Raw genomic sequence first — 92,970 nt, 5'->3', positions numbered from 1 at the left:
GGGGGGGCGGGGAGGGGTGCGGCGGGCGCCAGAGCGACGTCGGTCACGAGTTCTGCTCCCAGTAGTCGACCTGGCCGGTCCTCATCGTCTCGACGAACGTCTTCGCGTCGGTCTTGCCGAGCACGAGATCGCTCAGCGCCGGCCACAGCAGCTTCTCGGTGTAGCCGGGGAAGCTGATGCCGTCGTTCTGCATGTAGTAAGAGTCGGCCTCGTCGAGCGCCTCCTTGACCGTCGACATCTCCTCGCTGACGGCGGCATCGGCACGGATCGGGATGATCTTCGCCTCACTGCCCAGAGCGTCCTGGTACTTCTTGTTCAGGAAGAAGGCGGCGAACTTCTCGGCGTTCTCGGCGTTCTTCGCACGGGCCGGCACGGCGAATCCGACGAAGTCGGCACGCGCGGTGTCACCCAGCGTGGGGAACGGGAACGACGAGTACTCGAAGCCGTCGGCGGCGTACGGGCCGGTCTCGGTGGGGATCCACGTGCCGTTGAAGAGCATGACCGCCTTGTCGTCGGCCCAGACCTGCTGCTGCGCCGGCCACTTGCTGGCGTTGTAGCCGTCGATGAAGTAGTCGCCCTTGACGAGCTCCTCGATCATCTGCGCGGCTTCGAGCGCCTCGGGGTCGTCCCATGCCTTGCCGGTCTTGTCGGCGGCCATCTCGCGCAGCGAGCCGGGGCCGGCGAGGCCGACCATGGCGGACGTGTACCAGTAGGCGTTGTATCCGGCGACGTCGCCGTCGATGGCGATCGGGGTCTCGCCGGCCGCCTTCATCTCGTCCATCGTGGCGAGGAAGTCGTCCCAGCTCTGCGGCGGGTTCTCGGCGAGTTCCGGGTGCGCGACCTTGTTGAACCAGATCGCGTCGCTGCTGAGCGAGTACGGCAGCATCCACGGTGCGTCCTCGCCCTCGACGGTGAGCACGTCGTCTTCGAGGTACGCCTCGGGGATCAGCTCCCCCGCCTTCTCGCCGTCGACGTCAGCGGCGTACGCCTCGGTGAGGGGCTTCGCCTGCCCGGTCTCGGCGAGCACGGGTGCGGTCTTCGCGAACGAGCCGTCGACGAGGTCGGGCACCTTGTTCGTGTTGAGCGTGGGCACGGTCTTCTTGAGGTTGTCGCGCCCCTGCCACTGGACGTTCACCTCGATGCCGGTCTCCTTCTCGAAGTCGGCGATGGCCTGGGCGACGACCTTCTGCTGCGCCTCGCCCTCCTTCCACATCGACCAGTAGGTGAACTCTCCGGAGTCGCTGGACCCGCCGCCTGAGGCGGACGAGCATCCGGCGGCGGTCAGCGCGACCGCGCCGATGAGGGCAAGTGCTGAGACCTTACGGATCTTCGCCATCGGATTTCCTTTCGTCTGTGCACGGCATCGTCGCCTGCGGGGTCGACTTTCGCCCGTGCATACAAGAGCATTCAAGGAGTATTCCGATATCCGTGATCGATCTGTTGCCGGGGATCCGCATCCTCGACCCCGGAATGCCGGAGATCGGACGCAAGGAATCGTCGAATACGTCTTTATTCCTCACTTCATTGACCGAAGAATCAAAGGAAGAACGACGGAGGGGGATCGGCATGGCCGGAAAGCGCGCAACGGTGCGCGACGCAGAATCGCGGGGGCTGAAGTTCGAGCTCCTCGCCGATCAGCTGCGTCGAGGCATCCTCGCCGGCACCTGGACCGCGGGCCAGAAGCTGCCCACCGAGCAGGAGCTCTCCAAGGAGACGGGCCTGTCGCTGACCACCGTGCGCAGGGCGTTCGACGAGCTCGTGGCCGAGCGGATCGTCGTCCGTCGCCAGGGCGCCGGCAGCTTCGTCGCGCACACCCGCCCACGCGAGGAGCGCACGCGTCGGCGCATCGGCGTGCTGCTGCCCGACACCCAGCTCTACTACCCCAGAGTTCTGCAGGGCATCGACGAATCCCTGCAGGCGGCGGGCGCCTCGCTGCAGCTGGCGACCTACCGCTACCAGCCCGAGCGCGAGGACGACGCGATCGCGTCGCTGCTGGATGCCGGTGTCGACGGACTCATCCTCGCGCCCACGCTCACGGGGCTCGACGCCCCGCTCGCCCGCGCTCAGCAGCTCATGGCGCTGCCTGTCCCGGTCGTGCTGGTCGAGCGCAGCCTGGCCGATGTCGGCCCCGCCGACACCACCGAGCACGTCTGCTCCGACCATGCCGGCGGGGCGTACGACGCGATCGTCCACCTGGCACGCCTCGGCCACTCGCGCATCGCCCTTCTCACGCGCTCGGCCACCGTCACCGAGTTCGGCATCGTGCGCGGCTACCGCCGGGCCATCGCCGGCCTCGAGCTGCCCACCGGGCTCGAGTTCGCGCAGACCAAGCAGGAGTGGGAAGCCGATTCCGGGTCGTCCGCGTTCACTGCGCTGCGCGAGTTCGACGCCACCGCCGCCCTCGTGTTCGGCGACCGGGAGGCGGCGCTGCTGCAGGGTGCCGCGCGCCGAGCCGGGGTGAGCATCCCCGACGACGTCGCCCTCGTCTCGTACGACGACGAGGTGGCCGACCTCGCCGAGGTGCCGCTGACCGCGGTGGCCCCGCCCAAGTACCGCATCGGTCGCATGGCCGCTGACGTCATGCTGCGCCGGCTGGTGGAGGGCGACGAATGCCCGCTGCACCAGATCCGGCTGCGGCCGCGCATCGTGATCCGTCGCTCGTGCGGCGCGAGCGCACTTCACCAGGACTGATCGAGGGAGACACACGTGCGGATCGGATTGATCGGAGCCGGGGCCGTCGCCCCGTACCACTGCGCCGCAGCGGCGGCGTTGGACGGCGTGCAGCTCGTCGCCGTCTGCGACATCGACGAGGCCGCCGCTCGAAGGGCAGCCGCCGGATGCCCGGATGCCGCCGTCTTCACCGATCATCGGGCGATGCTGGCGGCGGGGGTGGTGGATGCCGTTATCGTGAACACGCCGCACGCGACGCACCTGCCGATCGGCGTGGATGCCGCCGCCGCCGGTGCGCACGTGCTGGTGGAGAAGCCGATGGCCACCACCCTGGAGGACTGCGACCGGCTGGTCGCCGCGTGCGAGAGCGCTGGCGTCGCGCTGACCGTGGGACACATCCAGCACTACCTGCCCGAGAAGGTCGCCGCCCAGAGGGTGCTGGCGTCTGGCGAGCTGGGGACGGTGCGGATGGTGCGCGACAACCGCAGCACCGACTACCGTCCGGGCACCCGCTCGCCGTGGTTCTTCTCTCCCGAGATCGCCGGCGGCGGGGCGCTGATGAATATCGGCGGTCACTGCATCGACCGGGCGCTGTGGCTGGGCGCCGGGCGGGCGGTCGAGATGCTCGCCACCACGGTCAACCGCTTCGGCTCGGCGGTCGAGACCGACGGTGCGATGATGCTGCGCCTCGACAACGGGGTCGCGGTGAGCATCGTCGTGGTGAGCGATCCGGCGACCCGGGGCGACCTCGTGACCATCGTGTGCGACGGCGGCGTCATCGAGATCAATCCACGCCACGGCACCACCGTGCACATCGACGGCCGCTCGCGGCTGGTGCACCGCAGCCATCCCGACGACATCCAGAGCGCCTTCACCGCGCAGCTGGAGGACTTCCAGCGTGTGGTGCAGGGCGGCACTCCCACCGTGCCGATCGCGCACGCCCGACACGTGGTCGAGCTGATCCTCGCGGCGTACCGCTCCGCGGAAGAGGGGTCGGCACTGCTGTTCGCCGAGGCGGATGCGCTGAGATGACCCACCCCAACCTCGTCCTGATCGTCAGCGACGACCAGGGCCCGTGGGCGCTGGGCGCGGCGGGGAACCACGAGATCCGCACGCCGGTCCTCGATGAGCTGGCCGAGCGCGGCATCCGTCTCGACCGCTTCTTCTGCGCCTCGCCCGTGTGCTCACCGGCCCGGGCCAGCCTGCTCACCGGACGGATCCCGTCGGCACACGGCGTGCACGACTACCTCGACGGCGCGCACGCCGGCGCGGCCAGTCGTGACTACCTGGCGGGGATGCCGACCCTCACCGATGCGCTCGCCGACGCAGGCTACCGCCTCGGCCTGTCGGGCAAGTGGCATCTGGGCGCCAGCGATGTTCCGCGGCGCGGCTTCGTGCACTGGTTCGCCCTCGACGGCGGCGGCAGCGCGTACCACGATGCGGTGATGCACACCGGAGACGGCCGGACCGAGCATGTCACCGAGTACCTCACCGATGCGATCGCCGACGATGCGATCGCGTTCCTCGACGCCGAGCAGCAGCACGACGCACCGTTCTTCCTCGCCCTGAACTTCACCGCGCCGCACAAACCGTTCGCCGGTCAGCATCCCGCGGAATTCACCGACCTCTATCGCGACTGCGCGTTCGAGACGTGCCCGCAGGAGCAGCCCCACCCGTGGCTGCAGACCCTCGACGGCGCGCCGATCGGCGGCGAGGCCGATACCCGAGAGGCCCTGATCGGCTATTTCGCCGCAGTGACGGCGATGGATGCCGCGATCGGGCGTGTTCTCGATCGGCTGCGCGCGCACGACATCCTCGACGACACCATGGTGGTGTTCCTCAGCGACAACGGGTTCAGCTGCGGCCAGCACGGCTTCTGGGGCAAGGGCAACGGCACCTTCCCGATGAACATGTACGACGAGTCCGTGATGGTGCCGTTCATCGTCGCGCAGCCCGGAGCGCTGCCCGAGGGCGACGTGCACGACGATCTGCGCAGCGCCTACGACCTGCCCGCGACGCTCCTCGAGCTGCTCGGACTCGACCCGGCGCCGTTCGAGCAGGGCCCGGGGCGCAGCTTCGCCGCCGCGCTGCGCGGCGAGCGCGCGGAGCGTGAGCCGCGACCCGTGGTCGTGCACAGCGAATACGGCCCCGTCCGCATGATCCGCACGACAGACCGCAAGTACGTGCACCGGCATCCGTACGGCCCTCACGAGCTGTACGACCTCGAGGCCGATCCGCGCGAGCGGGTGAATCTCGCCGACGACCCTGCGCACGCCGCAGATCTCGCGCGGATGCGCGGGATGCTGGACGCCTGGTTCACTGAGCATGCCGACGCGCAGGCGGACGGCCGCGGTCTGCCCGTCGTCGGCGCCGGACAGACGCGCTCCCTCGACGACGACCCGCTCGGCGCCTTCGCACCGCCTGGATGGGATGGAGCCCCATGAACCGCCCGAACATCCTCCTGATCGTCTCCGACGACCACGGTCACGCCGACCGCTCCGCCATGGGCACGCCCGGGGTGCGCACTCCGGTGCTCGACCGCCTGGCGGCCGAGGGCGCGACGTGCACCGACGCCTACGTGACCGCGCCGATCTGCTCGCCGTCGCGCGCCGGGCTCATCACCGGGCAGTACCAGCAGCGCTGGGGCGGACTGTGGTTCGACTCGGCGCACATCGGCGACGCCCCGACCATCGCCGAGCGTCTTCGCGACGCCGGCTACGCGACCGGGTACTTCGGCAAGGTGCACTACGGACACGAGACCGCCGCCGACCGCGGCGCGCCGCCGCACCACGGTTTCGACGAGTCCTTCTACGGCCTGGCCGGTCAGTCGATGGGGCGCCTGCACTACCTGCACCACAGCGACGACGCGGTCGCCGAGTACGGCGAGGCCGCGGAGGCGATGGGGGTGCAGCCGTTCTGGTCGGGCGAGGAGCCCGTCGAGTTCGACGGCTTCACGACCGACGAGATCGCCGACCGCGCGGGCGCGTTCATCGAGAGCCGCGCCGGCGAGCAGCCGTTCTTCGCCATGGTCGCCTTCAACGCCGTGCACAACTTCTGCTGGCAGCTGCCCGACGACGAGCTGGCCGCACGCGGCCTCGAGAAGCCAGACGACTGGCATCCGGGAGCCGCGGAGTACCTCGACTGGTACGACGGGGCGATCAGCCCGAATCTGCCGGACGGGCGCGCGTTCTACCTCGCGCAGCTCGAGCTGATGGATCGCGCGATCGGCCGCCTGCTCGACACCCTCGACGCCGGCGGCGTCGCCGGGGACACCATCGTCGTCTACCTCACCGACAACGGCGGGTCGCAGTGCAACTACGGTGACAACGGTGCGCTGCGCGGCACCAAGTACACGCTGTGGGAGGGCGGCATCCGGGTGCCGTTCCTCGTGCGCTGGCCCGGCGTCGCCGCGGCGAGCACGGTGGTGAGCGAGCCGGTGAGCGCGCTGGATCTCGCCGCCACGTTCGCGGCCGCCGCGGGGCTCGAAGCCGACCCGGACGGTGACGGGCGCGATCTGCGCCAGGTGCTCGCCGAGACGACCGACGCGGAGACGCCCGACGCGGAGATGTCCGATGCCGAGACGCTCGCGGACGAGCGGCACGGCGACCGCGAGCTGCACTGGGACTGCGGCTGGCAGTGGGCGGTGCGTCGCGGCGACTGGAAGCTGCTCTGGGTGGACGGCGACAGCCCGACCGCCGAGTACGTGCGCGCGGTCGAGCACACGAGCACCGGCGAGGGCCTCATCCTCACGGACCTGGCCGGCGACCCCGGCGAGCGCGACAATCTCGCATCCCGTCGTCCGCGGCTGGTCGCCCAGCTCACCCGCGCGCACGAGCGCTGGCGGCAACGGGTCGGGCTGCCGCCCGCGCCTACGTCAGGGGACTGAGCATTCCGGCGAGCGCGGCGGCGCCCTCCCACTCATCCCCGGCGCGCTCCAGCTCGTCGCGCAGGCGGCCGATCAGGCCGGCCGCGCGCGGATGCTGCGGGCTGTCGTCCATCTCGTAGGGATCGGCGGCGAGGTCGAAGAACTGCACTCTCAGACCCGACGCCGGATGCCAGGTCGCGACGACCTTCGCGGTGCGTGTGCGCAGCCCGCGCACGCTGCCGGGGTCGGAGCGCGACGCGTACCGCGTGTAGACGGTGGCGTCGTCATCGTCGGTGGCGGGGACCTCGGCGGCGCCGCGCAGCACGCCGGAGCGGTCGCGTCCCACCATCCGCTCATCGCGCGCGTCGACGCCGGCCAGGCCGAGGATGGTCGGTGCGAAGTCGAGGGAGTCCAGCACGGTGTGGCACTCCCCTGCCGGGACGAGGTCGGGCGCATGCACGATGAGCGGCAGGCGCATCGACTCCTCGAAGGGGACGTTCTTGTACATCAGGCCGTGGCTGCCGAGCTGCATCCCGTGGTCCGAGGTGAACAGGATCACCGTGGGTCGCGTCGTGTTCTGCTCGGCGACGGCCGATGCCAGACGGCCGACCTGCTCGTCGACACCGGTGATCGCGGCGAAGTAGTCGCGGGCGATCACCGCCGCCTCGTCGGCGATGGGGGTGCGGTGCGGCACGTTGGGCCGGTTCAGCAGCGCACGCGGGTCGAGGTCGGCGTAGTGCGCGCGATAGCGGTCGGGGACCTGGTCGAACGGCTGGTGGGGCGGGTTGAGCGAGACCATCAGCGCGTAGGGCTCGTCGCCGGCATCCCGCACGAAGTCGATCGCGACGTCGATCTCGTGCTCGGCCGACCACTGGTCCACGTCCACCCGGTCCTCCCGGCCGGCGTCGGTCGTCCAGTAGTGGGGCGCGAGGTGCCGGTCGGCCGCACCGTACGAGTACCAGTAGTCGAAGCCGAAGCGTCGATGCGGCGGCGACCAGGCATCCCACACCTTGCCGTCGTCGCGGCGCCCCTCGCCGAACCGCTCGTCGTCGTCGACCGGCGCCTCGAGATGCCACTTGCCGATGTAGCCGGTCCGCCATCCGCTCTGCCGCAGCGCACTCGCCCACGTCGGCAGATCGTCGCGCAGACCGACCCCATCCTGCGCGCTCTCGGAATTCACGTTCAGGGTCACGCCGTTCACATACGGACGCATCCCGGTGAGGAACATCGCCCGGTGCGGGCTGCACACCGGGTACCCGCTCACCGCCTGGCGCATGACCCGCCCGCTCTCGGCCAGCGCGTCGAGATGCGGGGTGTGCACCGGGTCCTCCCCGACGACGCCGAGCGATGCGGCGCGGAACTGATCGGCCATCACGACGAGGATGTTCGGGCGGTGCGGCACGGCGGTCTCCTGGCTCGGGGTCACGTCAGTCAACGCGATCGGGAGGAGAGGATTCAACACGTTCTCGTCTTGAATCCTCCTGTTCGCCACGGCGACGATCGGGGCATGCCGACGATCGCCCCCGCGTGGATGCCTCCCGACGACCCGCTCTCCGCCCCGTACACCGGGTACACCCGCGCGCACTGGGTGGCCGCGGCCGACCGGATCCTCGACGCGGCACGACAGCGGTCGACGAACGGCGGGGCGCTGGTCGACTTCTCAGCCGCCCCGGGCACGGCGGATGCCGGAGCGGGGCCGCCGATGGACCGGCTCGAGGGGTTCGCGCGCACTTTTCTGCTTGCGGCTCTGCGCATCTCCGGTGATCCGGCCGGCACCGAGGGCACGGCGCCGCTGATCGCGCATTACGCCGAGGCCGTGCAGCACGCGATCGCGCAGCGGATATGGCCGGCGCTCACCGATCACAGCCAGGCCACCGTCGAGGCGGCATCCATCGCGATCGCCCTGCACCTGACGCGCGACACGGTGTGGGCGGCACTGGACGACGCGACACGTGACGGCGTGCACGCCTGGTTCGCGCAGGCCAGGGGCACCTGGTGCGCCGACAACAACCACGTGCTGCTGGGTGCCACCCTGGCGGCGTTCAACCATGCCGGCGGCTTCGCCGACGGACGGGACACGGTCGAGAACGCGCTCGACCGGATGGACGACTGGCACCGGGCCGACGGCTGGTACACCGACGGCGACGGGAGACGCTTCGATCACTACAACGCCTTCGCATTCCACTGGTATCCGTTCTTCATCGACGAGCTGATGGGCGCCGGCTTCGACGACCGGCGCGCCCTGCACCGCGAGCGTCTCGCAGCGTTCGTCGACGGCTATCAGCTCCTGTTCGACGCCCGCTGCGCGCCGGTCTTCCAGGGTCGCTCGCTGATCTACCGGTGGGCGACGGCGGCGCCGTTCTGGATGGCGCGCCGGGAGGGCCTGGACGTGCTCGGCCCCGGGATGACACGGCGGCTGACCAGCGGCATCCTGAGGCACTTCGTCGACAGCGGCAGCCTCGACACCGGGGTGCTCTCGCTGGGCTGGCAGCGAGGTCCGATCCCGAGCATGGTGCAGTCGTACAGCGGGCCGGGATCGCCGTACTGGGCCGCGAAGGGCTTCCTGGGCCTGGCGCTGCCCGCTGACGATCCGGTGTGGAGCGCGGCGGAGGCCCCGCTGCAGATCGAGCGGACGGACGTGCGCCGTGTGCTCGACGGGCCGCGCTGGCTGATCGAAGGTCGCGCGGACGACGGCATCGTGCGACTGCACAACTTCGGCAGCGACGGGCACCCGACCCGCGATGACCCGCTGTATCGCCGTCTGCAGTTCTCCTCCGTCACCCGGCCCGTCCCCGGCGGCACCGTGCGCGACAGCGACCTCACCATCGACGGGGCCGTGCACCGCCCGGCGACCCGCGCCACGGTCGGGGCGCGCGGCGGTGCGGTGACCCGCGCCCTCGACGCCGGCGGGCGGCACGTGGTCTCCCGCGTGGCGACCAAAATCGTCGGCGCCGGCGTCGTGCACGTGGCGCGCCTGACCGGCTGCGTCGGACTCCCGGGTCGGGTGAGCGGTGCCGCCCTCGTCGCCGACGACGACAGGCCGGTCGGGATCGCCCCGCAGGGTCAGGGCGAGGTGGTGGACCGAGGCGAGGTGCGGGATCAGGGCGAGGCGGTGGCGCGAAGCGCGGCGCGGGATCAGGGCGAGGCGGTGGCGCAGAGCGCGGGCCTCGTCAGCGCCGTCCGCTTCCTCGGTGCATGGGCGGCATCCCCGTCTGCGGAGCCGGCGGCCCTCCCGCTGGCGCCCGTCGGCGTGGTCGAGCGGATCGCCGACGGCGCCGACGTCCTGCTCTGCCCGACCGTGCGCCTCGGCCCCCTGCCCGCCGAGGTGGTCATCGTCTGGCAGACCGCCCTGTCACGGGCATCGATCGCCGCGCTCGCGATCAGCGACGTGGTCGTGCACGACGATCACGTCGCCCTGACCGTCGACGGCGAGCGGTGCGTGTTCCGCTGGTCGCTGGCCGAGTTCCTCCCCGCCGACGTCGAGGCGCAGCTCATCCGCCGACCGTAAGCACGGGCCGGCGACCACTTCTCGCTCCGGTATGAGTTCGCGTCGCCTGAACGGCGCCGATGCGGCACATACTCATACCGGAGCGAGAGGCGGTGGGGCCGCGTCAGGGGCGCGGGTAGCCGGTGTGATCGGGGTTGGCCGTCAGCGTCCAACCGTCACCGTCGGCCACGACGAGGTTCTGCATGCCGCCGGCATCCGAGATCACGGCGTAGTCCTGCCCCGCGTCGGCGGCGTAGCAGAACAGCGTGACGAACGGCTCGTCGCCGACGTTCACGCTGCGGTGGATCCAGTGCCCGGGCACGTTGACGGCCTTGCCCGGGGTGAGCTCGATGGCCGCCGACTGTCCGTCGAGGGTCTCCAGGAGCATGACGCCTCGGCCGCTCAGGCAGTGGTACAGCTCGGCGCGGTCGGCGACGGCGTGCAGATGCCCGCGGGTCACCGCGAACTCGTCGCCGATGCGCCCGGGCAGCAGGGTGCTGGTGCCCACGATGAGCGCCCCCGGCCCCTCCTGGTAGCGGTGGTCGTCGACCCAGTAGACCAGTTCGTCGGCGCCGCGCTCCGCGACAGCGGCACGCCATGCCGCGTCGTCGCGGTAGACGCCGGACATCTCGCCCAGGGTCTTCTCGTATCGGCGGGAGCGGCCTTCGATGCCGCCCAGCGGCGAGATGGTCAGCGGCACGGGGGTGTCGACCGTGTCGGCGGCGGTGGTGGCGGTGCTCAAGTTCGTCCTCCTGACAGCTTGTAATTACAGGTATACTCCGAAACGTCCCGAAACCCCAACAGGAGCAGGCACCGACTGTGATCATCGCCCACGACCTCGGCACCACCGGCGACAAGGCCTCGCTGCACCACGACGACGGCCGTCCGGTGGCATCCGTCACCGTGCCCTATCCCGCGCGGTTCGCGGCGGGCGGGGTGGCCGAACAGGATCCGCACGACTGGTGGGGTGCGGTCGTCTCGGCGACGCGCGATCTGCTGGAGCGCACCGGAACCGCGCCCTCCGCGGTCACCGGCCTGGTGGTGAGCGGGCAGATGATGGGCGCCGTGCTGCTGGACGCCGACGGTGCACCCGCCCGCCCCGCCATCATCTGGGCCGACACGCGCGCCGGTGCGCAGCAGCGCCGACTCGAGAGCGCGCTCGGCGCCGAGCACGCGTATCGCGTGCTCGGGCACCGACTCAACCCCACCTACTCGATCGAGAAGATCATGTGGGTGCGCGACAACGAGCCGAACATCTGGGAGCGGGTGCGCCGGGTCTGCGTCGCGAAGGACTACATCGTCCTGCGTCTCACCGGCCGCCTGGCCACCGACCGCTCCGACGCGTCGGGCACGAACGCCTACGACCAGCAGGCCGGCGACTGGTCGGACGAGGTGCTCGCCGCGGCGGGACTCGACCGCGCACTGTTCCCCGAGATCCTCGACTCCACCGCGATCGCCGGGGCGCTCACCGCCTCGGCCGCCGACGCGCTGGGACTGCACACCGGCGTGCAGGTCGTGATGGGCGGCGGCGACGGCCCGATGGCCGCCGTCGGCTCGGGAGTGGTCGCCCCCGAGGACGGCGCCTACGTCTGCCTCGGCACCAGCTCGTGGATCTCGTTCGCCGCCGAACGGCCGCTGCTCGACCCGCAGATGCGCACCTTCACCTTCGACAACGTCGTGCCCGGCGGCTTCGTGCCCACCGCCACCATGCAGGCCGGCGGCGCCTCGGTGCAGTGGATCGCCGAGGCGCTCTCCCCCGACCCGTCGCGCCCCGAGACGGGTCGGCTCACGGCCGAGGCCGCCGCCGACGTCGACACCGAAGACCTCTACTTCCTGCCCTACCTGCTCGGCGAGCGCGCCCCGATCTGGGACCCCGACGCGCGAGGCGCCTTCATCGGACTCGGCCGGCATCACACCCGCGCGCACCTGATGCGCGCCGTGCTCGAGGGCACCGCGTTCAACCTGCTCACGTGCATCCACGCGTTCCGCGAGTCCGGCGCGAGGATCGACCGCATCGACGCCGTCGGCGGCGGGGCGCAGAGCGATGCCTACCTGGCGGTGCTCGCTGACGTCTGGGGCGTGCCGGTGCGCCGCCGCAGCATCGTGGAGGAGGCGAACAGCCTCGGCGCTGCGGTGACCGGCGCCGTCGGACTCGGTCTCGCCGACTTCTCGGCCGCGCGGGCGCTCAGCGAGGTGACCGCGGAGTTCACCCCGGATGCCGCGCGCCACGCGGTCTACGCCGAGCGGCACGCTCGCTTCACCGACGCCTACACGGCCCTCGCGCCGTGGTTCGCAGGAAGGCCGCGCTGATGGGCGTCATCCTCGTCACGAGCCGCTCGTTCTCGGACGGCGATCTCGATCTGGTCGCCCGTGCCGATGAGGCCGGGCACAGCATCCTGCGCGGACCGGCGCATCACGACCTCGCTGAGCTGCGCCCCCTGCTCCTCGACGCGGATGCCTGGATCGCAGGCACCGGCCCGGTGACCGACGAGCACCTGGCTGCCGCGCCGCGGCTGCGCGTGGTGGCCCGGTACGGCGTGGGCACCGAGGCGGTCGACGTCGCAGCGGCCGTGCGGCGCGGCGTCGTCGTGACCAACACCCCGGGCGCCAACGCCGACGCCGTCGCCGACCACGCGGTCGGTCTGATGCTCGCCGCCCTGCGCACCATTCCCGACGGCGACCGTCGCGTGCGCGCCGGCGACTGGTCGGTGCGCCGCGGACGCGAGCTGGGAGCCGCGACCGTCGGCATCGTCGGCTTCGGCCGCATCGGCCAGGGGGTGGCCGCCCGCCTGAGCGGCTTCGGTCCGCGCGTCGTGGCATCCGATCCGTTCCTGCCCGAGGAGCTCGTGCACGCGGCGGGGGCGGAGCCCCTCGCGCTCGACGACCTGTTCGGCACCGCCGACGTGATCACCCTGCACGCCCCCGGCGGGCAGCGTCTGGTCGACGCCGAGCGCCTCGCCGGGATGCGGCCGGGGACCGTCCTGGTGAACACCGCCCGCCCTGATCTCGTCGACGAGCAGGCTGTCGCGCAGGCGCTCGCCGACGGCATCCTCGCCGCGTACGCCGCCGACACGCTCGACGGCGACACGGCCGCGAGCGCGAGTCCGCTGCTGGCCACCGAGCTCGCCGCGCGCGTGATCGTGACCCCGCACCTCGGTGCACAGACCACCCAGGCCGTCGACAACATGGGCCGCATGTCGCTCGACGACGCGATCGCCGTGCTGCGCGGCGACGCCCCGGCCCACCCCGTCACCCGCTAGGAGACCCCATGACCGAGACCGCCCCCGCCGACTGCATGGGATTCGTCGGCGTCACCACCGGATCGTCATCGATCATGAAGGTGTTCCCGCTGTGGGCCGACATCCTCGGTCTGCCCACGCGCACCCTGGTCGGCCACGACCTGCCGATGGACGCCGAGCCTGCGGCGTATCGGGCGATGGTCGAGCAGATCCGCGACGATCCGCACCACCGCGGCGCCCTGGTGACGACGCACAAGATGAACCTCTACGCCGCGGCATCCGACCTGTTCGACGAACTCGACCCGTTCGCGGTGTCGTGCTCGGAGATCTCGAGCATCTCCAAGCGCGGCGACCGGCTGATCGGACGGGCGAAGGACCCGGTGACCGTCGATCTGGCGCTGAACGACTTCCTGCCGGCCGATCATTTCGCCCGCACCGGTGCTGAGGTGATCATCCTCGGCGCCGGAGGCTCGGGCACCGCGCTGAGCTGGGCGCTCGCCGAGCGAGCCGACGCGCCCGCGCGGATCACCGTGACCGCGCGCTCGCAGGACAAGCTCGACCATCTGCGTGAGGTGCACCGTCAGCACGGCACCGACGAGGGTCTGATCCGCTACGTCCTCACCGAGACGGCAGAGCAGGCCGACGCCCTCGTCGCGGCCGCGCCCGCCGGCTCAGTCATCGCCAATGCCACCGGACTCGGCAAGGACCGCCCCGGCTCACCGCTGACCGATGCGGTGGTGTACCCCGAGGGCGCCTGGGCGTGGGAGTTCAACTACCGCGGCTCGCTGGAGTTCCTGCACCAGGCGCGCGCGCAGCAGGACTCCCGCGGACTGCACGTCGTCGACGGCTGGCGCTACTTCATCCACGGCTGGTCGCAGGTGGTCGCCGACGTCTTCGAGCTGACCCTCACCCCTGACGTCGTCGAGCAGCTCGCGCAGGCCGCGGAGTCGGTGCGCTGATGCCGGGGCCGGGCGGCACGGTCGGTGCGGGCAGTGCGGTTCCTGCGGGCGGTGCTGTCGGTGCGGTTTCTGCGGGCGGTGCGGTCGGTGCGGTTTCTGCGGGCGGTGCTGTCGGTGCGGTTTCTGCGGGCGGTCCGGTTCGCACCGTTCTCGGCGACATCCCGTCGGAGGCGCTCGGCCGGGTGAACTACCACGAGCACCTGTTCCAGGTCAGCCCGCTTCTTCCCGGTGACGAGCTCGACGACGAGAGCGCCTCCCGCGCCGAGGCGACGCTGCTGCAGCGCAGCGGCTTCGCCGCGATGGTCGACGCGACGCCGTTCGGCCTGGGGCGCGACCCCGAGGCGGTGGCGCGCATCAGTGGCGCGACCGGCCTCGCCGTCGTCGCGACCACCGGCCTGCACCGAGAGGCGCACTACGGCGACGACCACCCGCTGCAGGTGTGGGATGTCGAGCGCCGGGCGGCGCTGTTCACCGCCGAGGTGCAGACGGGTATGGCGGCCGACGACGCGCAGACCTTCGAACGCCCCGACGTCGCTCTCGCCCGCACCGCCGAGGGCGCCCCCGTGCACGCCGGGATGCTGAAAGGCGGCATCGGCTACTGGTCGATCAGTGCGTTCGAGCGTGCGACGCTCGATGCCATCGCGATCGCGCATCGTGCCACCGGCGCCCCGGTGATGGTGCACCTGGAGTTCTGCACGGCAGCGCACGAGGTGCTCGATCTGCTCGCCGCTGCCGGCGTCGCCGAGCACCGCGTCGTGCTCGCGCACGCTGACCGCGACCCGGATGCCGGGCTGCATGCCTCACTGTCGGAGCGCGGCGCCTACCTGGGCTACGACGGCTTCGCCCGCCCCCGCACGCGCTCGGATGCCGAGCTGCTGGCTCTCACGGCATCCGTGGTCGAGGCGGGCGGTGGCGAGCGGATCGTGCTCGGCGGCGACGTCGCGCGCCGCACCCGGTACATCTCCTACGGCGGGATGCCGGGCCTGGGATACCTCGGCGACCGCTACCTGCCGCGACTCACCGCCCTCATCGGCGAGGCGGCAGTCGAGCGGATGCTGATCGACAACCCCGCCCGACTCCTCTCCCTCTCCCACTGACTCCCCTCCCCTCCCCGGAACCGCTTCTCGCTCCGGTATCAGTTTGTGCCGCCTGTTGCGCGCGGCAGCGGCACGAACTGATACCGGAGCGAGGGGCGGTTCTTTGCAGACGGGGGCGGTGCACACGGGGGCGGATGCAGACGGGGGCGGATGCAGGAAGAGGAGCATGCAGGAAGGGCCCCTCACCGTCAGTGAGGGGCCCTTCCCGATCAGAGCGTCAGCGGATCACTCGTAGAGAACCGCGGCGATCTTCGGGTCGTCGATGTTCTCGGCGTCGTACCAGTACGAACCGGTGTCGTAGAAGTCATCGAGCTTCTCGCCCTTGGCGGCGGCGACAGCCGACTCCACGGTGCGGGCGCCGATGCCGATCGGGTCCTGCGTGATCGCGCCGGCCATGATGCCGTCCTTGATCGCGTTGACCTGTGCCGCACCCGAGTCGAAGCCGATGATGGTCAGCTTGCCCTTCTCGATGCCGAGCTCGTTGACCGCGTTGACCACACCGATCGCCGAACCCTCGTTGGTGCCGTAGATGCCCTTGAGGTCGGGGTGAGCGGCGATCATGCTCTTGGCGATGTCGGCCGACTTCAGGTGGTCGCCGTCGCCGTACTGGATGTCGACGATCTTGATGTCGGGGAAGTCCGCCTCGATCTTCTCGACGAAGCCGTCGCGACGCTCGACACCGGTCGAGTTGATCTGCGAGTGGCCGACGATCGCGACCTCGCCCTTGCCGCCGATGAGCTTCGCCATGTGTTCGGCTGCCAGCGCGCCGGCGGCCTTGCTGTCGGTCGCGGCCAGGCTGAGTCCGACGTCGCCGTTGCACGGCGCGTCGAAGTACACGACCGGGATGTCCTTGGACTTGGCCTGCTCGAGCGGGGCGACACAGGCCTCGGGGTCGAGGGCGGCGTAGCCGATCGCATCCGGGTTGGCGTTGATCGCCGTGGTGAGCATGTCGAGCTGCTGGGCGATCTCGGTCTCGGCAGCGGGGCCCTCGAACGTGACGCGCACGCCGAGCTCCTTCGCCTTCTCCTCGGCGCCCGTCTTCACGGCCTGCCAGAACTGGTGCTGGAAGCCCTTCGACACGAGCGCGACATACATCTCGCCGTCCGAGGATCCTGCGTCGCCGCCGGGGTTCTCGCTGACGACGTCGCCGCCGCCGCAGCCGGCGAGGGCGATCGCGGATGCCGCCAGGAGAGCTGCGAAGGCAGTCTTCTTCTTGCTGAATCGCATGGAAACTCCATTGTTCTCTGTGTGTGGGCTGATCGGGTGATCAGCCGCGGGTGATGGTGCGGGAAGAGACGTTCAGTTGCGCTGGCGGTTGCGCAGCGAGTCGAAGAACACGGCGAGCAGCACGACGACACCGACGACGATGTTGCGCCACTCGGTCTGGATCGACAAGATGCTGAGGCCGTTGACGAGCACGCTCATGATGAGCGCGCCGATCACGGTGCCGATGATCGAGCCGCGACCACCGAGCAGCGAAGTGCCGCCGATGATGACCGCGGCGATCGCCTGCAGCTCGTAGCCCATGCCGATCTGCGGCTGCGCCGAGTCGAGGCGGGCCGCGATGACGACGCCGGCCACGCCGACGAACGCGCCGGCGAACATGTAGACGAAGATCGTCCAGCGGCGGGTGTTGACGCCCGAGAGGCGGGTGGCCTCCTCGTTCGAGCCGATCGCGAAGGTGTAGCGACCGAGCAGGGTCTTCGACAGCACGAGGGCGGCGACGATCGCGAGCACGATCGTGATGAGCACCGCGTTCGGGATGCCGGGGATCAGCACACCGAGCGCGATGCGCTTGAAGTCGGGCGCCGAGGTCGAGAAGTAGATCGGGCGCACGTTCGAGATGACCAGTGCGAGACCGCCCGCGATCATCATCATCGCGAGGGTGGCGATGAACGGCGGCAGACGCAGGACGGTGATGTTCACGCCGTTGACCAGGCCCATCAGCACGCCCGTCGCGATGCCGCCGAGCACGCCCACCCAGATGGGCAGGCCCCAGTTCGTGATGAACACACCGGTCATCACCGCGCACAACGCCATGCCGGTGCCCAGCGACAGGTCGATGCCGCCGGTGATGATCACGAACGTGGTGCCGAGCGCGAGGATCGCGATCACCGCGGTCGACAGGAGCACGGTGGTGAGGTTGCTCACCGTGAAGAACGCGGGGCTGGCGATCGCGAAGAAGATGACCAGCACGACGAGCGTGCCGAAGGCCAGCGACTGCTGCAGCTGGCGCTTCAGCATCCCGCTGATGTCGCGCTTGTCGGTGTTCTCGGCGACGGCCTGCTGGACGACGGTGGTCGTCGATCCGGACTGCTGCGGCGTGCTCATTCTTCTTCCTCCCCATGGGCGGCGAGCTGCATGATCTTCTCCTGGCTGGCTTCCTCGTTGCGGAGGGTGCCGGTGATCCGGCCGTTCGCGAACACGGCGATGCGGTTCGCGACGCGGAGGATCTCCGGCAGCTCCGATGAGATGACGATGATGGACTTGCCGGATGCCGCGAGCTGCTGCATCAGGCGGTAGATCTCCTCTTTGGCTCCGACGTCGATGCCGCGGGTGGGCTCGTCGAAGATGAGGATGTCGCAGTCGCGCATCAGCCACCGGGCGATGACGACCTTCTGCTGGTTTCCTCCCGACAGCAGCTTCACGATCTGGTTGACCGACGGGGTCTTCACCCGCAGCTGCTGCACGTAGTCCTTGGTCTGGTTCTTCGCCTTGCGGTCGCCCATCCAGCCGATCGCGTTGGCGTAGGAGTCCAGCGAGGCCAGCACGGTGTTGAACGTCACATCCTGCTCGAGCATGAGACCGAGCAGCTTGCGGTCCTCGGAGAGGTAGCCGATGCCCCGCTTGACGGCGTCCTCGGGCTGGCGGATGCGCGCCGGCTTGCCGCCGACGTTGATCGTGCCGGCGTCCTTGCGGTCGGCGCCGATGATGGCGCGGGCGGTCTCGGTGCGACCGGCCCCCATCAGCCCGGCGAAACCGAGGATCTCGCCCTTGTGCAGCTGGAACGAGACATCCTTCAGCAGCGTCTTCGTCGACAGGCCCTGCACGTCGAGCACCACGGGATCGCCGGCGTGCTCGCGTGCCTCGGGGCGGGTGCCCTCGTCGATCGCGCGGCCCACCATCATCTCGATGATCCTCGGGATGCTGATCTCGGACTTCTCCAGTGATCCGATGTAGGCGCCGTCGCGCAGCACACTCACCCGGTCTGCCAGCCGACGAAGCTCGTCCATGCGATGCGAGATGTAGACGATGCCGGTGCCGCGCTGCTTGAGCTGCTCGATGAGCACGAAGAGGGTCTCCACCTCCGCGTCGGTGAGCGCGGATGTGGGCTCATCCATGATGAGCACCTTGGCGTTGAACGAGAGGGCCTTGGCGATCTCGACCATCTGCTGCTCGGCCACCGTGAGATCGCCGACCTTCCTGCGCGGGTCGAGCTTGATGTCCAGGCGCTGCAGCAGCTCCTCGGTGCGGCGGTTCAGCGCGCGCTCCGACAGGAAGGGGCCGGTCTTCGGCTCGCGGCCGATGTAGATGTTCTGCGCGACCGTGAGGTCGGGCATCATGTTCAGCTCCTGGTGGATGATCGTGATGCCCAGCTGCTGCGCCTGCAGCGGACCGGTGAGCTCGACCTGCTCGCCCTCGAAGGTGATCGTGCCCGCGTCGCGGGTGTAGATACCCGAGAGGATCTTCATGAGGGTGGACTTGCCGGCACCGTTCTCGCCGACCAGCACGAGCACCTCACCGGGGTGCACCTCGAGGTGCACGTCCTGGAGCGCCTGCACGCCGGGGAATCCCTTGCTGATTCCCTCCATCCGGAGGATGGGATCACTCATGGGCACCTGCTCCCTTGAAGGTCTTGCGGATCCCGCGGTTGTGGAATCCATTTCAAACATCGGATCAATTGTGCGTCGGTCTCACCGCTCGCGCAAGTGCATCTGACAGTACGTGACCAGATCGTCGTGCGGAAGACCTGTAATGACATCTTGCCAGACATGTAATAACATCTTGGTCACGACGGCGTGCGAGGTGCGTGCGCCCGGAAGGAGAGTCATGCTCATCGGCGCGCACGCCCTGGTCTTCACCGGCACCTTCGACGAGCAGGGGCTGCGTCGGGCGATCGAGGGGGCCAAACGGGCCGGCTTCGACCTCGTCGAGATCCCGCTGATGGACGTCGCGGGGTTCGACGCCGACCTGGCCGGACGCCTGCTGCGTGACAACGAGCTGGCGGTCACGGCATCCCTCGGGCTGACCGCCGACACCGACCTGACCAGCGAGGATCAGGCCGTCGTCGCCGCCGGCGAGCGGATGCTGGAGCGCTGCCTCGATCACGTCGCCGCCATGGGCGGCGACGTGCTGTGCGGCGTGATCTACTCCGCCATGCAGAAGTACGGCGCTCCGACCACCGAGCGCGGGGTGGCGAACAGCCGCGCCGCGATCGCGCGCCTCGCCGAGAAGGCCGCGCAGCGCGGCATCCGCCTCTCGCTCGAGGTCGTGAACCGCTACGAGTCCAATGTCTTCAACACCGGACGGGGAGCGCTCGCCTACCTCGACAGCGCCGGGCTCGACGGGGTGTCGGTGCACCTCGACACGTACCACATGAACATCGAGGAGTCCGATCTCTTCCAGCCCGTGCACGACGTCGCCGCCGCCGGTCGGCTCGGATACGTGCACATCGGCGAGAGCCACCGCGGGTACCTCGGCACCGGCTCGGTCGACTTCGGCGCGTTCTTCCGCGCCCTGCACGACGTGCGCTACGACGGCCCGGTGGTGTTCGAATCGTTCTCGTCGGCAGTGGTCAGCGCCGAGCTGAGCAACACGCTCGGCATCTGGCGCAACCTCTGGCAGGACTCCGATGACCTTGCCGCGCACGCGAACCGCTTCATCCGCGACGGCCTGCACGCCGTGCGCACGATCGACCTCCACTGACCGGCCACCGCTTCTCGCTCCGGTATGAGTTCGTGCCGCCTGAACGGCGCCGACGCGGCACGAACTCATACCGGAGCGAGGGGCGGGTTCGGTGTCGGCGGCGGCGTGAGCGGCGGCGGCCGCCAGGCGGGCAACGGCGGCGGCCGCCAGGCGGGCAACGGCGGCGGGGGCCGGGTCAGGCGGACGGATGGCCGACCACGCCCTTGCGCAGCAGGGCATTGCCGTACTTGCGGGTCTCGCCGGTGCGCACCATCAGATACGCGCCCTTCGCGACGTCGTAGTACGCGAAGCGCTCGACGAAACCCGTCGTCTGCAGCGTCGTGCCGGCCGCAGTCATCAGCTCGCGCTGCACGTCGAGCACCTCCCCGTCCGCCGACTCCATGAGGTCCATACCGGGGGCGTCGTCCAGCGGCAGCACCGAACGGATCGCCGCGACCACCTCGGGGGTCGTCGTGCCCGGCAGGTCCACCACCCGCTCCCCCAGCGCCCAGGCCGGGAAGTGCGCGTCGGCGACGACCACCGCGTCGGAGTGGCCCATCCGGTCGAGGTGCAGCAGCAGCTCGCCGGTGAGCAGAGGGTTGATTCCTTCGAGCATCCGGATCTCCTTCGACGATTCAGGCGGGGATGAGTCCTTCGGCGGCGAGCTCGGCCCACAGCTCGTCGGGGATGTCGAGCGCGGCGTACTCGGCGTTCTGGCGCAGCTGCGCGGGGCGGCTGCCGCCGACGACGACCGAGCGCACCTCGGGCGCCCGCAGCGGAAACTGGATCGCCGCGGCAGGCAGCGGCACGTCGTGCGCCGCGCAGACGGCGGCGATCCGCACGAGGCGCTGCCAGAGCTCCTCCGGCAGCTGACCGTACTCGTACCGGCCGTCGCGCCGCGGCTCGCTCTGCGCGAGCAGCCCGGAGTTGAAGACGGATGCCGCGACGACCCCGGTCCCGCGCGCCGCGCACGCGGGCAGCACCTCGGCCGCCGCGGGCTGCTCGAGCAGCGTGTACCGGCCCGCGACCATGATCAGGTCGAGATCGACCTCGAGCACCGACCGCGCGAGGGCCTCCGAGACCATCGATCCGACGCCGATCGCGCGCACGATCCCGTCGGCGCGCACCGCCTCCAGGGCGGGGAAGGCCTCGGCGAGCGCCAGATCGAGGTCGTTGCGCTCGGGGTCGTGCAGATACAGCAGATCGATGCGGTCGAGACCGAGACGCTCCTGGGACTCGGCGATGCTGGCCCGGATGCCCGCCTCGGTGAAGTCCCACACCCGCTGCAGATCGTCGGGCACGTGGAAGTCGTTGGCCGTGTCGAGGCCGCCGGGAGCGTGGGCGGGGTTCGGGCGCAGCAGCCGCCCCACCTTGGTCGAGAGCACGAATTCGTCGCGCGGCTTGGTCTGCAGGAAGGCGCCGAGACGGCGCTCGCTGAGCCCCAGCCCGTAGTGCGGTGCGGTGTCGAAGTAGCGGATGCCGGCATCCCAGGCCGCCTCGAGCACCGCCCACGCCTCATCGTCGTTGAGCTCGCGGAACAGATTGCCCACGTTCGCCGCCCCGTAGCCCAGAGCGGGCAGGGCGAGGTCAGTCGATGACATGCTGGCCCGTCCAGGTGTACTTGGCGATGCTGGCGGCGTGCATCTCCATGCTCGTGCCCGGCGCCGTGGGGGCCATGTACGACCCGCCCTGGATGTCGGTGGGCACCACGAAGTGCTCGTGCAGGTGGTCGACGAATTCGATCAGACGACCTTCACGGCTGCCGCTGACGGCGACGAAGTCGAACATCGACAGGTGCTGCACGGCTTCGCACAGTCCCACGCCGCCGGCGTGCGGGCACACCGGCACGCCGAACTTGGCGGCCAGCAGCAGGTTGGCGATGTTCTCGTTCACGCCCCCGACCCGCACCGCGTCGATCTGCATGACCTTGATGGCGTCGGCCTGCAGCAGCTGCTTGAAGATCATCCGGTTCTGGGCGTGCTCGCCGGTGGCGACCCGGATGGGGGCGACGCCGCGGGCGATCTCGGCGTGGCCGAGGATGTCGTCCGGGCTGGTGGGCTCCTCGATCCAGGCGGGGTTGAACTCGGCGAGCGCGTTCACCCATTCGATCGCCTCGGACACCTCCCAGCGCTGGTTGGCGTCGATCGCGATCGGGAAGTCGGGACCGACGACCTCGCGGGCCTTGCGGAAGCGGCGGATGTCGTCGTCGAGGTCGGCGCCGACCTTGAGCTTGATCTGGGTGAAGCCGTCGGCCATCGCCTCGCGTGCGAGGCGCTCGAGCTTCTCGTCGGAGTAGCCGAGCCATCCCGGGCTGGTGGTGTATCCGGGATAGCCGGTCGCGAGCAGCTCGGCTTCGCGCTCGGCGCGTCCGGGCACGGCGGCGCGGAGGATCTCGAGCGCCTCGTCGCGGGTGAGCGCGTTGGTGAGATAGCGGAAGTCGACGAGATCGACGATCTGCTCGGGCGTCATGCGCGCCAGCAGCTGCCAGAGCGGCAGCCCGGCGCGCTTGGCCTTGATGTCCCACAGGGCGTTGATGACGGCGCCGATGGCCATGTGCATCACGCCCTTCTCGGGCCCGAGCCAGCGAAGCTGCGAGTCGCCGATGATGTCGCGGAAGGTGCCGCCCATGTCGTCGAGCAGCGGCTCGATCTCGCGGCCCACGAGGTGGCCGGCGAGCGCGTCGATCGCGGCGACCTGCACATCGTTGCCGCGGCCGATCGTGAACACGAAGGAGTGCCCGTCGATGTCGTCGCCGGCGTCGGTGCGGATGATCACGTAGGCCGCGGAGTAGTCGGGGTCGGGATTCATCGCATCCGAGCCGTCCAGGCTCAGCGACGTGGGAAAGCGGATGTCGCTGGTGTCCAGCGCGACGATACGGCTCACAGTGCTCCTTCGGGTGCGTGGGAAAGTCCGACGCAGACCCTTGGAGTGTAAACATCGGATGTCTATACTGTCAACGTGCGGGTGCCGTCTCAGCATCCGCCCGTCTGAGACGAAGGAGAATCATGAAGTTCGCACGACTCGGCGAGTCCGGAAGAGAGATCCCGGTCGTCATCGACGGTGACCGCACCTACGATCTGCGCCCCGTGACATCCGATGTGAACGGCGACTTCCTCGCCGACGACCCGGTCGGCCGCACCCGCGCAGCCCTGGACGGGGCCTCGCTGCCCGAGGTGACCGACGCCGCGGCCCTGCGCATCGGCGCGCCGATCGCCCGCCCCAGCGCGGTCATCTGCATCGGGCAGAACTACGCCGCCCACGCCCGGGAGTCGGGCTCCGAGCCGCCCACGGTGCCGATCATCTTCCTGAAGACGCCGAACACCGTCGTCGGCCCCAACGACACCGTGACCATCCCCCGCGGCAGCGAGAAGACCGACTGGGAGGTCGAGCTCGGCATCGTGATCGGCACGCGAGCGGCCTACCTCGATTCGGTCGACGAGGCCGCGGCCCACATCGCGGGCTACGTCGTCGCGAACGACGTCTCCGAGCGCGCGTTCCAGATGGAGGTGTCGGGCGGGCAGTGGTCGAAGGGCAAGATCGCCTTCGGCTTCAACCCCACCGGCCCGTGGCTGGTCACCCCCGACGAGGTGGATGTCGACAACCTGAACCTGAAGAGCTTCGTGAACGGCGAGGCACGACAGGACTCGAACACGAACGACATGATCTTCGACGTGCGCACCATCGTGCACCACCTCTCGCAGTACGTGACCCTCGAGCCCGGTGACCTCATCCTCACCGGAACCCCGCAGGGTGTCGCGTTCGGCGGCAAATTCCCCTACCTGCGTGCGGGCGACGTGGTCGAGATCGAGATCGAGGGCCTGGGCCGTCAGCGTCAGGAATTCGTGGCGTGGGAGGCGCAGCGATGAGCGGGCAGGTGGAGGGTCTCGTCGCGATCGTGACCGGCGGAGCATCCGGCATCGGCGCGGCGATCGCGCGCCGGCTGCACGAAGAAGGGGCGCAGGTGGCGGTGCTCGACCGCGACCCGTCGGGCGCCGACGAGCGCTTCGCCGCGTTCACCGCGGATGTCTCGGATCGTGCATCGGTGGATGCCGCCGTCGCCGGCGTCGCCGAGCGGTTCGGGCGCATCGACATCGTGATCAACAACGCCGGCATCGGCGCCCAGGGCGACGTCGCCGCGAACGACGACGACGAGTGGGCTCGCGTGCTCTCGATCAACGTCACCGGCATCGCCCGGGTGACCTCGGCGGCCCTGCCGTGGCTGCGCCGGTCACCGGCTGCGGCGGTGTGCAACACGGCATCCATCGCCTCGACGACCGGGCTGCCGCAGCGCGCGCTGTACTCGGCGTCGAAGGGCGCGGTCTCGGCCCTGACGCGCGCGATGGCCGCCGACCATCTGCGCGAGGGCATCCGGGTGAACGCCGTCAATCCGGGCACCGCCGACACCCCGTGGGTGGGGCGCCTGCTCGACTCGGCTGCGGACCCGGCGGCCGAGCGCGCGGCGCTCAACGCCCGCCAGCCGCACGGCCGCCTGGTCTCGGCGGACGAGGTCGCCGGCGCGGTGCTGTACCTGGTCAGTCCCGCTTCCGGTTCGACCACCGGCACGTTCATCGAGGTCGACGGCGGCATGGCCGCCCTGCGCCTGCGCCCCGAATAACCCACCCGCTTCTCGCTCCGGTATGAGTTCGTGCCGCCTGGATCGCATTCAGGCGGCACGAACTCATACCGGAGCGCGGTGGTTGCGGGCGGCTCCGGGGCGCTGTGGATAGCTCGCGCGCGCCGGCCGCGGATCTGCGAAGGTCGGCGGATGCCGAAACCTCGACCTCTCCCCGCCCAGCTGGGTGCGATCTTCAGCGTGCGGGAAGCTGCGCAGGCGGGGGTCGCTCGCTCGCGCCTTCGCCGCGGGGATCTCGAGCGCCCGTTCCGCGGCATCCGTGCCGTGCCGGCTCTCCTGGCCGCGGCCGACGCCGAGATTGAGGACGAGTCCGACGCAGAGGACCCGCCCCGAGCCGCCGAACCGGATCCGTTCACGCTCCAGGCCGAGGCGCGACGTGACCTGGTGCGCCGCTATGCGCCCCGCCTCGAGGGATCGCAGTTCATCAGTCACGAGTCAGCGGCCGCGATGTGGCACGCCCCGCTCCCGCTGACGTGGACGGATGCCGGTGCGCCGGCGTCGTCATCCGACCTGACGGTGCACGTGAGCACCTTCGGACGCGGCCACCTGATCCGCGCGGAGGGTGTCAGTGCCCACCGCGCGCGGCATCGCACCTCGCGCTACACGCACGTCGAGCGCATCCCGGTCGCCGATCCCGCGACGACGTGGGCCAGCCTCGGGCATCTTCCGCTGGTCGATCTGGTCGCCCTGGGCGACTACTTCTGCAGGGTCTGGCGTGCCGGGTACGGTCGGCCGCGCGCGGGCACGCCCCCGTTGTCGACCGTCGCACGCCTGCAGGCGGCGATCGATGCCGGCCGCAGGACGGGCATCCGTCGGCTTCGGGAGGCGGTCGAACTCATCCGTGAGGATTCGTGGTCTCCTCGGGAGTCGGCTGTGCGCTGCCATCTCGTGTTCGCCGGCCTGCCCGAGCCGGTGCTGAATCAGGATGTCTACGACGAGCACGGCCGGTTCGTCGCCTGCGCCGATCTGGCATACCCCGAGCGGAAGGTAGCGATCGAGTACCAGGGCGTGCTGCACGCGAACAGCTACGCCGCCGATGTCGAGCGCCTCGCCCGCCTGCGGGCGGCGGGGTGGGTGGTGATCGAGGTCACGGCGACGCTGCTCGCCGACCCTCGGATGCTCGTCGAACGCGTCAGCGCGGCGCTGCGCGCCCGCCCCTGACGCCGCTCGTCGGCGACCCCGCGACCCGCTTCTCGCTCCGGTATGAGTTTGTGCCGCCTGAACGGCGCCGACGCGGCACGAACTCATACCGGAGCGAAGAGCGGGTCAGTGGATGCGGTAAAACGCGAGCGCGTTCGACCAGAAGACCCGGTCGGTGTCGAGGCCGCGCGCAGCAGCCCAGTCGCGCGCGGTGCGGAACCACGCGTCGCGTCCGCCGGAGACGTAGCGGTCTCCGGCGGCATCGCCGGTATCCACCGAGGACACCGGCCAGTCGCTGCCCCACATCAGTCGATCCTCGCCGAACACCTCAGCGGCCGCATCGAGGAACGGCACCATCCGGGCCGCGTCGATCACACCGTCGGCCTCGGCCGGCAGCCCCGACAGCTTGACGTGCACGTTCGGGTGCTCCGCCAGAAGGCGCAGGTCGCGCGCCCAGTCCGCAGCCGGGCGAAGCGACTCCGCCGCTGTGCCGAGCGCCGGCTTGCCGAGGTGATCGAGCACGATGGGCAGACCCGGAACCGCATCGGCCAACGCAATGACGTCGGGGATCTGGTGGGCGCGCACGCAGGCGTCGAAGGTGAGCCCCCGGTCGGCCAGTTCACGGGCACCCGCGATGAAGACATCCGTGCGGGCGAATCCGTCGGGCTCGCCCTGCAGCAGGTGCCGCACCCCGACGACGCGGTCGAACTCCGCCAGCGCATCGAGGTGGTCGCCGAGCCCCTGCGGCCGGTGCAGACGGGCGTCGGCGACGATGCCGAACACCCCTGTCGCGGGCGCGATCGAGTCCACCCAGCGCACCTCGTCCAGCGCCTGCTCTTCCACGGCGGCGGCTTGGACGAACACGGCGATCTGCTCTGCGGCATCCGCGATGGGCGCGGCGAGCAGCTCCGCCGTGGCATAGCGCGCATCGAGGGCGCCGGCGAGCCAGGGATAGTGGAGAACAGTCGGATCCCAGAGATGCAGATGGCTGTCGACGACGCGCATGCTCCCATCCTCACACGCCCGCTTCAGACATCCGATCAATGATTAGGATGAGCGCATGGCAGTCACCGATGAGGCGATCCAGAAGATCAAGGCGATGATCGTCTCGGGCGAGCTCGCCCCCGGCGACCGGCTCCCGCCCGAGAAGGAGCTCTCCGAGCGTCTGGGCCTCTCGCGCAATTCGATGCGCGAGGCGGTGAAGGCCCTCGAGGTGATCCGTGTTCTCGACGTGCGCCGCGGAGACGGCACCTACGTCACCAGCCTCGAACCGCACCTGCTGCTCGAAGCGATCAGCTTCGTCGTCGACATGCACGACGACGACTCGCTGCTGGAGCTGTTCGCCGTGCGCCGGATGCTGGAATCGCAGGCCACCGGTCTCGCCGCCGGCAACGCCACCGCCGAGGAAGCGCAGGGACTGATCGACGAGATCTCTTCGATCGATCCGGGCACCGTGTCGATCGATGACCTGGTCGCGCATGACATCCGCTTCCACCGCGAGATCGTCAGGCTCACCCGCAACGGCTATCTCGCGAGCCTGATCGACAGCCTCAGCAGCCAGACGATCCGCGCCCGGGTGTGGCGCGGGGTCACCGAGCAGGGCGCGGTCGATCGCACGCTCTCAGAGCACCGCGCGATCGCCGAGGCCATCGCCGCGCACGACTCGGCCTTGGCCACGTCTCTGGCGACGGCGCACGTCGCCGGCGTCGAGCGCTGGCTGCGCCAGGCGGCCAACGCCTGACCCGGCGGCCCGTCCCCTCCGGCGAACACCCCCGCCACTCGCTCCGGTATGAGTTGGTGCCGCCCGATTCCGCTTTAGGCGACCGAAACTCATACCGGAGCGAGAAGCGGGTCGGCAGTCGAGAAGCGGGTCGGCAGTCGAGAAGCGGGTCGACGGAGCGAGAAGCGGGCCGGCGGTCGAGGGGGGCGGGGTCAGGCGCCGAGGCGCACCATCGCGGCGTCGAACTCGGCCGCCGAGGATTCGCTGACCTCGTGGAACAGCAGTTCGTCGAGCACGTCGGGCGCGGCGGTGAAATACGGCACGCCCAGCTCGCGCAGTCCGACGATGTCATCGGCGCTGCGCAGGCTCGCGGCCAGCACATCCGTGCCGCTGCCCTCGCACACCGCCTGCATCCGCCGGATCAGATCCGCGCCGTCCAGGCCGGCATCGCGCATCCGTCCGAGGTAAGGCGCGATGTAGCGCACGCCGATGCTCGCGCACGCGAGTGCCTGCGCGACCGAATACACCGCCGTGACGAGCACCGAAGCACCGTCGCGTACCAGGGCGGATGCTGCGGCGAAGCCCTCGGCGGTCGCCGGCACCTTCACAGCGACGCGGTCTCCCAGCGCGCGGATGCCGTCGGCGTTGCGCAGGAAGGATGCCGCGTCGCCGCCCCAGGTCTGGAAGAACACCTCGTCGGCGCCCTCGTCGACCCAGCGTCGGTAGAGCTCGGGGATGGCAGCGGCATCCCGCCCGCCACGCTCGAGGATCGTGGGATTCGTGGTGACGCCGTGCACCACTCCGGCGGCGAGCAGCCTGCCGACGCGATCGACATCGGCACTGTCCACGTACAGCCGCGGAGCTGTCATCGGTTCTCCTCCCGTCAACCTGTCGTTACAGGTTTGCACTCGGCTAATGTTATGACAGCATCCGTCGGCGTCCAAAGACAGCCGGACGCCGAGACGACGACGATCGGACCACCATGACCCCCGCCCCGACCTCCCGCACCGGCGTCGTGATCGTCGGCAGCGTCACCGCTGACGTGACCACCTTCTCGCAGCGCCTCCCCGCGCGCGGAGAGACCATCCTCGGCGATCAGTTCACTCTGCTGCTGGGTGGCAAGGGCGCGAACCAGGCGGTCGCCGCGGGTCTCGCGGGAGCCCGCACGAGCTTCGTCGGATGCGTGGGCGACGATCTCTTCCACGACCTCGTCGTCGACGGACTCAGCAGCGCCGGCGTCGACCTCACGCACCTGCGCACCGTGCCGGGGCCGACCGGCATCGCCCACATCCGCGTCGACGCGTCGGCGCAGAACGACATCGTGATGGTGCCGCTCGCCAACGCGCAGCTGTCGGAGGAGCAGATCGACGCCGCCCTCGCCGCGCTCGCCCCCACGACGTCGGTGCTGCTCACCCAGCTCGAGACTCCGGCCTCGCTGACTCTGCACATCACCTCCCGCGCGCGCGAGCACGGCATGACCGTCGTGCTCGACCCGGCGCCGGCGGCCCCGCTGGATGCCGCGGTGTGGCGCAACATCGACATCGTCACTCCGAACGAGACCGAGGCGACGCTGCTCAGCGGCATCGAGGTCACCGACGCGGCATCGGCCGAGCGGGCCGGACGCTGGTTCCTCGAGCAGGGTGTCGGCGCCGCGGTGATCACCATGGCCGAGAAGGGGTCGTGCGTCGTGACCGTCGAGGGCGTCGCATTCATCGCGCCGATCCCCGTCTCGCCGGTCGACACCACGGCTGCGGGCGACGCCTACGCCGGCTACCTGGGCGCAGCACTCGCCGAGGGCTGGAGCCTGACCGAGGCCACCCGCCTGGCCAGTGCCGCCGGGGCGATCACCGTGACCCGGCAGGGAGCATCGCCGAGCCTGCCGCACCGCGGCGAGGTCGACGCGCTGCTCGCCGCACACCCCGAGGCAGCGCCGGCGCCCGTCCCGGCGTCGAACTGACCGCACCCGACGCCGGAGGAAAGACGATGCGCAAGACGAACACCACCATCAACCCCGCCCTGTCCCGGGTGATCAGCGAGACCGGGCACACCGACCTCATCGTCGTCACCGACGCGGGCCTGCCCATCCCTCCGGACGCCGAGCGCATCGATCTGGCCTACCGCCCCGGCGCTCCCGCCTTCCTCGACGTGCTCGACACGGTGCTGGCGGAGCTGGTCGTCGAGGGCGCGACGGTCTCGGCCGAGGTCGCCGAGATCAGCCCGCACGTGCTCGAGGCGCTGCGAGAGCGTCTTCCCGGCATCGAGATCGAGCTCGTGCCGCATGTCGAGTTCAAGACCCGCACCCGCGCCGCCCGCGCCTTCGTGCGCTCGGGCGAGTTCACCCCGTACGCCAACGTGATCCTGCACGCCGGTGTCGCGTACTGAGCCGCGCATGAGCACCGTCCCTTCCTCCGCCACGCCCGGCGTCGTCGTCGACGGCATCGATCGCGACGCGACCGCCCCGATGTACGACCAGCTGCGCCAGCTGATCCTCGACGGCATCACCCGCGACGGCCTGCAGCCGGGCGACCCCCTGCCCGGAGAGCACCGCCTGTGCGAGCAGTACGGCATCTCGCGCACGGTGGTGCGTCAGGCGCTGGCGCAGCTCGAACACGAGGGTGTGGTCGAGCGCATCAAGGGCAAGGGCACCTTCGTCGCCCGCCCGCGCACGAGCGAGTCGCTCGTGCACACGCTGGTCGGGCTGTTCGACGAGGTGCAGCGCCGCGGGGGCCACGTGCGCAGCGAGGTGCTGCGGCACGAGGTGATCGACGCGGATGCCGAGGTCGCGGCCGCCCTGGAGCTGGAGCCGGGCGAGCCCGTGGTCATACTCACCCGACTGCGCCATGTCGACGGCCAGGCGTGGTCGCTGTCGACGACGTGGATGCCCCTCGCCGTCGGCGAGCCGACGCTCGGAGTGGACCTGCAAGATTCCTCGCTGTACGCCCTGCTGGCCGCGAACGGCGTGGTGGCGACGCACGGCGTCCGCTCCGCCGAGGCCACGGTGGCCACGCATGAGCAGGCGACGCAGCTGGGCGTGAGCGCCGGCTCGGCGCTGCTGCGTCTGCGCAGCGTCAGCCGCGACGCGTCGGGCCGGCCGATCGAGTTCTTCATCGCCTACCACCGCGGCGATCGCTCGCGCTTCGAGTTCCGCCTCGGCACCGACAGCTCGCAGGGCGCGCTGGTACACGTGCCCTGACGGCATCCGGTTCCTCCGGCTTCGCCCGCGCGCACCGCTACCCTCGGATCATGAGCGATTGGGTCAGTTCCGCCATCCAGGTGCTCGAGGCGGACGCCAACCGCTCGGCCGACACGCACCTGCATCTGTTCCCCCTTCCGGCCGACTGGGGCATCGACCTGTACCTGAAGGACGAGTCCGTGCATCCGACCGGCTCACTCAAGCACCGTCTCGCCCGCTCGCTGATCCTCTACGGGCTGGTCAATGGCCTGATCGATGAGGACACGACGCTCGTCGAGTCCTCGAGCGGGTCGACGGCGGTCTCCGAGGCCTATTTCGCCCGGATGCTCGGACTGAACTTCATCACCGTCGTTCCGCGGTCGACCAGCCAGGAGAAGATCGACCTCATCGAGTTCTACGGGGGAGGGTGCCACTTCGTCGAGCATGCCGAGCAGATCTCACCTGAGGCGCGGCGCCTCGCGGCCGGATGCCACGGCCACTACCTCGACCAGTTCACCTTCGCCGAGCGCGCGACCGACTGGCGCGGCAACAACAACATCGCCGAGAGCGTCTTCAGCCAGCTGTCGCAGGAGCGGCATCCCATCCCCCGCTGGATCGTCGTCGGCGCCGGCACCGGCGGCACGAGCGCCACCTTCGGCCGCTACGTGCGATACCGCCGTCACGCGACCGAGGTCGCCGTGGTCGACCCCGAGGGCTCGGCGTTCTACGCCGCCTGGCGCGGCGACCGGGATGCCGTCGGCACGCCCTCGATGATCGAGGGCATCGGCCGCCCCCGCATGGAGCCGTCGTTCGTGCCGAGCGTCATCGACGAGATGATCGTCGTCCCCGACGCGGCATCCGTTGCCGCGATCCGCCTGCTGCGCGAGCGCACGCTGCACCTGACCGGCGGATCCACCGGCACCAACCTGTACGGCGCCTTCGAGCTGATCAGCCGGATGCGCGATGCCGGCGAGACCGGCAGCGTCGTCACGCTCATCTGCGACAGCGGCATCCGCTACACCCAGACCTACTACGACGACGATTGGGTCGCCGCGCAGGGCTGGGATCTGACGCCGCATCTCGAGAGGATGCAGCGCTTCCTCGATGGCGGCGCCTGGTGAGAGCGCTACGCTGAGCGCATGACCACGCTCATCCTCACGGTCGCGGGAGCGGATCGGCCCGGGCTCGTCTCGACGGTCGCCGACGTCGTCGCCGCGCACGGCGGAAACTGGGAGAACAGCCAGCTCGCAGAGCTCGCCGGCACCTTCGCGGGGGTGATCGAGATCTCGGTCGCCGACGATCGCGTCGCTGCCCTGCGAAGCGATCTCGACGCGCTCGAGGGGATGCTCGCGGTCACCGTCCACGCGGGCGCCGACGCCCCGGCATCCGGCCCCGCGCAGCGCATCTCGATCAGCGTGCTCGGCAACGACCGCGCAGGCATCGTGCGGGAGATCTCCGGTGTGCTGAGCGCTCACGCACTGAGCATCGAGAGCATGACCACGCAGACCCGGGACGCCGCGATGGCCGGGGGCCGGCTGTTCGAGTCATCCGTCACCGCCACACTGCCGGTATCCGCCGATCTCGAGGCGCTGCGCGCCGACATCGAGCGGCTCACGCACGACCTGCAGGTCGACATCACCGTGCTCTGACCCGATCCGAGCCGCATGCCCGCCGCGCAACCGCGCCAAGGACCCGCAGATCGACGGATGCTCGCGCCTCGGTGCGCTGTTCCGCGTGCTCGTGCCCGCGATGACCCCGGGGCCCTTTCGTGAGAGCGTGCGGGTCAGACCAGGCGGGTCTTCGGCGACACGTCGTAGGTGTCCAGCGGGTCGGTGTTCGCGACGTCGCCCAGGGCCTCGTCGATCGCCGACATCACGTCGGCGCCGAGGCGCACACCGGAGGCCTTGACGGTCTCGGCCAGCTGCTCGGGGCGCGACGCGCCCACCAGGGCGGCGGCGACGTTCGGGTTCTGCAGCACCCACGCGATCGCGAGCTGCGGCATCGACAGACCCGCATCCGCCGCGATCGGCTTGAGCTTCTGCACGGCCTCGAGGATGTCGTCCTGCAGCAGGCGCTTGATGAAGTCGGCGCCGGAGTGCGGGTCGGTCGCGCGCGAGCCGTCGGGCACGGGCTGGCCGGGCAGGTACTTGCCGCTGAGCACACCCTGCGCCATCGGCGACCACACGATCTGCGAGATGCCGAGGCTCTCGGATGTGGGCACCACCTTGCCCTCGATCACGCGGTGCAGCATCGAGTACTGCGGCTGGTTCGAGATCAGCTGGAAGCCGAGCTGACGCGACAGCGCGTGACCCTCGCGCAGCTGCTCCGCGGTCCACTCCGAGACGCCGATGTAGAGCGCCTTGCCCTGGCGGACGACGTCGGCGAACGCCTGCATCGTCTCCTCGAGTGGGGTCTCGTAGTCGAAGCGGTGCGCCTGGTAGAGGTCGACGTAGTCGGTGCCGAGCCGCTGCAGGGAGCCGTCGATCGACTCGAAGATGTGCTTGCGGCTCAGCCCGGTGTCGTTGGGCCCCATCGGGCCGGTCGGGAAGTACACCTTGGTGAAGATCTCGAGACCGGCGCGACGCTGACCTGCGAGCGCCTTACCGAGCACGACCTCTGCTGCCGTGTTCGCATAGGTGTCGGCGGTGTCGAAGGTGGTGATCCCGGCATCCAGCGCGGCATGGACGGTGGCGACGGCGGCGTCGTCATCGACCTGCGACGCGTGCGTCACCCAGTTGCCGTAGGTGATCTCAGATACCTTGAGACCACTGTTTCCGAGATAGCGATAGTTGACCATGAGTACAACGCTATCCGTGATCGGGCGCGCTGCAGATCCAAGCGTCAAACCTTGACAGCAGCCGGGTCAGGCCCCGTCATCCTCAGCGAGAGCACCACCGTCGCGGCGGCCGCACCGAGGGTCGCCCTGGTGCCCGCCATGGCGCCATCATGTCAGACGGAGGCGGTCTCGCGGATGTCGGCGCGGGTGATCGGCGCGGTGGGCGCCGGATCCGCAGACGGGACTCCGGATGCCGGGGATCGGCCCGCAGTGGCATCCGCTGCGGTCACGATCGCCGCCCTGTCTCGGAACCCCTCTGCGGTCACGCGATCGAGCTCGACCTGCCTGCGGATCGAGCGGGCCTTCTCGTACAGCGAGGGGTCGCCCCAGCTGGTGAGCACCTTCACGAGCACGGGCAGCAGTTCGATCATGAAGAACAGCGCCGCGATGAGCCAATGTGCCCAGAAGATGGTGGGCTCCTTCTCGCCGAGGCGGTTGAGCCCGGTGATCTGGCTGAGCAGGCCGACGGCACCGGCGTTGCCCTGCGCGATCGCGTCGGCCCGGGTGTTGTATGCATCGAGCGCCTGCTCATAGGTCTTCTTCGCAGCGGGCAGCTGATCCTTCGCCTGCTCGCGGTTGGTGGCCTCGGAGGCCGCGGTGTTCGCCTGCGCTCCCGTCTCGGCTGCCGAGAGGTCGTCGTTGGCCGAACGAAGCTGGGCGGCGAGCGCGTCGTAGGTCTGCTGGGCCTGAGCGAGCTGCGCCTTCGCGGCGTCGGAGCTCGAGCCCTGACCGTTCACCCCGGTGCAGCCAGGCACGGTGCCCGCGCCCTCTCCGGTCAGCTCGCACTGGTACAGCGCACGGGCGGAGTCGATGACCTTCTGCTGCTCGGCGATCTTGGCGGTGAGCTCATCGACCGTCGCCTGCGCCGCTGCGGTGGTGGCCGAGCCGGAGTCGGTGCCGGCGACGACACCGGTCGCAGCCTGGTTCTCGAGAGCGGCGACGCGCTCGGTCGCCGCGTCCAGGGCCTTCTTCTCGGGCCCCTTCTCGAGGGCGTCCTGATCGGACTGCGACTGGGTGATGTTGGTGGATGCCACCTCGCGAGCGATGTCGTTGTGGAACACCTGCAGCACGAGCGGCTCGGCGACGAGGAACCCGATCAGCGCCGCCATCGCCACACGCGGCAGGGCCAGAGCGAGCATCTTGCCCACGTTGCGGGTCGAGGACATCGTCGACGTGAGGAAGCGGTCGAGGTTGAAGATGATGGCCGCCCACACGATCGCGAGCGGCACGGCCGCCCAGATCGCGACCTGCACTCCGGTGGTCAGCGCGAACATCATCGAGATGGCCGAGACCAGCGCGGTGCCCACCAGCACGAAGAACATCTGCACGAAACGGGGCGTCTCGCCGGGCACGCGATCGAGGATCTCACCCTCGGCACCGCCGAGGATGGCCATCGTGCGCAGGCGCGATCCGGGGGTTCGCGGGCGACGCTCGCGGGTCGGGCGCGGTGCGCGCGTCGGCTGACGCGGCCGGCGCGGCTCGATCGGGCGGTCGTCGGATGCCGCGGGCGCGGCGTCGTCGATCACCGCGGTCGGGTGCGTCTCGGGCCCGTCGTCGTGCGCGCGCTCCGGCTCTGCGCCGGTCGGCTCGTACTGACGCAGGAAATCGAGGTCTTCGTCGGTGACCGCGCCTTGGGGAGCGTCGGACTCGAACGAGATCCGCCCCTGGGAATCCATCCGGCCAGGGCGATGTGCGGAATAGGACATCCCTCCAGACTAGGAAATCGTGGCTGTGCGACCGCCGGATGCTCCCTGCGAGCCGCTCCCAGAATGGGGTGCGGCGAGCGATCGCGGATGCCAGGCTGGACGCCATGAAGACCCTCCTGCTCGCCCGGCACGCCAAGTCCGACTGGGGCGATCCGTCGGTGCGCGACCACGACCGTCCCCTCAACGCGCGGGGCACGCGCGACGCGCCGGCCATGGCACGGCGACTTCTCGCGGAGGGCGTGCGAGTGCAGCACATCGTCGCGAGCACGGCGCTGCGCGCGCGCGCGACGGCCGACGAGTACGCCGCCGTGTTCCGCATGGAGGTGGCCGACGAGCCCGCGCTCTACGCCGCGTCGGCGCGCACCATCCTGTCGGTCGCCGCTGCGCTGCCCGACGATGTCGACGTCGCGATGCTCGTCGGACACAACCCCGGAATGGCGGATGCCGTGGCCGACCTCACCGGCGAGTTCGTGGACCTCCCGACCTGCGCCGTCGTGGAATGCGCGGTCGACGTCGACGCGTGGGCGGAGCTGATCGAGGGATCCGGTCGGCTGCTCCGTCGGCGCACACCGCGGTAGCCGGGATCAGACCAGCGCGACGGGGATCAGACCAGCGCTGCGGCCTCGGCCTCGTCTTCGCTGGTCGCGACCAGCTGGCCGCAGGCCCCGTCGATCTCCTTGCCACGGGTGTCGCGCAGGGTGGTCGGGATGCCGGCGTCGTTGAGTCGGCGCACGAACTCGTTCTGCACGTGCACCTCCGACGCGGTCCAGATCGACCCGGGCGTCGGATTCAGCGGAATCGGGTTCACGTGCACCCAGCCCCGCCCGCGGGAGTTCAGCTTCGAGGCGAGCAGATCCGCGCGCCACGGGTGATCGTTCATGTCCTTGATCAGGGCGTACTCGATCGACACGCGCCTGCCGGTCTTGTCGAAGTACTCGCGAGCGGCATCCAGCGCCTCCCCCACCTTCCAGCGGGAATTGACCGGGATCAGCTCGTCGCGCAGCTCGTCGTCCGGCGCGTGCAGCGACAGCGCGAAGGTGACGGGGATGTCCTCGTCGGCGAGCTTCCTGATCGCCGGGACGAGGCCGACGGTCGAGACGGTGATGCCGCGGGCGCTCATGCCGAGTCCGTCCGGCTGCGGGGCGACCATGATGCGCACGGCGTCCATCACGCGCTTGTAGTTGGCGAGCGGCTCGCCCATGCCCATGAAGACGATGTTCGACACCCGCTCCATCGAATGGTCGTTCGCCTTCTTGCCGCCGAGCTCCCCGTCGGCGATGGCCCGGTTGGCACGCACGATCTGCTCGATGATCTCTGCCGTCGACATGTTGCGCGTGAGTCCCGCCTGCCCGGTGGCGCAGAACGGGCAGTTCATGCCGCAGCCGGCCTGAGACGACACGCACAGGGTGATCCGGCCCGGGTAGCGCATGAGCACCGACTCGACGAGCGCACCGTCGTGCAGCCGCCAGAGGAACTTGATCGTGTCGCCCTTGTCGGTCTCGAGGCGCTTCACCTCGGTCATCAGCGGCGGCATCATGCCCGCGACCAGCTCGTCGCGCTGCGCGGCCGGGAGGTCGGTCATGTGCGCCGGGTCGGACGTGTAGTGGGTGAAGTAGTGGGTCGACAGCTGCTTGGCGCGGAAGCCCGGCAGCCCCAGCTCCTTCACCTTCTCGACGCGCTCGGCGGGGGTGAGGTCGGCCAGGTGCACCGGCGGCTTGCCCCGCTTGGGGCTCGCGAACTGCAGGAGCGGGCGACCCTCGGCATCCTTCTGCTGCGTCCAGCCCTCCGTCGCCGGGCGCACCTGAGGGCCGCGAGCGGACCCCGTCTTGCGCACGGGGGTGCTGCGGGCGGGCGGCGTCTTGTCGGATGCGGGCATATCATCCAGGGTACGGGCTGCCGGCTCGGATATCACCGAGCGTCAACTTGTCATTACAGGTGCTACCAGCGCAGAATAAGGAACGGCCGTCAGCACGACGCCCGACAGACCGAGCGCAGGAGACGCCATGAACCGAGCACCGCTGAGCGACCGCCTGACCCGCACCCGCGAGGCCGGCGTGCTCGCCGTTCTGCGCGCACCGTCCCCCGAATCCGCGCTGGAGGCCGCCGAGGCGATCATCCGCGGGGGGATCACCGGCATCGAGGTGACCTACTCCACACCCGATGCGGCAGCCGTCATCCGCGAGCTGATCCGTCGGCACGGCGAGCGCGCGCATGTCGGCGCAGGCACTGTGACCACCCTCGACCAGGCGGCTGAGGCCGCGGATGCCGGCGCCGAGTTCCTCGTCAGCCCCGGCACCGTCCCCGAGCTCACCCGCGCCATGTGCGAGACCGGTCGAGTGGTGATGACCGGGGCACTCACGCCGACCGAGGTCATGACCGCCCTCGACCTGGGCGTCGACGTCGTCAAGATCTTCCCCGCCTCGCTCGGCGGTCCGGGCTACCTGGGCGCCCTGCGCGGCCCGTTCCCCGACGCTCCCCTGATGCCGACCGGCGGCGTGACCCCGCAGAACCTCGCCGCCTGGTTCGCCGCGGGCGCCGTCGCCGTCGGGGCGGGCGGCGATCTGGCCAACGCCGCCGCGATCGCGGCATCCGACTGGGCCGACCTCGAGGCCAGGGCCACCGGCTTCGCCGCCGCTCTCGCCACCGCGCGCTGAGCACGCCGTGCCCGGCGTCACGACATGATCGCTCTGGAGCCCGGCGCGTGGGCGCTGCTCGGCCTGGCGGCGCTCATCGCCGGCCTCGGCAAGACCGCGCTGCCGGGCAGCTCGACCATCGCGGTGGTGATCCTGGCATCCGTGCTGCCCGCCCGCACCTCGACTGCGGCGATGCTGCTGCTGTTCATCGTCGGCGACGTCTTCGCGCTCATCGCCTACCGGCGGCACGCCGACTGGCGAACCCTGCTGAGGCTCGCGCCGGCGGTCGTGGCCGGGCTGCTCGTGGGCGCGGTCTTCCTGGCGCTCAGCACCGACGGCATCGTGCGTCGCACGATCGGCGTGATCCTGCTCGCGATGATCGCGCTCACGCTGTGGCGGCGACGGCACGCCGCCGGGTCGGCGGTCGACGCGGATGCTCTCGGCACCCGGGCATCCGCCCGCATCGCCGCAGCCGGGTACGGGACGCTGGCCGGGTTCACGACCATGGTCGCCAACTCGGGCGGACCGGTCATGTCGATGTACTTCCTCGCGACCCGCGCCCCGGTGAAGGTGTTCCTGGGCACCTCGGCGTGGTTCTTCGCGATCGTCAACCTCACGAAGGTGCCGTTCCTCGCCGGCATCGGGCTGCTCACTCCCGAGGTGCTGCTGCTCGACCTCGCGCTCGCGCCGATGGTCGTGATCGGCGCGCTGATCGGCATCCGCATCGCCCGACGGATCCCCCAGCGGCTGTTCGACCGGCTCGTGATCGGGCTCACGATCGCCGGATCGGTCTACCTGCTGCTCTGAGGCGCGGCCGGTCAGCCGGTCAATCGCGCGGCCGGTCAGTCGGCCGGCCGGCCGGTCAGTCGAGGAAGATGTCCGGGAACAGGCGGTCGTCCGGCGTGCCCGGCACCGCGGCGTACGACGAGAAGTCGGTGACCCCGTCGGCCTCGAGCACGTCCTCGACGATCAGGGTCTGACCGGTGTACGACGAGGCGTGCTTGGTGATCACCGAATACGCGGCGTCGGCGTAGATGTCGGCGGTGCGGCTGGCCGCCATCACCCGGTCGCCGCCCAGCAGGTTCTGCACGGCCGCGGTGGCGATCGTGGTGCGCGGCCACAGCGTGTTCGCTGCGATGCCGGCATCCGCGAACTCGGCAGCCAGACCCAGCGTCGCCATCGTCATGCCGTACTTCGCCAGCGTGTACCCGGTGTGCGCGCCCAGCCACTTGGGCGAGAGGTTCAGCGGGGGCGACAGCGACAGGATGTGCGGGTTCGCCGAGTCGCGCAGCACGGGCACGGCCGCGCGGGAGAGCATGAAGGTGCCGCGCACGTTCACGTCCTGCATGAGGTCGTACTTCTTGGCGGACAGGTCGAGCGAGCGCGACAGGTCGATGACGCTGGCGTTGTTGATGACGACGTCGATGCCGCCGAACTCGCCCTGCGTCTTCAGGACGGCCTCGGTGACCTGGGCATCGTCGCGCACATCGCCCACGATCGGCAGAGCCTGCCCGCCGGCCGCGCGGATCGCGTCGGCCGCGGAATGCACCGTGCCCTCGAGCTTCGGATGCGGGGTGTCGGTCTTGGCGAGCATCGCGATGTTGGCGCCGTCGGCCGCAGCGCGCAGCGCGATGGCGAGGCCGATGCCGCGGCTGCCGCCCGACATCAGAATGGTCTTGCCTGCAAGGGACATGGTTTCTCTCCTGGAGGTCTCTGGCTTCGAATCGCTCATATTGCTCGAACCCGGAGGGTTTCGAGGCAATATGAGCGATTCGACGGGCCGGCGGGGGGTTACTTCGGGGCCATGCGGATGGCGCCGTCGAGACGGATGGTCTCGCCGTTGAGGTAGCCGTTGGTGACGATGTGCTCGACGAGGGCCGCATACTCGTCGGGCCTGCCGAGGCGCGACGGATACGGCACCTGCTGACCGAGGGAGTCCTGGGCGGCCTGCGGGAGGCCGGCGAGCATCGGGGTCTCCATGATGCCGGGAGCGATCGTGCAGACCCGGATGCCGTGACGCGCGAGCTCTCGTGCGATCGGCAGCGTCATGGCGTGCACTCCGCCCTTCGATGCCGAGTAGGCGGGCTGTCCGATCTGTCCGTCGAACGCGGCGACACTGGCGGTGTTCACGATGACGCCTCGATCGCCGCCGTCGGTCGGCTCGGTCTGGGCGATGACGGCCGCGGCCTGCGAGATGACATTGAAGGTGCCCACGAGGTTGATGCGCACGATGCGCTCGAACGCGTCGAGGTCGGCGGGGTTGCCGTCCCGGTCGAGAACCTTCGCCGGCGGGGCGATGCCCGCGCAGTTGACGACGATGCGCAGCGGTGCGACGGTGTGCGCGGATGCCACGGCGGCGGCGATCTGCTCGGAACTCGTCACGTCGGCAGGCAGGAACAGCCCGCCGAGCTCGGCGGCGATCTCCTCACCCGCGGAGGACGGCAGGTCGATGATCGCGACCCGCGCTCCGGCGGCCGAGAGCCTGCGCGCCGTGGCGAGCCCGAGTCCGCTGGCGCCGCCCGTGATGAGCGCGCCCTGTCCCGTGATCTGCATCGTGTTCTCCTTCGAACGGCTCGGCCTCGGTCGGACGCCGAATGCGACTGAGTCTCAGCATACGTGGCCCCGAGTGTCCCGACGGATGAGTGCCCCGGCGGATGCGGGCGGATGGATGCTGAGACCATGGACCCTCGTCGCGAACGAGCCTACGACAGCGCCTCGCCCGACGACGGGTACCGAGTCAGCTCCACACGAACCGGAAGACCCCTGTCACGACCGCCGCGGCGATGGCGAGTGCCATGATCGCGATGCCGCCGAGCAGCGCCGCACCATCGCGCGCGTGCAGGCGCGAGGGACGCGACCACGTGCGCTCGATTCCCGAGCCGAACCCCCGCGCCTCCATCGCCATCGCCAGCTTGGTGCCGCGGCGCACCGCGAAGACGAGCAGGACGAAGGCCATCGAGAAGAAGCGACGCAGCGCGCCGTGATCACCCACACCCCGCGCACGTCGGGCCAGCGACATGGTGCGCCAGTCGTCGATGAAGAGCCCCAGCATCCTCGCTCCGGCCAGCGCCCCGAGCACGAACCGGCTCGGCAGGTGCGCGACCTGCGCGAGGGCATCGCCGAGCTCGGTCGGATCCGTGCGTCCGAACAGCAGGATGGTCGGCAGACCGAGGGCGATCACGCGCAGCGTCACCGCCACGGCGAGCGCGATCGACCCCTCGCTGATGGCGGCGAAGCCGAAGCGGAAGAACACCTCCCCCTCCGGCTCGGCGTAGAGCAGCATGCTGAGTCCGGCGATCGGCGAGAACAGGGCGATGGGCAGCAGCCGCAGCAGCACGGTGCGCACGGGCAGGCCGGTCAACGGCAGGCAGAGCAGCTGCAGGGCGATGGCCACCAGGGCGCTCACCGGGTCGATCGACGCGAACAGCGGCACCGACAGCAGCAGCGCGAGCACGATCTTCGTGACGGGATTCACCCCGTCGAGCCATACCGGGCGATCGGCTGCGCCGGGAGGAGTGGACCGCGTCGACGTCGAACGGGTCGTCGTGGTCGTCATCGCCGCCCCCTTCGGACGTCAGCCGGCGATGGCCGATGGTCGTCTCCCGGCGCCGGATCGAGCTGGATGCGATGCCCGCCGAGGTGGCGCACCACCGCGTCATCGTGACTGACGGCGATCACCGTGCGACCCGCGCGGACCTCGGCCTGCAGCAGCTCCACGAGCCCGATCCATCCGCGTCGATCCTGACCGAAGGTGGGCTCATCGAGCACGAGCACCTGCGGAGCGGCCGCCAGCACGGTCGCCACCGACAGCCGCCGCTTCTGTCCGCCGCTGAGCGTGAACGGATTCGCGAGCGCGAGCGGAGCGAGGTGCAGGCGCTCGAGAAGGTCGTCGACGACCGCATCGACCTGCGTGTCAGACAGCCGGAGCGCCCGGGGACCGACGGCCAGCTCGTCGCGCAGAGTCCGGGCGAGGAACTGGTGCTCCGGCTCCTGGAAGACGGTTCCGATCCGGGTCAGCAGCTCACGCGACCTCCAGCGCGAGGGCCGGCGGCCGGATCGGCCGGCCAGGTCGGGTGCGGCGAGCACCGTTCCCTGCAGTTCCGGCAGCAGACCCGCGAGGGTGAGCGCGAGCGTGGACTTGCCGGCACCGTTGGGTCCGGTGACGACCGTCGCCGCCGCGCACGGTATCCGCAGCTCGAGTCTGCTCTGCACGGCGGTGCGACCGTCACGCGACACGGCGAGATCGGCCGTCTCGAGCACCGCGCCCGTCACGGGATCGGCGGACGGGAGCACCGGCACATCGATGTCGTGGTGGGGCACCCACACTCCGGCATCGGCGAGCGCATCGCCGTGCTGCGCGAACACGACCGCGGGCGGACCGTCTGCGAGCAGGCCGCCGTCGGCGGCGAGCACGATGACGCGGGTCAGCAGGTCGAGCCAGACCTCGGTGCGGTGCTCGACGACGACGAACGTGGCGCCGGTGGCATCCAGCGCCCTGCCGACGCTGTCGCGCACCTCCCGCACCCCGGTCGGGTCGAGGTTCGCGGTCGGCTCGTCGAGCAGCAGCAGGCCGGGCTGCATCGCGAGGGCGCCGGCCAGCGCGAGGCGCTGCTTCTGGCCACCCGAGAGGGCCTTCGTGGGACGATCCAGCGGCACATCGAGACCGACGGACTCGAGCGCCGATGCGACGCGGCCGGGGATCTCGTCTGCCGGCACGCCGAGGTTCTCGCAGCCGAAGGCCACGTCATCGCCGACCTTCGACAGCACGACCCCGGCATCCGGGTCCTGCAGCACCAGGCCGATCCGCCCTCGCTGCGACTCGGGCGCGGCCCCGTCGACGAGCAGCGCACCGGTGCGCTCGCCCTCATCAGCGTCGCCGAGCACGCCGGCGAGGCCGGCGAGCAGCGTCGACTTGCCCGCACCCGAGGCACCCAGCAGCAGCACCCGCTCGCCGGGCTCGATGGTGAACGAGACGTCGCTGACCGCGGGCAGCCGTCGGCCGGCGTAGCGCCAGCCCCACCCGTTCGCGGTGACGCGAGCCGGAGACGACACGCTCAGACCTCCTGGCGCACTTCCCGGCCGGCCGCGAACCGGCTCAGCGCCCCCGTCGAGGCGAGCGCGCGCACGAGCAGCCAGCCGACCACGCCGGCCAGCAGCGCACCCGAGATGACGAGCGCACCGAGGTAGATCGCGTTGAACTCGATGCTCTTGAGGAAGTTCGGCGACGAGCCGTAGAACATCTCGAAGACCCACGCGGCCACCGCCGCACCCACGCCCGAGAGGGCGGCGACGACGATGCCGAACCGGCGGTAGAGGAACAGCGCGAAGATCAGTTCGGCGCCGAGACCCTGCACGAGCCCGGAGAGCACGGTCGAGACGCCCCACACGTTGCCGATGAGCATGGAGATGATCGCGGCGATCAGCTCGACGACGAGAGCGGCGCCGGGCTTGCGGATCACGAGTCCGCCGATGACGCCGCCGATCAGCCAGATGCCGACGGCGATGCCGCCGAATCCGGGGGTCAGGGCGTCGGCGGCCCCGAACCAGGCGCCGCCGATGATGTTCCAGCCCCAGAACAGCAGGCCGATCGCGACGCCGAGCACGGCGGCGACGACGATGTCGACGACGCGCCAGCGCAGGTTGCGAGCGGCGGGTGCGGGGGTGGTCTGCGCGGTGGACGCGGACATGGACGTGCTCATCTGAACTCCTCCCTGCGCCGGCATGATCCGGATCAGGTTCGACGGTCGAAGCGCGGATCGCTTCCTCTCAGCCCGGCTGTCCGGACTCCCGTGGTGATGGCACGATCATAGCCCCGGTCGCCACCATCCGGGGCGGGCGTTTCGTTCCGTGAAACACCGGGCTGTAGCGTGGTCGCGTGACACCTCCCCCCAAGTCGACGACGCCGGCGACGCGCCGTGCCGTGCGCGAGCGCACTCGCGCACGCGCCGAGCATCCCTCCGCCGGTGCGGCGGCGCTTCCCGCGTTCGGCGAGAGCCTCGGACCGGAGCGGTTCGCCGTCGAGGATGCTGCGGCTGGGGATGCCCCCGACGCGGCGCTGCCGACCGCGGAGCCCGCGGGAACCCGCTCCCGCGCAGCCGAGGAGCCCCGCGCAGCCGAGGAGTCGCACACGGGCGGTGAGTCTCAGACGGAGTGGGCGGACGCCGCCCGCCCTCCCACCGCGCTGACCTGGTTGGAGCCGTCCGACCTGCTCGACGAGCACGTGCGGGGGGCGCAGCCGCGCGACCTCTTCGCCGGTGCCCGGCTCACCCCGGAGTGGCGTCGTCCTCGCGTGCTCCTGCCGCTCGGCTTCGTCCTCGCGCTGTGCGGCGCGTACGTCTCGACCATGCTGCTGTGGCCGCTGGACGAGGTGGCGCCGGTGGTCGAGGCATCCACCATCGAGATCGCTCCCGCTCCGGCCGCGACCATGACGTGGCCCACCACGGGCAGTGCGGCCGTGGGCATCCAGGGCATGACACCGGTCGCGTCCACCGCGTCGGCCGGCGAGATCGCGAGCATCTCGAAGGTGGTCAGCGTGATGATGGTGCTCGACGAGCTGCCGCTGAAGGTCGGCGAGCAGGGCCCGAGCTTCGCCTTCACCCTCGCGGACGCCCGCGAGTTCTGGCGCTACCGCAGCATGGACCAGTCGTCGCTCGATGTGCCGGTCGGCGGCAGCCTGACCGAGTATCAGATGCTGCAGGGCGTCATGCTGGGCTCGGCGAACAACTACATCGACCGCCTCGCGAAGGAGATCTGGGGCTCGCAGCGCGGGTTCGCCGAGGCGTCGGCGAAGTGGCTCAGCGACCGCGGCATCGAGGGCGTCACCCTCGCCTCCCCCTCGGGTTTCAGCGAAGCGAATGTGGCGCCGCCCGCAGCGCTGATCCAGATCGCCGAGCTCGCGATGGCGAATCCCGTCTTCGCCGAGATCGTCGCCACCCGCTCGGCCGACATCCCCGGTGCGGGAGTGGTCACCAACACCAACCAGATGCTCGACGACCCGGGTGTGGTCGGGGTGAAGACGGGGACGCTGACGCGCTGGCACCTGCTCACCGCGAAGGACGTCGCGTTCGGCGACACCACCGTGCGCCTGTACACCTCGGTGCTCGGGCAGGTCGGGAACACTGAGCGGTTGGATGCGACCCGTCAGCTTCTGTCCGAGATGGAGACGACGCTCGCCGAGCAGCCGCCGTCCGTTCCCTCGCGAACCGTGGTCGGCCGAGTCAGCACCGAGTGGGGCGATCGCGTCGACGTGGTGACGGATGCCGACGCGCGCGTGCTGCTCTGGAACGGCTCCGACGCGTCGGCCACGACCTCGTTCTCGCTCGGCGACAAGAGGTCAGCGGGCGCTGAGGTCGGCACCCTCACCGTCGAGGGCCCCATCGGCACCGCGACCGCCTCGGTCTCGCTCGCCGACGACATCACCCAGCCGAGTGCCTGGTGGCGACTGACCCACCCGCTCGCGCTCCTCGGCCTCGACAACGACTGACCGCCCCTCCGACGGGGCGCCGACGGACAGCCGAGCACCCCGCGGGATCAGCCGCGTTCAGGGTCGGATGCCGTCGACTCGGCCTCCTTCACCGCTTCGCCGAGCTGGCGGGTGTCAGGGGCGGCGATGACCTTCTGCTCGACGATCGCCTCGCGCTCATCGTGCGCGTCTTCGGCGACGATCACGGGCACAGAGCCTGTGATCGCCTCCTCGGCGTCGATGTCGGTCGCCGCCTGCTCGAACTGCGACTGGTACAGCCGCCAGTACGCGCCGCGGCGGGCGATCAGCTCGTCGTGGTCGCCCTGCTCGACGATGTCACCGTGCTCCATCACCAGGATGAGGTCGGCGTCGCGGATGGTCGACAGGCGATGGGCGATCACGAACGACGTGCGCCCCTCGCGAAGCGCCGCCATCGCCTGCTGCAGCAGCAGCTCGGTGCGGGTGTCGACCGCGCTCGTCGCCTCGTCGAGGATGAGGATCGACGGCTGCGACACGAAGGCGCGGGCGATGGTGATCAGCTGACGCTCACCCGCCGAGACGTTCGAGGCGTCTTCGTCGAGCACGGTCTCGTAGCCCTCGGGCAGCGAGTGCACGAACCGGTCGACGTAGGTCGCCTCGGCCGCGGCGACGATCTGCTCGTCGGTGGCCGCGTCGTTGCCGTAGCGGATGTTCTCGCGGATGCTGCCGGCGAACAGCCACGGATCCTGCAGGACCATGCCCGTGCGCGCACGGAGGTCGTCGCGGCGCAGCTCGGAGATGTCCTGACCGTCGAGCAGGATACGGCCCGAGTCGAGCTCGTAGAACCGCATGATGAGGTTCACGAGCGTCGTCTTGCCCGCGCCGGTCGGTCCCACGATCGCGACGGTCTGCCCCGGCTCCACCCGGAACGACAGGTCGGTGATCAGCGGACGATCGGAGGTGTACGAGAACGCGACGTGCTCGAACTCGATGACGCCCTTGCCCTCCGGCGCGGAGGGTGCGTCTTCGGCATCCGGATCCTGCTCCTCGGCGTCGAGCAGGTCGAACACCCGCTCGGCCGAGGCGGTGCCCGACTGCACGACGGCGGCCATGCCGCCCAGCTCGCTGAGCGGCTGGCTGAACTGCTGCGAGTACTGGATGAACGCCTGCACGTCACCGAGGCGCAGGTTGCCGCCCGCGACGAGCAGTCCACCGAGCACCGCGATGCCGACGTACTGCAGGTTTCCGACGAACATCATCGCGGGCATGATGATGCCCGAGAGGAACTGCGCCTTGAACGCCGCCTGGAACAGCTCCTCGTTCTCGACCTGGAAGCTCTCGAGGGCGTCCTTCTCACGGCCGAACACCTTCACCAGTGCGTGACCGGAGAACGCCTCCTCCACCCGCGCGTTCAGACGACCGACCTTGCGCCACTGCGTGCCGAAGGCCTTCTGCGAGCGCGGACCGATGATGCCGAAGATGACGCCCATGAGCGGCAGCGAGACGAGGGCGACCAGCGCCAGCTGCCACGAGATCGAGAACATCATGACCAGCACGCCGACCACCGTGAGCACGCTGGTGAGCGCGCCCGAGAGCGACTGCTGCATGGTCTGGGTGATGTTGTCGATGTCGTTGGTGACGCGTGAGATCAGCTCACCGCGCTGCACCTTGTCGAAGTACGACAGCGGCAGCCGGTTGATCTTCGCCTCGACGTCCTCACGCAGACGCCACATGGTGCGCACCATGATGACGTTGATCACGTACCCCTGCAGCCAGCTGAGGATCGAGGAGACGACGTAGATGGCCAGCACGGCGATGATGATCCAGCGCAGGCGCTCGAAGTCGACTCCGTCGCCGACCGCGAAGTCGTCCATCGCCGAGATCATGTTGGCGAACTCGTCCTGTCCGGTGCCGCGCAGCGCCTCGACGACCTGATCGCGGCTGGTGCCCTGCGGGAAACCGGGCGCACCGCCGAAGCCCCGGCCGAGCACGCTCGAGATGAATCCCTCGTATACGACGTTGGTCGCCTCGCCGAGCACCTTCGGCGCGGCGACGGCGAGCACGACGCCGATGGCGCCGAAGAACGACACCAGCGCGAACCACCAGGCGGAGGGCTTGAGCAGCCCGATCATGCGCCTGAAGCTGGGCCCGAAATTGTCGGCCTTGCCCGGTGCCGGGCCGTCCCACATGCTGCCGCCCTCGAGGCGCGCCTTCTCGGCGAGCTCGGCTTCTTCCTTCTCGGCGGCGGTCATCTCGACCTGCGCCGTGCTCTGCCCGCTCACGCGTCCACCCCCAGCTGCGATTCGACGATCTCCCGGTACGTGGGGCTGGCGACGAGCAGCTCGTCGTGCCTGCCCACGCCGACCACGGCACCGTCGTCGAGGACGACGATGCGGTCGGCATCCGTGATGGTCGAGACGCGCTGCGCGACGACGATCTTGGTGACGTCGGGAAGCTCTCGCCACAGCGCCTGGCGCAGCCGGGCATCCGTCGTCAGGTCGAGAGCCGAGAACGAGTCGTCGAACACGAGGATGCGCGGCCGGTGCACGATCGCCCTGGCGATCGCCAGACGCTGCCGCTGGCCGCCCGAGACGTTCGTGCCGCCCTGGGCGATGCGCGACGCGAGCCCGTCGGGCATCGCCTCGACGAAGTCCCGCCCCTGGGCGATCTCGAGCGCCGCCCACAGCTCGTCGTCGGTGGCGTCCGCCCGCCCGTAGCGCAGGTTGGATGCCACGGTGCCGGAGAACAGGAAGGGTCGCTGCGGCACGAGTCCGATGCCCTGCCACAGCGCGTCGAGGTCGGCCTCGCGCACGTCGACCCCGCCGACCTGCACGACACCGCCGGTCGCGTCGAAGAGTCGCGGGATCAGCGAGACGAGCGTGGTCTTTCCCGAGCCGGTCGATCCGATGATCGCCACCGTCTCACCAGGCCGGGCCTCGAAGGTGATGTCGTTCAGCACCGGGACCTCGGCACCGGGGTAGGTGAACTCGACGTTGCGGAAGGCGACCACCCCCGGCTCGGGGAACTCGGTGACGCCGTTCTCGGGACGGGTCATCGACGACTCCGCGTCGAGCACCTCGGTGACGCGCTCGGCCGAGACCGCGGCGCGCGGAATCATCATCGCCATGAAGCTCGACATGATGACGCCCATCATGATCTGGCCGATGTACTGCATGAACGCGAAGATCGTGCCGATCTCTGCGTTACCCGCGTTGATCTCCACGCCGCCGAACCACACCACCGCGACGATCGTGACGTTGAGCACGAGCATGAACAGCGGGAACATCAGCACGAACAGCGAGCCGATGTTGCGGCCCAGCACCATGAGGTCGGTGTTGACCTCGCGGAACCGGCGCTCTTCGATGCGCTCACGCACGAAGGCGCGCACCACGCGCACGCCGGTCAGCTGCTCGCGCATGATGCGGTTGACGTCGTCGAGCTTGGCCTGGTTGCGACGGAACAGCGGCACCATGCGCCCGATGATCACGACCGCGATGATCAGCAGCAGGGGCACCGACACGGCGATCAGCCAGCTGAGGCCGACGTCGGTCTGGATGGCCTTGATGATGCCGCCGATCGCCAGCAGCGGTGCGGTGACGAACATCGTCGCGCCCATCATCGCCAGCATCTGCACCTGCTGCACGTCGTTCGTGTTGCGGGTGATCAGCGAGCCCGCGCCGAACTGAGACACCTCACGCTCGGAGAATCCACTCACCCGGGCGAAGACGTCGGCGCGGATGTCACGCCCGGCGCTCATCGCCATGCGCGCGGCGAAGAAGGTGGCGAGGATCGAGGCGAGGATCTGCCCGAGCGACACGAGCAGCATGAAGCCGCCGCGGTTCCAGATGTAGCCGATGTCGGCCTTGGCGACACCGTTGTTGATGATGTCGGCGTTGATCTCGGGCAGGTTGAGGGATGCCATCACGCTGGCGAACTGCAGCACGATGATCGTGACCAGCAGCGGCCAGTAGCGCTTCAGATAGCGGGTGAGGAGTTTTCCGAGCACAGGCGGACTTCCTTGTGAGGATTCGGAGGGCCGAGACGCGGCCATCACACATCGTGCCACTAACCGCCGACATCCGTATCCCCCGCAGGGCTGACCTTCGCTGTCAGCGGAACAGGATCAGCCGGCGGCCCGATCGCGCTTCAGGAGAAGCTCATCCCGAACATCGTGGATGACGCGACGAACAGCAGCACTCCTCCGGTGGCGAACACGGCCTTGCGCTCGCTCGTTGCCGAATTCACAGCCGCAGTGACGGCGCCGATGACGCCGACCATACCGACGAATGCGAACCCGCGTGCCGCATCCGCATCATCGACGGCGAACATCAACACAGCGGCGATGGCCGCACTGACGACGCCCGCGCCCGCGAGCAATGCCCCGGCCACGGCCATGCGCCCATCTCGACGCTCGATCGACGTGCTCATGAGACCTCCTCGTCACAGCTCACGGTAGCGCACAGCGTCGGGCCGCACGACCCTGAATAGACTCGCTGTCATGCCCTCTGAGAACGCCGCCCGCCCTGCCGTGCTGATGGTGTGCGACTACTCGCTGAAGTACCTCGGCGGTGCGCAGACGGCTTTCATCCGTCAGGCGCAGGCTCTCGCCGGCGAAGGTGTGAGGGTTGTCGTCCTGGCACCGGATGCGGACGCTCTGACGTCAGACGGCATCACCACGGTCTCCCCGCCGAGGCGCGGCACGATCCCGGTGCTCGACCTGCCGCTGCTCGGACGGGCCCGCGATCTCGAGCCGCTGGTCGCCGCGACGATCCGTCGGCACGGTGTCGGTGCGGTCGTCCTGCACTCCGAGTTCGCAGTCGCGGCGGCCGCGATCGACGTGGCGCGCCAGCTGGGGATCCCCTCGCTGCACACCGTGCACACCTTCTTCTGGCGCGCTCCGGCAGCGCTGGCCCCATTCGCGCCGGTGGTCTCGCGCGTGCACCGCTCGCTCACCGGCATCCGGAATGGCGGCCGTTTCACTGGCAGCCATCCGCTGAACAATTCTCTGCGGACCATGACGCTGCGCGTCGCGGAGCGCGCCGACATCGTTCTCTCGCCCTCGAAGCACCAAGCTGTGGCGCTGCGCGATGCGGGCGCAGGGCGGGTCGAGGCGTTCTCGAACGTCGCCCAGCCGCTTCGGGTGGCCCCCGCGCCGGAGGACGAACCGCTGCGCCTGCTGTGGGTGGCGCGCTTCGCGCCCGAGAAGCGCGTCGACGTCGCACTCGACGCGATGCGCCTCGTTGTCGAGCGTCTCGGTGAGGGCCGGGTGCACCTCGACGTCGCCGGCGGCACGCACCGACCCGTGCCGGGCGTGACCTTCCACGGATCGGTTCCGGGTGAACGAGTCGGCGAGCTGATGGATGCCGCGGATGCCGCCCTCATCACCTCGCTCGGCTTCGACAACCAGCCGATGGTCGCGCTCGAGGCGTTCGCGCACGGACGCCCGGTGATCGTCAGCGACCCCGTGCTCGCGACGGAGTTCGGCGACGCCGCGCTCGGCACCCCCAGTCCGGATGCTGAGGGCCTGGCCGACCTGATCATCCGGCTCGCGGCCGACCGCGCGCTGCTCGCGGCTCCGCGCGAGGCCGCGGTCGCGTATGCGAGCGAGCGGGTGGCCGCCGCCCACGTCGCGCGACTGCTGGAGCTCGTCGCCTCGGTCTGACCGCTCATCGCCTCAGTCTGACCACTCATCGGAGGTAGGCGAACCCGCGAACACAGGCGAATACCGCGCAGAATCACCTACGTCGGGCTGTTGACCTACCTCGAGCGGGCGCGCTCAACGACAGCGCCGCCCCAGCGAGCGCCGCCCCAGCGGGCGAAGCACCTGCAAAGGCCCGGCTCAGAACAGCGCCGGCTCGGGCACGTAGGCGCGCGCCGGCGCACCGGCATCCGGCGGCAGGTCGGCGACGGTCGCGGGCTGCCACTTCGGATTGCGGTCCTTATCGACCAGCTGAGCACGGATGCCCTCGACCAGGTCGGGATGACTGTGTCCGAACCACATGACCCGGCGGTACTCGCCCTCGAGCGCCTCCCGCACGCCGCTCATCGTCCGCGCCTCGCGCACCGCATCGAGCGTGACGGCGAGGGCGGTGGGCGAGAGCTCCTCCAGCGTCGCCAGCGCAGTCGCGGCATCCTGAGCATCCGATTCGCGCAGCCGCTGCATGATCTCCCCCACCGTGTCGGCCGAGAACGCCTCGTCGATCCACACCCGCGCGGCGGGCAGCTGCGACGGCTCCGGCGTCTCGTCGAACAGCAGGGTCAGCTCGTTCGGGGTGCCCGGGTCGGCGCGGGTGGCGAGCGCGTCGCGCAGGCCGTCGAGGTTCTCGGACGGCACGTGATGATCGGCGAAGCCCAGATACAGGGCATCCGCCGCGCTCATGCTCTGACCCGTGAGGCCGAAGTACTCGCCCAGCCGACCCGGCGCCCGGCCGAGCAGCCAGGTGCCGCCGACGTCGGGAGTGAAGCCGATGCGCGTCTCGGGCATCGCCAGACGCGAGCGCTCTGTCACGATGCGCACGGCGGCGTGGCCGGCGAGGCCGATGCCACCGCCCATCGTGATGCCGTCTGCGAAGACGACAATGGGCTTGGGGTACTCGGCGATCAACGCGTTCATCGCGTACTCGGCGCGGAAGAACTCCGCGATGTGATCGGGATGGCCCGCGGTGATCGAGTCGTACAGGGCACGCACGTCGCCGCCCGCGCAGAGGCCTCGATCGCCGGCACCGTCGATCAGGACGGTCTGCACGTCGGTGTCGTCGACCCATGCGGTGAGCGCTGCGGTGATCTGCTCGATCATCCCGAGATCCAGTGCGTTGATCGCGCGGGGACGATTGAGCGTGATGCGTCCGAGCGAGCTGTCGGTGCGAACGAGGACGGTGGCGGCTTCGGTGTCGGTCACGCCTGTCAGGCTACTCCGCTTCCCGATCTGCTCCGATCTGCTCCTATCTGCCCCGATCTGCGCACGAGGATGCCCGTTTCCGGCAGGTGAAGCGCGGATTCTCCCAGGTTTCCGCGAAGATGGAAGAGATTGTCCCGAACAGGAGAGGTCGCCATGCCCGAAGGACAGGTGCTCGAGTTCACCCAGGTCACAAAGCGCTTCGGCGCGGTGACCGCCGTTTCCGACCTCTCCGTCCGCGTCGAGCCGGGCGCTGTCACCGGATTCCTCGGGCCGAACGGCGCAGGGAAGACCACGTCGCTGCGCATCCTGCTCGGCCAGATCCGTCCGACCTCGGGCACCGCGACCATCGGCGGTGCAAGCTACTCCGACCTGCGGCACCCGCTGCGCACCATCGGCGCCGTCCTCGAGGAGTCGGCGTACCGCCCTCGCCGCACCGCGAGTCGCCAGCTGATGCTCGCCGCCAAGGCGAACGGCATCCCGTCCGCTCGGGTCGCCGAGGTGCTGCACCTGGTCGGCCTGCAGGACGACGGCGACACCCGCCTCGGCAGCTATTCACTGGGTATGCGGCAGCGTCTCGCCGTCGCGTCGGCGCTGCTCGGCGACCCGGGCGTGCTCGTGCTCGATGAGCCGGCCAACGGACTCGACCCCGAGGGCATCCGATGGATGCGTCTGCTGATGCGCCGCCTGGCGGATGAGGGTCGCACCGTGCTTGTCTCGTCTCACGTGCTGAGTGAGATCGAGCAGGTCGCCGACGACGTCGTCGTGCTCTCGAAGGGCCGTGCGGTGCACGCCGGTCCGATCTCGGAGCTCGCGGATGCCTCGGGCGGCGCGGTCGTGGTGGATGCCGAGAACCGCGCACCCCTGATCACCGCGCTGTCGGCTGCGAAGCTCGACTTCGACGTGCTGCGCTCGGGCGTCACCGTGCGCGATTCTGACTCGGCCGCCGTCGGCGCCGTCGCCGCCGAAGCCGGTGTCGCGCTGACCATGCTGCAGCAGCGCGGCCCCAGCCTCGAGGAGGTCTTCCTCGACCTCGTCTACGGCCGCCGCGCCGACAGCCCGCGCCTCGACACCTCCGCGAACCGGGTGGCGCACGCGTCGGATCCGGTGAATGCGACCGCCGCTGCCGACGCTGCGCCGGGCACCGCTCCCGACGCCCCGGCCGCCCCGGCCGCCCCGGCCGAGACGGATGCCGCGGATGCCGACGCTGCTGCGGAGCACGCCGACACCGGGGACGCCGGCGCTGCCGACGCGGCCCTCGTCGCGGGCGGCATGCCGTTCTCGGGCGCGGCCGCTCTCGTCGCCGATGGCGGCGCCGTCGCAGCAGCCGGTGCCGGATACGGGGCGGCCCCAGCCGACACGGATGACGCGGATGACGCGGATGAGGCCGTGTCGGAGGACTCCGGCACCGATCCCGACTCGGGCGCGGATGCCGACACGGACGCGGATTCCGGCCCGGAGGCCGACGCCGCGGCCGACGCCGACGCCGAGGCCGAGGCCGCTGACTCGGACGCGGATGCCGACGCGGACACCCAGGCCGACGCGGGCGCGGACGCCGACTCGGGCGCGGTGGACGACGCCGACATGGGCTCGGATGCCGATACGGACTCGGACACGGACACGGACGCGGACGCCGATGCCGCGCAGACGACCGACCTGGACGCCGCGACGGCGACCGACCTGGACGCCGCGACGGCGACCGATGTCGAGGCAGACGCCTCGTCGGCGGCGGACGAGGATGCCACCCGCGACCACGTCGACGAGTCCGCTTCAGGCGCTGGCACCGGCGCGGAAGACGCCACAGACGCAGGTGCCGCCACCAGCACCGAGACCGACGGCGCCGACGCAGACACGGATTCAGACGCAGCCGCAGCCGACGACGCCGACATCGACGCCGGCACTGACGGCACCGACGCGGACGACACTGTCGCCGACGACGAGACCACTCACTCGGACGAGACGCGGCCGCTCATCCTGCCGCTCGCGACCGAGGCGGTGACGCTGCCGTCAGCATCCGTCGAGCCGACCTTCACCGAGCTGATCACGGGCCTGCCCGCGTCGGTCACCACCGAAGGGTCCGAGAACGCGGCTCCCGCGACCGAGGCCATCTCGATCGTGACACCCTCGCTCTCGGGCGACGATGACGATGACACGGTCGACGACGGCGACGACGACCCGCGGCTCGCCGCCATGCGCACTTCGCTGTCGGCCGCGGCCAGCCGCTTCTTCGACGGCCCGGCTCCCGACTACCCGTACAGCTCGCGTGCCCAGCGCCGCGAGGAGTCTGCTGAGGCGGATGCCGATGCCGCGACAGAGGGCTCTGACGTAGACCCGAGCACCGACCCCGCTTCCAACGACGGCGACCAGGGCCACCAGGAGCGCTGACGACTCGCTGCGTCGCCCCGCACGGTCGGAGATCTCACGGTCGGCGGGCGCGGCACACGCCGCTTCGGTCAGACGGTGCGCGGTCGCGGACGGATGACCGGACGCGGGCGCTGCTTCTGCACCGGCACCGAGCCGGTCGCGATGTCGACGACATCCTCGGGCTGGTCGCTGACCTCGAGCCGGAGAGCCTGGGTCAGCGCGAGCCCGTGCCGGGTGGTGAGGATGAGCCTCTGGAACTGCGCGTCGCCTTCGAGGTCGATCACGACGCTGGGCTTTCTGCGCCGGATCAGCACGAAGTCGGTGGTCTCGGCGGCCTTCCACGTGCCGGCGGCGAGGACGCCCGGGATGTACGTGCCGGGTCCCGGCACACCGCGGAGCCAGGTCCAGGCATCCTGAGTCAGCTGCACCTTGGTGATGTGCTCGCGCTCGACCCGCACGTTCTGGCGGTGGAAGGTCGAGGCCCGCTCGATCGGCGAGAGCACGATCTCAAGTCGCGTCTGATCCAGCAGCAGGGTCACCATGCGTCCAGTCTGCCAAACCGCGCGAGCGACGCGCACGCGACTTGCTGACAGGAGCGCAACGATCCTCTTGTGCTGAACCGGCAACCCCGAACGGGGATGCGCAGACCGCGACGGTCGGGTCAGGCGGATGCCGCGGCCGCAGCCGCCGCGGGCAGTGCAGCCTCGATGGCGGCGAGCTCATCGTCGCCGTGCGCGGCCGTGAGGAACCACGCTTCGAACACGCTGGGCGGCAGCGCCACGCCCTGCTCGCGCATGGAGTGGAAGAACGGGGCGTACCGGAACGACTCCTGCGTCTGGGCGGTCGCGTAGTCGCGCGGAGCCTCGGGCAGGAAGGCGACACCGAACAGGCTGCCAGCCCTGGGCACCGAGTGCACGACGCCGGCGTCGGTGAGGGCCGCGTCCAGCGACGCAGCCAGCCGCCCGGCCGCGGCGTCGATGTGTGCGTAGACCTCGGGCGTCGCGAGCCGCAGCGTCGCGATCCCCGCGGCCACCGACAGCGGATTCCCCGACAGCGTGCCCGCCTGGTAGACGGGACCGACCGGGGCCAGCATGTCCATGACCGCGGAGCTGCCACCCAGGGCCGCGAGCGGCATCCCGCCACCGACGACCTTGCCGAACGTGATGATGTCGGGAACGTACTGCTCGCCCGCCTGCTGCTGCAGCCCCCAGAACCCGGCGGGGTGCACGCGGAAGCCGGTGAGCACCTCGTCGAGGATCATCAGCGCGCCGTGCGCGTGGGCGGTGTCGGCGATGAGCTTGTTGAAGCCGGGCAGCGGTGCGACCACGCCCATGTTCGCCGAGGCCGCCTCGACGATCACCGCGGCGATCCGGTCGCCGTGCTCGGCGAAGACCGCGGCCAGGGCATCCGGGTCGTTGTAGTCGATCACGAGTGTCTGCGCGGCGATCGGCGCGGGCACGCCGGCCGATCCCGGCAGCGCGAGCGTGGCGACGCCGGATCCTGCCGCGGCGAGCAGCCCGTCGGAGTGGCCGTGGTAGTGGCCGGCGAACTTCACCAGCAGGTCGCGTCCGGTGGCACCGCGGGCGAGGCGGATCGCCGTCATGGTCGCCTCGGTGCCCGTCGAGACCAGGCGCACCCGCTCCACCGGGCGGACGTCGCCGTGGCGCACCCGCTCGGCGATCAGCTGCGCGAGCTCGACCTCGCCCTCGGTGGGTGCTCCGAACGAGAGGCCGCGGGTCGCGGCATCCTGAACCGCCCGCACCACCTCGGGCTGCGCGTGACCGAGCAGCGCGGGGCCCCACGATGCGACGAGGTCGATGTACTCGCGTCCCGCGGCATCCGTCACGCGGGCGCCGGAGGCGGATGCCAGGAACCGCGGGGTCCCGCCGACCGAGCCGTACGCGCGCACCGGCGAGTTCACGCCGCCCGGGATCACGGAGCGGGCGGTGTCGAACAGGGAGTCGTTGCGGTCGGTCATCGGATTCCTCTACTTCTCGACCCGCCCATCGCTCCGGTATGAGTTCGTGCCGCGTCGCGGCGATGCAGACGGCACGAACTCATACCGGAGCGAGTGGCGGTGGGGGTCAGGGGGTGCGGAGCCAGCGGGCCGCCTCGACGGCCCAGTAGCTGAGGACGGCGTCGGCGCCGGCCCGGCGGATCGACATGAGCGACTCGAGCACGGCGGCGCGGCGGTCGATCCAGCCGTTCGCCGCGGCGGCCTCGATCATCGCGTACTCGCCCGAGACCTGGTACGCCCATACCGGCACGTCGACCGCGTCGCGCACCTCGCGCAGCACGTCCAGGAACGCCATCGCCGGCTTGACCATCACGATGTCGGCGCCCTCGTCCTGATCGAACAGCGCCTCGCGCACGCCTTCGCGGCGGTTGCCCGGATCCATCTGGTACGTGCGCCGGTCACCCTGCAGCTGCGAGTCCACCGCCTCTCGGAACGGACCATAGAAGGCGCTGGCGTACTTGGCCGAGTAGGCGAGCAGCAGCGTGTCGTGGAAGCCCTCGTCGTCGAGCGCTTCGCGGATGACCGCGACCTGCCCGTCCATCATGCCGCTGAGGCCCAGCAGCTGAGATCCCGCGCGGGCCTGCGCGAGCGCCATCGACGCGTAGCGCTCGAGTGTGGCGTCGTTGTCCACCGCTCCAGCCGGGGTCAGCACACCGCAGTGGCCGTGGTCGGTGAACTCGTCGAGGCACAGGTCGGTCTGCACGACCAGGGCGTCACCGACCTCGGCGGCCAGCGCCGTCGCGGCGACGTTGAGGATGCCGTCGGGATCGTCGGCGCCCGATCCGATCGCGTCGCGCTCGGCCGGCACCCCGAACAGCATCACCCCGCCGAGACCGGCCTCGGCGGCGTCCGCCGCGGCCGCCTTCAGCGAATCGAGGGAGTGCTGCACGACCCCCGGCATGGAGCCGATCGGCGCGGCGTCGGTGAGGCCCTCGCGCACGAACATGGGCAGCACCAGCTGACGCGGCTCGAGCGACGTCTCGCGCACGAGGTCGCGCACGGGAGCCGACTGGCGAAGGCGGCGCAGCCGTGCGTCGGGGAAGCGACTCACGGCGCGAACTCGTCTGCCGCGTGCGGAAGAGTGAACCGCGAGACCGTGTCGATCAGCGCGTCGACCGTCTGCTTGTCGGCGATGGCCGTGACGGGAAGGCCGGCCTTCTCGGCATCCTTCGCGGTACGGGGGCCGATCGCGGCGAGCATCGTCGTGTCGGGGATCTCGGGGAACTGCTCGCGCACCTGCTTGGCCACCGAGCCGCTGGTGATCAGGATCGCGTTGATGCGGCCGTTCTCCACGTCGCGGCGGATGCGCTCGGTGACCGGCACGCCGACGGTGCGGTAGGCGACCACGCTGTCGACGTCGTGCCCTGCCTCCGTGAGCATGACCGAGAGGACGGGCTTCGCGATCTCGCTGCGCAGGGTGAGGACGCGCTGCGCGTCGGGTTCGATCGAGATGATCTTCTCGGCCATCCCGGCCGCGGAGTTGTCGAGCTCGGGCATCAGCGCGACGTCGTACCCCACGGCCTGCAGAGCCGCCGCGGTCGTCTCACCGACGGCGGCGACCTTCGTCTTCGACGGTATCGCGACGCGATGCGCGTACAGCACGTCGACCGTCGTGGCGCTGGTGATGGTCAGCCAGTCGTACTCGCCGGCCTGCAGACGAGCGAGCGCCGCGTCGAGGGCGTCCTGGTCGGTGGTCGGGGCGAAGTTGATGAGAGGCGCCACCACCGGCACCGCACCCATCGCGCGAAGACTGGCGGCGACGCTATCACCCCAGGGGCCACCCCGCGGCACGAGAACGCGCCAGCCGTCGAGCGGCCTGGCGGTCTTGGTTTCGGAAGCAGTCATCTCGATCACTCTCAGGGGAGGAGGTCGGCCGCTCCCTGTTCGAGCAGCCGATGGGCCGCAGAGTCGCCGAGCTCACGAGCCGTGCGCACCGGGTCTGCACCATCGGCAGCATCCGCTCCGTTGCCGCTGCCGTTCCGTCGAATATACCCCCTGTTCAGGGGCTCGGAGACGTCGAGTCCGATTCGGCGGCCGCCACCGGGCTCGTACACGACGGCTCGCAGACGGATGCTGTCTCCCGTGACGACCGCGTGTGCCCCCATCGGAGCCTGGCAGCCGGCCTCGAGTCCCGCCAGCACGGCTCGCTCCACCGTCACCGCGATGCGGGTGTCGAGGTCGTCGAGGCGGCTGAGCGCATCGAGCAGCTCCGCCGGTGCATCCGCCGTCGTCTCCACGGCGAGCGCACCCTGCCCCGGCGCTGTCGGCCATTCGGTGAGACCCAGCTCTTCGCGGCGCAGGGTCGTCTCCGAGCCGAGACGCGTGAGACCCGCGGCGGCGAGGATCACGGCATCCAGCTCACCCGACGACACGCGCTCGAGGCGGGAGTCCACGTTGCCGCGGATGTCGACCACCTCGGCGTGCGGCGCGCGGCGGCGCACCTGCGCGATGCGGCGCGGCGAGCCGGTGCCCACCGTGCTGCCGTGACGCAGCTCGTGCAGGGGTGTGCCGCCCCGCGTGATGACGACGTCCCTGGCATCCGCTCGCTGCGGGGTTGCCGCGATGACCAGCTCGGCGGGCACGGCGGTCGGCAGATCCTTCAGGGAGTGCACGAGGATGTCGCACTCGCCCGCGATCAGCGCCTCCCGCAGACGGTTCGCGAAGATGCCGGTGCCGCCGATCTCTGACAGGGATGCCCGGTTCGTGTCTCCCTCCGAGACGATCGGAACGAGTTCGACCGGACGCCCGGCGATCGCGGCGAGCGCGTCGGCGACGTGCCCGGACTGCGCCTGTGCGAGCGCGCTGCGGCGGGTGCCGAGACGGATCGGGGCGAGCGCGGTCACTGAAGCACTTCGGCGATCTCGTCGAGACGCAGGCGGCGCCCCGTGTAGAAGGGCACCTCCTCCTTCACGTAGCGACGGGCCTCGGTGTAGCGCAGGTCGCGCATCAGATCGACGAGCTCGGTCGGCGAATCGGACTCGAGAGGCAGCAGCCACTCGTAGTCGCCGAGTGCGAAAGCCGCGACGGTGTTGGCGATCACCCCGGTGAAGGCTGCGCCCTTGCGTCCGTGATCGGCGAGCATCTTGCGGCGCTCGGACTCCTCGATCAGGTACCACTCGGGGGTGCGCACGAACGGGTAGAGGCAGAGCCACTGCTTGGGCTCGACGCCGCGCAGGAAGCCGGGGACGTGCGCGCGGTTGAACTCCGCGTCGCGGTGCACGCCCATCACGTTCCACACGGGCAGCAGGTTGCGCAGCAGCTCGGTGCGGCGCAGGCGGCGCAGCGCACGCTGCAGCTCCTCGACGGTGTCGCCGTGCAGCCACACCATCAGGTCGGCGTCGGCCTTCAGGCCGCTGACGTCGTAGAAGCCGCGGACGCTCACCCCAGAGCTCTCGATGTGGCCGACGAGCGCCTCGAGCTCGCTCTCGTCGGTCTCGATCGTCGGCGCGTCGGGGTTTCGACGCCAGACGGCCCACAGGGTGAATCCGGACGGGTTGTCATCGCGCGTTTCGGACATGCTTCCAGTCTGCCCCTTCTCAGCGAAGGGGGCGAACTCGACGGCGGGCCGTCGGCGTCGTCAGCGCGAGATCGCGCGCGCGAGCACCCACACGAGGCCGCCGACGGCAGCTGCGGCCGCGACCACGGCCGCGCCCGCCGCGGGCGGATTGCGATGGGCGAACGCGCGGGCGCGCACGACGCCCCGCGAGGTCGCCTTCTCGATGCGACGAGGGAAGTTGCCCCGCACCTCGATCGCCGCGAGCGCCGCACGCAGTTCGGCGCGAGCCGAGGCGACGGGATCGGTGATTCCCGCCGGCACGACCGTGCGGGGAACCTCGGTGGTGGTCAGGGCGGCGTTGGGCAGCGCCGTCTTCTCAAGATCGGTCATTGGCGGAGTCTCCCTTGATGATGCGCACATCGGTGGCGACGGCCTGACCCGGGTTCTGGCGCTTCATCACCTTGCGGAACCGCGCCAGACCGAGCAGAGCGAAGATCACGATGAACACGAGCAGCAAGCCGAACACGGCGAGGGCCGAGAGCCAGGCGGGCCACCACGAGCTCAGCCCGATGATGCCGAAAGCCAGCAGCACCGGGATCGCCCAGAACAGCAGGAACAGCACGATGACGAACCACAGCCCGCCCATGCCGGCATCCTTTGCCGTGCGCGAGACCCACGCCTTGGCGGCGTTGATCTCGGCGGTGACGAGGTTGCGCACCAGCTCGGGGAGGTCCCCGAGCAGGGTCAGCAGGCTGTCGTCAGCGCGGTCGCGGTATCCGCGGAGCATGCGTCAGCCCTTGTTCTTCGGCGCGACGCCCTCGGAGCCGACCGGCTTGGCGGGCGCCATCGTGCCGCCCGAGGGGGAATCGTGCGACTCCTTGGCGTCGGCCACCTTCTCGGCCGCGTCCTTCGTCGCGTCGATCGCGCCGTCGAGCTTCTCACCGGGAGTGCCCGACTTCGAGACGGCCTTGACGACCTTCACCGCACCGGTCCAGACAGCACCGGGAACAGCAGCGGCCTGCGACTTCGCGAAGTCCTGCACGCGGGAGACCTGCTCCTGCACGGGATCGAGGTTCCAGACCTTCATCCACTGCGTCCGGATCTGCTCGTAGCGCTCGCGTCCTGCTCGGCTGCCGAGGACGTAGCCCGCGCCGAGTCCGATGACGAGTCCGATCTTTCCCTTCATGAGGGCCTCCTGACGTTGGTTACGGCCTCTTTCGCGTTCCAGGGTAACCACATATTCCTCGTTCGGCATCTACCCTTGCGCCGGAGGCCGGTTGGATGTAACGGGTCGGCCGCGGAGCGGGCATCCGATCAGTCCCAGAGCAGGCTCGCGCGCAGCCGATCGGCCTCGGCCACGGCATCCGGAACCACCTGCGCGAGCCCGGTACCGGCCACCCACGCACCCACCACTCCCAGGCCGCGTGTGGCGGTCACCGCCTGGCGCACCGCCGCTCGCCGCTCGGTGGCCCCGATCAGCGAAGTCGGCTGAGCCTGCACGTACCGTGCGCGGTGAGCGGCGAGCAGCTGGGTGGGGTGCAGAGTGACGCCGAGCAGAGCGGATGCCTCGGACAGCGCCAGCGCGGCGGCCGCGTCGTCGTCGAGGTCGGCCGTCGCCGCCGGCTCGCCCTGGCTGCCGAACGACACCCGCACGAGGTGGCGGCCCGCGGCGGCCTCGCGCAGCCAGCCCCACTTCGCGGTGGAGTGGGTGAGCGCCTTGGCCGTGTGACTGCCCGGCACGGTGAGCACACCGCTGCCGCGGGGGGCTGAGTCGAGCTCGGGGGCGTCCAGCAGCAGCGTGACGATCTCGATCTCCGGAGCGTCGCCGGCATCGCCGAGGCCGGCGACGTGCGCGTCGACGAGCTCACGCGCGGAGGGCTCGGCGGTGGCCACGATGACGCCGGTGGCGCGCAGCGACGCCTCACCCTCGGCATCCGGATGCTCGCCCTGCGCCGACTCGATCGCGACCGTCCAGTCCGCGCCGTCGCGCTCGAGGCGAATCACGCTTGTGCCGGTGCGGATGTCGGCCCCGTACGCGACGAGGTCGGCGCGCAGCGCCTCGACCAGACGGCCCATGCCGCCGACCAGCCCGAGCACCGCAGACCCCGGCGCGGTGCCCTTGCGCTCGGCCGCGAGCAGGCCGACCGCTCCGGTCAGCGACCCGATGCGGGTGAGCGCGGCGTTGAGACCGGGCGCCGCGACGTCGGTGTCGACCTCGTCGGGATCGGCCGAGTACACGCCCGCCGTCACCGGGGCGACGAGACGGTCGCGGACCCGATCGCCCATCCGCGTGCTGACCAGCTTGCCGAGGCTGCGCTCGTGCCCGATGGTCAGCGGCGGCCGCAACCGGTCGACGTACGCCCGCCACGCGCCGCGCCACCCGATGATGCGACGCACGTCATCCTGGAAGGGGTTCGCCGGGATGCCGAGCAGGCTCCCCTTGGGAAGGGGTGCGTCCGGGGCATCCGGGATGCCGCTCAGCCATGCTCCGCCGCCTTGCGGCGGCACGACCTGGTCGGCGAGGCCGAGCTCGTCGACCAGCGCCTTCACGTGTCCACCGCGGGTGGCGAAGCTCTCGGCACCCGCGTCGACGAGGATGCCGTCGAGATCGGCGGTGCGGATGCTGCCGCCCAGCGCGTCAGCGGCTTCGAGCAGGGTCACGCGCATGCCGACCTTCGCGCATTCGCGGGCGGCGACCAGGCCGCCGATCCCGCCGCCGACGACGACGACGTGCTGCTGCGCCGCTCGCGCGGCGAGTTCGGGGGAATGCTCGGAGGTCATGCCCCGATTCTTCCACCGGGGGCTATGCACCGGATGCCCGACGCCGCCGTGCATGACCCGAGGGAGCCGCACGGGCTGCGAAGGCCGGGCCGGAGGGCTTGCGAGCACCCGACCGGGCCCCGGCGAGACCGGCGGGACCGGCGGCACCGGCGGGACCGGCGGGACCGGCGGCACCGGCGGGACCGAGCGGGACCGCCGGGTCGGACTCGATCCGGGTCAGAGCTCGCCGTGCGCGAGCTGCACGATGCGGGTGAGCTGATCGGGGTCGGTCTCGGGCGGGACGCCGTGTCCGAGGTTCAGGATGTGCCCCTTCGCCCCGCGTCCGCGAGCGATGACATCGCGGACGTGTGCCTCGAGCACCGGCCACGGCGCCTGCAGCATCGCGGGATCGATGTTGCCCTGCACCGCCGTGTCGGGGCCGACGATGCGGATCGCCTCGTCGAGCGGCATCCGCCAGTCGACGCCCACGGCATCCGCAACGCCGTCCAGCCGCATGTCGGCGAGGAAGGGGCCGGTGCCGACGCCGAAGTGGATGCTCGGCAGCCCGATCCCCTCGAGTGCCGCCTTCGAATGAGGGGCGATATGCGCGCGGTAGTCGGCCGTGCTCAGCGAGCCGGCCCACGAGTCGAACAGCTGCACGACCGAGGCGCCCGCGTCGCGCTGGATCTCGAGGAAGCGACGCGAGATGCGCGAGAGCCATCCGGCCAGCGCGTTCCACGCCTCGGGGTCGGCGTGCATCATGGCGCGAGCGCGCAGGTGCTCCTTCGAGGGACCGCCCTCGATCAGGTACGCGGCGAGGGTGAACGGCGCACCGGCGAAGCCGATCAGCGGGGTGTCGCCCAGCTCGGCGACGGTCAGGCGCACGGCCTCGGCCACGGCGGTGCCGTCGAGGTCGGCGGGGTCGATCTGCGTGATGCGTGCGACATCGTCAGCGGTGCGCACCGGGTTGGCGAACACCGGACCGCGGCCGGGTTCGATCTCGACCTCGACTCCTGCCAGGCGCAGCGGGATCACGATGTCGCTGAAGAACACCGCGGCGTCCACCTTGTGCCGACGCACCGGCTGCAGGGTGATCTCGGATGCCAGGTCGGGGGTGAGGCAGGCATCCAGCATCCGGGTGCCGACCCGCAGCTCGCGGTACTCGGGCAGCGACCGCCCGGCCTGACGCATGAACCAGACGGGGGTGCGCTCGGGGGCCTCGCCGGCGAGCGCGCGCAGCAGATCACTCATGCCGCCATCCTCGCACCGCGTGCCTATGCGTGCGGTGGGGTTCGGATGTCGGGTTAGGTCGCCCTTGGATGCCTCCCACAGCAACGCGACGTAGACTTGTCGGGTGCTGCTCTGCGTGACGGCGAGTCACAAGACCGCCTCTTTCGAACTGCTCGAACGCCTCAGCCGCCAGCCCGAGACCGTCGCCCCCAGCCTGATGGCTGCGGGTGTGCAGGGAGCCGTCGTGCTCGCCACCTGCAACCGATTCGAAGCCTACGTCGAGGCCGAGGAGGTGGACTCGGAGGCGGTCATCGAGACGGTCGCGCAGGCCACCGGCATCCCCTCCGCAGACCTCGACGGCTCGTACCAGGTGGTCGAAGACTCCCACGTGGCAGAGCACCTGTTCGCCGTCGCCTCCGGTCTCGAGTCGGTCGTGTCGGGCGAGGGTGAGATCGCCGGTCAGGTGCGCCGCGCCCTCAGCGGTGCGCGTGAGCAGGGCACCACCTCCCCCCAGCTCGAGCGTCTGTTCCAGCGGGCCAGCCAGGCCCAGCGCAAGGTGAAGAACGTCACCGCTCTGCACCGTGCCGGCCGCTCGCTCGTGCGCCTTTCGCTCGAGCTCGCCGACAGCCGCATCGCCGACTGGAGCACCCAGCGCGTGCTGCTCGTCGGCACCGGTTCGTACGCCGCCGTCACGCTCGCCTCGCTGCGCCAGCGCGGCGCCGTCGACATCTCGGTCTACTCCCCGTCGGGGCGCGCTGTGCCGTTCGCGCAGAAGCACGGCATCCGTCCGGTCTCACCCGGCGATTACGCGAACGTCGCGCAGCACTCGTCGCTGCTGATCACCTGCACCTCCGCCGAGATGGTGCTGGGGCCTGCGCAGTTCGAGCGTCGCCCGGATGCCGCTGCCGGATGCCCGGTCGGCACCCACTCGCAGCTCGTCATCGACCTCGGCATGCCGCGCAACGTCGATCCCGCCGTCGCGCAGCTCGAAGGCGTCGCGCTGCTCGACCTCGAGACCATCCGCCTGCACGCCCCGCTCGAGGAGCTGCACGCGACCGATGCCGCGCGTCACGTCGTGCGCGAGGCTGCGGAGAGCTTCCACCTCGACGGCTCGCGTCAGAGCGTGACCCCCGCGGTCGTGGCGCTGCGCACCCACATCTTCGGTCTGCTCGAGGCGGAGATCGACCGTGCCCGACGCCGCGGCGACGAGAACGGCCGCGTCGAACAGGCCATGCGCCACCTCGCCGGTGTGCTGCTGCACACCCCGACCACGCGCGCTCACGAGCTCGCCGCCGAGGGCCGTGCCGACGAGTTCCACGCCGCGCTCGAGACGCTGTACGGGCTGAGCGCCGAACCGAACACCGCGTCCGACGCCGCGACCGCCTGAACGAGCGCGCTCCAGCCCCGCGCCACCCGAGACGTGCGACGCTGAGAGCATGACGCAGCGCACACCCCTGCGAGCGCGACTGCTCACCGCGCTCAGCGGTGACCCGGACGGGACCCCGAGGTGGGTCCGCGAGCTCGCCGAAGGCGATGACGAGGGCTGGTTCGCCGACGGCGGTGCCGCGTGGACGGTGCACGCGGGCATGGGAACGCTCGTCGCCGGCATCCGGGCGCTGCTGATGCAAGCTCTGCATCCCGGCGCGATGGCGGGGGTCCACGACTTCTCGCGCTACCGTGAAGACCCCATCTCCCGCCTCAACGGCACGGTGCGGTGGGTGCTGAGCGTGACCTACGGGTCGCGCGAGCAGGCGGAGCGCGAGACGGGACGGGTGGCTCGACTGCACCGCAGAGTCACCGGCGAGTACACCGCGGGAGACGGCACGGAGCGAGAGTACAGCGCCTCCTCCGCGGACCTCGTCGAATGGGTGCACCTCGCTTTCGCCGACGCGTTCCTCACGGCGCATGAGGTGTGGGGAGGGCCGATTCCGGGCGGGGCAGACGCGTATGTCGCCGAATGGGCGATCGCCGGGCGCCTGATGCGGGTGCCGGATCCGCCCACGAGCGAGGCGGAGCTGCGGAAGCGACTGCGCGGATTCCTCGAGCGCGGCGAGCTGCGCGCAGACGAACGCACCCGCGACATCGTGGCGTTCCTGCGACGCCCGCCGTTCACCGGCACCATGGGCATCGCCTACCGCGTGCTGTTCGCCGCGGCCGTGGCCACGATCCCCCGTCACTACCGCCGCATGCTGGGTGTTCGTCGCAGTGTTCTCCCGGTTGTGACCGCGACTCGAATCGTGCTCGCCGTGGCCGAGAGATCGCTAGGCTCCGGACCTCGTGCGCAGGATTTCGCGCGGCGCCGGCTCGCCGGCCTCGCTGCCTCGCGCCGTGCCGGCGAGGCCGCCTAGAACGGCAGGTTGCGGGATCCCGGAGGGGCGATCAAGAGACCAGTGATCTTGCCAGAACCGTTGTAGGCGACCCGGCCGATCCATTCGCCCGCCTCGTGACGCAGCGTCGCCTGTACGATCGCGCCGCTCGCGAGCACCCTGTTGGCGAACTTGCTGAGCGCGTTCGCGCCGTCGGGAGTCTGCACCGTGAGGTCACTGGGCGACTCGAGCCGTCCTGTCTCGGCGACGACCTGATTCCACACTCCCTGGATCTTCCGCTTGCTGAGCGTGCGGGCGCAGGTGTAGGTCATCTGCGTTCGCACTGCTTCGTAGTCGCCCGCATCCAGGCGTTCGAACACCGCACGAGTTCGATCCATGAGGTCGATCATCTGCTCACCCATCTCCATCTCCTTCTGGGGGCGCGCAACCGCACCTCCGAACCGCTTGAACGCGGCTTGTCGGCTCACGCCGAGCGCATCGCCGATCGCCTGCCACGAGACCCCGGCGGCACGCGTCGCGACGACGAGATCGACCAGCCGTGCCTGCGACCGACGCACCAGTTGATCGGCTTGCCGGATCGCAGCGGCGTCATCGACCGGGACGCCAACCGCTCGTGCCTCCTCGACCGTTGCCGCGAGTGCGGACAACGGAATCTCATCACCCGGGGACTGATCGGCCATCTCTCAGACCATAGAGACAGTTCGCATGCGCGTCAACCTATGGTTTACATGCGCAAGGCTGGGACAGCCGATCCATGCGGGCAGTGCGGGGATGCAACACTGGGGGCATGGCCCTTCACATCACCGGAGACACCGCCGCCGACGATCTGCTCACGAACAACCCGCTGGCGCTGCTGGTCGGGATGCTGCTCGACCAGCAGGTGCCGATGGAAACGGCATTCGCCGGGCCGCTGAAGATAGAGCAGCGCACCGGAGCCGCCGACGCCGCCGCGATCGCGGGGATGGATCCGGATGCCTTCCTCGAGGCGTTCAAGCAGACGCCGGCCGTGCACCGCTTCCCGGGCTCCATGGCCGCGCGCGTGCAGGCGCTCTGCCAGACGCTCGTGGACGAGTGGGGCGGAGACGCCTCGGCGCTCTGGACCGACGGCGACCCCGACGGACCCGAGGTGCTCAAGCGGCTCAAGAAGCTCCCGGGTTTCGGCGAGCAGAAGGCGAAGATCTTCCTCGCCCTGCTCGGCAAGCAGTACGGCTTCACCGGTGCGGGCTGGCGTGAGGCATCCGCTCCCTACGGCGAACGGGAGGCGTTCCGCAGTGTCGCCGACATCGTCTCGCCCGAGTCGCTGACCAAGGTGCGCGAGCACAAGAAGGCGATGAAGGCGGCCGCCAAGGCGGCGAAGTGAGGCCGGCCGCTCAGCCGCGGGCGAGGCGCTCGGCTTCCTTCGCGGCGACGATCTTGCGCAGGCCCGAGCTCGAGAAGCGGTGGTTGCGGCTGTTGAAGTACAGCTCGATGCCCGCCTCCTCGCAGTAGCTGCGGCCGGTGAAGTCGCGCTCCTCGTACTCGTCTCCGACGATGCGCACATCGAGCTTGAACGAGCGCAGGATGTCTTCGAGGTCCTGCTCGGTGGAGTAAGGGACGATCTCGTCGACGTACTCACAGCCGCGCAGCTGGATGTAGCGCTCGACGACGGTCTGCGTCGGAGCGTTCTTCTCGGGGCGGTCGAGCGTCGGGTCCATCTGCAGACCGCAGATCAGGTAGTCGCACTGCCGCTTGGCCTCGGCGAGCATCATGATGTGCCCGGCGTGCAGCAGGTCGAAGGTGGAGAAGGTGATTCCCACCCGCGGTCCGGGGTTGTAGTCCTGGTGCTTCTTGACGGTCTCGCTCATGGCGTCCTTCCGAGTGTGCTTCAGAAGATTCTATGGGGACGCAACTCGGGTAACCGACGCACCGCAGCGGCGCACGGTGGTGGGATACGCTCGACAGAATCGTGACGACCACGCGTCAGAGGGTGCTCGACCTCTGACCGGCCATGAAGGAAGGACAGCGATGTCCACCACGGCTTCGGCCGCTGCGCCCCTCCGCTTCGGGGCGAACTACACGCCCTCCACGAACTGGATGCACTCCTGGCTCTCGCTGAACCTCGACGACGTCCGCCGGGACTTCGCCGACCTCGCCGATCTCGGTCTCGACCATGTGCGGATCTTTCCGCTGTGGACCGTGCTGCAGCCGAATCGCTCGCTGATCCGCGCCGAGGCGGTGGCCGACGTGCGCGCCGTCGTCGACGCGGGCGCGGAGTTCGGGCTCGACGTCAGCGTCGACGTGATCCAGGGGCATCTGTCGAGCTTCGACTTCATCCCCTCGTGGCTGTACACCTGGCACGACAAGAACATGTTCACGCACCCCGACGCACTGAGCGGGCAGGTCGCGCTCCTCGAGCGGCTTGCCGAGTCGCTCGGCGATGCGAAGAACTTCCTCGGATTCACCACCGGCAACGAGACCAATCAGTTCTCCGCGTCGGTGCACCCCTCTCCGTGGCCGGTGACCACCGCCGAGGCGGCGAACTGGATCACCACGCTGCTCGACGCGGCCGAGTCGAGCGCTCCCGACCAGGAGCACGTGCACAGCGAGTACGACGCCGCCTGGTACCTCGACGGGCACGGCTTCACCCCCGCTCTCGCGGCACGCCTGGGCGCCATGACCACCGTGCACTCCTGGATCTTCAACGGCACCGCGCAGCGGTACGGCGGCCGCTCCGCAGCATCCGACCGCCACGCGGAGTACATGATCGAGGTGTCGCGCGCGTTCGCCACCGACCCGCGGCGCCGCACGTGGCTGCAGGAGGTCGGTGCCCCCTCGAACTGCCTCACCGACGACGAGACGCCCGGCTTCCTCGAGGCGACCGTGCGAAACGCCGCCCGCACCGATGACCTCTGGGGCGTCACATGGTGGTGCTCGCACGACGTCAGCCGCTCGCTCGTGGACTTCCCCGAGCTGGAGTACTCCCTCGGCCTGATCGACCAGTCAGGTGCGGCCAAGCCGATCGGTCGGCGCTTCGCCGAGATCATCCCGGAGCTGCGCGAGCGCGGTCCGCGGGTGCCCCGCGAGCTGGGCATCGTCATCGAGGTCGATGGCGACGACACCCCGGTCAGCCGCGGCGCCCTCGCGCCCGGCGGGCCGATCTTCGAGGCGTGGGTGCAGGCCTGCGAGAGCGGCGTCGATGCGGCCTTCGTGACGTCGACGCAGGCTGCGGATGCCCGCGTGCTGGCATCCCGCGGGATCACCGAGCTGGTGCATCCGGATCTCTCGCAGCCGGTCGCCACCTACTCGTCGAACAACACCGTCGTCTGACCATCGCCGCGTTCCGCACCGCAAAGGACCCCGATGCACGAAGAGACCTCGCTCACCGTCGGACGCGTAAACCGGGTGCTCACCGAGCGCGTCCGCCCCGCCATCCACTCGGCCCGGATGCCGCTTGAGATCGCCGTGCACCAGCTGCCCGGCGAGCCCATCGCCCCCGCCGAGGGCCTCGCCCTCGACTTCACGCCGTTCACCGCCGGCAGCATGTGGGGTCCGGCCTGGGGCACCACATGGTTCCGCGTGCGCGGCGAAGTGCCCGCCGAGTGGGGCGGCAAGAAGGTCGAGGCGCTCATCGACCTCGGCTTCGACATCAACATGCCCGGCTTCCAGTGCGAGGCGCTCGTCTACCGCCCCGACGGCACGCCCGTGAAGAGCATCAACCCCCGCAACCAGTGGGTCCCGATCGACGCCGTCGCCGGGCACACCGTCGAGCTCTTCCTCGAAGGCGCGGCCAACCCCGTGCTGCTCGACTACCACCCCTTCCTGCCCACGCAGGAGGGCGACATCCGCACCTCCTCCCCCGAGCCGCTGTACCGTGTGCGCCACATGGACCTCGCGGTCTTCGAGCCGGAGGTGTTCGACCTCTCGCTCGACCTCGAGGTGCTGATCGAGCTGCAGGCCGAGCTGCCCGAGACGAGCCCGCGCCGCATGCGCATCCTGCAGGCACTCGACAACGCACTGGATGTACTCGACCTGCAGCGCATCGTCGATACCGCCGGCGACGCCCGCGCGCAACTGGCCGATGTGCTGGCATCTCCCGCCGACGCCAGCGCGCACCGCATCGCCGCGATCGGCCACGCGCACATCGACTCGGCCTGGCTGTGGCCGGTGCGCGAGACGATCCGCAAGGTCGCCCGCACCACCTCGTCGATGACAGCGCTCATCGACGAGCAGTCCGAGTTCCTCTACGGCATGTCCAGCGCCCAGCAGTACGCGTGGATCAAGGAGCACCGTCCCGAGGTCTTCGAGCGGGTGAAGGCCGCCGTCGCGGACGGCCGCTTCCTGCCGCTGGGCGGCATGTGGGTCGAGTCCGACACGGTGATGCCGACCGGCGAGTCACTCGTGCGCCAGTTCTCGCACGGCCAGCGCTTCTTCGAGCGCGAGTTCGGCATCCGGTCGAAGGGCGTCTGGCTGCCCGACAGCTTCGGCTACTCCCCCGCCCTGCCGCAGCTGATGCGCCGGGCCGGGTTCGAGTGGTTCTTCACGCAGAAGATCTCGTGGAACCAGCGCAACGTGTTCCCGCACCACAGCTTCCTGTGGGAGGGCATCGACGGGTCGCGGATGTTCACGCACTTCCCGTCGATGGACACCTACAATTCCCAGCTCTCCGGCATGGAGGTCGCCAAGGCCTCGCGCCAGTTCAAGGAGAACCGCGTCGCCACCATGTCGATCGCCCCGGTCGGCTGGGGCGACGGCGGCGGCGGCACGACCCGCGAGATGACCGGCAAGGCGTTGCGTCTGGCTGACCTCGAGGGTTCGGCGAAGGTCGAATGGAAGCATCCGGATGCCTTCTTCGACGATGCCAAGGCCGAGCTGACCGACCCGGCCGTCTGGGTCGGCGAGCTGTACCTCGAGCTGCACCGCGGCACGCTCACCAGCCAGCACGCCACCAAGGCTCTGCACCGCTGGGCCGAGCAGGCGCTCATCGAGGCCGAGCTGTGGGCGGCGACAGCCGCCGTGCAGTTGGGCGCGGAGTACCGGTACGACGAGTTCGACCGGCTGTGGCAGCTCGTGCTGCTGCACGAGTTCCACGACATCCTGCCCGGCACGTCGATCGCGTGGGTGCACCGTGAGGCCGTCGAGGTGCTCTCGCAGGTGCTGGCGGATGCGGAGCAACTGTCAGCCGCGGCACGCCAGGCTCTCGCGGGCGACGGCGATCGCGCCCTCGTGTTCACACCGACCTCGGTGGGCGACGGTCGCGCGCTCGGCGCTGCCGAGCTCGCGCACCCTCAGGCATCCGCCTCGCTCGCGGAGACCGCGGACGGCTACGTTCTCGAGAACGACCTCGTCGTGGTCACGGTCTCGGCGTCGGGCCTGATCACCTCGGCGATCGACAGGGCCACCGGCCGCGAGACCATCCCCGCAGGAAAGCCCGCGAACCTGTTCCAGCTGCACCAGGACTTCCCGAACATGTGGGATGCGTGGGACATCGATCGCTACTACAAGAACCGCGTCGACGATCTCACCGGCGCCTCATCCGTCTCGGCATCCGTCGTCGACGGGGCCGCCGTCGTGAAGGTCGTCCGCGAGTTCTCGCAGTCGACCATCGCGCAGACGATCGTGCTCGCAGCGGACTCGCGCACGGTCATGCTGCGCAACGACATCGACTGGCACGAGACCGAGAAGCTGCTCAAGCTCACCTTCCCGCTCGACATCTTCGCGCGGGAGACTCTGGCCGAGACGCAGTTCGGCTTCCAGCGCCGCGTCACGCACGTGAACACGAGCTGGGAGGCGGCGAAGTTCGAGACCTCGATGCACCGGTTCGTGCTCGCCCAGGAGGACGACGGCTTCGGCGCCGCCCTGATCAACGACTCGATCTACGGCTACGACACCTCGCGCGACGTGGACGGCGACGACGTGACGACCACCGTGCGCCTGTCCCTGCTGCGCGCTCCGCGCTTCCCCGACCCTGATACCGACCACGGCCACCACCAGATCGAAGTGGGTCTGGTGATCGGAGCGGATGCCGAGATCGCGACGGCGGAGGGCATCAGGCTCAACGCGCTGACGACGCTCGTGCGCGGCGCGAACGAGGTCGGCCCGCTGGTCTCGGTGACCGGCACGGGCATCATCGTCTCGTCGGTGAAGCTCGCCGACGACCGCTCGGGAGACGTGATCGTGCGCGTCTACGAGTCGCTCGGCCGCCGCACGCAGGGCGAGCTGTCGATCGGGTTCGAGCACACCGGCGTCCGCGAGGTGTCGTTGATCGAGGACGACCTCGAGAACGCGCGCACCGGCACCGCCCTGGCACTGAAGCCCTTCGAGGTCCGCACGCTGCGCATAACCCGCCCCTGACGCAACCGCTTCTCGCTCCGGTATGAGTTCGTGCCGCCTGGACCCGCTCCCGGCGGCACGAACTCATACCGGAGGGCGGTGGGTGTGGGGTGGGGTGGACGGGGGGTCTTATCGAGAGGGAAGGAACGGGAATTCTTTCGCACGAGAGGTCGCGCAAGAAGGCGTTCTCTGGTCGAGGCTGGAAGCAAGCATCCACATCCGCGCGAAGGAGCCACGAACATGGACCGCGAGAACGACCTCATCGACACCGACGCACTGCTGCACATCGGCCGCCCCTACTGGTTCGACCGTCACCCGTCGCAGGCCGAGGGCGAAGACTTCTGATCAGGCGCTGAGAGGACGGAGCCCCGATTCACCTATGTGAGTCGGGGCTCCGTCATGAAGTCATCAGGCGCCGCGCAGGCGCTCGGACAGGTACGCCTCGAGGTTCTCGAGCGGCACGCGCTCCTGGCCCATCGTGTCGCGGTCGCGCACCGTGACGGCGTTGTCGTCGAGCGAGTCGAAGTCGACGGTGACGCAGAACGGGGTGCCGACCTCGTCCTGACGGCGGTAGCGGCGGCCGATGGCGCCGGCATCGTCGAAGTCGACGGTCCAGCGGCCGCGCAGGGTGTCAGCCACCTCCCGCGCGAGCGGCGAGAGTCGCTCATTGCGCGAGAGGGGCAGCACGGCCATCTTGACGGGAGCCAGCCGCGGGTCGAGCCTGAGCACCGTGCGGGTGTCGGTGCCGCCCTTGGCGTTCGGCACCTCCTCCTCCTCGTACGCGTCGACGAGGAAGGCCATCATGGCGCGGGTGAGGCCGAACGACGGCTCGATCACGTAGGGCGTGTAGCGCTCTCCGGATGCCTGATCGAAGTACGTCAGCGACTGACCCGACGCCTCGCTGTGCGAGGACAGGTCGTAGTCGGTGCGGTTCGCAACGCCCATCAGCTCGCCCCACTCCGAGCCCTGGAACCCGAAGCGGTACTCGAAGTCGATGGTGCCCGCCGAGTAGTGCGCGCGCTCATCCTCCGGAACGTCGAACTGACGCATGTTCTCGGGGTTCACCCCCAGGTCGACGAACCAGTTCCAGCACGCCTCGACCCAGTGGTCGAACCACTCCTTCGCCTCGGCGGGAGGCACGAAGTACTCGATCTCCATCTGCTCGAACTCGCGGGTGCGAAAGATGAAGTTCCCGGGGGTGATCTCGTTGCGGAACGCCTTGCCGACCTGGCCGATGCCGAACGGCGGCTTCTTGCGCGATGCGGTGAGCACGTTCGAGAAGTTCACGAAGATGCCCTGCGCCGTCTCGGGGCGCATGTAGTGCAGACCCGACTCGTCGTCGACGACGCCCAGGTAGGTCTTCACAAGACCGGAGAACGACTTCGGCTCGGTCCACCGGCCGCGGGTTCCGCAGTCGGGGCAGGCGATGTCGGCCATGCCGTTCTCGGGCTGACGGCCCTTCTTGGCGACGAACGCCTCGATCAGGTGGTCTTCGCGGTGGCGCTTGTGGCACTGCAGGCACTCGACGAGCGGGTCGGAGAAGGTCGCGACGTGACCCGATGCCTCCCACACGCGCTTGGGCAGGATGATCGACGAATCCAGGCCGACCATGTCGCCGCGCCCACGCACGAAGGTCTGCCACCACTGCCGACGGATGTTCTCCTTCAGCTCGGTGCCGAGGGGGCCGTAATCCCATGCCGAACGCGAGCCGCCGTAGATCTCACCCGCTTGGAAAACGAACCCGCGGTGGCGGGCGAGGGCGATGACCTTGTCAAGACGGGACTGTTCGGCCACGGTGGCTCCAATGGTCGGATGCTGCGGGTGAGGAGCCCGTGAACACGGGCATCCCAATCCTACCCGCGCCGCGTTACGGCCTCGAAAGGAGACGCGGGTGGATGCTGGAGGCGTCTCAGTCACCGGCGCGCATGGGGTGGGTACTCGGGGTACTTCGCCGACCCCGACGGGTTCCGCTGGGAGGTCGCGGTCAACCCCGGCGACACCGGGGCCTTCGTGCTGCCGCCTACTCGGTGAACAGGTAGCCTCGGTCGTTGTCGAAGCCAGCGATGCGCAGGCCGCGGCCGAGCAGCTGCTCCATCTCGCCGCGCAGGCGCAGCCGCCACTCATGCGCGGCGGCGGGGTCGCTGACGCGCATCGTCTCGACGTCGGAGGGGATCTCGAGTGTGGCGACGACCGCATCGGATGCCGGGGGCCTGGCGATGTCGGCGAGCGACCACTCCACGTCGAGCCGATCGCTCTCGTCTCCCGCGTCGCCGCCGCCGAAGATGCCGTAGCGGTTCACCGAGTAACCGCTCACCCGCGCGCCGAGCACGGTGAGGAAGAAGTGCGCGTTGCGCGCGACCAGCGGGTCATACGTCCAGGTGATGCGGCCGACCTCACGCGAGAACGCCCACTGCCGCTGATGCTCCTTGAGCTCGCGACCCCAGCCGCGACCGCGGTACTCGGGCAGCAGCGCCGTGATGTGCGAGTGCATCGTGCGCCGCGCGGGCTCGCCGAAGAACGCGATCGAGGCGCCCACCATCCGGTCCTCGCCCTCACTGTCGTCGAAGAGCCCGACGACGTAGTTGCCCGAGTGCTGGAGCGCGCGCAGGGTGCCGGCGTCGATGACGCGGTTCTCGCCGCGGATCGAGTCCAGCAGCTCCTGGGCGTCGATGATCAGTTCAACGGTGTCGAGATCTCGAATCGTGCGCACCGTGCCAGCGTACCGGGGCGGTCAGCAGGCCGGGAAGGCTTCGCCGCCGCCCTCGGACTTGTCAACCCTGGCGAGCTGCTCGCCTACGACGAGTATCGTCTTGGCCATGAACAGCACCGGACGCGACATCATGAGGCAGTCGACCATCATCGCCGCGGCGGTGTTCATGATCATCGGGGCCGCCGTCGGCGGCGGCGCGTTCGGCGGAGAATCCGTCACCGAACTGCAGAACGGTGCCCTGTCGGCCGAAGGGTCTTACCTCGCTCCGGCCGGCCCGGCGTTCGGGATCTGGACGCTCATCTACCTCGGCCTCGCCGCGTACACGGTCTGGCAGGCGCTGCCTGCTCAGCGTGACAGCTCGCGTCAGCGCGCGATCGGCTGGTGGGTCGCGGGATCGATGGTGCTCAACGGGCTGTGGCTGGTGACCGCCCGCTACCTGAACCTCGTCGCAACCGTGATCGTGATCGCGGCGCTGCTCGCCGTGCTCGCTCGCATCATCGTCCTGCTCGGCCGCGACCGGGCATCCGGCCTGGTCGATCTCACCCTCTTCGACGGCGTGATGGGGCTGCACTTCGGATGGGTGACCATCGCGACGGTCGCGAACACCGCCGCGTGGCTGACGCAGACCGTTCCGGCCGGCCTCGGCGAGCAGGCGGATGCCTGGGGTGTCGCCGTGCTCGTCGTCGTCGCCGTCATCGGCGCGGCCAGCGCACTCGTCACCCGCCGCCTCGCTCCCGCCCTCGCGACGTCGTGGGGCCTGGTCTGGGCGGCCATCGGCCGGCTGAGCGGCGAACCGGAGAGCACGCCGATCGGCATCACGGCTCTCATCGTCGCCGCGATCATCCTCGTCGCCGGGGTGATCGGGCTGCTGCGAGCGCGCCGCGCAGCGCGCTGACCGGCGCCCACGGGCGGATGACCGCGAGGGCGCGCGCGTAATCTGGACGGATGCCTTCCCCAGAATCCGCGACCGACAGCACGGCGTCACACAAGCAGTTCCTCGGTCAGCCGCGCGCGCTGGCCCACCTGTTCGGCGTCGAGATGTGGGAGCGGTTCAGCTTCTACGGCATGCAGGGCATCCTGCTGATCTATCTGTACTTCAGCGTGACGAAGGGCGGGCTGGGACTCGACGAGGCGGTCGCGGGCGGCATCGTGGGCGCGTACGGCGGGTCGGTGTACCTCTCGACCATCCTCGGCGCGTGGCTCGCCGACCGTCTGTTCGGCTCGGAGCGTGTGCTGTTCGGCAGCGCGATCGTCATCGTCGCTGGGCACCTCGCGCTGGCGCTGATCCCGGGTGTCGCCGGTGTGGCTGTCGGGCTGGTGCTCGTGGCGCTCGGCTCAGGCGGCCTCAAGGCCAACGCGACGGCGGTCGTCGGCACCCTGTACTCCGCAGACGACACGCGACGCGATGCCGGGTTCTCGCTCTTCTACCTCGGCATCAACCTCGGCTCGTTCTTCGGTCCGCTGCTCACGGGCCTGCTGCAGAAGTCCGTCGGCTTCCACTGGGGCTTCGGTCTCGCCGCGGTCGGGATGACGGCCGGCCTCATCCAGTACAGCTTCGGCCGCAAAGAGCTGCCGGCCGCCGCGCGCGAGGTTCCGAATCCGCTGCCTCGCAGCCGCTACCCGCTGTTCGGCGGCGTCGCGGTCGGCGCGGTCGTCGTGATCGTCGCGCTCGTGCTCACCGGCGTGATCCGCGTCGACAACCTGGCCGGCATCGTCATCCTGTGCGCGCTCGGGGCGACCATCGCCTACTTCACGGTGATCCTCTCGAGCCGGCACGTCGACTCGACGGAGCGCTCGCGGGTGTGGGCGTTCGTGCCGCTGTTCATCACGAGCGTCGCGTTCTGGTCGCTCTACCAGCAGCAGTTCACCGTGCTGACGGTGTACAGCGACAAGCGCCTCGACCGCTCGATCTTCGGGCTGGAGATGCCGGTGTCGTGGGTGCAGTCGATCAACCCGGTGTTCATCATCATCTTCTCGGGCCTCTTCGCCGCGCTGTGGACCCGCCTCGGCACCCGACAGCCGTCCACCCCGGTGAAGTTCGCCCTGGGCACCGCGCTGATGGGCGTGGCCTTCCTGCTGTTCCTGCCGTTCGCGAACGGCGGCGAGGGCTCCACTCCGCTGCTGGCGATCGTCGGCATCCTGTTCATGTTCACCGTCGCCGAGCTGCTGCTCTCGCCGATCGGGCTGTCGGCGGCGACCAAGCTCGCACCGGCGCGGTTCCAGACGCAGATGGTGGCGCTGTTCTTCCTCTCGGTCTCGCTGGGCACGGCGATCTCGGGATGGCTCGTGCAGTTCTACGACCCGCAGAACGAGGCACCGTACTTCACCGTGCTCGGCCTGATCGCGATCGCGGTCGGCGCGGGGCTGTTCGTGTCGGTGAAGCCGGTGCGGAAGCTCATGAAGGGCGTCAGCTGACCGGCATCCGGAGCCGGCGTCCCTGCGAGCCGATAGCCTCTATCGGTGGACGATGCGGATGACAGAGCGAGAAAGCGGCTCTCCCGCACCCCTCCCCGCGGGGCGATCATCGCCGTGCTGGCCTTCGTCGGCCTGTGCTCGGCGTTCATGTTCACTCTCGTCGTGCCGCTGCAGGCCGAGCTGCCGAGGCTGCTGAACGCCTCACGCGAAGACACCAGCTGGGTGGTCACGATCACCCTGCTGGTCGCGGCCGTGGCGACGCCCATCTCGGGCCGCCTGGGCGACATGTACGGCAAACGCCGTGTCGTGATCGCGCTGCTGGTTCTGCTGGCGATCGGCTCGATCGTGGCCGCCCTGTCGACGTCGATCGTCGGTGTGATCATCGGCCGCGCGCTGCAGGGCGCGACGACCGGGGTGGTGCCGCTCGGCATCGCGATCATGCGCGATGTGCTGCCGCCCGAACGACTCGGCACCGCGGTCGCGCTGATGAGCGCGACCATGGGCGTCGGCGGGGCGGTGGGGATGCCGGTGGCGGCGTTCGTCGCCGAGAACGCCGACTGGCACGCCCTGTTCTGGCTCGCCGCCGGGCTCGGGGTGATCGGGCTGGTGCTGGTGATGCTCGTCGTGCCCGATGACGTGCTGCTCGCACCCGGACGCCTCGATGCCATCGGCGCTCTGGGGCTCGCCGCGGGGCTCACCGGGCTGCTGCTGTACGTCTCGCGCGGAGCGGAGTGGGGCTGGACATCTCCCTTCGCGCTGGTGTGCCTGATCGGCGGACTCGTGGTGCTGGCCGTCTGGGGCTGGTATCAGCTGAAGGCCAAGGAGCCGCTGCTCGATCTGCGCGTCGCCGCTCGCCCCGCCGTGCTCTTCACGAACATCGCCGCGATCGGCATGGGCTTCGCCCTGTTCTCGTCGAACGTGACGTTTCCGCAGATGCTCGAGCTGCCGCGCGAGACCGGATCCGGCCTGGGGCTGGACATGTTCACCGCGGCGATGATCGTCGCCATCTCGGGCGTCATGATGATGTTCATCTCGCCCCTGTCGGGATGGCTGGAGCGCACCGTCGGACCGCGCCCGCTGTTCACCGTCGGCACCGCCGCGATCGTGCTCGCCTACGCCTTCGTGCTGATCTGGTCGACCGAGATCTGGCATTTCGTCGTCGCCAATGTGCTGATCGGCATCGGCATCGGGTTCGCCTTCGCCGCCATGCCGATGATCATCATGCGCGCCGTCCCCGCGCACGAGACGGGCGCGTCGAACGGGCTCAACGCTCTGTTCCGATCGGTGGGCACCTCGACGGCGTCGGCCGTGATGGGTGCGGTGCTCGCCTCGATGAGCATCGAAGTCGGCGGCCGCGCGATCCCGACCCGGGAGGCCTTCGAGGTGTGCTTCTGGCTGTCGATCGTCGCCGGGGTGATCGGCTTCGCGCTGACGTTCCTCATCCCCAGGCATCCGGCGTCGGAAGCGCATCCCGCGCTGCCCGACTGATTCGCCCGAGGGATCAGTGGGTGAACTCCATGAGGTCGGTGCCGAGGACGCGGAACGCGTCGTGCGCGCGCAGCCGGTGGCTGATCGAAAGGTCGTCGAAGCACACCGTCAGGGCGTAGGCGACGCCCGTGCGCGGTCCGACGAGCACCCCCGCCTCGGCGCGCACCCCGCGATCGCGGCCGGTCTTGTTGATGAACAGCAGACCGTGCGCGTCGTCGTCGTGCGCGAACGGGTCCAGTCCTGTCGCGGATGCCACGAGGCTGAGATCCTGGTTCAGGCTGAGCCACTCGGCGACCTGGGCGCTGACGGCCGCGTCCACCGCGCGGGAGTCGACGAGCCCGGCGAACAGCGTCGCGAACTCGCGCGTGGTGCCGACCGCGGCGTGCGGGACGTCGTCGGGCCCGCGCACGTCGCGGAACAGATCGAGCACGGCGCTGCGCGGCATCCCGAGGGAGACCATCCGCGCCCGGACCTGCCCGTGCCCGACGGCGTCGAGCAGTGCGTTGGCGGCGTTGGGGTCGCCGGCAGCCGCGGCAAGCACAGCCAGGTCGACCAGCGGAAGAGCGGGCGCGCGAAGGTGCCGCCACAGCCCCGAGCCGGCGACGTGATCGTCGGGACGGTCGATGATGCGCAGCGGGTCGAGCGCGCGAGACGCGAAGCCCGCGGCGGTCTCGACCAGAACCGGAACGATGCCGAGTCCCGCGATCGGAAGCGGGACGTGGTCGTCTCCGCTCAGCACGACGCGCCCCGAGTCGAGCTCGATGACGTGCACCGACACCTGCGCTCCGCTCTGCGCCAGCTCCTCGAGACGGCGCAGGCTCGACGCGAAGGAGCGACGTCCGGCGGCCGCGCGACGGGGAACGCGCCCCACGCCACGTCGCGTTCGCCGGCGGGCTGAGGGCACACCGGAGGACGGTTCGGGGGCGGGCGACGAGACCACGCGCGATGTCCTATCCGAGAGAAGGCGATTCCGGCCGGCGCTCAGCACCACGTCCTGTCGGCCGCGCCCCGGCCATCGTAACCCGCACCCTCCGGCCGGGTGACCCCGGTCTCACCAGATCGTGACCCGCTGCTCCGCCGGCAGGTGCAGCCGGTCGCCCTCCGTCACATCGAACGCGTCGTAGAACGCGTCGATGTTGCTGAGGATCTGGTTGCAGCGGAACTCGTTGGGCGAGTGCGGGTCGATCGTCAGCAGACGGATCGTCTCGGCGTCGCGGCTCTTCTGCTGCCACACCTGCGCCCACGACAGCAGCAGGCGCTGCACGCCCGTGTAGCCGTCGATCACCGGTGCCTCCTCGCCGGCGAGCGAGAGCTCGTAGGCCTTCAGCGCGATGCCGAGACCGCCGAGGTCGCCGATGTTCTCACCGATGGTCAGGGCCCCGTTGACGTGATTCTCCTCGCTCAGACCCACGGGCACGAGCGCGTCGTACTGGGCGATCAGGGCCTTGGTGCGCTCTTCGAATGCGGCGCGATCGGCATCCGTCCACCAGTCCTGCAGTCGGCCGTCGCCGTCGTAGCGGCTGCCCTGATCGTCGAAGCCGTGACCGATCTCGTGCCCGATGACCGCGCCGATCCCACCGTAGTTCGCGGCCGCGTCGCGCTTCGGGTCGAAGAACGGGTACTGCAGGATCGCGGCGGGGAAGACGATCTCGTTCATCAGCGGGTTGTAGTACGCGTTGACCATCTGCGGCGGCATGAACCACTCGTCGCGGTCGATGGGCTTGCCGACCTTCGCGACCTGTCGGTCGTGCTCGAAGACCGTCGCGCGGCGGGCGTTGCCGACGAGGTCGGTCGGATCGATGTCGACGCCGTCGTAGTCGCGCCACACGTCGGGGTGGCCGATCTTCGGGCGGAAGGTGTCGAGCTTGGCGAGCGCCTTCTCCCGCGTCTCGGGGCTCATCCAGTCCAGCTTCTGGATGCTCTGCCGGTACGCCTCGATGAGGTTTGCTACCAGCTCGTCCATGGCGGCCTTGGACTCGGCCGGGAAGTGCCGCTCGACGTAGATCCGCCCGACGGCGTCGCCCAGCGATCCCTCGACGAGCGAGACGCCGCGCTTCCAGCGCTCGCGGATCGACGGGGTGCCGGTGAGCTCGGTGCCGTAGAACGAGAAGTTCTCGTCGATGAAGTCGTCGGTGAGGTACGAGGACATGCCGTGCACGACCTTGGCTCGCAGCCACGCCTTCCAGTCGTCGAGACGCTCGGGGATGAGCAGGGTGCCGAGACCCTCGAAGAAGCTCGGCTGATAGACGACGAGTTCGTCGAATGCGCTCGGGTTAGCGGTCGCCACGGCATCCCGCCAGGGTGCGAGGTCGACGCCGACGAGCGTCTGGAACTCGTCCCACGTCTTGAGGTTGTACGTCTTCACCGCGTCGCGGGATGCGACGTTGTCCCAGTGGTGTCCGGCGATCTCATGCTCGAGGCCGAAGGCGCGGTCCGCCTGGCCTGCCGGGTCGTCGATCGTGGCGAGGGCGAGGAGGCGCTCGAGGTGCGCACGGTATGCGGCACGCATCGCCTCGAAGCTGTCGAGGCGGTAGTAGCTCTCGTCGGGCAGCGAGAGACCGGCCTGCACGGCGAAGGGCACGTAGCGCTCGGGGTTGCCCGGATCGGGCTCGATGAATACGCCGATCAGCGCGGCGACGCCGTTGCGGTCGAGCTCGCCGATCGTCTGCAGGAACGACGGGATGCTGTCGATCGCGTCGACCTTCGCCAGCTCTGCCCGCAGGGGCGCGAGGCCGACCTCGGCGATGCGGTCGGTGTCCATGAAGCTGCGGAACAGGTCGCCGACCTTGCGCTCGAGGGTGCCCTCGGCGGCATCCTGCGACTCGACGATGATCTCGCGGACGTCTTTCTCGGCCTGCTCGGCGAGCATGTGGAACGAGCCCCAGCGCGCCTTGTCGGCGGGGATCTCGGCGGCCTCGAGCCACGCTCCGTTGACGTGGCGGTAGAGGTCGTCCTGCGGACGGATGTCGGAGCTGAACTCGCTGATGGCAAGGCCGGAGGGCAGAACGTCAGTCATGCGACCCAGCCTAATCCGGCCCCGACAGAGCCGGTGGTCGGGGCTGGGATGCGAGACGGCGGTTCACGCTGCTGCGGTCGCCGCCGAGGCATCAACCTCGGGGTGAATCGAAGCCGACCTCGACGCGGCGGTTCGGCGCCTGGTCACCCTCGCCTTCCTTGACGAGCAGCTCCCGCTCGCCATGCCCCGTGACGGTGAGTCCGAGACCCGGTCGCGTCTCTGCCAGCACCGCGGCGACGGCGTCGGCCCGCCGACGCGACAGGTCGTCGTTGTAGGAGCCGTCGCCGATCGAATCGGTGTGTCCGTCGACCGTGACGGCCGCCCCGTCGGGGATACCGGCCGCGAGGTCGGCGACCGCACCGCGCGCGGCCTCGGTGAGATCAGCGGAATCGAACGCGAACAGCAGGTCAGAGGTCAGGCGCACGGTGCGGTGCTCGCGCTCCTCGATCGTCTGCTCGAGCTCGATCCTGCTTCCGCTCGCGTCGAGATCGACCGTCGCGGCGCGAGCATCGAGATCGATCGTCGATGCCTCGATCATGGTCTGCGTGATCTCCGCGTCGATGTAGGTGTCTTCATCCGTGTCGGCATGAGCCGACGTCGCGACGAGCGCTCCAAGGACCCCTGCCAGCGCGATGGCGATGATCCGCGTCATCGCGCGTCGTCGACGTAGGTGACGGGGATCGCCGAGAAGCCGGGCAGGCCATCGCCGAGGATGACGTCGACCGTCTCGGGCCGGCCCTCGGGCGCAGGCAGCAGCACGCCGACCTCGATCGTGGCGTCCGGCGCGAGGTCGGTGTTCGCGTGGTGCGGCACCGAGCCGAGCACGGTGTACGTGCACATCTGCTTGTCATCCCCGGTCCAGCTCCCCTCCGCGCAGAACGGCCGATAGGCCTTGAGGTTCGCCAGGTCCGTCACCGTGGGCGCGTGGCCGATGCCGAGACTGAAGAAGCTCTCGGGCTCGTCACCACCGTCGCGCGTGAGCGCGTACCTCAGGTGCATCACCTTCTCATCGGCGGTGATCGAGCGGACCACCGAGGTGATCACACCCTTCTCACCGAGGTCGGTGGTGCCCTCCGCCAACACGGCGTCTGATCCCGACGCAGCGCCCGCGGCGTCGGATGAGGAATCCTGAGCGCCGGTGCTGGCGGCGGGCTGCTTGCCTATCGCATCCGTCGGCTCGGCGCTGCATCCCGTCAGGAGCAGGATCGCTGCGGCCACGGGCACGAGTGTGCGGAATGCAGATGCAGACGTCATGTGGTGTCCTTCCTCAAAGTCACCAGCCTAGACGTCGGAGACCACGCGGCACCGAGACAACCCTGTCGGCACCACCCCATAGGCTCGTGAGGTGGCATCCACCGCATCCCCGTCCCCCGCGCTCAACCGCGAGATCCTGCGGCTCGCCGTGCCGGCGCTCGGCGCCCTCGTCGCCGAGCCCGCCTTCCTCATCCTCGACTCGGTGATGGTCGGCCACCTCGGCGCCTCCCCCCTCGCCGGCCTCGGCATCGCCGGCGCCGTGCTGCAGACGATCGTCGGCCTGATGATCTTCCTCGCGTACTCCACCACCCCCGCCGTCGCCCGCCGGTTCGGCGCCGGCCAGCCCGGCGACGCCGTCTCCGTCGGCATCGACGGCATGTGGCTCGCGCTCGGCCTGGGCGCCGTGCTCGCCGCCGCCGGAGCCCTCGCCAGCCCCGCACTGATCGCCGCGTTCGGGGCATCCGACGCCGTCTCGACCGAGGCGCAGACCTACCTCACCATCTCGATGTGGGGACTGCCGGCCATGCTCATCGTGTTCGCGGCCACTGGGCTGCTGCGCGGCATGCAGGACACGATGACCCCGCTGTGGATCGCCGGCTTCGGCTTCGGCGCCAACGCGCTGCTCAACTGGCTCTTCATCTACGGACTCGGCTGGGGCATCGCCGGGTCCGCCTTCGGCACCGTCGCCGCGCAGTGGGGAATGGTCGCCGCCTACGTCGTCGTCATCCGACGCCTCGCCCTCCGTCACGGCGCATCGATGAAGGCTCAGCGCGGCGGCATCCGGGGCACGGCCCGCTCGGGCGGATGGCTGTTCCTGCGCACCGTCAGCCTGCGCGTCGCCCTGCTGGCGACCGTCGCCGTGGCGACCGGCATCGGCACCCACGAGCTCGCGGGATGGCAGATCGCCTTCACGATCTTCTCGACAGCGGCCTTCGCCCTCGACGCCCTGGCGATCGCCGCGCAGGCGATGATCGGCAAGAGCCTCGGATCGGGCGATCTCGCCCAGGTGCACCGCATTCTGCGCCGCACCGTCGCCTGGGGTGCCTGGTTCGGGGTGATCGTCGGCGCCGCCATCGCCGCCCTGTCGGGCGTGATCGGCGTCGTCTTCACGGGGGATGCCGCCATCGGCGCGCTCGTGCAGCCCGCCTTCCTCGTACTCGCGGTCGCGCAGCCCGTCGCGGGCATCGTCTTCGTGCTCGACGGCGTGCTGATGGGCGCCAACGACGCGCGCTACCTCGCGATCGCGGGGCTGCTGAACCTCGTGCCGTTCCTGCCCGTGCTGTGGATCATCGCCGCCACCGGTGTCGATGGCACGGCCGGTCTGGTGTGGCTCGCCGTCGCGTTCTTCGGTGTGTACCTGCTCGCGCGCCTCGGCACGCTCGGCTGGCGGGTGCGCACCGACGCGTGGACGAAGGTCGCCGCCTGACCGAGCTTTCTCTCCCCGACACCCCCACGTGACGCCGAGACCCCTGGCTGCGGACGTTCGTAGCCAGGGGTCTCGGCAGTGATCGGGGGTGTCAGCCAGAGGCGACCGAATCTGCCGTCGGGTCAGGCGACCTCACCCGCCGCGACCGTCTCGGCGAGCATGTGCACGCGCGGCAGGTGATGCGCACCGTAGAAGTCGGCCGACACCAGGCGTGCGGCGTCTGCGGCGTCCGGAGTCGCGTGCGCCAGCACAGCAGCGACCGCCAGGCCGTGCATCCAGCCGCCGGCGAGGGTTCCGAGCAGCATCAGGTACGGCACGCTGACGCCGTACGCGTTGCGCGTCATGCCGAAGCCGAGCAGCGACGCCGTGGCGCGGCGAGCCGCATCGACCGCCCGCTCGAGGCGATCGGCCGTGCGCGCGGCAACCTCGTGCTCCAGCCCCCGCAGCGTCTCGACGTTCTCGCCGATGAGCGCGAACAGCGTTTCGGCGGTCGCGCCGCCGTCGCGGATCACCTTGCGGCCGATGAGGTCGTTCGACTGGATCGCCGTGGTGCCCTCGTAGATCGGCATGATCCGGGCATCCCGGTAGTGCTGCGCGACGCCGGTCTCCTCGATGAAGCCCATGCCGCCGTGCACCTGGATCGCGTCGCTCGTCAGCGCGACGGCGTCCTCCGTCGCCCACCCTTTGAGGATCGGCACGAAGAACTCGGCGAGCGCACCGGTGCCGTCCGTCGCCGCCCGATCGAACAGGTCGCCGACGTAGACGCCCAGCGCGCGCATGGCGAACAGACGACTCTGCATCGACAGCAGCAGGCGCCGCACGTCGGGATGCTCGGCGATCGGCGCACCCGCCGGACGGTCGAGCACCGCGCCCTGACGACGGTCGCCCGCATAGGCGACGGCCTGCTGATAGGCGCGGTCGGAGATGCCGGTCGCCTGGAATCCCATGCCCGCGCGAGCGGAGTTCATCATCACGAACATGCCCGCAAGGCCGCCGCCGACCTCACCGACGAGGTATCCGGTCGCGTCTTCGTAAGCGAGCACGCAGGTCGGGCTGCCGTGGATGCCGAGCTTGTGCTCGAGCGCGACCGTGGTGACGGCGTTGCGCTCGCCCGGCGCACCCGACGTGTCGGGCAGGAACTTCGGCACGACGAACAGCGACAGTCCCTTGGCGCCGGCCGGGGCATCGGGCGTGCGCGCGAGCACGAGGTGCACGATGTTCTCGGCCACGTCGTGGTCGCCCCAGGTGATGAAGATCTTCTGCCCGCTGACACCCCACGACCCGTCGGGCCGAGGCGTCGCGATCGTGCGGATCGCGCCCAGGTCGGTGCCGGCGTCGGGCTCGGTCAGGTTCATCGTGCCGGTCCACTCGCCCGAGACGAGCCTGGTCAGGTACGTCTCGCGGATCTCGTCCGATGCCACCGCGTCGAGCGCGTGGATCTGCCCCGCGGTCAGCAGCCAGCACAGTGCGAACGCGGCGTTGGAGGCGTTCCAGATCTCGCCGAGACCGGCGCGGATCGAACCGGGAAGTCCGTCGCCGCCCGCGGATTCAGGCGCCTCGGCGCTGACCCAGCCGGCCTCGACGAACGCCTGATACGCCTCGGTGAACCCGGCGGGAAGTCGCACCTGTCCGTCTTCGAGGCGGGCGCCCTCGCGATCGCCGATCGTCTCGAGCGGCGCCAGGACGGATGCCGCGAACTCGCCGGCACCCGCGACGATCTCGGTCGCGTCCTCGGCGGTGAACGCACCGCCGGTCGACCTCGCGGGCAGGTCGACGCCGAACGCCTCGCCGAAGAGGAACCGGTAGTCGTCGACCGGGGGGACGTAGTCGGATGCCATGGCGCACTCCATTCGCGTGAGACTCAGGCCCATCCTACGCGGGACTGCGTACCAAGAGAAGCGCCGGGCGGTCTCCGTCCGGGCATCCGCTCAGGCGTATCGGCGACACCACTCGTACATGACGACCGCCGCCGCCGCGCTCGCGTTGATCGAGCGGGTCGAGCCGTACTGGGTGATCTCGATATGGCCGGATGCCGCGGCCAGCGCCTCATCCGACAGCCCCGGCCCCTCCTGCCCGAACAGCAGCACGCAGCGCTCGGGCAGAGCGGCACGGTCGACCGGCACCGCCTCGCCCACGTTGTCGACCGCGATGATCGGGATGCCCTCGCCCGCCGCCCACGCCGTGAACGCCGCGACATCGGGGTGGTGCACCACGTGCTGATACCGATCGGTCACCATCGCGCCGCGCTTGTTCCAGCGGCGGCGACCGATGATGTGCACGGTGTCGGCGAGGAACGCATTGGCGCTGCGCACGATCGAGCCGATGTTCATGTCGTGCTGCCAGTTCTCGATCGCCACGTGGAACGGGTGCCGGTGCGTGTCGAGGTCGGCGACGATGGCATCCATCCGCCAGTACCGGTACCGGTCGATGACGTTGCGGGTGTCGCCGTGCGCGAGCAGCTCGGGGTCGTAGTGCTCGTCGGTCGGCCACTCGCCCGGCCACGGGCCGACGCCGTATCCCGGCTGCGTCTCTGACCCGGTCTCGTCCATCGTCCCCAGCCTAACCGCGCCCCCACCCCCGCGTTCGAATCGCTCACCTTGCCGGTCTGGGGCCGCGGCCGTCGCCAATTGAGCGATTCGAAAGCCGGAGGGGAAGTGCTATTTTTAGGCGTGCCTAAAAATCTGGTGGAGAGTACGAGAGCGCGAGGGTCATGGTGGCGCAGCGCCTGGCTGCTCGGCCCCGCCCTCGTCGCCGGTGTCGCCTACCTCGACCCCGGCAACGTGGCGAGCAACATGACCGCCGGCGCCCGCTACGGGTACCTGCTCGTCTGGGTCGTCGTCGTCGGCAACGTGATGGCCTGGCTGATCCAGTACCTGTCAGCGAAGCTCGGCATCGTCACCGGGCAGAGCCTGCCCGAGGTGCTCGGCACCCGCATCCGCAATCGGTGGGCGCGCCGTGCGTACTGGCTGCAGGCCGAACTCGTCGCCATGGCCACCGACATCGCCGAGGTGCTCGGCGGCGCCGTGGCCCTGCATCTGCTCTTCGGCATTCCGCTGCTGCTCGGCGGAGCCATCACCGGGGCCGTCTCAATCGTGCTGCTGACCATCCAGACCCGGCGCGGGCCACGGCACTTCGAGTTCGTCATCATCGGCCTGATGGCGGTCATCGTGATCGGGTTCGTCGCGGGACTCTTCGTCGCACCGCCCGACCCCGCGGGCGTGCTCGGCGGCATGCTGCCGCGCTTCGCCGACAGCGGCTCGGTGCTTCTCGCCGCCTCGATCCTCGGCGCCACCGTCATGCCGCACGCCATCTACGCGCACAGTGCTCTCACGCGCGACCGGTTCGCCGCCGAGGTCGGCCGCCCGGGCATCCGGATGCTGCTCGCCGTCACCCGCTGGGATGTCACGATCGCGATGGTCATCGCGGGCTCCGTCAATCTCGCGATCCTGCTGCTGGCCGCAGCCAATCTCGCCGGCGTCGACGGCACCGACTCGCTCGAGGGCGCGCATGCCGCGATCAGCGCGAGCCTCGGCCCGGTGATCGGCACCCTGTTCGCGGTCGGGCTGCTGGCGTCCGGTCTCGCGTCGACCTCCGTCGGCGCTTACGCGGGAGCGGAGATCATGCACGGACTGCTGACCGTGCGCATCCCGGTGCTCGCCCGGCGCCTGGTCACCCTGATTCCTGCGCTGGTGCTGCTCGGCGTCGGATTCGACCCGACTCTCGCGCTCGTGCTCAGTCAGGTGGTGCTGTCATTCGGCATCCCGTTCGCGCTCGTGCCACTCGTCGCGCTCACCGCCCAGCGCCGCACCCTCGGCGAGCACGCCAACCGCACCATCACCACCGTGCTCGGCGTCGTGTTCGCGGTGCTGCTGATCGCCCTGAACGCCGTGCTGCTCTGGCTGGTCGCGACCGGCGCGTGACCCCAGCACGCGAGGGAGGCGCGGACCGCCCCGGGTAGGCTCGAGATCATGCCCTCCTCCCCCGCCAAGAAGCACCGCGACGACTCCGAGGCGCGTCGGGCGATGCAGCTGAGCACGTGGTTCGCGCTGGGGGCGGGAGCCCTGGGCGTGCTGCTCATCGCGCTGCCGGATCTGCTTCCGGCCGGTGGCCCGTGGGTGCAGCTCGCGCTCGGCGCACTGACCCTCTTCCTCGCGTTCCGGGCTCGCGCCATCGGCACCCGGGGCGTGAACGACTACGACGGGCGCCTCTCGCTGCTCGCCGCGATCGCCGGGTTCGCGATCCTCTTCTTCGCGGGCAACGCCGCGTTCAACGTGCTGGTCTCACTCGGCGGCTGACGATGGCATCTCCCGCCTTCGACGACTACCTCAAGACGGTCTACTCCCACACCGAGTGGCAGGACGCGCCGATCACCCCGTCGCAGCTCGCCGGCGCCCTCGGCATCGCCCCGTCGAGCGTGACCGAGATGGTGAAGAAGCTCGCGGCAGCCGGTCTCGTCTCGCACGTGCCGTACGGTGCGGTGAAGCTGACGGATGCCGGGCGGGGGCGCGCCCTGCAGATGCTGCGCCGCCACCGCCTGATCGAGACCTGGCTGGTATGCGAGTTCGACTACGCCTGGCACGAGGTGCATGACGAGGCCGAGGTGCTCGAGCACACGATCAGCGATCGGCTGCTGGATGCCATCGACGAGCGCCTCGGACGCCCGCGCTTCGATCCGCACGGTGACGCGATCCCCGACGCGAACGGCGACGTCGTACGCGAGCCGTTCGTGCTGCTCGGCGACGCGCCCGCCGGGCACACCGGCCGCGTGCTGCGGGTGAGCGATCGCGACCCCGACCTGTTGCAGCGACTGGAGGACGCGGGTGTGAGCGTCGGCGTCGAGATCACGGCTCCGGCCGACCTGCCCGACGGAGCAGCCCACGCGATCTGGCTGAGCCTAGGCTGAGCGAGGAGGAACCGACCGTGAATCAGAGCGACATGCTGTTCCTGGTGCTGATCAGCATCGGCCTCGCGTCGTTGACGCTCATCACCATCCAGCTGCTCAAGCCGCGCAAGCGCGACAACCGCGGCGAGTGGTACGAGGGCCCCTGGGACGACGACGACCGGCCCCGCGGTAAGCGCTGACGACACACCGGAACCACGTACGAATCGGGGGCCGACACTCCAGATGTCGGACGGATCCCGCGAATGGGTCCGACATCTGGAGTGTCGGCCCCCGGAATGTCAGCGGGGTGTCAGCGGGGTGCCGGCGGGCACAGCGGCTACTGCGGGTCGAGGCCCAGGTCGTCGAGGTCGTACGCGGCGAGCCACTGCAGGCCCTCGGCTTCGATCGCGGCCTGAGCACCGGTCTTGCGGTCGACGATCACGGCGACCGCCAGCACCTCGGCGCCTTCCCGGCGCAGCACTTCGACGGCCTTGAGGGCCGACTGGCCGGTGGTCGAGGTGTCCTCGAGCACGATGACGCGCTTGCCCGCGATGTCGGCGCCCTCGACCTGGCGGCCTCGGCCGTGGTCCTTCGGCTCCTTGCGCACGACGAAGGCGTCGAGCGGGCGTTCCGTCGCCACCGACGCGTGCATCACGGAGTTCGCGATCGGATCGGCGCCGAGCGTGAGCCCGCCGACGGCGGCGATGTCGAAGTCCTTGATGAGGTCGAGCATGATGCGCCCGATCGCGGGAGCCGCGCGATGGTCGAGCGTCAGCTTGCGCATGTCGACGTAGTACGTCGCCTTCTTGCCGCTGGAGAGAGTGAAGTCGCCGTGGAACACGGCCTCGTCCTTGATGAGATCGAGCAGGGCCTGGCGGTCTTCGGCGAGGTGGGTCACGGCATCCAGTGTATTCACCGCTCGCCGCCTGGCCGGATGCCCACTCCTCCCCTACCGTGGGTCGAGGAGGTCACACATGTTCTCATTCGATCCCTATGCCGAACTCGCCGAGCTGCGTCCGGTCGCCCCGCTCGCGCTGACCAGCCCCGACTTCACGGCGGGCGGGCGGCTGCCCGGCTTCGCCTGGTCATCCGATCGGGCGGGTGAGGACCGGCATCCGACGCTCGAATGGTCGGACCCGCCGGCCGGCACGCTCAGCTTCGCCATCTCGTGCTTCGACCCCGACGCCCCCACCGGATCCGGCTTCTGGCACTGGGCCGCCTACGACATCGCGCCCGACGTGCGCCGCCTCGACAGCAGCGACGGCACCACGGCAGACCTCCCCGACGGTGCGATCGTGCTGCCGAACGAAGCCCGCAAGGAGCGCTTCATCGGCGCGGCTCCTCCGGCCGGTACAGGCATCCACCGCTACTTCTTCGTCGTCGACGCGCTCGACGTCGACCACCTCGACCTCGAGCCCGGATCCACGCCCGGGGTGCTCGGCTTCAACCGGCACTTCCACACCCTCGCCCGCGGCGTGCTGATCGGCACGGGAGACCCCGCCGAGCGGTAGCCGCAGAGCGGCAGCCGTCGGACGGCGCCTGTCCGTCGCCCCGAATAGGCTGGATGCATGCGCCTGGCCACCTGGAACATCAACTCGATCCGCACGCGCGTCTCGCGCGCCGTCGACTTCGCCGTGCGGGAGGACATCGACGTGCTCGCCTTCCAGGAGACCAAGTGCAAGCCCGAGCAGTTCCCCTACGAGCCGTTCGAAGAGGCCGGTTATCAGGTGGAGGTGCACGGGCTGAACCAGTGGAACGGCGTCGCGATCGCGAGCCGTCTGCCGATGACCGACGTGCGCACCTCGTTCGCCGGCCAGCCCGGGTTCGCGAAGGGTCACGAGGGCCCGGATGCCCCGCTCGAGGCGCGCGCTCTGGGCGTGATAGTCGACGGCGTGCGGGTGTGGAGCCTCTACGTGCCCAACGGCCGCTCGCTGAACGACGAGCACTACCACTACAAGCTGCACTGGCTCGAGGCGCTGCGCACCGCGACCGCCGCCGAGCTCGCCGCCGACCCGAACCTGCCGCTCGCGCTGGTCGGCGACTTCAACATCATCCCGTTCGACCACGACAACGGCGACCCCGCGATCGTGCAGGGCTTCTCGACGCACGTGTCACCCCCCGAGCGTGAGGCGTTCTTCGCCCTCGAGTCGGCAGGGGTGACCGACGTCGTCCGTCCGCTGATCCCGGAGGGGTACACCTACTGGGACTACCAGCGCCTCAAGTTCCCCCGCAACGAGGGCATCCGGATCGACTTCGTGCTGGGCTCTAAGCCCTTCGCCGACGCCGTCACCGGGGCGTCGATCCACCGCGACGAGCGCAAGGGCGAGCAGCCGAGCGACCACGTTCCCGTCGTCGTCGACCTCGATTTCGGCGGTGGTGACGACGACGGCGACCTGCCGATGATCTTCTCGTGAGTGCGCTCTCGGGCATCCGGCTGATCGCGACCGACCTCGACGGCACCCTGCTCGACGAGTCCGGTGGGGTGTCGCCGCGTACCAGGGCGGCTCTCGACGCCGCTCGGGATGCCGGGATCGAGACGATCCCGGTCACCGCCCGCCAGCCCATCGGGCTGCGGCCGATTGCCGAGCAGGCCGGTCTCGACTCCTGGGCGCTGTGCGGCAACGGCGCCTACGGCCTGCACCTGACGACCGGAGAGCACCTGTTCGCGGCGGAGATCCCCGCCGATGTGCAGGGCGAGCTGGCGCGGGCGCTGCTGAAGAGCATCCCCGATCTGGTCTTCGCGAGCGTGCGCGACGCCGGCGAGGGATTCGTCGCCCAGCACGGCTACGCCGCGCTCGCGCAGCTGAGCGACCACAAGCGCGACCCCGAGACGATGGGCGGCGTCGCACTCGACGAGGTGCTCGGCTCGCCCAGTCTC

At 70.1% G+C, this 92,970-nt stretch carries 86 protein-coding genes, 1 pseudogene and 1 riboswitch (1 of these 88 cut by a window edge); of the genes and pseudogenes, 42 read left to right on the top strand and 45 right to left on the bottom strand.

Annotated elements, in window-relative coordinates; genetic code table 11:
* Positions 1-43 precede the first annotated feature (43 nt).
* Positions 44-1,336: an ABC transporter substrate-binding protein gene (locus H9633_RS07000; protein WP_191712581.1), complete on the bottom strand. Its 1,293-nt coding sequence runs from the start codon at positions 1,334-1,336 to the stop codon at positions 44-46.
* 230 nt (positions 1,337-1,566) lie between these two features.
* On the opposite strand from H9633_RS07000, the gene H9633_RS06995 reads away from it, so the two are divergent.
* The 4 genes from H9633_RS06995 to H9633_RS06980 are packed head-to-tail and all read left to right on the top strand — an operon-like array spanning position 1,567 to position 6,556.
* Positions 1,567-2,691 (top strand): GntR family transcriptional regulator, encoded by a 1,125-nt coding sequence (locus tag H9633_RS06995; RefSeq protein WP_191712580.1) that lies wholly within the window; start codon positions 1,567-1,569, stop codon positions 2,689-2,691.
* A gap of 15 nt (positions 2,692-2,706) precedes the next feature.
* Complete coding sequence (locus tag H9633_RS06990; RefSeq protein ID WP_191712579.1) at positions 2,707-3,702, top strand: Gfo/Idh/MocA family protein; 996 nt, start codon at positions 2,707-2,709, stop codon at positions 3,700-3,702.
* Positions 3,699-5,114 (top strand): sulfatase-like hydrolase/transferase, encoded by a 1,416-nt coding sequence (locus H9633_RS06985; protein ID WP_191712578.1) that lies wholly within the window; start codon positions 3,699-3,701, stop codon positions 5,112-5,114. Before H9633_RS06990 ends, H9633_RS06985 begins: the two co-directional genes overlap by 4 nt.
* Entirely contained in the window at positions 5,111-6,556 is a 1,446-nt protein-coding gene (locus H9633_RS06980; protein ID WP_191712577.1) for a sulfatase family protein, read from the top strand. Before H9633_RS06985 ends, H9633_RS06980 begins: the two co-directional genes overlap by 4 nt.
* Here the strand turns inward: H9633_RS06980 and H9633_RS06975 are convergent.
* Positions 6,540-7,961 carry a sulfatase family protein gene (locus H9633_RS06975; RefSeq protein ID WP_191712576.1) on the bottom strand — a complete coding sequence of 474 codons (1,422 nt, stop codon included), beginning with the start codon at positions 7,959-7,961 and terminating at the stop codon, positions 6,540-6,542. The genes H9633_RS06980 and H9633_RS06975 overlap by 17 nt on opposite strands.
* 81 nt (positions 7,962-8,042) lie before the next feature.
* Here H9633_RS06975 and H9633_RS06970 point away from each other — a divergent pair, with 81 nt between their 5' ends.
* Positions 8,043-10,043 (top strand): DUF2264 domain-containing protein, encoded by a 2,001-nt coding sequence (locus H9633_RS06970; RefSeq protein ID WP_191712575.1) that lies wholly within the window; start codon positions 8,043-8,045, stop codon positions 10,041-10,043.
* A gap of 103 nt (positions 10,044-10,146) precedes the next feature.
* Here H9633_RS06970 and H9633_RS06965 read toward each other — a convergent pair whose 3' ends face one another.
* The gene (locus tag H9633_RS06965) at positions 10,147-10,764 is read right to left on the bottom strand and encodes a glucose-6-phosphate isomerase family protein (RefSeq protein ID WP_218161819.1); all 618 of its coding nucleotides are present in this window, start codon (positions 10,762-10,764) and stop codon (positions 10,147-10,149) included.
* A 77-nt stretch (positions 10,765-10,841) separates the two neighbouring features.
* Here H9633_RS06965 and xylB point away from each other — a divergent pair, with 77 nt between their 5' ends.
* Genes xylB through H9633_RS06945 form a run of 4 tightly spaced genes read left to right on the top strand, consistent with a single transcriptional unit; the run spans position 10,842 to position 15,317 of the window.
* Entirely contained in the window at positions 10,842-12,332 is a 1,491-nt protein-coding gene (gene xylB / locus H9633_RS06960) for a xylulokinase (RefSeq protein WP_191712574.1), read from the top strand.
* Positions 12,308-13,282: an NAD(P)-dependent oxidoreductase gene (locus tag H9633_RS06955; RefSeq protein ID WP_318247217.1), complete on the top strand. Its 975-nt coding sequence runs from the start codon at positions 12,308-12,310 to the stop codon at positions 13,280-13,282. The genes xylB and H9633_RS06955 overlap by 25 nt, the downstream gene beginning before the upstream one ends.
* Before the next feature lie 8 nt (positions 13,283-13,290).
* On the top strand, positions 13,291-14,220 hold the full coding sequence (locus tag H9633_RS06950) for a shikimate dehydrogenase family protein (protein WP_071640531.1): 930 nt from the start codon (positions 13,291-13,293) through the stop codon (positions 14,218-14,220).
* Positions 14,220-15,317 carry a phosphotriesterase family protein gene (locus H9633_RS06945; RefSeq protein WP_191712573.1) on the top strand — a complete coding sequence of 366 codons (1,098 nt, stop codon included), beginning with the start codon at positions 14,220-14,222 and terminating at the stop codon, positions 15,315-15,317. Before H9633_RS06950 ends, H9633_RS06945 begins: the two co-directional genes overlap by 1 nt.
* A 225-nt stretch (positions 15,318-15,542) precedes the next feature.
* Here the strand turns inward: H9633_RS06945 and H9633_RS06940 are convergent, their stop codons facing one another.
* The 3 genes from H9633_RS06940 to H9633_RS06930 all read right to left on the bottom strand — a co-directional run bounded on the left by H9633_RS06940 (position 15,543) and on the right by H9633_RS06930 (position 19,150).
* Positions 15,543-16,544, bottom strand: coding sequence for an ABC transporter substrate-binding protein (locus H9633_RS06940; protein ID WP_191712572.1), 1,002 nt, complete (start codon positions 16,542-16,544; stop codon positions 15,543-15,545).
* Between the two features lie 72 nt (positions 16,545-16,616).
* Positions 16,617-17,648: an ABC transporter permease gene (locus H9633_RS06935; protein WP_083428639.1), complete on the bottom strand. Its 1,032-nt coding sequence runs from the start codon at positions 17,646-17,648 to the stop codon at positions 16,617-16,619.
* Positions 17,645-19,150, bottom strand: coding sequence for a sugar ABC transporter ATP-binding protein (locus H9633_RS06930; RefSeq protein WP_191712571.1), 1,506 nt, complete (start codon positions 19,148-19,150; stop codon positions 17,645-17,647). The genes H9633_RS06935 and H9633_RS06930 overlap by 4 nt, the downstream gene beginning before the upstream one ends.
* A 217-nt stretch (positions 19,151-19,367) precedes the next feature.
* On the opposite strand from H9633_RS06930, the gene H9633_RS06925 reads away from it, so the two are divergent.
* On the top strand, positions 19,368-20,243 hold the full coding sequence (locus tag H9633_RS06925; protein WP_071641886.1) for a sugar phosphate isomerase/epimerase family protein: 876 nt from the start codon (positions 19,368-19,370) through the stop codon (positions 20,241-20,243).
* A 175-nt stretch (positions 20,244-20,418) separates the two neighbouring features.
* Here H9633_RS06925 and H9633_RS06920 read toward each other — a convergent pair whose 3' ends face one another.
* Genes H9633_RS06920 through H9633_RS06910 form a run of 3 tightly spaced genes read right to left on the bottom strand, consistent with a single transcriptional unit; the run spans position 20,419 to position 23,105 of the window.
* The gene (locus H9633_RS06920; protein WP_191712570.1) at positions 20,419-20,838 is read right to left on the bottom strand and encodes an RbsD/FucU family protein; all 420 of its coding nucleotides are present in this window, start codon (positions 20,836-20,838) and stop codon (positions 20,419-20,421) included.
* 19 nt (positions 20,839-20,857) lie between these two features.
* Positions 20,858-21,823, bottom strand: a complete 966-nt coding sequence (locus H9633_RS06915; protein ID WP_071640512.1) for an aldo/keto reductase — start codon at positions 21,821-21,823, stop codon at positions 20,858-20,860.
* Positions 21,810-23,105, bottom strand: a complete 1,296-nt coding sequence (locus H9633_RS06910) for an L-fuconate dehydratase (protein WP_191712569.1) — start codon at positions 23,103-23,105, stop codon at positions 21,810-21,812. Before H9633_RS06910 ends, H9633_RS06915 begins: the two co-directional genes overlap by 14 nt.
* 122 nt (positions 23,106-23,227) lie before the next feature.
* Here H9633_RS06910 and H9633_RS06905 point away from each other — a divergent pair, with 122 nt between their 5' ends.
* The 3 genes from H9633_RS06905 to H9633_RS06895 all read left to right on the top strand — a co-directional run bounded on the left by H9633_RS06905 (position 23,228) and on the right by H9633_RS06895 (position 26,016).
* Positions 23,228-24,088, top strand: coding sequence for a fumarylacetoacetate hydrolase family protein (locus tag H9633_RS06905; protein ID WP_191712568.1), 861 nt, complete (start codon positions 23,228-23,230; stop codon positions 24,086-24,088).
* On the top strand, positions 24,085-24,837 hold the full coding sequence (locus tag H9633_RS06900; protein ID WP_191712567.1) for an SDR family NAD(P)-dependent oxidoreductase: 753 nt from the start codon (positions 24,085-24,087) through the stop codon (positions 24,835-24,837). The genes H9633_RS06905 and H9633_RS06900 overlap by 4 nt, the downstream gene beginning before the upstream one ends.
* A gap of 150 nt (positions 24,838-24,987) precedes the next feature.
* A complete protein-coding gene (locus H9633_RS06895) occupies positions 24,988-26,016 on the top strand; it encodes a type IV toxin-antitoxin system AbiEi family antitoxin domain-containing protein (protein WP_191712566.1) in 1,029 nt (342 codons plus the stop codon).
* A 105-nt stretch (positions 26,017-26,121) separates the two neighbouring features.
* Here H9633_RS06895 and H9633_RS06890 read toward each other — a convergent pair whose 3' ends face one another.
* Positions 26,122-27,000 (bottom strand): amidohydrolase family protein, encoded by an 879-nt coding sequence (locus tag H9633_RS06890; protein ID WP_191712565.1) that lies wholly within the window; start codon positions 26,998-27,000, stop codon positions 26,122-26,124.
* 55 nt (positions 27,001-27,055) lie between these two features.
* On the opposite strand from H9633_RS06890, the gene H9633_RS06885 reads away from it, so the two are divergent.
* Positions 27,056-27,736 carry a FadR/GntR family transcriptional regulator gene (locus H9633_RS06885; RefSeq protein ID WP_191712564.1) on the top strand — a complete coding sequence of 227 codons (681 nt, stop codon included), beginning with the start codon at positions 27,056-27,058 and terminating at the stop codon, positions 27,734-27,736.
* 191 nt (positions 27,737-27,927) lie between these two features.
* On the opposite strand, the gene H9633_RS06880 is transcribed toward H9633_RS06885, so the two are convergent.
* Positions 27,928-28,584, bottom strand: coding sequence for a transaldolase family protein (locus H9633_RS06880; protein ID WP_071644797.1), 657 nt, complete (start codon positions 28,582-28,584; stop codon positions 27,928-27,930).
* Between the two features lie 113 nt (positions 28,585-28,697).
* Here H9633_RS06880 and H9633_RS06875 point away from each other — a divergent pair, with 113 nt between their 5' ends.
* The 5 genes from H9633_RS06875 to H9633_RS06855 are packed head-to-tail and all read left to right on the top strand — an operon-like array spanning position 28,698 to position 32,536.
* Entirely contained in the window at positions 28,698-29,672 is a 975-nt protein-coding gene (locus H9633_RS06875; protein WP_191712563.1) for a ribokinase, read from the top strand.
* A 26-nt stretch (positions 29,673-29,698) separates the two neighbouring features.
* Positions 29,699-30,097, top strand: coding sequence for a D-ribose pyranase (gene rbsD / locus H9633_RS06870; protein ID WP_071644799.1), 399 nt, complete (start codon positions 29,699-29,701; stop codon positions 30,095-30,097).
* Between the two features lie 7 nt (positions 30,098-30,104).
* Positions 30,105-30,908: a GntR family transcriptional regulator gene (locus tag H9633_RS06865; protein WP_191712562.1), complete on the top strand. Its 804-nt coding sequence runs from the start codon at positions 30,105-30,107 to the stop codon at positions 30,906-30,908.
* Positions 30,909-30,958: 50 nt separating this feature from the next.
* Complete coding sequence (locus tag H9633_RS06860; protein ID WP_191712561.1) at positions 30,959-32,008, top strand: PLP-dependent cysteine synthase family protein; 1,050 nt, start codon at positions 30,959-30,961, stop codon at positions 32,006-32,008.
* Positions 32,009-32,026: 18 nt separating this feature from the next.
* Positions 32,027-32,536 carry a glycine cleavage system protein R gene (locus tag H9633_RS06855; protein WP_191712560.1) on the top strand — a complete coding sequence of 170 codons (510 nt, stop codon included), beginning with the start codon at positions 32,027-32,029 and terminating at the stop codon, positions 32,534-32,536.
* Between the two features lie 134 nt (positions 32,537-32,670).
* Here H9633_RS06855 and H9633_RS06850 read toward each other — a convergent pair whose 3' ends face one another.
* Both H9633_RS06850 and H9633_RS06845 read right to left on the bottom strand, forming a co-directional pair.
* The gene (locus tag H9633_RS06850) at positions 32,671-33,684 is read right to left on the bottom strand and encodes an aldo/keto reductase family protein (RefSeq protein WP_071644806.1); all 1,014 of its coding nucleotides are present in this window, start codon (positions 33,682-33,684) and stop codon (positions 32,671-32,673) included.
* A 152-nt stretch (positions 33,685-33,836) separates the two neighbouring features.
* Positions 33,837-35,429, bottom strand: a complete 1,593-nt coding sequence (locus H9633_RS06845) for a DUF4407 domain-containing protein (protein ID WP_191712559.1) — start codon at positions 35,427-35,429, stop codon at positions 33,837-33,839.
* Positions 35,430-35,533: 104 nt separating this feature from the next.
* Between H9633_RS06845 and H9633_RS06840 the strand changes: the two genes are divergently transcribed.
* Entirely contained in the window at positions 35,534-36,007 is a 474-nt protein-coding gene (locus H9633_RS06840) for a SixA phosphatase family protein (protein ID WP_191712558.1), read from the top strand.
* A 26-nt stretch (positions 36,008-36,033) separates the two neighbouring features.
* On the opposite strand, the gene rlmN is transcribed toward H9633_RS06840, so the two are convergent.
* A complete protein-coding gene (gene rlmN, locus H9633_RS06835; RefSeq protein WP_071644808.1) occupies positions 36,034-37,305 on the bottom strand; it encodes a 23S rRNA (adenine(2503)-C(2))-methyltransferase RlmN in 1,272 nt (423 codons plus the stop codon).
* Positions 37,306-37,432: 127 nt separating this feature from the next.
* On the opposite strand from rlmN, the gene H9633_RS06830 reads away from it, so the two are divergent.
* Positions 37,433-38,083, top strand: a complete 651-nt coding sequence (locus H9633_RS06830; RefSeq protein ID WP_191712557.1) for a bifunctional 4-hydroxy-2-oxoglutarate aldolase/2-dehydro-3-deoxy-phosphogluconate aldolase — start codon at positions 37,433-37,435, stop codon at positions 38,081-38,083.
* Positions 38,084-38,107: 24 nt separating this feature from the next.
* Positions 38,108-38,869 (top strand): sulfite exporter TauE/SafE family protein, encoded by a 762-nt coding sequence (locus H9633_RS06825; protein ID WP_191712556.1) that lies wholly within the window; start codon positions 38,108-38,110, stop codon positions 38,867-38,869.
* Positions 38,870-38,924: 55 nt separating this feature from the next.
* On the opposite strand, the gene H9633_RS06820 is transcribed toward H9633_RS06825, so the two are convergent.
* The 5 genes from H9633_RS06820 to H9633_RS06800 all read right to left on the bottom strand — a co-directional run bounded on the left by H9633_RS06820 (position 38,925) and on the right by H9633_RS06800 (position 43,761).
* The gene (locus tag H9633_RS06820; protein WP_191712555.1) at positions 38,925-39,755 is read right to left on the bottom strand and encodes an SDR family oxidoreductase; all 831 of its coding nucleotides are present in this window, start codon (positions 39,753-39,755) and stop codon (positions 38,925-38,927) included.
* Positions 39,756-39,853: 98 nt separating this feature from the next.
* A complete protein-coding gene (locus tag H9633_RS06815; protein ID WP_191712554.1) occupies positions 39,854-40,615 on the bottom strand; it encodes a 3-hydroxyacyl-CoA dehydrogenase in 762 nt (253 codons plus the stop codon).
* 184 nt (positions 40,616-40,799) lie between these two features.
* The gene (locus H9633_RS06810) at positions 40,800-41,618 is read right to left on the bottom strand and encodes an energy-coupling factor transporter transmembrane component T family protein (protein WP_191712553.1); all 819 of its coding nucleotides are present in this window, start codon (positions 41,616-41,618) and stop codon (positions 40,800-40,802) included.
* On the bottom strand, positions 41,615-43,114 hold the full coding sequence (locus H9633_RS06805; protein ID WP_191712552.1) for an ABC transporter ATP-binding protein: 1,500 nt from the start codon (positions 43,112-43,114) through the stop codon (positions 41,615-41,617). Before H9633_RS06805 ends, H9633_RS06810 begins: the two co-directional genes overlap by 4 nt.
* A gap of 2 nt (positions 43,115-43,116) precedes the next feature.
* Complete coding sequence (locus tag H9633_RS06800; RefSeq protein WP_083428817.1) at positions 43,117-43,761, bottom strand: ECF transporter S component; 645 nt, start codon at positions 43,759-43,761, stop codon at positions 43,117-43,119.
* A riboswitch (TPP riboswitch) is annotated at positions 43,754-43,863 on the bottom strand. Its footprint overlaps the gene before it by 8 nt.
* Before the next feature lie 74 nt (positions 43,864-43,937).
* Between H9633_RS06800 and H9633_RS13255 the strand changes: the two genes are divergently transcribed.
* Entirely contained in the window at positions 43,938-45,545 is a 1,608-nt protein-coding gene (locus tag H9633_RS13255) for a D-alanyl-D-alanine carboxypeptidase family protein (protein ID WP_191712551.1), read from the top strand.
* 47 nt (positions 45,546-45,592) lie between these two features.
* On the opposite strand, the gene H9633_RS06790 is transcribed toward H9633_RS13255, so the two are convergent.
* The 3 genes from H9633_RS06790 to H9633_RS06780 all read right to left on the bottom strand — a co-directional run bounded on the left by H9633_RS06790 (position 45,593) and on the right by H9633_RS06780 (position 49,931).
* Positions 45,593-47,755: an ABC transporter ATP-binding protein gene (locus H9633_RS06790; protein ID WP_191712960.1), complete on the bottom strand. Its 2,163-nt coding sequence runs from the start codon at positions 47,753-47,755 to the stop codon at positions 45,593-45,595.
* A 26-nt stretch (positions 47,756-47,781) separates the two neighbouring features.
* Positions 47,782-49,509: an ABC transporter ATP-binding protein gene (locus H9633_RS06785; protein ID WP_191712550.1), complete on the bottom strand. Its 1,728-nt coding sequence runs from the start codon at positions 49,507-49,509 to the stop codon at positions 47,782-47,784.
* 140 nt (positions 49,510-49,649) lie between these two features.
* Positions 49,650-49,931, bottom strand: coding sequence for a hypothetical protein (locus H9633_RS06780; protein ID WP_191712549.1), 282 nt, complete (start codon positions 49,929-49,931; stop codon positions 49,650-49,652).
* 70 nt (positions 49,932-50,001) lie between these two features.
* Between H9633_RS06780 and H9633_RS06775 the strand changes: the two genes are divergently transcribed.
* The gene (locus H9633_RS06775) at positions 50,002-51,165 is read left to right on the top strand and encodes a glycosyltransferase family 4 protein (protein ID WP_191712548.1); all 1,164 of its coding nucleotides are present in this window, start codon (positions 50,002-50,004) and stop codon (positions 51,163-51,165) included.
* Positions 51,166-51,342: 177 nt separating this feature from the next.
* Here the strand turns inward: H9633_RS06775 and H9633_RS06770 are convergent, their stop codons facing one another.
* Positions 51,343-52,401 carry an enoyl-CoA hydratase/isomerase family protein gene (locus tag H9633_RS06770; protein WP_191712547.1) on the bottom strand — a complete coding sequence of 353 codons (1,059 nt, stop codon included), beginning with the start codon at positions 52,399-52,401 and terminating at the stop codon, positions 51,343-51,345.
* Between the two features lie 153 nt (positions 52,402-52,554).
* Between H9633_RS06770 and H9633_RS06765 the strand changes: the two genes are divergently transcribed.
* Positions 52,555-54,783 carry an ABC transporter ATP-binding protein gene (locus tag H9633_RS06765; protein WP_191712546.1) on the top strand — a complete coding sequence of 743 codons (2,229 nt, stop codon included), beginning with the start codon at positions 52,555-52,557 and terminating at the stop codon, positions 54,781-54,783.
* Positions 54,784-54,851: 68 nt separating this feature from the next.
* Here the strand turns inward: H9633_RS06765 and H9633_RS06760 are convergent, their stop codons facing one another.
* The 11 genes from H9633_RS06760 to hemE all read right to left on the bottom strand — a co-directional run bounded on the left by H9633_RS06760 (position 54,852) and on the right by hemE (position 64,286).
* Positions 54,852-55,304 (bottom strand): hypothetical protein, encoded by a 453-nt coding sequence (locus H9633_RS06760; protein ID WP_191712545.1) that lies wholly within the window; start codon positions 55,302-55,304, stop codon positions 54,852-54,854.
* A gap of 119 nt (positions 55,305-55,423) precedes the next feature.
* On the bottom strand, positions 55,424-56,740 hold the full coding sequence (hemL, locus tag H9633_RS06755; RefSeq protein ID WP_191712544.1) for a glutamate-1-semialdehyde 2,1-aminomutase: 1,317 nt from the start codon (positions 56,738-56,740) through the stop codon (positions 55,424-55,426).
* A gap of 106 nt (positions 56,741-56,846) precedes the next feature.
* Complete coding sequence (hemB, locus tag H9633_RS06750) at positions 56,847-57,830, bottom strand: porphobilinogen synthase (RefSeq protein WP_191712543.1); 984 nt, start codon at positions 57,828-57,830, stop codon at positions 56,847-56,849.
* Positions 57,827-58,624 carry a uroporphyrinogen-III synthase gene (locus H9633_RS06745; protein ID WP_071642103.1) on the bottom strand — a complete coding sequence of 266 codons (798 nt, stop codon included), beginning with the start codon at positions 58,622-58,624 and terminating at the stop codon, positions 57,827-57,829. Before H9633_RS06745 ends, hemB begins: the two co-directional genes overlap by 4 nt.
* 11 nt (positions 58,625-58,635) lie before the next feature.
* Positions 58,636-59,622 (bottom strand): hydroxymethylbilane synthase, encoded by a 987-nt coding sequence (gene hemC, locus H9633_RS06740; RefSeq protein ID WP_191712542.1) that lies wholly within the window; start codon positions 59,620-59,622, stop codon positions 58,636-58,638.
* The gene (hemQ, locus tag H9633_RS06735) at positions 59,619-60,296 is read right to left on the bottom strand and encodes a hydrogen peroxide-dependent heme synthase (RefSeq protein WP_191712541.1); all 678 of its coding nucleotides are present in this window, start codon (positions 60,294-60,296) and stop codon (positions 59,619-59,621) included. The genes hemC and hemQ overlap by 4 nt, the downstream gene beginning before the upstream one ends.
* A gap of 60 nt (positions 60,297-60,356) precedes the next feature.
* Positions 60,357-60,665 carry a hypothetical protein gene (locus H9633_RS06730; RefSeq protein ID WP_071642082.1) on the bottom strand — a complete coding sequence of 103 codons (309 nt, stop codon included), beginning with the start codon at positions 60,663-60,665 and terminating at the stop codon, positions 60,357-60,359.
* Positions 60,652-61,062: a phage holin family protein gene (locus H9633_RS06725; RefSeq protein WP_071642080.1), complete on the bottom strand. Its 411-nt coding sequence runs from the start codon at positions 61,060-61,062 to the stop codon at positions 60,652-60,654. The genes H9633_RS06730 and H9633_RS06725 overlap by 14 nt, the downstream gene beginning before the upstream one ends.
* Positions 61,063-61,065: 3 nt before the next feature.
* On the bottom strand, positions 61,066-61,461 hold the full coding sequence (locus H9633_RS06720; protein WP_071642078.1) for a hypothetical protein: 396 nt from the start codon (positions 61,459-61,461) through the stop codon (positions 61,066-61,068).
* Between the two features lie 128 nt (positions 61,462-61,589).
* Positions 61,590-63,056, bottom strand: a complete 1,467-nt coding sequence (gene hemG, locus H9633_RS06715) for a protoporphyrinogen oxidase (protein ID WP_191712540.1) — start codon at positions 63,054-63,056, stop codon at positions 61,590-61,592.
* Positions 63,057-63,272: 216 nt separating this feature from the next.
* The gene (hemE, locus tag H9633_RS06710; RefSeq protein WP_191712539.1) at positions 63,273-64,286 is read right to left on the bottom strand and encodes a uroporphyrinogen decarboxylase; all 1,014 of its coding nucleotides are present in this window, start codon (positions 64,284-64,286) and stop codon (positions 63,273-63,275) included.
* A gap of 103 nt (positions 64,287-64,389) precedes the next feature.
* On the opposite strand from hemE, the gene H9633_RS06705 reads away from it, so the two are divergent.
* Both H9633_RS06705 and H9633_RS06700 read left to right on the top strand, forming a co-directional pair.
* Positions 64,390-65,652, top strand: a complete 1,263-nt coding sequence (locus tag H9633_RS06705; RefSeq protein ID WP_191712538.1) for a glutamyl-tRNA reductase — start codon at positions 64,390-64,392, stop codon at positions 65,650-65,652.
* A 49-nt stretch (positions 65,653-65,701) separates the two neighbouring features.
* Positions 65,702-66,613 (top strand): oxygenase MpaB family protein, encoded by a 912-nt coding sequence (locus H9633_RS06700; protein WP_191712537.1) that lies wholly within the window; start codon positions 65,702-65,704, stop codon positions 66,611-66,613.
* Here the strand turns inward: H9633_RS06700 and H9633_RS06695 are convergent.
* Positions 66,610-67,272 carry a hypothetical protein gene (locus H9633_RS06695; RefSeq protein ID WP_191712536.1) on the bottom strand — a complete coding sequence of 221 codons (663 nt, stop codon included), beginning with the start codon at positions 67,270-67,272 and terminating at the stop codon, positions 66,610-66,612. The genes H9633_RS06700 and H9633_RS06695 overlap by 4 nt on opposite strands.
* 107 nt (positions 67,273-67,379) lie before the next feature.
* Here H9633_RS06695 and H9633_RS06690 point away from each other — a divergent pair, with 107 nt between their 5' ends.
* On the top strand, positions 67,380-67,952 hold the full coding sequence (locus H9633_RS06690; RefSeq protein WP_191712535.1) for an HhH-GPD-type base excision DNA repair protein: 573 nt from the start codon (positions 67,380-67,382) through the stop codon (positions 67,950-67,952).
* A 10-nt stretch (positions 67,953-67,962) separates the two neighbouring features.
* On the opposite strand, the gene H9633_RS06685 is transcribed toward H9633_RS06690, so the two are convergent.
* Positions 67,963-68,436: an adenylyltransferase/cytidyltransferase family protein gene (locus H9633_RS06685; RefSeq protein ID WP_071642064.1), complete on the bottom strand. Its 474-nt coding sequence runs from the start codon at positions 68,434-68,436 to the stop codon at positions 67,963-67,965.
* Positions 68,437-68,596: 160 nt separating this feature from the next.
* On the opposite strand from H9633_RS06685, the gene H9633_RS06680 reads away from it, so the two are divergent.
* Both H9633_RS06680 and H9633_RS06675 read left to right on the top strand, forming a co-directional pair.
* Positions 68,597-69,898 carry a glycoside hydrolase 5 family protein gene (locus H9633_RS06680; protein WP_191712534.1) on the top strand — a complete coding sequence of 434 codons (1,302 nt, stop codon included), beginning with the start codon at positions 68,597-68,599 and terminating at the stop codon, positions 69,896-69,898.
* A gap of 33 nt (positions 69,899-69,931) precedes the next feature.
* The gene (locus H9633_RS06675; RefSeq protein WP_191712533.1) at positions 69,932-72,922 is read left to right on the top strand and encodes an alpha-mannosidase; all 2,991 of its coding nucleotides are present in this window, start codon (positions 69,932-69,934) and stop codon (positions 72,920-72,922) included.
* Positions 72,923-73,309: 387 nt separating this feature from the next.
* On the opposite strand, the gene H9633_RS06670 is transcribed toward H9633_RS06675, so the two are convergent.
* The gene (locus tag H9633_RS06670; RefSeq protein ID WP_191712532.1) at positions 73,310-74,695 is read right to left on the bottom strand and encodes a glycine--tRNA ligase; all 1,386 of its coding nucleotides are present in this window, start codon (positions 74,693-74,695) and stop codon (positions 73,310-73,312) included.
* A 129-nt stretch (positions 74,696-74,824) separates the two neighbouring features.
* Between H9633_RS06670 and H9633_RS13020 the strand changes: the two are divergent.
* A pseudogene (locus H9633_RS13020) lies at positions 74,825-74,932 on the top strand (VOC family protein); the annotation flags it as partial.
* Here H9633_RS13020 and H9633_RS06665 read toward each other — a convergent pair.
* Positions 74,922-75,611 carry a GNAT family N-acetyltransferase gene (locus tag H9633_RS06665; RefSeq protein ID WP_191712531.1) on the bottom strand — a complete coding sequence of 230 codons (690 nt, stop codon included), beginning with the start codon at positions 75,609-75,611 and terminating at the stop codon, positions 74,922-74,924. The pseudogene H9633_RS13020 and the gene H9633_RS06665 overlap by 11 nt on opposite strands.
* Positions 75,612-75,717: 106 nt before the next feature.
* On the opposite strand from H9633_RS06665, the gene H9633_RS06660 reads away from it, so the two are divergent.
* Genes H9633_RS06660 through H9633_RS06650 form a run of 3 tightly spaced genes read left to right on the top strand, consistent with a single transcriptional unit; the run spans position 75,718 to position 79,514 of the window.
* Positions 75,718-76,506: a TspO/MBR family protein gene (locus H9633_RS06660; RefSeq protein WP_071642054.1), complete on the top strand. Its 789-nt coding sequence runs from the start codon at positions 75,718-75,720 to the stop codon at positions 76,504-76,506.
* 50 nt (positions 76,507-76,556) lie between these two features.
* Complete coding sequence (locus tag H9633_RS06655) at positions 76,557-78,026, top strand: peptide MFS transporter (protein ID WP_191712530.1); 1,470 nt, start codon at positions 76,557-76,559, stop codon at positions 78,024-78,026.
* A 45-nt stretch (positions 78,027-78,071) separates the two neighbouring features.
* Entirely contained in the window at positions 78,072-79,514 is a 1,443-nt protein-coding gene (locus H9633_RS06650) for an MFS transporter (RefSeq protein ID WP_318247216.1), read from the top strand.
* A gap of 13 nt (positions 79,515-79,527) precedes the next feature.
* Here H9633_RS06650 and H9633_RS06645 read toward each other — a convergent pair whose 3' ends face one another.
* From H9633_RS06645 to H9633_RS06630, 4 genes are all read right to left on the bottom strand, one after another.
* The gene (locus tag H9633_RS06645; RefSeq protein WP_318247215.1) at positions 79,528-80,385 is read right to left on the bottom strand and encodes a serine hydrolase; all 858 of its coding nucleotides are present in this window, start codon (positions 80,383-80,385) and stop codon (positions 79,528-79,530) included.
* A gap of 180 nt (positions 80,386-80,565) precedes the next feature.
* The gene (locus H9633_RS06640) at positions 80,566-82,530 is read right to left on the bottom strand and encodes a M13 family metallopeptidase (protein WP_191712528.1); all 1,965 of its coding nucleotides are present in this window, start codon (positions 82,528-82,530) and stop codon (positions 80,566-80,568) included.
* 91 nt (positions 82,531-82,621) lie between these two features.
* A complete protein-coding gene (locus tag H9633_RS06635) occupies positions 82,622-83,182 on the bottom strand; it encodes an OmpA family protein (RefSeq protein ID WP_071642046.1) in 561 nt (186 codons plus the stop codon).
* Positions 83,179-83,784: a hypothetical protein gene (locus H9633_RS06630; protein ID WP_191712527.1), complete on the bottom strand. Its 606-nt coding sequence runs from the start codon at positions 83,782-83,784 to the stop codon at positions 83,179-83,181. Before H9633_RS06630 ends, H9633_RS06635 begins: the two co-directional genes overlap by 4 nt.
* A gap of 91 nt (positions 83,785-83,875) precedes the next feature.
* On the opposite strand from H9633_RS06630, the gene H9633_RS06625 reads away from it, so the two are divergent.
* Complete coding sequence (locus H9633_RS06625) at positions 83,876-85,210, top strand: MATE family efflux transporter (protein WP_191712526.1); 1,335 nt, start codon at positions 83,876-83,878, stop codon at positions 85,208-85,210.
* Positions 85,211-85,332: 122 nt separating this feature from the next.
* Here the strand turns inward: H9633_RS06625 and H9633_RS06620 are convergent, their stop codons facing one another.
* Both H9633_RS06620 and H9633_RS06615 read right to left on the bottom strand, forming a co-directional pair.
* Positions 85,333-87,048: an acyl-CoA dehydrogenase gene (locus H9633_RS06620; RefSeq protein ID WP_191712525.1), complete on the bottom strand. Its 1,716-nt coding sequence runs from the start codon at positions 87,046-87,048 to the stop codon at positions 85,333-85,335.
* Between the two features lie 90 nt (positions 87,049-87,138).
* A complete protein-coding gene (locus tag H9633_RS06615) occupies positions 87,139-87,759 on the bottom strand; it encodes a TrmH family RNA methyltransferase (protein ID WP_191712524.1) in 621 nt (206 codons plus the stop codon).
* A gap of 135 nt (positions 87,760-87,894) precedes the next feature.
* On the opposite strand from H9633_RS06615, the gene H9633_RS06610 reads away from it, so the two are divergent.
* From H9633_RS06610 to H9633_RS06595, 4 genes are read left to right on the top strand one after another with little or no spacing between them, the layout of a single operon-like run.
* Entirely contained in the window at positions 87,895-89,130 is a 1,236-nt protein-coding gene (locus H9633_RS06610) for an Nramp family divalent metal transporter (RefSeq protein WP_318247214.1), read from the top strand.
* A gap of 48 nt (positions 89,131-89,178) precedes the next feature.
* Positions 89,179-89,505 carry a hypothetical protein gene (locus tag H9633_RS06605; RefSeq protein WP_191712523.1) on the top strand — a complete coding sequence of 109 codons (327 nt, stop codon included), beginning with the start codon at positions 89,179-89,181 and terminating at the stop codon, positions 89,503-89,505.
* Positions 89,506-89,507: 2 nt separating this feature from the next.
* A complete protein-coding gene (locus H9633_RS06600) occupies positions 89,508-90,113 on the top strand; it encodes a metal-dependent transcriptional regulator (protein WP_191712522.1) in 606 nt (201 codons plus the stop codon).
* 17 nt (positions 90,114-90,130) lie between these two features.
* Positions 90,131-90,292: a hypothetical protein gene (locus tag H9633_RS06595; protein ID WP_177243801.1), complete on the top strand. Its 162-nt coding sequence runs from the start codon at positions 90,131-90,133 to the stop codon at positions 90,290-90,292.
* 137 nt (positions 90,293-90,429) lie between these two features.
* On the opposite strand, the gene pyrE is transcribed toward H9633_RS06595, so the two are convergent.
* A complete protein-coding gene (gene pyrE, locus H9633_RS06590) occupies positions 90,430-90,990 on the bottom strand; it encodes an orotate phosphoribosyltransferase (protein WP_071642032.1) in 561 nt (186 codons plus the stop codon).
* A gap of 76 nt (positions 90,991-91,066) precedes the next feature.
* On the opposite strand from pyrE, the gene H9633_RS06585 reads away from it, so the two are divergent.
* The 3 genes in view from H9633_RS06585 to H9633_RS06575 are tightly spaced (at most 57 nt apart) and all read left to right on the top strand, a layout consistent with a single transcriptional unit that may run on beyond the window.
* The gene (locus H9633_RS06585; RefSeq protein WP_191712521.1) at positions 91,067-91,603 is read left to right on the top strand and encodes a YbhB/YbcL family Raf kinase inhibitor-like protein; all 537 of its coding nucleotides are present in this window, start codon (positions 91,067-91,069) and stop codon (positions 91,601-91,603) included.
* A gap of 57 nt (positions 91,604-91,660) precedes the next feature.
* A complete protein-coding gene (locus H9633_RS06580; RefSeq protein ID WP_191712520.1) occupies positions 91,661-92,506 on the top strand; it encodes an exodeoxyribonuclease III in 846 nt (281 codons plus the stop codon).
* Positions 92,503-92,970 carry the 5' portion of a Cof-type HAD-IIB family hydrolase gene (locus H9633_RS06575; protein ID WP_318247213.1) on the top strand. It continues 357 nt past the right edge of the window, so only the first 468 of its 825 coding nucleotides appear in the window; it begins with the start codon at positions 92,503-92,505; the stop codon falls past the right edge of the window. The genes H9633_RS06580 and H9633_RS06575 overlap by 4 nt, the downstream gene beginning before the upstream one ends.

Origin of the sequence: Microbacterium commune (genome assembly GCF_014836945.1) — a bacterium.
Classification (GTDB): domain Bacteria; phylum Actinomycetota; class Actinomycetes; order Actinomycetales; family Microbacteriaceae; genus Microbacterium; species Microbacterium commune.
This window is presented reverse-complemented; position numbering and strand designations above follow the sequence as displayed.

What these genes read in the sequence shown, in the direction of transcription:
- H9633_RS06790 (WP_191712960.1), bottom strand. Translation starts at nt 47,755, where the DNA reads ATGACCGCCGCCGAGAAGGAAGAAGCCGAGCTCGCCGAGAAGGCGCGC.
- H9633_RS06615 (WP_191712524.1), bottom strand. Translation starts at nt 87,759, where the DNA reads ATGGACGAGACCGGGTCAGAGACGCAGCCGGGATACGGCGTCGGCCCG.
- H9633_RS06825 (WP_191712556.1), top strand. Translation starts at nt 38,108, where the DNA reads ATGATCGCTCTGGAGCCCGGCGCGTGGGCGCTGCTCGGCCTGGCGGCG.
- H9633_RS06900 (WP_191712567.1), top strand. Translation starts at nt 24,085, where the DNA reads ATGAGCGGGCAGGTGGAGGGTCTCGTCGCGATCGTGACCGGCGGAGCA.
- H9633_RS06945 (WP_191712573.1), top strand. Translation starts at nt 14,220, where the DNA reads ATGCCGGGGCCGGGCGGCACGGTCGGTGCGGGCAGTGCGGTTCCTGCG.
- H9633_RS06855 (WP_191712560.1), top strand. Translation starts at nt 32,027, where the DNA reads ATGACCACGCTCATCCTCACGGTCGCGGGAGCGGATCGGCCCGGGCTC.
- H9633_RS06765 (WP_191712546.1), top strand. Translation starts at nt 52,555, where the DNA reads ATGCCCGAAGGACAGGTGCTCGAGTTCACCCAGGTCACAAAGCGCTTC.
- H9633_RS06690 (WP_191712535.1), top strand. Translation starts at nt 67,380, where the DNA reads ATGGCCCTTCACATCACCGGAGACACCGCCGCCGACGATCTGCTCACG.
- hemG (WP_191712540.1), bottom strand. Translation starts at nt 63,056, where the DNA reads ATGACCTCCGAGCATTCCCCCGAACTCGCCGCGCGAGCGGCGCAGCAG.
- H9633_RS06675 (WP_191712533.1), top strand. Translation starts at nt 69,932, where the DNA reads ATGCACGAAGAGACCTCGCTCACCGTCGGACGCGTAAACCGGGTGCTC.
- H9633_RS06880 (WP_071644797.1), bottom strand. Translation starts at nt 28,584, where the DNA reads ATGACAGCTCCGCGGCTGTACGTGGACAGTGCCGATGTCGATCGCGTC.
- H9633_RS06940 (WP_191712572.1), bottom strand. Translation starts at nt 16,544, where the DNA reads ATGCGATTCAGCAAGAAGAAGACTGCCTTCGCAGCTCTCCTGGCGGCA.
- rlmN (WP_071644808.1), bottom strand. Translation starts at nt 37,305, where the DNA reads ATGCCCGCATCCGACAAGACGCCGCCCGCCCGCAGCACCCCCGTGCGC.
- H9633_RS06915 (WP_071640512.1), bottom strand. Translation starts at nt 21,823, where the DNA reads ATGTCATCGACTGACCTCGCCCTGCCCGCTCTGGGCTACGGGGCGGCG.
- H9633_RS06930 (WP_191712571.1), bottom strand. Translation starts at nt 19,150, where the DNA reads ATGAGTGATCCCATCCTCCGGATGGAGGGAATCAGCAAGGGATTCCCC.
- H9633_RS06725 (WP_071642080.1), bottom strand. Translation starts at nt 61,062, where the DNA reads ATGCTCCGCGGATACCGCGACCGCGCTGACGACAGCCTGCTGACCCTG.
- H9633_RS06895 (WP_191712566.1), top strand. Translation starts at nt 24,988, where the DNA reads ATGCCGAAACCTCGACCTCTCCCCGCCCAGCTGGGTGCGATCTTCAGC.
- hemE (WP_191712539.1), bottom strand. Translation starts at nt 64,286, where the DNA reads ATGAGTGATCTGCTGCGCGCGCTCGCCGGCGAGGCCCCCGAGCGCACC.
- H9633_RS06630 (WP_191712527.1), bottom strand. Translation starts at nt 83,784, where the DNA reads ATGACGTCTGCATCTGCATTCCGCACACTCGTGCCCGTGGCCGCAGCG.
- H9633_RS06605 (WP_191712523.1), top strand. Translation starts at nt 89,179, where the DNA reads ATGCCCTCCTCCCCCGCCAAGAAGCACCGCGACGACTCCGAGGCGCGT.
- H9633_RS06585 (WP_191712521.1), top strand. Translation starts at nt 91,067, where the DNA reads ATGTTCTCATTCGATCCCTATGCCGAACTCGCCGAGCTGCGTCCGGTC.
- H9633_RS06950 (WP_071640531.1), top strand. Translation starts at nt 13,291, where the DNA reads ATGACCGAGACCGCCCCCGCCGACTGCATGGGATTCGTCGGCGTCACC.
- H9633_RS06865 (WP_191712562.1), top strand. Translation starts at nt 30,105, where the DNA reads ATGAGCACCGTCCCTTCCTCCGCCACGCCCGGCGTCGTCGTCGACGGC.
- H9633_RS06815 (WP_191712554.1), bottom strand. Translation starts at nt 40,615, where the DNA reads ATGCAGATCACGGGACAGGGCGCGCTCATCACGGGCGGCGCCAGCGGA.
- H9633_RS06860 (WP_191712561.1), top strand. Translation starts at nt 30,959, where the DNA reads ATGAGCGATTGGGTCAGTTCCGCCATCCAGGTGCTCGAGGCGGACGCC.
- H9633_RS06925 (WP_071641886.1), top strand. Translation starts at nt 19,368, where the DNA reads ATGCTCATCGGCGCGCACGCCCTGGTCTTCACCGGCACCTTCGACGAG.
- H9633_RS06920 (WP_191712570.1), bottom strand. Translation starts at nt 20,838, where the DNA reads ATGCTCGAAGGAATCAACCCTCTGCTCACCGGCGAGCTGCTGCTGCAC.
- H9633_RS06760 (WP_191712545.1), bottom strand. Translation starts at nt 55,304, where the DNA reads ATGGTGACCCTGCTGCTGGATCAGACGCGACTTGAGATCGTGCTCTCG.
- H9633_RS06655 (WP_191712530.1), top strand. Translation starts at nt 76,557, where the DNA reads ATGCCTTCCCCAGAATCCGCGACCGACAGCACGGCGTCACACAAGCAG.
- H9633_RS06600 (WP_191712522.1), top strand. Translation starts at nt 89,508, where the DNA reads ATGGCATCTCCCGCCTTCGACGACTACCTCAAGACGGTCTACTCCCAC.
- H9633_RS06905 (WP_191712568.1), top strand. Translation starts at nt 23,228, where the DNA reads ATGAAGTTCGCACGACTCGGCGAGTCCGGAAGAGAGATCCCGGTCGTC.
- H9633_RS06935 (WP_083428639.1), bottom strand. Translation starts at nt 17,648, where the DNA reads ATGAGCACGCCGCAGCAGTCCGGATCGACGACCACCGTCGTCCAGCAG.
- H9633_RS07000 (WP_191712581.1), bottom strand. Translation starts at nt 1,336, where the DNA reads ATGGCGAAGATCCGTAAGGTCTCAGCACTTGCCCTCATCGGCGCGGTC.
- H9633_RS06985 (WP_191712578.1), top strand. Translation starts at nt 3,699, where the DNA reads ATGACCCACCCCAACCTCGTCCTGATCGTCAGCGACGACCAGGGCCCG.
- H9633_RS06730 (WP_071642082.1), bottom strand. Translation starts at nt 60,665, where the DNA reads ATGACCGATCTTGAGAAGACGGCGCTGCCCAACGCCGCCCTGACCACC.
- H9633_RS06780 (WP_191712549.1), bottom strand. Translation starts at nt 49,931, where the DNA reads ATGAGCACGTCGATCGAGCGTCGAGATGGGCGCATGGCCGTGGCCGGG.
- rbsD (WP_071644799.1), top strand. Translation starts at nt 29,699, where the DNA reads ATGCGCAAGACGAACACCACCATCAACCCCGCCCTGTCCCGGGTGATC.
- H9633_RS06700 (WP_191712537.1), top strand. Translation starts at nt 65,702, where the DNA reads ATGACGCAGCGCACACCCCTGCGAGCGCGACTGCTCACCGCGCTCAGC.
- H9633_RS06875 (WP_191712563.1), top strand. Translation starts at nt 28,698, where the DNA reads ATGACCCCCGCCCCGACCTCCCGCACCGGCGTCGTGATCGTCGGCAGC.
- H9633_RS06820 (WP_191712555.1), bottom strand. Translation starts at nt 39,755, where the DNA reads ATGTCCCTTGCAGGCAAGACCATTCTGATGTCGGGCGGCAGCCGCGGC.
- H9633_RS06830 (WP_191712557.1), top strand. Translation starts at nt 37,433, where the DNA reads ATGAACCGAGCACCGCTGAGCGACCGCCTGACCCGCACCCGCGAGGCC.
- H9633_RS06890 (WP_191712565.1), bottom strand. Translation starts at nt 27,000, where the DNA reads ATGCGCGTCGTCGACAGCCATCTGCATCTCTGGGATCCGACTGTTCTC.
- H9633_RS06840 (WP_191712558.1), top strand. Translation starts at nt 35,534, where the DNA reads ATGAAGACCCTCCTGCTCGCCCGGCACGCCAAGTCCGACTGGGGCGAT.
- H9633_RS06660 (WP_071642054.1), top strand. Translation starts at nt 75,718, where the DNA reads ATGAACAGCACCGGACGCGACATCATGAGGCAGTCGACCATCATCGCC.
- H9633_RS06745 (WP_071642103.1), bottom strand. Translation starts at nt 58,624, where the DNA reads ATGACTGCTTCCGAAACCAAGACCGCCAGGCCGCTCGACGGCTGGCGC.
- H9633_RS06970 (WP_191712575.1), top strand. Translation starts at nt 8,043, where the DNA reads ATGCCGACGATCGCCCCCGCGTGGATGCCTCCCGACGACCCGCTCTCC.
- H9633_RS06685 (WP_071642064.1), bottom strand. Translation starts at nt 68,436, where the DNA reads ATGAGCGAGACCGTCAAGAAGCACCAGGACTACAACCCCGGACCGCGG.
- H9633_RS06640 (WP_191712528.1), bottom strand. Translation starts at nt 82,530, where the DNA reads ATGACTGACGTTCTGCCCTCCGGCCTTGCCATCAGCGAGTTCAGCTCC.
- H9633_RS06580 (WP_191712520.1), top strand. Translation starts at nt 91,661, where the DNA reads ATGCGCCTGGCCACCTGGAACATCAACTCGATCCGCACGCGCGTCTCG.
- H9633_RS06995 (WP_191712580.1), top strand. Translation starts at nt 1,567, where the DNA reads ATGGCCGGAAAGCGCGCAACGGTGCGCGACGCAGAATCGCGGGGGCTG.
- H9633_RS06620 (WP_191712525.1), bottom strand. Translation starts at nt 87,048, where the DNA reads ATGGCATCCGACTACGTCCCCCCGGTCGACGACTACCGGTTCCTCTTC.
- H9633_RS06680 (WP_191712534.1), top strand. Translation starts at nt 68,597, where the DNA reads ATGTCCACCACGGCTTCGGCCGCTGCGCCCCTCCGCTTCGGGGCGAAC.
- H9633_RS06845 (WP_191712559.1), bottom strand. Translation starts at nt 35,429, where the DNA reads ATGTCCTATTCCGCACATCGCCCTGGCCGGATGGATTCCCAGGGGCGG.
- hemL (WP_191712544.1), bottom strand. Translation starts at nt 56,740, where the DNA reads ATGACCGACCGCAACGACTCCCTGTTCGACACCGCCCGCTCCGTGATC.
- H9633_RS06800 (WP_083428817.1), bottom strand. Translation starts at nt 43,761, where the DNA reads ATGAGCACGTCCATGTCCGCGTCCACCGCGCAGACCACCCCCGCACCC.
- H9633_RS06695 (WP_191712536.1), bottom strand. Translation starts at nt 67,272, where the DNA reads ATGGCCGATCAGTCCCCGGGTGATGAGATTCCGTTGTCCGCACTCGCG.
- H9633_RS06720 (WP_071642078.1), bottom strand. Translation starts at nt 61,461, where the DNA reads ATGAAGGGAAAGATCGGACTCGTCATCGGACTCGGCGCGGGCTACGTC.
- H9633_RS06850 (WP_071644806.1), bottom strand. Translation starts at nt 33,684, where the DNA reads ATGGTCAACTATCGCTATCTCGGAAACAGTGGTCTCAAGGTATCTGAG.
- H9633_RS06775 (WP_191712548.1), top strand. Translation starts at nt 50,002, where the DNA reads ATGCCCTCTGAGAACGCCGCCCGCCCTGCCGTGCTGATGGTGTGCGAC.
- H9633_RS06635 (WP_071642046.1), bottom strand. Translation starts at nt 83,182, where the DNA reads ATGACGCGGATCATCGCCATCGCGCTGGCAGGGGTCCTTGGAGCGCTC.
- H9633_RS06980 (WP_191712577.1), top strand. Translation starts at nt 5,111, where the DNA reads ATGAACCGCCCGAACATCCTCCTGATCGTCTCCGACGACCACGGTCAC.
- H9633_RS06885 (WP_191712564.1), top strand. Translation starts at nt 27,056, where the DNA reads ATGGCAGTCACCGATGAGGCGATCCAGAAGATCAAGGCGATGATCGTC.
- H9633_RS06810 (WP_191712553.1), bottom strand. Translation starts at nt 41,618, where the DNA reads ATGACGACCACGACGACCCGTTCGACGTCGACGCGGTCCACTCCTCCC.
- hemQ (WP_191712541.1), bottom strand. Translation starts at nt 60,296, where the DNA reads ATGTCCGAAACGCGCGATGACAACCCGTCCGGATTCACCCTGTGGGCC.